This window comes from Acinetobacter sp. 5862 (assembly GCF_024494585.1).
GTDB lineage: Bacteria > Pseudomonadota > Gammaproteobacteria > Pseudomonadales > Moraxellaceae > Acinetobacter.
The window spans coordinates 1-102,400 of sequence record NZ_JANHGP010000062.1 but is presented as its reverse complement, the minus strand read 5'-3'; the positions used below and the strand labels follow the sequence as shown (position 1 = coordinate 102,400).

At 39.1% G+C, this 102,400-nt stretch carries 91 protein-coding genes, 1 tRNA gene, 2 pseudogenes and 1 riboswitch; of the genes and pseudogenes, 38 read left to right on the top strand and 56 right to left on the bottom strand.

The features are described 5' to 3' along the window. The 3 genes and pseudogenes from NO346_RS12565 to NO346_RS12555 all read left to right on the top strand — a co-directional run. A partial coding sequence (locus tag NO346_RS12565) for an IS30 family transposase (protein WP_031977624.1) occupies positions 1 to 362 on the top strand: 362 nt, incomplete at its 5' end. A 6-nt stretch (positions 363 to 368) separates the two neighbouring features. Further along, positions 369 to 497: pseudogene (locus NO346_RS12560) on the top strand (MBL fold metallo-hydrolase); the annotation flags it as partial. 1 nt (position 498) lies between these two features. Further along, positions 499 to 1,086: a dual specificity protein phosphatase family protein gene (locus tag NO346_RS12555; protein ID WP_256415374.1), complete on the top strand. Its 588-nt coding sequence runs from the start codon at positions 499 to 501 to the stop codon at positions 1,084 to 1,086. A gap of 154 nt (positions 1,087 to 1,240) precedes the next feature. Here NO346_RS12555 and NO346_RS12550 read toward each other — a convergent pair whose 3' ends face one another. From NO346_RS12550 to trpA, 5 genes are all read right to left on the bottom strand, one after another. Beyond that, positions 1,241 to 2,176 carry a hypothetical protein gene (locus NO346_RS12550; protein WP_256415373.1) on the bottom strand — a complete coding sequence of 312 codons (936 nt, stop codon included), beginning with the start codon at positions 2,174 to 2,176 and terminating at the stop codon, positions 1,241 to 1,243. Positions 2,177 to 2,264: 88 nt separating this feature from the next. Continuing rightward, positions 2,265 to 3,371 carry an SPOR domain-containing protein gene (locus NO346_RS12545; RefSeq protein WP_256415372.1) on the bottom strand — a complete coding sequence of 369 codons (1,107 nt, stop codon included), beginning with the start codon at positions 3,369 to 3,371 and terminating at the stop codon, positions 2,265 to 2,267. Then, a complete protein-coding gene (folC, locus tag NO346_RS12540; protein WP_256415371.1) occupies positions 3,362 to 4,648 on the bottom strand; it encodes a bifunctional tetrahydrofolate synthase/dihydrofolate synthase in 1,287 nt (428 codons plus the stop codon). The genes NO346_RS12545 and folC overlap by 10 nt, the downstream gene beginning before the upstream one ends. Continuing rightward, positions 4,645 to 5,541: an acetyl-CoA carboxylase, carboxyltransferase subunit beta gene (gene accD / locus NO346_RS12535; RefSeq protein WP_256415370.1), complete on the bottom strand. Its 897-nt coding sequence runs from the start codon at positions 5,539 to 5,541 to the stop codon at positions 4,645 to 4,647. Before accD ends, folC begins: the two co-directional genes overlap by 4 nt. Continuing rightward, on the bottom strand, positions 5,538 to 6,341 hold the full coding sequence (trpA, locus tag NO346_RS12530; RefSeq protein ID WP_256415369.1) for a tryptophan synthase subunit alpha: 804 nt from the start codon (positions 6,339 to 6,341) through the stop codon (positions 5,538 to 5,540). Before trpA ends, accD begins: the two co-directional genes overlap by 4 nt. A 323-nt stretch (positions 6,342 to 6,664) precedes the next feature. Here trpA and NO346_RS12525 point away from each other — a divergent pair, with 323 nt between their 5' ends. After that, positions 6,665 to 8,476, top strand: a complete 1,812-nt coding sequence (locus tag NO346_RS12525) for a serpin family protein (RefSeq protein ID WP_256415368.1) — start codon at positions 6,665 to 6,667, stop codon at positions 8,474 to 8,476. 48 nt (positions 8,477 to 8,524) lie between these two features. Here NO346_RS12525 and NO346_RS12520 read toward each other — a convergent pair whose 3' ends face one another. Continuing rightward, a complete protein-coding gene (locus tag NO346_RS12520) occupies positions 8,525 to 13,681 on the bottom strand; it encodes a YDG domain-containing protein (protein ID WP_256415367.1) in 5,157 nt (1,718 codons plus the stop codon). Between the two features lie 27 nt (positions 13,682 to 13,708). Continuing rightward, positions 13,709 to 15,412: a ShlB/FhaC/HecB family hemolysin secretion/activation protein gene (locus tag NO346_RS12515; protein ID WP_256415366.1), complete on the bottom strand. Its 1,704-nt coding sequence runs from the start codon at positions 15,410 to 15,412 to the stop codon at positions 13,709 to 13,711. Positions 15,413 to 15,570: 158 nt separating this feature from the next. On the opposite strand from NO346_RS12515, the gene NO346_RS12510 reads away from it, so the two are divergent. The 7 genes from NO346_RS12510 to NO346_RS12480 all read left to right on the top strand — a co-directional run bounded on the left by NO346_RS12510 (position 15,571) and on the right by NO346_RS12480 (position 22,742). Then, the gene (locus tag NO346_RS12510) at positions 15,571 to 17,514 is read left to right on the top strand and encodes a S8 family serine peptidase (RefSeq protein ID WP_256415365.1); all 1,944 of its coding nucleotides are present in this window, start codon (positions 15,571 to 15,573) and stop codon (positions 17,512 to 17,514) included. Between the two features lie 83 nt (positions 17,515 to 17,597). Continuing rightward, the gene (locus NO346_RS12505; protein ID WP_256415364.1) at positions 17,598 to 18,188 is read left to right on the top strand and encodes a DUF4384 domain-containing protein; all 591 of its coding nucleotides are present in this window, start codon (positions 17,598 to 17,600) and stop codon (positions 18,186 to 18,188) included. A 74-nt stretch (positions 18,189 to 18,262) separates the two neighbouring features. Further along, on the top strand, positions 18,263 to 18,985 hold the full coding sequence (locus NO346_RS12500) for a hypothetical protein (RefSeq protein WP_256415363.1): 723 nt from the start codon (positions 18,263 to 18,265) through the stop codon (positions 18,983 to 18,985). Positions 18,986 to 19,099: 114 nt separating this feature from the next. After that, positions 19,100 to 19,714, top strand: a complete 615-nt coding sequence (locus NO346_RS12495) for a sigma-70 family RNA polymerase sigma factor (protein WP_256415362.1) — start codon at positions 19,100 to 19,102, stop codon at positions 19,712 to 19,714. Between the two features lie 87 nt (positions 19,715 to 19,801). After that, positions 19,802 to 20,824 carry a DUF4384 domain-containing protein gene (locus NO346_RS12490; protein WP_256415361.1) on the top strand — a complete coding sequence of 341 codons (1,023 nt, stop codon included), beginning with the start codon at positions 19,802 to 19,804 and terminating at the stop codon, positions 20,822 to 20,824. Positions 20,825 to 20,850: 26 nt separating this feature from the next. Continuing rightward, positions 20,851 to 22,230, top strand: coding sequence for a caspase family protein (locus NO346_RS12485; RefSeq protein WP_256415360.1), 1,380 nt, complete (start codon positions 20,851 to 20,853; stop codon positions 22,228 to 22,230). A gap of 2 nt (positions 22,231 to 22,232) precedes the next feature. Next, positions 22,233 to 22,742, top strand: coding sequence for a DUF4384 domain-containing protein (locus tag NO346_RS12480; RefSeq protein ID WP_256415359.1), 510 nt, complete (start codon positions 22,233 to 22,235; stop codon positions 22,740 to 22,742). 50 nt (positions 22,743 to 22,792) lie between these two features. On the opposite strand, the gene NO346_RS12475 is transcribed toward NO346_RS12480, so the two are convergent. Then, on the bottom strand, positions 22,793 to 23,362 hold the full coding sequence (locus NO346_RS12475; RefSeq protein ID WP_256415358.1) for an OmpA family protein: 570 nt from the start codon (positions 23,360 to 23,362) through the stop codon (positions 22,793 to 22,795). A gap of 233 nt (positions 23,363 to 23,595) precedes the next feature. On the opposite strand from NO346_RS12475, the pseudogene NO346_RS12470 reads away from it, so the two are divergent. Further along, a pseudogene (locus tag NO346_RS12470) lies at positions 23,596 to 23,958 on the top strand (transposase); the annotation flags it as partial. Between the two features lie 187 nt (positions 23,959 to 24,145). On the opposite strand, the gene NO346_RS12465 reads toward NO346_RS12470, so the two are convergent. From NO346_RS12465 to NO346_RS12445, 5 genes are all read right to left on the bottom strand, one after another. Continuing rightward, complete coding sequence (locus NO346_RS12465; protein ID WP_256415357.1) at positions 24,146 to 24,268, bottom strand: hypothetical protein; 123 nt, start codon at positions 24,266 to 24,268, stop codon at positions 24,146 to 24,148. 23 nt (positions 24,269 to 24,291) lie between these two features. Further along, on the bottom strand, positions 24,292 to 25,806 hold the full coding sequence (locus NO346_RS12460; RefSeq protein WP_256415356.1) for a caspase family protein: 1,515 nt from the start codon (positions 25,804 to 25,806) through the stop codon (positions 24,292 to 24,294). 31 nt (positions 25,807 to 25,837) lie between these two features. Then, positions 25,838 to 26,731 carry an OmpA family protein gene (locus NO346_RS12455; RefSeq protein WP_256415355.1) on the bottom strand — a complete coding sequence of 298 codons (894 nt, stop codon included), beginning with the start codon at positions 26,729 to 26,731 and terminating at the stop codon, positions 25,838 to 25,840. 23 nt (positions 26,732 to 26,754) lie between these two features. After that, positions 26,755 to 28,482, bottom strand: a complete 1,728-nt coding sequence (locus NO346_RS12450; protein ID WP_256415354.1) for a caspase family protein — start codon at positions 28,480 to 28,482, stop codon at positions 26,755 to 26,757. 88 nt (positions 28,483 to 28,570) lie between these two features. Then, positions 28,571 to 29,596: an AraC family transcriptional regulator gene (locus NO346_RS12445; RefSeq protein ID WP_256415353.1), complete on the bottom strand. Its 1,026-nt coding sequence runs from the start codon at positions 29,594 to 29,596 to the stop codon at positions 28,571 to 28,573. A gap of 118 nt (positions 29,597 to 29,714) precedes the next feature. Between NO346_RS12445 and NO346_RS12440 the strand changes: the two genes are divergently transcribed. Beyond that, positions 29,715 to 30,590: a metal-dependent hydrolase gene (locus NO346_RS12440; protein ID WP_005162153.1), complete on the top strand. Its 876-nt coding sequence runs from the start codon at positions 29,715 to 29,717 to the stop codon at positions 30,588 to 30,590. Positions 30,591 to 30,642: 52 nt separating this feature from the next. On the opposite strand, the gene NO346_RS12435 is transcribed toward NO346_RS12440, so the two are convergent. From NO346_RS12435 to NO346_RS12420, 4 genes are all read right to left on the bottom strand, one after another. Then, on the bottom strand, positions 30,643 to 31,638 hold the full coding sequence (locus tag NO346_RS12435) for a DUF2804 domain-containing protein (protein ID WP_256415352.1): 996 nt from the start codon (positions 31,636 to 31,638) through the stop codon (positions 30,643 to 30,645). 18 nt (positions 31,639 to 31,656) lie between these two features. Next, complete coding sequence (locus tag NO346_RS12430; RefSeq protein ID WP_256415351.1) at positions 31,657 to 32,805, bottom strand: GGDEF domain-containing protein; 1,149 nt, start codon at positions 32,803 to 32,805, stop codon at positions 31,657 to 31,659. 114 nt (positions 32,806 to 32,919) lie between these two features. Then, positions 32,920 to 34,164 carry a tryptophan synthase subunit beta gene (gene trpB / locus NO346_RS12425; RefSeq protein ID WP_005162160.1) on the bottom strand — a complete coding sequence of 415 codons (1,245 nt, stop codon included), beginning with the start codon at positions 34,162 to 34,164 and terminating at the stop codon, positions 32,920 to 32,922. After that, complete coding sequence (locus NO346_RS12420; protein ID WP_256415350.1) at positions 34,145 to 34,804, bottom strand: phosphoribosylanthranilate isomerase; 660 nt, start codon at positions 34,802 to 34,804, stop codon at positions 34,145 to 34,147. Before NO346_RS12420 ends, trpB begins: the two co-directional genes overlap by 20 nt. 117 nt (positions 34,805 to 34,921) lie before the next feature. Continuing rightward, positions 34,922 to 35,135, top strand: a riboswitch (cobalamin riboswitch). Between the two features lie 36 nt (positions 35,136 to 35,171). On the opposite strand from NO346_RS12420, the gene NO346_RS12415 reads away from it, so the two are divergent. The 3 genes from NO346_RS12415 to NO346_RS12405 all read left to right on the top strand — a co-directional run bounded on the left by NO346_RS12415 (position 35,172) and on the right by NO346_RS12405 (position 38,469). Further along, positions 35,172 to 37,046: a TonB-dependent siderophore receptor gene (locus tag NO346_RS12415; protein WP_256415349.1), complete on the top strand. Its 1,875-nt coding sequence runs from the start codon at positions 35,172 to 35,174 to the stop codon at positions 37,044 to 37,046. 95 nt (positions 37,047 to 37,141) lie between these two features. Continuing rightward, positions 37,142 to 37,729 carry a cob(I)yrinic acid a,c-diamide adenosyltransferase gene (locus NO346_RS12410; RefSeq protein WP_256415348.1) on the top strand — a complete coding sequence of 196 codons (588 nt, stop codon included), beginning with the start codon at positions 37,142 to 37,144 and terminating at the stop codon, positions 37,727 to 37,729. 20 nt (positions 37,730 to 37,749) lie between these two features. Beyond that, entirely contained in the window at positions 37,750 to 38,469 is a 720-nt protein-coding gene (locus tag NO346_RS12405) for a glycerophosphodiester phosphodiesterase (protein WP_256415347.1), read from the top strand. Positions 38,470 to 38,498: 29 nt separating this feature from the next. On the opposite strand, the gene NO346_RS12400 is transcribed toward NO346_RS12405, so the two are convergent. After that, positions 38,499 to 39,026 carry an META domain-containing protein gene (locus NO346_RS12400; protein WP_256415346.1) on the bottom strand — a complete coding sequence of 176 codons (528 nt, stop codon included), beginning with the start codon at positions 39,024 to 39,026 and terminating at the stop codon, positions 38,499 to 38,501. A 211-nt stretch (positions 39,027 to 39,237) separates the two neighbouring features. Here NO346_RS12400 and NO346_RS12395 point away from each other — a divergent pair, with 211 nt between their 5' ends. From NO346_RS12395 to NO346_RS12385, 3 genes are all read left to right on the top strand, one after another. Beyond that, the gene (locus tag NO346_RS12395) at positions 39,238 to 40,407 is read left to right on the top strand and encodes an acyl-CoA desaturase (protein ID WP_005162177.1); all 1,170 of its coding nucleotides are present in this window, start codon (positions 39,238 to 39,240) and stop codon (positions 40,405 to 40,407) included. A gap of 136 nt (positions 40,408 to 40,543) precedes the next feature. Beyond that, complete coding sequence (locus tag NO346_RS12390) at positions 40,544 to 41,986, top strand: YdiU family protein (RefSeq protein ID WP_256415345.1); 1,443 nt, start codon at positions 40,544 to 40,546, stop codon at positions 41,984 to 41,986. 265 nt (positions 41,987 to 42,251) lie between these two features. Then, positions 42,252 to 42,437: a hypothetical protein gene (locus tag NO346_RS12385; RefSeq protein WP_256415344.1), complete on the top strand. Its 186-nt coding sequence runs from the start codon at positions 42,252 to 42,254 to the stop codon at positions 42,435 to 42,437. A 3-nt stretch (positions 42,438 to 42,440) separates the two neighbouring features. Here the strand turns inward: NO346_RS12385 and NO346_RS12380 are convergent, their stop codons facing one another. The 4 genes from NO346_RS12380 to baeS form a co-directional block, all read right to left on the bottom strand. Continuing rightward, complete coding sequence (locus NO346_RS12380; RefSeq protein WP_256415343.1) at positions 42,441 to 43,514, bottom strand: hypothetical protein; 1,074 nt, start codon at positions 43,512 to 43,514, stop codon at positions 42,441 to 42,443. A 39-nt stretch (positions 43,515 to 43,553) separates the two neighbouring features. Beyond that, the gene (locus NO346_RS12375) at positions 43,554 to 44,960 is read right to left on the bottom strand and encodes a hypothetical protein (protein ID WP_256415342.1); all 1,407 of its coding nucleotides are present in this window, start codon (positions 44,958 to 44,960) and stop codon (positions 43,554 to 43,556) included. A gap of 159 nt (positions 44,961 to 45,119) precedes the next feature. Beyond that, positions 45,120 to 45,806 (bottom strand): response regulator, encoded by a 687-nt coding sequence (locus NO346_RS12370; RefSeq protein WP_004664800.1) that lies wholly within the window; start codon positions 45,804 to 45,806, stop codon positions 45,120 to 45,122. A 46-nt stretch (positions 45,807 to 45,852) separates the two neighbouring features. Continuing rightward, positions 45,853 to 47,523: a sensor histidine kinase efflux regulator BaeS gene (gene baeS, locus NO346_RS12365; protein WP_256415341.1), complete on the bottom strand. Its 1,671-nt coding sequence runs from the start codon at positions 47,521 to 47,523 to the stop codon at positions 45,853 to 45,855. Positions 47,524 to 47,654: 131 nt separating this feature from the next. Between baeS and NO346_RS12360 the strand changes: the two genes are divergently transcribed. The 4 genes from NO346_RS12360 (at position 47,655) to NO346_RS12345 (ending at position 52,704) form a co-directional block, all read left to right on the top strand. Further along, positions 47,655 to 48,008, top strand: coding sequence for a heavy-metal resistance (locus tag NO346_RS12360; protein WP_050041422.1), 354 nt, complete (start codon positions 47,655 to 47,657; stop codon positions 48,006 to 48,008). A 330-nt stretch (positions 48,009 to 48,338) separates the two neighbouring features. Further along, positions 48,339 to 50,141, top strand: coding sequence for an acyl-CoA dehydrogenase C-terminal domain-containing protein (locus NO346_RS12355; RefSeq protein WP_256415340.1), 1,803 nt, complete (start codon positions 48,339 to 48,341; stop codon positions 50,139 to 50,141). 161 nt (positions 50,142 to 50,302) lie between these two features. Then, positions 50,303 to 52,084, top strand: coding sequence for an acyl-CoA dehydrogenase C-terminal domain-containing protein (locus NO346_RS12350; protein ID WP_087547077.1), 1,782 nt, complete (start codon positions 50,303 to 50,305; stop codon positions 52,082 to 52,084). Between the two features lie 122 nt (positions 52,085 to 52,206). Then, positions 52,207 to 52,704 (top strand): phosphate-starvation-inducible protein PsiE, encoded by a 498-nt coding sequence (locus tag NO346_RS12345; RefSeq protein ID WP_005162200.1) that lies wholly within the window; start codon positions 52,207 to 52,209, stop codon positions 52,702 to 52,704. Positions 52,705 to 52,745: 41 nt separating this feature from the next. On the opposite strand, the gene NO346_RS12340 is transcribed toward NO346_RS12345, so the two are convergent. Then, the gene (locus NO346_RS12340; RefSeq protein ID WP_256415339.1) at positions 52,746 to 53,123 is read right to left on the bottom strand and encodes an RcnB family protein; all 378 of its coding nucleotides are present in this window, start codon (positions 53,121 to 53,123) and stop codon (positions 52,746 to 52,748) included. Between the two features lie 138 nt (positions 53,124 to 53,261). Then, positions 53,262 to 53,750 (bottom strand): RcnB family protein, encoded by a 489-nt coding sequence (locus NO346_RS12335; protein ID WP_256415338.1) that lies wholly within the window; start codon positions 53,748 to 53,750, stop codon positions 53,262 to 53,264. Positions 53,751 to 53,918: 168 nt separating this feature from the next. On the opposite strand from NO346_RS12335, the gene NO346_RS12330 reads away from it, so the two are divergent. Beyond that, a complete protein-coding gene (locus NO346_RS12330) occupies positions 53,919 to 54,368 on the top strand; it encodes a hypothetical protein (protein ID WP_256415337.1) in 450 nt (149 codons plus the stop codon). Positions 54,369 to 54,395: 27 nt separating this feature from the next. On the opposite strand, the gene NO346_RS12325 is transcribed toward NO346_RS12330, so the two are convergent. Together NO346_RS12325 and znuD are read right to left on the bottom strand one after the other, a co-directional pair. Continuing rightward, positions 54,396 to 55,859 carry a phospholipase D family protein gene (locus NO346_RS12325; RefSeq protein WP_256415336.1) on the bottom strand — a complete coding sequence of 488 codons (1,464 nt, stop codon included), beginning with the start codon at positions 55,857 to 55,859 and terminating at the stop codon, positions 54,396 to 54,398. Positions 55,860 to 55,938: 79 nt separating this feature from the next. Further along, positions 55,939 to 57,990 (bottom strand): zinc piracy TonB-dependent receptor ZnuD, encoded by a 2,052-nt coding sequence (gene znuD, locus NO346_RS12320; RefSeq protein WP_256415335.1) that lies wholly within the window; start codon positions 57,988 to 57,990, stop codon positions 55,939 to 55,941. Positions 57,991 to 58,126: 136 nt separating this feature from the next. Here znuD and NO346_RS12315 point away from each other — a divergent pair, with 136 nt between their 5' ends. The 4 genes from NO346_RS12315 to NO346_RS12300 all read left to right on the top strand — a co-directional run bounded on the left by NO346_RS12315 (position 58,127) and on the right by NO346_RS12300 (position 62,042). Beyond that, complete coding sequence (locus tag NO346_RS12315) at positions 58,127 to 58,900, top strand: DUF4184 family protein (RefSeq protein WP_256415334.1); 774 nt, start codon at positions 58,127 to 58,129, stop codon at positions 58,898 to 58,900. 140 nt (positions 58,901 to 59,040) lie between these two features. Next, positions 59,041 to 60,822, top strand: a complete 1,782-nt coding sequence (gene aspS / locus NO346_RS12310) for an aspartate--tRNA ligase (RefSeq protein ID WP_004664816.1) — start codon at positions 59,041 to 59,043, stop codon at positions 60,820 to 60,822. A 126-nt stretch (positions 60,823 to 60,948) separates the two neighbouring features. Next, positions 60,949 to 61,170: a hypothetical protein gene (locus NO346_RS12305; protein ID WP_004664817.1), complete on the top strand. Its 222-nt coding sequence runs from the start codon at positions 60,949 to 60,951 to the stop codon at positions 61,168 to 61,170. Between the two features lie 5 nt (positions 61,171 to 61,175). Continuing rightward, positions 61,176 to 62,042 (top strand): lysophospholipid acyltransferase family protein, encoded by an 867-nt coding sequence (locus tag NO346_RS12300; protein ID WP_256415333.1) that lies wholly within the window; start codon positions 61,176 to 61,178, stop codon positions 62,040 to 62,042. 49 nt (positions 62,043 to 62,091) lie between these two features. On the opposite strand, the gene glf is transcribed toward NO346_RS12300, so the two are convergent. Together glf and NO346_RS12290 are read right to left on the bottom strand one after the other, a co-directional pair. Then, positions 62,092 to 63,240, bottom strand: coding sequence for a UDP-galactopyranose mutase (gene glf / locus NO346_RS12295; protein WP_256415332.1), 1,149 nt, complete (start codon positions 63,238 to 63,240; stop codon positions 62,092 to 62,094). 4 nt (positions 63,241 to 63,244) lie between these two features. Next, positions 63,245 to 64,099: a DUF707 domain-containing protein gene (locus tag NO346_RS12290; RefSeq protein ID WP_087535669.1), complete on the bottom strand. Its 855-nt coding sequence runs from the start codon at positions 64,097 to 64,099 to the stop codon at positions 63,245 to 63,247. A 122-nt stretch (positions 64,100 to 64,221) separates the two neighbouring features. On the opposite strand from NO346_RS12290, the gene NO346_RS12285 reads away from it, so the two are divergent. Beyond that, positions 64,222 to 65,085, top strand: coding sequence for a beta-1,6-N-acetylglucosaminyltransferase (locus NO346_RS12285; protein ID WP_256415331.1), 864 nt, complete (start codon positions 64,222 to 64,224; stop codon positions 65,083 to 65,085). On the opposite strand, the gene NO346_RS12280 is transcribed toward NO346_RS12285, so the two are convergent. The 11 genes from NO346_RS12280 to NO346_RS12230 all read right to left on the bottom strand — a co-directional run bounded on the left by NO346_RS12280 (position 65,068) and on the right by NO346_RS12230 (position 77,145). Then, positions 65,068 to 66,258, bottom strand: coding sequence for a glycosyltransferase family 92 protein (locus tag NO346_RS12280; RefSeq protein ID WP_256415330.1), 1,191 nt, complete (start codon positions 66,256 to 66,258; stop codon positions 65,068 to 65,070). The genes NO346_RS12285 and NO346_RS12280 overlap by 18 nt on opposite strands. 58 nt (positions 66,259 to 66,316) lie before the next feature. Then, positions 66,317 to 67,375: a glycosyltransferase gene (locus NO346_RS12275; RefSeq protein ID WP_256415329.1), complete on the bottom strand. Its 1,059-nt coding sequence runs from the start codon at positions 67,373 to 67,375 to the stop codon at positions 66,317 to 66,319. Positions 67,376 to 67,388: 13 nt separating this feature from the next. Next, positions 67,389 to 68,246 carry a hypothetical protein gene (locus NO346_RS12270; RefSeq protein WP_256415328.1) on the bottom strand — a complete coding sequence of 286 codons (858 nt, stop codon included), beginning with the start codon at positions 68,244 to 68,246 and terminating at the stop codon, positions 67,389 to 67,391. A 77-nt stretch (positions 68,247 to 68,323) separates the two neighbouring features. Beyond that, the gene (locus NO346_RS12265; protein WP_256415327.1) at positions 68,324 to 69,076 is read right to left on the bottom strand and encodes a glycosyltransferase family 25 protein; all 753 of its coding nucleotides are present in this window, start codon (positions 69,074 to 69,076) and stop codon (positions 68,324 to 68,326) included. Between the two features lie 36 nt (positions 69,077 to 69,112). After that, the gene (locus NO346_RS12260) at positions 69,113 to 69,262 is read right to left on the bottom strand and encodes a hypothetical protein (RefSeq protein ID WP_256415375.1); all 150 of its coding nucleotides are present in this window, start codon (positions 69,260 to 69,262) and stop codon (positions 69,113 to 69,115) included. A gap of 4 nt (positions 69,263 to 69,266) precedes the next feature. Then, positions 69,267 to 70,022, bottom strand: a complete 756-nt coding sequence (locus NO346_RS12255; RefSeq protein ID WP_256415326.1) for a glycosyltransferase — start codon at positions 70,020 to 70,022, stop codon at positions 69,267 to 69,269. A gap of 173 nt (positions 70,023 to 70,195) precedes the next feature. Further along, on the bottom strand, positions 70,196 to 71,356 hold the full coding sequence (locus NO346_RS12250; RefSeq protein WP_256415325.1) for a nucleotide sugar dehydrogenase: 1,161 nt from the start codon (positions 71,354 to 71,356) through the stop codon (positions 70,196 to 70,198). 143 nt (positions 71,357 to 71,499) lie between these two features. Then, positions 71,500 to 72,426, bottom strand: a complete 927-nt coding sequence (locus tag NO346_RS12245) for a branched-chain amino acid transaminase (RefSeq protein WP_004664837.1) — start codon at positions 72,424 to 72,426, stop codon at positions 71,500 to 71,502. 26 nt (positions 72,427 to 72,452) lie between these two features. Beyond that, positions 72,453 to 75,200: a bifunctional [glutamate--ammonia ligase]-adenylyl-L-tyrosine phosphorylase/[glutamate--ammonia-ligase] adenylyltransferase gene (gene glnE / locus NO346_RS12240; protein WP_256415324.1), complete on the bottom strand. Its 2,748-nt coding sequence runs from the start codon at positions 75,198 to 75,200 to the stop codon at positions 72,453 to 72,455. A 73-nt stretch (positions 75,201 to 75,273) separates the two neighbouring features. Further along, positions 75,274 to 76,545, bottom strand: coding sequence for a sensor histidine kinase KdpD (locus NO346_RS12235; protein ID WP_256415323.1), 1,272 nt, complete (start codon positions 76,543 to 76,545; stop codon positions 75,274 to 75,276). A 513-nt stretch (positions 76,546 to 77,058) separates the two neighbouring features. Further along, positions 77,059 to 77,145, bottom strand: a tRNA-Leu gene (locus tag NO346_RS12230). Positions 77,146 to 77,326: 181 nt separating this feature from the next. Here NO346_RS12230 and queA point away from each other — a divergent pair. The 7 genes from queA to secF all read left to right on the top strand — a co-directional run bounded on the left by queA (position 77,327) and on the right by secF (position 84,725). After that, the gene (gene queA / locus NO346_RS12225; RefSeq protein ID WP_256415322.1) at positions 77,327 to 78,364 is read left to right on the top strand and encodes a tRNA preQ1(34) S-adenosylmethionine ribosyltransferase-isomerase QueA; all 1,038 of its coding nucleotides are present in this window, start codon (positions 77,327 to 77,329) and stop codon (positions 78,362 to 78,364) included. A gap of 13 nt (positions 78,365 to 78,377) precedes the next feature. After that, positions 78,378 to 79,406, top strand: a complete 1,029-nt coding sequence (locus tag NO346_RS12220; RefSeq protein ID WP_256415321.1) for a hypothetical protein — start codon at positions 78,378 to 78,380, stop codon at positions 79,404 to 79,406. A 55-nt stretch (positions 79,407 to 79,461) separates the two neighbouring features. Next, positions 79,462 to 80,031: a LemA family protein gene (locus NO346_RS12215; RefSeq protein WP_256415320.1), complete on the top strand. Its 570-nt coding sequence runs from the start codon at positions 79,462 to 79,464 to the stop codon at positions 80,029 to 80,031. Positions 80,032 to 80,223: 192 nt separating this feature from the next. Next, positions 80,224 to 81,354 carry a tRNA guanosine(34) transglycosylase Tgt gene (gene tgt, locus NO346_RS12210; RefSeq protein WP_005162280.1) on the top strand — a complete coding sequence of 377 codons (1,131 nt, stop codon included), beginning with the start codon at positions 80,224 to 80,226 and terminating at the stop codon, positions 81,352 to 81,354. A gap of 109 nt (positions 81,355 to 81,463) precedes the next feature. Then, a complete protein-coding gene (gene yajC, locus NO346_RS12205; RefSeq protein ID WP_256415319.1) occupies positions 81,464 to 81,793 on the top strand; it encodes a preprotein translocase subunit YajC in 330 nt (109 codons plus the stop codon). 51 nt (positions 81,794 to 81,844) lie between these two features. After that, positions 81,845 to 83,746, top strand: coding sequence for a protein translocase subunit SecD (gene secD / locus NO346_RS12200; protein ID WP_256415318.1), 1,902 nt, complete (start codon positions 81,845 to 81,847; stop codon positions 83,744 to 83,746). A 10-nt stretch (positions 83,747 to 83,756) separates the two neighbouring features. Continuing rightward, a complete protein-coding gene (gene secF / locus NO346_RS12195; RefSeq protein WP_004664877.1) occupies positions 83,757 to 84,725 on the top strand; it encodes a protein translocase subunit SecF in 969 nt (322 codons plus the stop codon). Between the two features lie 94 nt (positions 84,726 to 84,819). On the opposite strand, the gene NO346_RS12190 is transcribed toward secF, so the two are convergent. The 17 genes from NO346_RS12190 to NO346_RS12110 all read right to left on the bottom strand — a co-directional run bounded on the left by NO346_RS12190 (position 84,820) and on the right by NO346_RS12110 (position 101,020). Continuing rightward, on the bottom strand, positions 84,820 to 85,473 hold the full coding sequence (locus tag NO346_RS12190) for a 4'-phosphopantetheinyl transferase superfamily protein (protein WP_256415317.1): 654 nt from the start codon (positions 85,471 to 85,473) through the stop codon (positions 84,820 to 84,822). Positions 85,474 to 85,669: 196 nt separating this feature from the next. Beyond that, positions 85,670 to 87,079: a ribosome biogenesis GTPase Der gene (gene der, locus NO346_RS12185; RefSeq protein ID WP_005214471.1), complete on the bottom strand. Its 1,410-nt coding sequence runs from the start codon at positions 87,077 to 87,079 to the stop codon at positions 85,670 to 85,672. A gap of 176 nt (positions 87,080 to 87,255) precedes the next feature. After that, a complete protein-coding gene (bamB, locus tag NO346_RS12180) occupies positions 87,256 to 88,398 on the bottom strand; it encodes an outer membrane protein assembly factor BamB (RefSeq protein ID WP_087547105.1) in 1,143 nt (380 codons plus the stop codon). Beyond that, positions 88,398 to 89,096 carry a tetratricopeptide repeat protein gene (locus NO346_RS12175; RefSeq protein ID WP_005162294.1) on the bottom strand — a complete coding sequence of 233 codons (699 nt, stop codon included), beginning with the start codon at positions 89,094 to 89,096 and terminating at the stop codon, positions 88,398 to 88,400. Before NO346_RS12175 ends, bamB begins: the two co-directional genes overlap by 1 nt. A 31-nt stretch (positions 89,097 to 89,127) precedes the next feature. Next, positions 89,128 to 90,420, bottom strand: a complete 1,293-nt coding sequence (hisS, locus tag NO346_RS12170; protein ID WP_004664886.1) for a histidine--tRNA ligase — start codon at positions 90,418 to 90,420, stop codon at positions 89,128 to 89,130. Then, positions 90,417 to 91,532 (bottom strand): flavodoxin-dependent (E)-4-hydroxy-3-methylbut-2-enyl-diphosphate synthase, encoded by a 1,116-nt coding sequence (ispG, locus tag NO346_RS12165; RefSeq protein ID WP_004664888.1) that lies wholly within the window; start codon positions 91,530 to 91,532, stop codon positions 90,417 to 90,419. The genes hisS and ispG overlap by 4 nt, the downstream gene beginning before the upstream one ends. A gap of 22 nt (positions 91,533 to 91,554) precedes the next feature. Next, complete coding sequence (locus NO346_RS12160) at positions 91,555 to 92,355, bottom strand: RodZ domain-containing protein (RefSeq protein ID WP_087544627.1); 801 nt, start codon at positions 92,353 to 92,355, stop codon at positions 91,555 to 91,557. Next, the gene (gene pilW, locus NO346_RS12155; protein ID WP_087535641.1) at positions 92,346 to 93,149 is read right to left on the bottom strand and encodes a type IV pilus biogenesis/stability protein PilW; all 804 of its coding nucleotides are present in this window, start codon (positions 93,147 to 93,149) and stop codon (positions 92,346 to 92,348) included. The genes NO346_RS12160 and pilW overlap by 10 nt, the downstream gene beginning before the upstream one ends. A 17-nt stretch (positions 93,150 to 93,166) precedes the next feature. Further along, positions 93,167 to 94,402: a 23S rRNA (adenine(2503)-C(2))-methyltransferase RlmN gene (rlmN, locus tag NO346_RS12150; protein ID WP_087544629.1), complete on the bottom strand. Its 1,236-nt coding sequence runs from the start codon at positions 94,400 to 94,402 to the stop codon at positions 93,167 to 93,169. Between the two features lie 121 nt (positions 94,403 to 94,523). Beyond that, complete coding sequence (gene ndk, locus NO346_RS12145) at positions 94,524 to 94,955, bottom strand: nucleoside-diphosphate kinase (RefSeq protein WP_003654870.1); 432 nt, start codon at positions 94,953 to 94,955, stop codon at positions 94,524 to 94,526. Positions 94,956 to 95,063: 108 nt separating this feature from the next. After that, entirely contained in the window at positions 95,064 to 95,264 is a 201-nt protein-coding gene (gene iscX / locus NO346_RS12140) for a Fe-S cluster assembly protein IscX (RefSeq protein WP_004664895.1), read from the bottom strand. 94 nt (positions 95,265 to 95,358) lie between these two features. Beyond that, the gene (locus tag NO346_RS12135; protein ID WP_178882635.1) at positions 95,359 to 95,910 is read right to left on the bottom strand and encodes a phosphatase PAP2 family protein; all 552 of its coding nucleotides are present in this window, start codon (positions 95,908 to 95,910) and stop codon (positions 95,359 to 95,361) included. A 24-nt stretch (positions 95,911 to 95,934) separates the two neighbouring features. Further along, the gene (locus tag NO346_RS12130) at positions 95,935 to 97,221 is read right to left on the bottom strand and encodes a glycosyltransferase family 1 protein (RefSeq protein WP_249571245.1); all 1,287 of its coding nucleotides are present in this window, start codon (positions 97,219 to 97,221) and stop codon (positions 95,935 to 95,937) included. Positions 97,222 to 97,376: 155 nt separating this feature from the next. Beyond that, the gene (locus NO346_RS12125) at positions 97,377 to 98,216 is read right to left on the bottom strand and encodes a symmetrical bis(5'-nucleosyl)-tetraphosphatase (protein WP_256415316.1); all 840 of its coding nucleotides are present in this window, start codon (positions 98,214 to 98,216) and stop codon (positions 97,377 to 97,379) included. After that, positions 98,216 to 99,028: a 16S rRNA (adenine(1518)-N(6)/adenine(1519)-N(6))-dimethyltransferase RsmA gene (gene rsmA, locus NO346_RS12120; protein WP_087535636.1), complete on the bottom strand. Its 813-nt coding sequence runs from the start codon at positions 99,026 to 99,028 to the stop codon at positions 98,216 to 98,218. The genes NO346_RS12125 and rsmA overlap by 1 nt, the downstream gene beginning before the upstream one ends. A 32-nt stretch (positions 99,029 to 99,060) precedes the next feature. After that, positions 99,061 to 100,029, bottom strand: a complete 969-nt coding sequence (gene pdxA, locus NO346_RS12115) for a 4-hydroxythreonine-4-phosphate dehydrogenase PdxA (protein ID WP_256415315.1) — start codon at positions 100,027 to 100,029, stop codon at positions 99,061 to 99,063. 361 nt (positions 100,030 to 100,390) lie between these two features. After that, a complete protein-coding gene (locus NO346_RS12110) occupies positions 100,391 to 101,020 on the bottom strand; it encodes a hypothetical protein (protein ID WP_005162328.1) in 630 nt (209 codons plus the stop codon). Positions 101,021 to 101,283: 263 nt separating this feature from the next. Here NO346_RS12110 and rplM point away from each other — a divergent pair, with 263 nt between their 5' ends. Next, positions 101,284 to 101,712, top strand: a complete 429-nt coding sequence (gene rplM / locus NO346_RS12105) for a 50S ribosomal protein L13 (protein WP_004664909.1) — start codon at positions 101,284 to 101,286, stop codon at positions 101,710 to 101,712. 12 nt (positions 101,713 to 101,724) lie between these two features. Beyond that, positions 101,725 to 102,111, top strand: coding sequence for a 30S ribosomal protein S9 (gene rpsI, locus NO346_RS12100; RefSeq protein WP_004675485.1), 387 nt, complete (start codon positions 101,725 to 101,727; stop codon positions 102,109 to 102,111). The last annotated feature ends 289 nt before the right edge of the window (positions 102,112 to 102,400 follow it).

Below are 102,400 nucleotides of genomic sequence, written 5' to 3'. Positions count from 1 at the left end.
AGGCTTTAACTGAAGCTCTGAAATATTTACCTGCAGAACTGCGTAAAACGTTGACCTATGACCGTGGACGCGAGATGGCAGAACATAAAATACTTGAAGAAGATTTAGGCATAGATGTATATTTCTGTGACCCACATTCACCCTGGCAAAAAGGCACATGCGAAAATATGAATGGTTTAATTAGGCAATATTTACCTAAAGGGATTGATTTAAATCAGGCAGATCAGCATTATTTAAATCAAGTTGCCATGTCACTGAATACTCGTCCTAGAAAAGCGTTAGATTGGCTTACACCATTAGAGAAATTTGCTCAGCTTGTTGATTATCATAAGACTTTTCAAACTGTCGCACCTCATGTTTGAATTCGCCGTTTATTGGCAGAAGATAATCGACAAAGGTTACATAACCTTAAACAGTTACAATATCTGGCTCAACATGAACCGAGTATTGAGTTAATTTGTGCGCATGATCCTGTTGAATTTGATCGTTATCAATAATATGAAAAAAGCGCTTATCACTGTTGTTCTTTTATCAACGCTTAATGTTTCTGGGTGTATGCAACACTCAAGTTTAGAAAAAAACCAACGTCCTCAAAATTGGGGAACTCTTATTTCTAATAGCTATAATTTTTATCAAATTAGTTCAGATGTTTTTCGTAGCGAACAGCCAAGTATTGATTTGATCCCAAGCCTTGAAGCTCATCAAATTAATACGGTTATCAATTTGAGAGCTAGAAATGAAGATGCCAAAGTTTTAAAAGATCAGCCTTTTAATCTGGTACACATTCCAATCAATACTTGGGCAATCAATCGTAAAGACTTGTTAGAAGCAATGCGTGTTATTCAAACTGCTAAACAACAAAACCAGAAAATCTTAGTGCATTGCTATCATGGCTCAGATCGAACTGGTGCCACAATTGCGATGTATCGAATTATTTTTGAGCATTGGGCAATTGAAGATGCGGTTAAAGAAATGAAACAAGGAGGATACGGCTATCATATCATTTGGAAAAATATTGACCATCTTTTCACCCCTGAAAATGTAAAATGGATTCAACAACAACTTTCGAATCCAGCACCTATTTAGTTTGCGAGATGAGCTTTAGATTAAATCCAATTTTTAGAGAGATAAATGTTGGACGTGTAAGATTTGTTTCTTTAATTTTTGGGTTTTATGCATTTTTTATTGGGCTTTAAAAAACCTAATTTTATAAGCTGAATGGTAACCTAAGAAATACGAACTAAGCTGAAGAATTGGCAAAAACAGAGTTGCTAAGTAATATTTTAAAAATTTCAGAATCACCACCATCGCTATCCGTGACCAATAAAAATACCTCACCATCAGATGTCGACTCTAGCCATATAATTCCTTCTACTTTAATAGCAAGAGTTTGTCCTTTAGAATCCTGAATCAGATGTGTATATAAAATTTTTCCCTCAGGCGATAACACCAAAATAAAACTGCCTAGCACCGCGCCATCATCATAAGTATTTAATGTTTGCTCAACCGCAGCAGTGGCAACAATTAGATTTTTCTCCACAAAAAAATAAGCATCAGAAATACCACTTGCTGCCCCTTCAAGCTCTGGTAATGTCAGATTGAATGATTTTTTGAGCGCACATTCTAATGATTTTCCATTTTGAATCTGTATTAAATCAAAGACTAAAACACCATGAAAACGATTGATATTGCCACGTTGAAAAATGTATAAATTGTTTTGATCTGAACAAACTGCTTCTATATTGAGATCAGCGCCACCAGTCAACGCCAAACAATGTTCTAAGAAATCATAATCCGAGGTATCAAGTAAAACATGAACCTGATGATCAGCTGGATTATACAATAATGCTTTTTTTCGATTTTCTGTAGAACCTGAACCCATCACTAGTAACTGAGGTTGTCCGTCAAAGCGAATACAGCTAAGCGCTTCAAAGTCTGGTTTAGTTTTTTTACTAAATACCGTTAGTGTCGTATGCTTAGGCTGTTCAAATAATGGAATTTTTTCAAAATTAGTCGCACGATTGATGTTATTTTTTCGGTCAGTTTTGAGTAAGTAACCCACATCATCTCCAACCAAGTAGAGATCATCCCCCACACAAGCCGCGCCAGAAAGTGCACTAACACTCGAATCCTCTGAAAATATAAAGTGTTCTAATATCTTAAAGCCGCTACTCATCTTGTACTCACTGCCCGCAGAAATAGAACACTTGTAACAAGGTCAAAACCAGACGCTTTCCAGCTTTGATCTCGTCGTTTATCTTTTGTTATCGCTGATCAAGTGGAACCCAATCAATCACCCACGCTGATTTCATATTTAAACTTTCATCAGAGGTAATTTTTTTACGTGCTGCATCTGCAACATCTCGGTCCTTCGATGGTCCAACCATGATACGAATTCCTTTTGAAGTCGGGCTTGTTGTAACCTTATAACCTTTGGCACGCAATTTAGATACAACTGCATCTGCATTGGCTTGGTTGGCAGCCAATGCAACTTGTACCATCCACTTTTTATCTCCATTTTCCATGAGATCACGAGCCTTTTCAGCTTCGGCTTTTTTCTCAGCATCAGCTTTACGCTTTTTCTCGTCAGCCGATTTTTTCTCAGCTTCAGCTTTACGCTTCTCTTCAGCTGCTTTTTTCTCAGCTTCGGCTTTACGTTTATCTTCGGCAACTTTCTTGTCTGCCTCAACTTTACGCTTTTCTTCTAACGCTTTTTTATCAGCGTCAGCTTTACGCTTATCTTCCTCAGCCTTTTTTTCAGCTTCTGCCTTACGCTTCTCTTCTGCCAACTTTTTTTCGGCTTCAGCCTTGCGCTTGTCTTCCGCTAACTTTTTATCAGTATCACTTTTCTGCTGATCTGCTTTTTGCTGTTCTAATTTTTTCTTTTCATCTAATTTATTTTTTTCTTCGGTCGCTCGTTGTGTCTTAGCTTTATCATCTTCGCCAAGCTCTGGCGGAATGTTATCAGAGCTTTCCTGTTCGGCTGTACGGCGTGCATTAATTGCAGCGTATTCTTCGGCTGCTTTACGCGCAGCAGCTGCTTCAGCTTCTTGTTGCATTTTTAGAAAATCAGCTGCACGTGCTTCTTGTTCAGCAACGGCTTTCTCACGAGAACGGCGTTGTTCTTCAAGCAATCTTTTTTCTGTCTCAACATCTACGGCTAATGGTTGTAATGAAACCATTTCACCTTCTTGGGTCGATTGAGCTGTTTGAGTTTTAGGTTCTGTTTTAGCAATTGGGTGTGTAATTGCCGTTTGCGTTTTGTCATGCCCTATTTCGTCATTACCTTTAAGGAGTAATGCTGCCAATAAAACGCCTCCACCCAATAGAACAACGCCTCCCATCCAGCGTTGTTTGTTATTCATTGACATTGTTCTAAATACTCCCAAACCGCTTCTAAGGTATGAAACGATCCACAGACTAAAATCAGCTGATTGTTATTACTTTGCTTCAGCACATCTTCAAAGGCTTGCTGGATATTACCGTACTCATATACCTGTTGACCTTGTAATGCATCATGTAATTGATGCAATGGGGCTGCTCTAGGTACATTTAAACTAGCAATAAACCAATCTTTTACTGTTGTTTTTAGTAAATCGGTGACAGACGAGATATCTTTATCTGCCAACATTGAAAATACTGCGACAACATCTGTGTACTGTTTATTGTATTTTAAGAATTTTCGCAATTGATTCAATAAAAATTCGACGCCATGTGGATTATGTCCAGCATCAAAAATCACTGTTTTGTCTTGAATTTGCCGTATTTCAAAACGACCTTGCAAACGTGCTTGCTGAATACCTGTTGCAATCGCTGCCTGAGAGACCTCAATACCACTCACCAGTACCGCTGCAACAGCAGCCGAAATATTATCTAATGCAAGCTGACCGATTGGCAGTTTTAGCGTTGTGCCAGAGGATGCAAATGACCAAGTTTGACCATCGTCATTAAGTTGATAAAAATAATCTCGATTTAGCGCATATAGATCTGCTTGAGTTTCAGCTACTTTATCTTGAATCGCTTGGGGTAATTGTTGTTGACCCGCAAATACCACTGGAATATTCGGGCGAATAATCCCTGCTTTCTCAAAGGCGATTTTTTCTATCGTGTCACCTAACCAATCGACATGATCTAAACCAATATTGGTAATCACGGCAATATCAGGATCAATCACATTCACGACATCCAGACGACCGCCTAAGCCAACCTCAAGTACCCAGACATCACATTGTTTTAGTTTAAAAATAAGAAAAGCAGCCAAAGTGGTTGCTTCAAAAAAGGACAATGATAAATCACATTCTCGGCGGGCTTGGTCAACCAACACAAATGCATCAACTAAGCTTTGATCATCAACTTCAATCCCAGCAAGTTTTACCCGCTCATTAAAACGATAAATATGCGGTGATTGATATAAACCAACTTTATAACCTTGTGCATTTAAAATTGCAGCGAGTGTCGTTGTTGTTGAGCCTTTACCATTCGTTCCTGCCACAGTAAAAACTTTTGCTTGAGGTTGCATAACTCCCAACTTTTCAGCAACGGGAATTACGCGCTCTAAACCTAAATCAATGCCTGTAACATGAACATGGCCCCAATAATCGAGCCATGTTGTTAATGTATCTGTAGAATGTGGTGCGTCCAGTTTCAAGGTAAATTCATCAGTTTAGCTACGAGTCGATATACAGTATCACGTAATGCATGACGATGAACAATCTGATCGACCACGCCATGATCAAGCAAATATTCTGCACGCTGGAATGGTTCTTCTAACTTCTCGCGAACTGTTTGTTCAATGACGCGTTTACCTGCAAAACCAATCATCGCTTTCGGTTCCGCCAGATGGACATCTCCCAGCATTGCCAGTGAGGCGGTTACCCCCCCATAAACAGGATGGGTCAGTACTACCAGATAAGGCACACGAGCCTCTTTCATTTTCTGGATCGCCGCAGAGGTCCGTGCCATTTGCATCAGGGACAACATGCCTTCCTGCATACGTGCGCCACCCGAAGCTGCGAAACACACCAATGGTTGATGTAGATCAATCGCTTTTTCAGCCGCCTGTACAAAGCGATCACCGACCACAGTGCCCATTGAACCGCCCATGAATTCAAACTCAAAGGCACATGCCACCAAATCCAGACCTTTGAGCGAGCCCTGCATCACCACCAGTGCTTCTGATTCACCTGTTTTGTCCTGCGCCTCACGCATACGTTCTGGATAGGGTCTACTATCCACAAATTTTAGTGGGTCTTTGGCACTAAATTCCTGACCCAGCTCCGAGTTGACCTGATCAAAGAACCAATTCAAACGATCACGGGCTTTCATACGCAAATGCTCATCGCATTGTGGGCATACGTAGGCATTAAATGACATTGCCGTACGTGTTACTAAGGCATGACATTCAGGACATTCAATGGTTGGTTCCGTAAATGTTGCTTTGAATGTTTGTTGTTCATTCGCAACTTGAATACCAGGCACTTGACGCTCTGTCCAAGGCGTTGATGGGCTCAGAACCTTCCCTGCTGTTAATTCTTGACTCATACTAACTCATCGAGCGCGGCTCGAAGCTCCTTCACTTTATTCACCGTCTGTTGCACAGCTTCGTCTGCTGGCAATGTCGCAAAAGATTTAACGAAAGCACTTCCTACGATTACGGCATCAGCAACTTGACCCATTGCTTTTGCAGAAGCTGCATCACTAATCCCAAAACCAACTCCAACAGGAACGTTAGTCATGCTCTTAATTTTCGCAATACGAGCTGCTGCTTCAGAGGTATCTAGTGTTGCTGCACCTGTCACACCTTTTAACGACACATAGTAAACAAAGCCACTGGCTTGATTTACAACATGCTGAATACGTTTATCAGTTGATGTTGGTGCGAGTAAGAAAATTTGATCCATCTCATTTTGTTTTAAGACATCGCCAAATTGCTTTGATTCTTCAGGGGGTAAGTCCACCAAAAGTACACCATCAACACCACAATCTTTCGCATAAGCCACAAACTTTTCATAACCAATCACTTCAACAGGATTTAAATACCCCATTAAAACAATGGGTGTCGTTTGATCTTTTTCGCGAAATTCTTTCACCATATTCAAAGCATCGAGTGTGCTCGATCCACCTGCTAAAGCACGTTCAGCAGCTAAGGCAATTACTGGACCATCCGCCATTGGGTCCGAGAATGGCAAGCCCAACTCAACCACATCAACGCCTGCTTCAACCATTTGATGAAGCAGTGGAACTGTGACTTGTGGATGCGGATCTCCTGCCATAACATAAGAAACAAGCGCTTTACGGTGCTGAGATTTAAGCTGTTCAAAACGAGTGGCAAGACGTGACATAGGATTATGCTTTCCTTGATTTATATAAATTGAGGAGTTGTTTGTAGTCATACAAGAACACTGCATTGTAACGCTATTTTTTGTTCATTGAACAGAGTTTGACGTGATTGCAACAGTGAATGTTGCTACTTACAACTGCCCTGCTACATTTATCTATATTTTCAGCTTTTTCTCAATGATCAAAGCTTCCTAATTTCACGCTATCACTAAGACGAGTCATTTTTTTAAAGTTGCTTTAAAATTTTATTATTTTCTCATATAACCCGAAAGCTTTTTTGACTCGTTTAAACTTATAATTAAAAAACTCAGTCGAGACTATGATCATGCACCATTTCAATCTATCTTTAATTAAAAAATCTTTATTGATTGCATCCATCAGTTTATGTGCCCCAATGATTGAAGCAGAAGAAACTGCAACATCTACAACACCAACGACAGAAAATCCTCAAATCAATACCATAGTGGAACAAGCTCCTCCTGATTCAGCTTCTCATCTAAGCATGAGTCAAGCTGCCATCACGACGTTAGCGCAAAGCACGCCAATAGCAAAAAATAATGCCCAATTCCCACGATATAGCACAGCATTACAACAGGCTTTAAACCAGAAAGATCAAACACATTTAGACATTATGCTATATAGCCAACCTAAACAACAAAAACAACTCTTGGCATGGTTAAATAAAAACAAGGTTAAAATCCAGTCCCAAACAACTGAATATATTTTTGTTAAATTAACACCACAACAATTGATGAATGCCACTTTAGCCCAGCATCGTGCGTTAAAAAGTGCTGATTTACAAGCTCAACTGGCTGTTCCAGTCGTCACCAATCAAACCGAAATTACTCAGCCCACCACATTGGAAAAGCAACCTACAACAGCTCAAGAATCTATACCAGCACCTGTAAACTTATGTGCAAAACAGAATCTCAATCCAACTGAGAAATGTGTTCAGACAGAACTGGATGCATCTGGTGAAGTGATTAGTCAGACAGCCATGAGCCTCGCAATACTCGACAGCTTATCCAAACACAATAAAAAACAAAATTTGATATTTTCCCCTCAAAGTCTAGCGGAAAGTGGTTTGGCTTTATTATTGGCAAGTTCTAAACCAACTCAATTAGTACGTCCAACTTGGTTTTTACCGCAATTCCAAAATACATCACAATTTGAGCAACTGCATTTAGCAACATATAGCCCAAGTTATCAATCATGGAATCAGACTTGGTATAATCAACAAGCTAAAGTTCAAACAAAATTTGTTGAGCAATATCAAAGAATCTTACACGGTTCAATACAAACCATTGATTTTAACAATGCCCAACAAGCTGCTGCTCTCATTAATCAGGATATTGCGGAAAAAACTAAACAACATATTACCCAATTACTGGATGCGACTGATGTTCAAAATGCGCAAGTGGTTTTAACTAATGCAGCTTATTTTAAAGCTCAATGGCAAATGCCTTTTGAGGACTATAAAACGGCACTACAAACTTTTAAAAATGCCAATCAAAAAACCGTCTCTGTAGCAACCATGAACAATACCCTCTCTGTATCATCCGCACAGGCACAAAATTGGACAATGGTAAATTTGCCGTTCCATGATGGGCAAACCCTATTATCATTATTATTACCCCCTGAAAAAACCCCACTTGCCTTGCCAACAACACAAGTGTTATATCAACTTGATCAGGCTCAACAAACTCAAAAAATTGATCTCGCCTTACCCAAAATTAAACTCACTGGCGATAAAATTAATCTAACCCAACTGTTCCCTAACATTTCCACTTGGCAGCTTGATCAGTTACTGATTGATGACCAGGTCAAACAACTTAAAGGTTTACATCAAGCCACAATTGAATGGGATGAACAAGGGGCAGAAGCCGCAGCAGCAACTGCGGTCATTGGTAAACGTTCTTTGGCTGCCAATATTCCCCAAATCAGCTTTAATCGTCCTTTTGTTTTCTTGGTACGTGATCAAAAACAAGTGTTATTTTCAGGTGTTGTCCGTCAACTGGAAGCAGCCAAAACAGCTGTGAAAGAAGAAACAACCCCAATAAAAACGCCTACAACAGCACCCTCTGCAATAGAACCAACAACTCTAACATCTACACCAGAAGATCATTCTCACCACTAAAAGAAAATGGGCAGTATCTGTAACACTGCCCATTTTTTGATGCCTACATTATTTCAAGAATAAATATTCTCCGCCTGCATTATGTCTAGCCGATGGCAATGCCCCGTAAGTTGGATATTGTTGATAACGACTGGTAATACCTTGATAAATAAATTTATAGGCATTTTGCCCACGTAACTCTTTCTCTATGTCCATTTTATTAAGCTGAGCAATAAAAGCATTTGCAAATGGTGATAAACCATTATTCGCATATTTATCCTGATCTTGTACCTTTTCTTCACTACCAGAGGTCATCACCATAACTGAACGGCGTTTCAATACTGCATTGCTCGGTAATTCAGGTTCACGTTGTAAGGCTGTTTCATAGCTTAAACTGCCTGAAAAACAGCTATCAGATACCAGTAAAATTTGTTTAGCTTTAATTCCACTGATAAAATTGGCGATATCGATACTTGACATCCATGTTGTTTCAGGGCGTTTACCATTTTTTCTCTTTAAACTGGCATCAACAGGAAACCAATATCCCACCGAAGACTGGCTTTGAACTGTACCATGTCCTGCATAGTAAATCAGAACACTATCATCTTCACCACTATCTTTAATTAGTTGATTTAAAGCTGTAATCATTTGTTCACGAGTGCCATCAACCACTGCTGTTGTCGTATAGCCTTGTGCTTTCAGCATCTGTTCTACTGCTTTTTGATCTTCGTAAACTCCTGATAGCTTAGCTATATGCTGGTCAGTATAAGTTCCATTGGCAATAATCAAAGCTCGTTTAGTTTGAATTGGGGTTGCAGGTGTCCCATCATCATCACGAGGTTGTTCTTCAGTCTGAATTACAATTTTCGGTTTTAGAATACAGTTTTTAGCAACTTCTTCTGTATCTTTACTATCACATTCAGCAACAGTAGCAACTAATAATGGTTCATTCGTCCCACAATCTTCACATACAGGAGATACAGGTGGTGACGGAGGTAGTGAGCATGTTCCCAGTACATCACAACTAACTTGAATATTTTCTGGATTAATATTCGCTGTTGTCATTGCAGTATTATTGCTTAAACGATAATTACTTGCATCCGCTCCGCCTAAACGAATCCCTGTAATAGTCACTATTTTATTTGTGCCTATATCTTTATTCTTAAATTGCCCTGACGCAGTAGCAACATTGAGATCATCTCCTGCAACCATACTGTTAAACTGAGCAGCATTAGTGTTTAATGTTGCATCGGTTGTGCCATCGTAGGTTTTATCATTCGCTGTAATCCCTGTGACGTTTTGTAGGATCGCCTGATTAATCTGCAATGCCCCATTCACCAGTGTTAAATCATAATTTTGGTCTGTGCCTGAGACTGTATTACGATATATTCCTGCATTTCTTGCTGTTGCACCTGTGGCAGTGACACCTGTAAGTACAGCTTCTATCTCACCATTGACCAAGCCTGTTGCAGTAAATCCGTTTACATTTTGATTTTGACCATTGTAAACCGTACTCAAACTATTGCCTGTCACGGTTGCTGAAGCTTTACTGATATTGGCTGTGGTGCTTGCAGTATTACTTAGCAGATTGTAATTGGCTGCATCTGTGCCATCTAAAGCAATCGCTGTAATATCAACAGCTTTGTTTTGTCCTGCATTTTTATCTTGGAACTGACCAACTGCATTTGCAACTATTAAATTATCTCCTGAAATCATGCCTGTATATTGCGCATTGCCCGTATTTAAAGTTGCATTACGTGTACCATCATAGACGCGGTCATTGGCGGTAATCCCTGTGACATTTTGAATATTGGCTTTACTGATATTCGCTGTGGTTGTTGCAGTATCATTGACCAAATTATAGTTTGTTGCATCTGTGCCACCCAACGCAATCGCTGTAATATCAACCGCTTTATTTTGTCCTGCATTTTTATCTTGGAACTGACCAACTGCATTGGCAACCGTTAAATTATCTCCTGAAATCATGCCTGTATATTGCGCATTGCCCGTATTTAAAGTTGCATTACGTGTACCATCATAGACGCGGTCATTGGCGGTAATCCCTGTGACATCAATAGCTTTAGGGGTAATCCGATTTGCAACTCCTATGTCTGCAACTGCTGCCTGCATCATTGCACTTATAAATTGATAGTTAGCAACATCATTTCCAAACAATATATAATCAAAAACGATTGGTTTTGCAGTTCCTACATTTTTATCTTGAAAGCCAATATAACCACTGATTCCTATATCATCCCCTATCACTTGATTTTCTAGACCAAAATTAGAATTAATATTGGTTGTACCATCATATTCACGAATAAAGCCATTTACATCTACTGTACCCATTAAAAACCTAGGAGTGATTTCACCTTGATTAACTGCTTGACTGACGGTGACATTATAGTTATCACCACCATTACCATCATTGATAATAGGATTTATTACATTTAATGTACGAGTACCTGCATTTTTACTATCAAACTCTTGTGTAGCTGTAACCGTATCACCTGTTTGTACACCTGTGATATTGACGATACCAGCAGAAATTGTTGTACCATCATAAACTTTGCTGTCAGCTACAGCATTCAATGTTAAGGTTGCAGGAGTGATTTTCAAAGTATTTGGATTATTTGAAGTATTATTGACAACTGAAACATCATAACCAAGCTGATTATCTGAATATAAATCCTGGCTAAATGTCGCCATATATGAACCGACATTACGACCACTTGCTGATATCGTTGCATTATTCTCAAACAATTTACCCTGTGCAGATAAATCAGAATAAGAATAAATAGCTGAAAAGTTGCCTACTTGAACATTTCCATTATAGACCTGTGTAATATTGTTATTTGGTAAGGCATTGACTGTTACTATTACAGGTCTTAAAAAACTTCTTAATAATGGTGTGGTATGTCCCTCATAAATCCGCCATGTTGCATCTGTACCACCTTGTGCATCAATATCTGTCCCCCAGTTAGAAAAGCTTGCAGCTTGTTGCATTTGAGTTGTGGTTAAACCTGTGGCAATCGTTGAACCATTTTCCAAACCTACAGCATTGCTTTGACTTGTGGTTTCAGTGTTCCAATATCCGTTCGTAATAGACCCTTGATTCGTACCAACTAAACCGCCCAAATTGCTTGTTCCTGTCACCGCACCTATCGCATAACTATTACTCATTTTTCCTGTGTTATCACCAATCAAACCACCAATTCCACCAACACCATTGACTACCCCAGTCGCATAAGTATCTGCTATTGTTCCCCCATTATTACCAACTAAACCGCCAATAAAATTCGTCCCACCCACATTACCTGTCGCATAACTGTCATAAAGACCTTCAACATTTACACCAACTAAACCACCAACGCCACCACTTCCAAAAACATTCGCTTGTGCATAACTATGACGAATATCTCCTGATAATCGGGTAGAAATACCATTATCTACTACATAATAAGAATCAGCGAGACCAACTAAGCCACCAACATCAATTAAACCTTTAATATCACCCGTCACAAAACTATTATTTATTGCTCCAACATGATTTCCAACCAAACCGCCAACTGTATCTTGACCTGTAATATTTGTATTCATTAGACCAATATTACTGATTTTTCCAAGTATATTTGATCCAATCAATCCAATATTATTTTCTGTTGGTCTATTGATAGATAAATCTGTTATTGTATGACCTAAACCATTTAAATTTTGGTTATTTAATAACAAAGGTTGAAAACCTGTGCCATTATTCCAAGTTAATGTTGCAGCAGCATCAATATCTTTTCCTAGTGCATAATGTCCTAAATAATTTGTTCCCCATATACCCTGTAAATCAGTATTGGTCGTACTTCCCTCAAGTCCCAGATCATTAATAACTCGATAACCCTGACCATTTATCGTTAGTAAATTATCTCCAACCTCTTGGAAATTCACTTTTCCAACAAAATCATTTTCACCCATAGCCATTTTGACTGTACCATTTGTACCTGTATTCAGTGCTAATGTACCGCCACCACTCACATTCATTTCAGCATTCACATGAATATCATTGTGAGCCGTTAATGTGAGTTCATTTGCCGCCCACGAAACAGGAGCATTCACATAAATATCACCCTGTTCTGTGCCTGTACTACTGGTTGAAATTGCAACACTGGTATTGTTTAAGTTATTTTCTAAAGTCGTTGCTCCAATTCCACTTACAGTTTGTGCGTCATTGCCTGCAGCAATGGTAAAATCAGTTGGGTCAATCAACCATGTCCCTGTATTGCCCTGTGTTGCTTTGGTTGTGACTTTAGCTTGATCAGTAATCTTGACCTGTGCTGCACTGGTTTCAATAAAACCACCATGTCCACCATTCGGTGCAGATGCATCTAACACACCATCTAGAACAGTTTTACCTGTTTTTGGTGCAATACTTTGTCCCTCATAGCCTGCAACAAGGTAAATTTTACCTTCTTTGTTTAAAATACTTTGTGCTTCTGCAATCCCTGTATGTTGAATATGACTGTCTGTACCCGATGCAAATAAATCCAGTTGACCGCCTGTTGCACTGATTTTACCGCTATTCTGGATTGCCCCACTGGTTTGTCCTGCCTGTAGTTCGGTTTGAATCAGACCATCAGCCGTGATATTGACCCGAGTGCTTTGACCTGCTAACAGTTGAACTTGCCCTTGTTCGGCTTGAATTGTTCCCATATTGTCAATTTGACGACTAGATAACACAATCTGCCCACCCTGTGCAGCAGTAAGATTACCCTGATTGACAATCGTACCATCAGTACCGTGTTGTAATACGCCCTTACCCTGTAAAAACTCATCATCACTCAGCGTTGCTGTTGCAACCACTAGACTCCCCGTATTGACCTGAGCCGTTGGGCTAAACAACACCCCATTTGGATTAAGCAAATAGACTTGTCCATTGGAATTGAGTTGACCTGCAATTTCACTCGAGCCATTTAGCACACGGTTTAAGGTTGCCGCCTGAGCATTAGGTTGTTGAAAAGTCACACTGGCTTGCTGACCGATATTAAAACTATTCCAGTCAATCACAGCTTTTTGGCTTTGCTGCTGAATTTGCATCTGGCTCATAGATTGTTGAATCTGGGCTTGTCCTTGTGTGACTTGTCCACCCGTTGGCAAAGCATTATTTGGAACAGCCAATGCTGTGTTCAGATATAGGCTGGCCATCACTGCCATAGAAATTGTATTTAAACGGAACATATCATTTTCCTCACTATTTTTTGTTATTTAGAATGACCAAGAACCCACAATCCAGCCACGTACCCGACTATCACGCCCATCACTGTCGTTGCCGTTGCTATCGCGCCCTGCATTTGAGCCAAGTTTTGCTGCGCCAATCAGTTGTAATTGCGCTTGTGGCACTGGTTGCCAAGTCAGCCCTAGACCTGCCCCCTGTAAGGTATATTGATTGTCTAAACCGATTTGCCACGGTTGAGCATTACGGCGTACATAGCCCACATCATAGAAAGCTTTGGTTTGCAATGTTGGCAAGATTTGATAACGGTATTCGGCTTGCAGCACTGTACCTAAATCACCCATCGCCTCTCCGTATGGATAGGCACGAATAGCAGATAATCCCCCCATACTGATTTTTTCACTTGAATCGAGGTTTTTATTTGCCCATTGTCCTTTGGCATATAAATACAAGTTCTGTTGTGGCGTAAAAGGATAATTCACTTGATAATCAAGCGTAGCTTTATAATAATCATCTGCAATATCCGCAGAGATTTGATCCAGTGCTTCATCGGCGGTTTGATGGCTGAGATCCGCATTTCCTGCTGTTAATTCAAGCTGTAAAAATTGATCAGTATTGCCTGACCAGGTGCCTTGTCCAATCAAAGAAATACTACTTAACCGTCGATCAGTAGTTTTTTGATTCAGTTGTTGATTGCGTCCATTCCAATATTTAGCTCGTCCACCTAGCCAAATACTCTGTTCACGTTGACGCTGTATAGTATAAAACGCATTGATACTTGCTTGAATGCTTTGCCCCTCAGCATCTAAAGGTTTAAATTCACAACAAAGTTGATAATCGCTATATTGTCCCTCAACACCAACACGCCATCCTGACAGGAAAGGGCGTTCATAACGCAGCAGCCATGAACGTTGATAATTATTCATCCATTGTCCTGCAAGCTGTAATTGGTCGGCATCAGAAAATGGGTGATAAATCGTCAGTGCAGTATTGTCCCGAAATACAGAAGTATAACGACTACCTGTATTATCGAATGTAATACTAGCAGTTGCATCTAATGGTTGAGCCACATCCAATAAAACATTATAGACTCCAAGCTGTGAGGTCGGTAATAGCACTACTTGGATGGGTTGGCGTAAATAATCAATGACTCGATAAGCAGTTTGTTCAAGTTGAGTCTGAGTGATAGCTGCACCTGAAGCTAGATATTGCTGTGCCAGTTCAATCAGTTTTTGCTCACTTTTTGTACCATTTAGCTTCTCGGAAACTTGATATTTCCCCACTGTACCTTGTGTAATATCAAGTCGAACTGTCTGATTTTGTATTTCTTGCAGCGGTATCCAAACGCGGGCTTTAATCAGACCATGCTTATTGGCTAACCATTGCTCTAATTGCTCCGTGATCTTTTTAAATTCAGATAAGCGGTAGTTTTTTCCTAGATATGGCGCAATAAAATCTTGCAGTTCGGTATCAGAAACTGTTTGTAAGTCATGTTTAAATTCAATCTGTTTAACAAAAATAATCCCTCGTTGCTCTGATACAGGCTGAATGTTTGAGACAGAGGCATCCGATTTGATTTCTGCTCGTTCAATATTGGGAGTGGGATTCTGACTTTGTGGTGGTTGGATGATCACACCTATGGGCGGCGTGGCTATTTCTGCGTAGCTATCAAAACTGAATAAACTTAAAAACAATAAACTCAATTTGAAAGTATGTTGTGATGAACAATGATGCACTGTTTTTCCCCTTTTTTTGTTATGTGGAAGACTTTCTCTTTTCTTATAAACGTAATATATCGCCTTTCGGGTTATTTTTTTCACATTAAAAAAATATTTAACCCGATTTTTTATTTTTCACGTTTATATCTACATCTTATTTTGGAACGATCCCTATCATGGCAACACTCATAAAAATTTTAGCCCTTGGCACAACAGTTTTAACATTAAATAGTGCAATTCACGCCGCTGTTTCCCCTCAATTCAGTAGTGAATTACAACGCTTTTTACAACAAAATCCACAGATTTTTAGCCACAGTAAGACCATTGCTGAAGCAAAGATCAGTGCAGATTTAAATCAGGTTTTAACTCAAGGTATTACCAAATCTATACCATCTATTTTAGTTTCCAAACATGGAACTATTGCTGTTCAAATACAAGCCATTTCAGGGCAAGGTTTATCTTTAGAACGACAACTTCGTTCGCAAGGAATTGAGGTACAGGCACGCATTAAAGACCAATTGTTTGTCAATGTGGCTCAGGCAAAAATCAAACAAGTCATGCAATCTTCTCAAGTCAAAAGTGCAGATTTACAAGGGATTCTGGAAAATAATCAAGATATGGCTGTAAGCGAATTGTTAAACCGTTTAGGTCTAGCAGACCAACAACAAGGTTCATCAATATCTCCCCCCCTCACATCTTATTCATCACCTAATACAACAAACTCTACTCAAAGTGAAGGCAATACTGCCATTGCCACCACAGCCTTACATCAAAAGGGCTTTACAGGCAAAGGTTTAAAAATTGGTATTTTGGATTTTGGTTATCGTCACTATACCAAGTTACAGACGCAAGGTATTGTTCCAGCGCCAAGTAAAACTAAGACTTTTGATAATGATCAAAATGCTAATGAGATTAATGTACAAGCCAGCAGTGAACATGGCACAGCTTGCGCCGAAATCATTCATCAAATTGCCCCTGATGCTGAGTTATATCTAGTTCAGGCAGGCAATGGTGATGGTCGTGCCTCTTCAGGTCAAGTTGCCGCAGCCATTGATTGGTTGATTGAACAAGATGTTGACATTATTAACTTCTCAGGTGGTGGACATCATTCTCAACATGATGGTACTTCAGCACTGGATCAAAAGGTCAGTGAAGCCTTAAATAAAAATATTTTATGGGTCAATGCCGCTGGCAATGAGGGTGAAAAAATATGGACTGGACAACTGCTTGATCGAAACCTTAATGGCTTGGTGGATATTGGACAATATGATGTACTAACTTTTGAAAAAAAACGCGATCCCAATACCATGATTATGCTGAATTGGGATGACTGGGACAGTTCTCGTCAAAATAGCCAGAATATTGATGTAGATGCCGTAATTCTTGCACAGGATAGCAATGGTAAAGTGGTCAAAGTTGCTGAAATCAATCAACCTCGTACCACCAATACCGCAGCTCGAAAAAGCCAGACGCTCCGTTTACCTGTTGGAAAATATGGTATCGCGCTACGCAGTAGCCAATCTGCTCCAAAAAATATCCGAGTTTATGTTGAGGGCGCACATTTGGATTTAGATCGACCTTATTCGAGTATTGCTATTCCTGCCACGTCTGCTAATGCTCTTGCTGTTGCAGCATGGGATGTGAAAACTCAACAGATTGCAGCCTATAGTAGTCGTGGCGCAACCGACGATGGTCGGGTCAAACCTGACGTAAGTGCACCTACCAATACTTTAAATGCCGCGTACCAAGCCAGTGGTGGTTCTCGTTTTGCTGGAACATCCGCAGCCGCACCGTATACCGCAGCTTTTGCTGCCTTAGTTTGGCAAGCTCTACCCAATTTAAATGCCACACAATTAAAACAGTTGATTATTCAAAAAGCCACCAATGCTATTGGGCAAGCTCCAAACAACAATGCAGGCTACGGTTTAATCAATGCAAATACATTTTTATCTAATGTCCATCTTACAACGCCATCTCATAACACACCCACACCACAACCAACGTTGATAGAAACACCAACGCCACAACCTGCACCAACGGAAACACCAGTATCCAATAGATCGTCTAGTGAACATTCTGATCAGGATGTACAAAATTTAATGAATCGTTTAGGGCTGTAAAAATTTTTTAAATTTTTAACCCGAATTGAAAATCCCATCGTTTATATAGACACACCGACTATTTTATTAAAAAGGAACATCCTATGAATACGTTTAAAAAGCTGATTGTTGCACTTTCATTAAGCAGTGTGATCTTGCCTGTTGCTGCCGAAACCATCAACGAGGCTGCGGTACGCATTCGTGAACGCCCTGTGACTGCTCCTGTATCAACTGCTCAACAAGACAACACTGTAAAAATTAATGTTACACCATTAAAATCAATTTATCGTGTGGGGGAATCAATCAAATTTAAAGTAGTTGGCCAACAATCTGACTATTATTTATATATCTTTAGCGTTGACCAAAACACGCAAAAAACCACTCGACTTTTACCAAACGCTAAAACAAAAGATAACTATCTTCGTAAAAATAAAACCTATACCATGCCAGGAACAGTGGATTTCTACTCAGATGCAGCAGGCGTTGAAAAACTTATTTTTATTGCTTCTCCTACCCCAATTAATCTCAATAATATTCCATCAGAAACAGTGGGGGCATTTGCCATCAATAATATGGATGATGTTGCGAATGCCTTTAGCAGCAAAGCAATTCGTATTCGTGAACCAGAATCAAATGCTGCACCAAGCAATCCACAAGCTGGGGTAAAAACGGTACAATTACAGATTATGCCGTAATCCCCTTGATCATCGCATCGCGGTCAGAACCTTACTTTTCAGTAAGTAAGGTTCAATACTCAAAGGAGTCTTTTATGTCAAATCAGCATCATGGATCAAAACAGGATATGATCTTGCAAGACCTCTTTGACAAAATGATCTCTGAAACAGATGTACCTGATGAAATTACACAAAAAATTCTGAATGCTGCTGCACAGCAAGCTCAGAAGAATCAAAAACAATCTGCTTTAGTACAAGATAGCGAAGTGATTAAGTTTCCTAAAAGCACGCCATCTGTACATCAGGGATGGTATCAACAATACTGGTTTCAGATTGCAGCAGCTATTTCATTTGTTGTTGTGGCGGCAAGTAGCTTTTATTTGGTAGAACATCAATCTTCTGATTCTCTCTCTGCTCAACAAACACCAAAGCAGCAACAAACGAGTCAGCCAAATCACTCAACACAAGCAACCGTTTCACCAAAAACAATTGACGTTGAACCCGTACAGCCTTATCAGGCAGCACAACAGCCCATTCAAACTGCGCCCGTTGAGTCTGCACCTGTCAAAAGCCCATCTGTGGATACATCAAATAGTTTAAATCGTATTCTGGCAAATAATCAGGCACAAATACACCAACAACAGACTAGAACGCCATCGACATCCCATCAGGCCGCGTTTGAGGATGCTCAATTACAACAGGCAACAATCACGGATGAACCTCAACAGTCTGAATCTCCAGAGATAACAGGACGCCCTCATTCACAAAATAACGATGCGGTAAAAAGAACTTTAGAGCAAATTCGGACTACACCTTAATCCATATTCCAATGTTTTTGCGATCAAGTGATTGACAAAATGAAGACTCGGTGGCAAAAATGTAGGAAATTGTCATCTTTTTTATCTAAGTAAGCATAAGGAGATGTTCGCCAGATGACATCTCTTATTACTTCGACGGATGAAGCACTCATGTTAGCGTTTGCTCAAGGAAGTCAAACTGCATTCACCGAACTTTACCAACGTTATCATCGTATGGTTTATGGTTATCTGATTGGACGCACTGCAGGCAATCAGACTACAGCCAATGAGGTCAGTCAAGAAGTCTGGTTAAATCTAATTCGCTATTCAAGTCATTACACCGTTTCTGCCAGTTTTAAGACTTTTTTATTTCGTATCGTCAATACTAAACTTATTGACCATTACCGTATTCAGCATGCTAGCCCAATATCTAAAAGTGTTGATATTGATGATTATTATGATATACAAGAAGAATCAGACCTGAGCAGTGGTTTAGGCAGTGACTTTGATAACCCTGAACAGATTGCCATTCGGGAATGTGAAGTCAATCAACTTAAACGAGCTTTGCAACAACTCCCTGAACATCATCGTGAAATTTTACTCAATAGTTTCGTCAAAGGCATGACTGTCCCCGAAATTGCAGCAGAACAAGGGATTCCTTTAGAACGTGCCAAAAGTCGTTTACGTTATGCCAAACAGGCACTGACTGAAGCGATTGCACAATTACAACAATCTAAAATCATTTCCTGAATTTTTTTATTTTTACTTAACCCGAAATCTAAACCTGATCGTTTATAACTATGTCACATACTTACTTTGTTATATAGGACTAAAATAATGAATAAATCTGTCAAACTTGTACTTGTTACCAGTACCATTCTCACCTCTATGGCATGGGCAGCAGTAGATCAGAATGCCAAAGCAATTGTAATAGCCGATCGCCAACCTGCACTCACCACCATTGCGCCTGTTATCGCACCTGTACAAAGCACTGCCCTTAATCTACAGGTGTCTACCGAAAAAGCCAGCTATGCGGTCAATGAGGCCATCCGCTTTAATGTTGTGACCAATAAAGATGCTTATTTGTATATTCTCAACGAATTGCCTGATCAAACCACTTTATTATTACCGAACAATAAGGATAAGGAAAATTTTGTTCGTGCCAATACCGTCAGTACATTCCCACGCACTTATAGCAATACCGTTGAATTTTACTCAGATGCTGTTGGCATTGAAAAAATATTGGTCATCGCCAGTGAAAAACCCCTTGATCTGCATCGTATTTTGACCCAACAAAAAGGGGTGTATCAAGTCGGACAGACAGAGAACCTAATCAATAACCTACAACAAAAGGCTATTCGTATTGTTGACCGTGATACAGGAACAACCGTGCAGGGCAATAACCCTGCCATCGTCAGTACACGTCTAAGCGTCCCTGTTGGCAATCCAGCAACCCCGATTATAACAACAGCTCCTACGCCTACCCCAAATATAGTTCCTATTGAAGCCACCACAATTGGTGCAAGTGTTGCACAACTTGCCACCAATCCGCAGGGCGTGCGCACCTTTATTGCTGCCGATCAATCAACCTATCGTACCAATCAGGTTATTAATGTCTCTTACGGTGCAAGTGATGAGGGTTATGTCACACTGGCACAGGTTTATCAAAACGGTTCCGTACAAATTTTAAATCGTCAACGTGCTGATCGTAAATTTATGCAGGAAAAAGTGGTCGCAAATCAAAATACCAAAGCACTTGTGGCATGGGTCAGTGCGATTCCACAAAATGAAGGTAGTGTTACTACACAAAGTCAAATCCCTCAAGGTGCTGCAATGATTAATATTTTAGTAATGCCTTAACTGAGCGGAATCATGGAGAAAATCAAATGAAAAAATCATGGTTAGCCCTCAGTCTGTTGATGTTAGGGGTATGTACAACACAATATAGTTTTGCTGCTGATCAGGCATTGATTGTTGGGGTCGGACAATACCAAAATCCGAGTGCCAACTTGCCAGGAATTGAGAAAGATGTAGCAATGGCACAACAATTGGTCGCTCACATGGGCTTTGAGGCCAAAAATATTAAACTGTTACAAGATCAACATGCTACCCGTGAACAGTTTCGGGCGGCACTAAAGCAACTGGCTCAAACCACACAACCCAATGATCGGGTCATTATCTATATATCCAGTCATGGTTCACAAGTCAAGGACACCAATGGCGATGAAGAAGATGGTTATGATGAAACCTTATATCTGCATGATGGTAACTTTGTAGATGATGAATTTGGCGAATTACTGGATAAAATCCCAAGTGAAAATATGGTGGTCTTGCTGGATGCCTGCCATAGCGGTACAGGCACAAAAGCACTTGCGCCGAATAGCTTAACCAGTACCAATACCATCCAGACCCGAGTAAAAGCATGGGATATTCCCATCCATGTGGTATCCTCAAAAAGTCATAAAAAGAATTTGAGTGTTGAGGCTGTCGATGCTACCGATGGACAACGTTATATTGCCATTGGTGCAGCACAAGACAATCAGTCTGCTCAGGCAACCTCTGAGGGCAGCATGTTTACCAAAGCATTGCTCACCAGTTTTGAAAATGCCCGTAGTAATAAACAGGACATCTCATGGCAAAATCTATTTGATGCCACCAGTCAGCAATTGGCACAAGCCTTACAGGGGGTTGACCCCTCTATGGCATTTCAACCGCAAATGACAGGTAGTCCAGCACTGTTTAGTAAAACCATCCGTTTTAATAGCGTCAATAGTAGTACCGCAAGCTATAACCCTTTGTGGCAAGAAACGCTGGATACAGTACAAAGTGCTGCCCAAAGCCTAAAAATTGAAGTACCAGACACACTGAAAAAAGGCGATAAAGTCAGCATTAGCATTGATGTTCCTCAAGCAGGTTATCTCAATGTCATCAGTATTAATCCAAATGATGAAGCTGAACTATTATTCCCGAATCAATATGCGCAGGACAATGCTGTAAAAGTGGAAACCATCCAAATTCCTCAAGCAGGCAAATTTGTATTACGAGCCAATCCCCCATTTGGTAAGCATTTAGTGGCTGCATTCCTGACCACACAACCGATTAATTTACAAAAAAATGCCTTGGGCAATCGGGATAGTAAAGGACAAATTAATAAGCTTATCGCTCAATTGCCACTTTCTAGCGTTCGTGCTTTAGGTCGTAGCAAAGACGAAAGTAGTGGTCGTTATATTGCTGGTTATCGAATTATTGATATTACGGAGAAATAAAAATGCGTACATTCAATCGTTTTTTGGCACTCGCCTTATTGTCCAGTGCCTTGATCACAGGTTGTCAGAGTTATCCAAGCAATAGCAATCATCATACTTTGGCAAATTTACATGCTCACCCACAAGCAGCGAAAGTGCAAGTTGAACTTTCAGCAAAAAGTTATCATTTAAATGACCCCATTCGCTTCCGTGTGACGAGCCAACAAACTGGACGGTTATGGATTGTGCAGGTTGATCCAGATGATCAGGCAACTGTTTTGTATCCACCCTCTTCGGCTGTTGATAATCGCATCAGTGCCAATCTTGCCACTGATTTACCCAATGCAAACTGGGCAACTGAGTTTAGAGCCGTTAAACCCACAGGTCGTAGTCAACTGGCATTTATTGTAACGCCTGAGAAATACAGTCTGGATGATATTTTAATGATTCGTAATGGTAAGCTGACAAAAACTGCTTTTGCCAGTGATCAATCATGGGCATTTACTCAAATGCCTTTAGTGATTTACCCGTAATAGAAGTGAATCACAATAAGTGTAAGGGTGGATGTAATCCACCCTTACACTTATTTAATTAAAACAAATTTTACCCGACGATTTTCTGCGGCAAGTGGATTTTCTTTATTTAATAAATCATCCGATGCACGTCCAACTGCAACCAGACGACCTGCTGCAATACCCTTTTGAATCAGTGCCTGACGGACTCTTTCTGCCCGTTGCTGTGATAACTTTTGATTCAGTTGATACTGTCCTGACTGATCAGTATGCCCCTCTATTAAAAACTGGTGACTTTGTAATTGTGGTGTTTGTAAGGCTTCGGCAATAGTATTGACCATGCTTTGCCCTTGTAGCGTTAAAGTAGATTTGTTGATTACAAACGGAATTGACAGATTAATCGCAGGGGGTGCAGTCAATACAGCACTTGTTGTATTTTCCTGTGGTGTTTCATCTTCAGCGAGCATAGCCTCGACATTAATATCTCGTGTCCCTGATGTTGAAACGGATGAATTGATCTGCCGCTGTTGTGGGGTCAGGGCTTTTACCAATTCAGCTACGCTAATGCTATTGTTTTCAGCATGTGCATAATTCATGCTAATAGCGAAAAGTAGTATTATTGCTATGCTGGACTTCATCATTTTTTTGCTCCTGAAGCGATAGAAATAGGTATCAAACTGACACTGGGTGGAGCCACCATTTGTGGGGTTTGTGCTTTATTCGGGTTTCGATATTACTGTACAATCAGGCTAGAACTTTCAAACCATTCTTTTAAATCAATCATTTGATTATGATTTTGATCAGTTTTAGGGTCTTTTAAACCATATAATAATGGCTTTGTTGCATAAAAGGAATTCATCCCCATAAAATTTAGATGAATACACAATCAAAAAGCCGCTACAAAACAACCAACTGGGCTGAGTACAATCAGGCTTTACGCCAACGGGGTGCTTTCACTATTTGGTTTGATCCCCAAATGCAATGGTATGCAATGCCTACAGGCAAAAAAGGATGTCAACCGACCTACTCTGATACTGCCATTCAGTTTGCCCTGACAATACGAAACCTGTTCCAACTGGCTTTACGTCAAACACAGGGTTTTATTCAAAGCCTCTTTCAACTCGCTCACCTCAATTGGAATGTTCCAGATTTATCAACATTGAGTCGGCGAGCAGATATACTCCAAACACGTCTACATAAATCAGCAAAAAAACCACAGGAAAGCCTGCATATTTTATAGCAAAGCACGCTATATAGACTACATTAATTTAAAACCAAGTATTAAGGCATCATATAACTCTAATCGTCAGGTAGTCGACTTGCAAATCAGAGTCGATATTTTGAATAAATTTACTCAACTCGGTACAGCCCAAACAGTCGCTGTTGCATAAATATCGGGAAGATAGACTGACTCATCTTTATTTTTATTTATGCAACAAAGCCATAATTAATGCTCGATTAGCAGCATAAACTTCTTGGTAATAACTGCCCAATATCAATAAGCCACTGATATAACATAATCGCTGTATTTTATTCATAATTGCCATGATTTAATCCCTAAAATAAAAAACTACTGACCATTACGAACAGCTCGAACAAGGTTATTGTTTGTTTTTAAACTAGCCCCACATGAAGAAGAGCCAAAAAATAAGCTCACGCTCCATGCAAGATGCTTGGAACCATCACAATCTGATGAACTAGACCAATAATCTTCCCATCCCACTTTCGTATTAGGAAAAATTTTAGTATCGATCGTAGGACGTTGTGAACCACTTCCACACTTGATATATATTGATTTAGCCCGCCCTGTTTTAGTTGTAGTTGGTATATTAGGCATACTTTCATAACCATCTGAACAATAACGAATGCTATTCAATTCTTCAATATCAGGTAAACGCCAGTCTTTATATCCCCCAAAACCTTCACGATTCATTTCTTCAATAGTTTTAAAAGCATTATCCCAACTATGTTTAGATGCCTCTCCCATACAAGTTGCTCCATCCCAAGTTTGTCCCAAACTACAACGCATCCAGAGCAAATTGGTTTTCGGATCACGCCACATGCCTTGTTGCATTAACTCACTATCATTTAAATGAGTTACAGTATTTTGTACAGGTAAAGTCAGTATTGGCTTTTTATCATCATCCAACATTAACGACGCATAAACAGGTGAATACTTTTGAATCCGTGTTTTGGCTAAAGCTTTAAAGCGTCCCTGTGGATATTGTTCCAGATAAGCCACATAACCCCGAGCTTCAGTTTCATTTTTAATACTGTCCCAAAACATCAGTTCAGCATCAGGTTTGTCAGTGGTTTTACTGTTTTGATTGACTGTAATGGTTGGATTAACAAAGTAGACATCGATCCGTAAATTTCCTTCACGGGTAGGCGATTGCTGTCCTTTGGTCATAACCTTGACTTCATCTGCCACTTCATCAAAAATTGCAAAAATAGATTTATCATTTTTACGTATCGCTTGAGCAAGTGCTTTGGCATAAGGGCTATTGCCTGTTGAACCATCCTGCGCCACTTTACCCGCTTCAGTTGCATACGCCACCAACAACCCCTGTCCACTTATCGGCGCACGGCTTAAACCTTTGGTGGCACTTTTAAAACCACTGTTCGGGCGGTCACGACAGGCATCCAGAATCACCACACGAGCTTTTGCCCCCTCAGTCGCACTGACCAGATCATCAGAACTTACCGCACTTAAACGTAAATCAGCCGCTTGCTCAATTTTGGCATCGGTTGCCAATAAATAGTTTTGCCGATTTTCTCCCTGTTGCCCATGCCCTGAAAAATAAATCACAGCGACATCCGCATTTTGAGCCGTCTGATTAAAGGCTTCAACTTCCCGATTTAAAGTCCGAATATCTGCATCTTTGACCAGTTTGACCTCATCAAATTTAAGATCATTTTTAAGAACATTTTGTAATAACACCGCATCATTAATCGGATTACTTAATCGATTTTCATATTGATACGTTGCATTACCAATCAGTAAAGCTACACGTTTGGCATGAGCCGTTGATAAGGTCATTACCCCTAGAATCAACACACACCCCATCATTATTTTTTGTCGCATAGGTTTTTTCCAGTTTAGTGTCTATCATCCATTATTTAAAAATAAAAGCCACTCGACGATTTAAACGATAATCCTGTTCAGTTGTGCCATGTGCCAGTAATTCTGTTTTACCTTTACCAATTGCCTGTAAATGCCCCTTTAATTGTGGCTGACTACGTTGTAACAATTGCACCACACTCTCCGCTCGTCTTTGTGAAAGTTTTAAATTATAGGCATCATCCCCTTGTTGATCGGTATGCCCTATCACCTGAATGGTCTGAAACTGACTATCTGCCAGACTTTTTGCGACCTGATCAAGTACCTGCATTCCCTCAATATTGGGCTGACTCTGATTAAAATCAAAAGCAATTTGATAACTAATTTCAGGGGCTTCAACCGAAAGTGTACGTTTGGTCTGTACAAAAGTTTGCAATTCCTGAGCATTGAAAGGCTGTGTTGTCATCTGGTCATTAAACTGCTGACGAAGCTGTTGATAACGTGGTACAAATTTTGCCAATTCAGATGACATTGTAGTATTAAAATAATCTTCCCTTAAATCATCCAGACTGAGTTGGGCATCTATACGTTGCTTTAATTGCAATTGTACCTCTAAGGTATTTAACGCAATTTCAGCCCGTTTATACTGTTGTACTTGTGCATTTAGTCCTGCGGAATAGGTCAACCCTTTCGCTGTTTTCCATACGGTCAATGCCTGAGAATACTGTCCTGCCTTTTGTAAGGTACTGGCATACGCCATTTGAAAATCAGCTACATGTGGGCATAAATCTACAATTTGTTTGGCTTTTTCAATCGCTAATTGTGGCGATGCTGCCGTTTGAATGGCTTTACTGGTATATAAAGTGATGGCTTGCTGGCAATCTTCGGCGTGGCTCACTGCACTAAATGTCATCACCAACCCAGTGAACATCAATATTGTTTTTTTCATTAGATTTTTCCTTTTACTCAAGGTTAAGGATAAGTACGCAACATGATGTGTTGAAACCCTGCTTGTGGGCTTTGCTGCAACCATTGGGTCAAAGCCCGAACCACAGGATGTTCAATACTGACATCTTTGTCCGCAATCGAAAGGAGTTGCTGTAACTGTGCTTCAGATAAAGGCTGAGACACTCCCACTGCTACAACACTATCTAAGCCCACTGGAGCTTGGGCATTAATACTTGGTGTGGTAAAAACCTGACTTGCCTTAAACATGCGATGCTCGTGTGTTTCAATCGGGTAAAGCAAGTGGAACTGACCTTGTGCATCAATATTAAAGAGAATCAAAGCATAATCTTGAGCAGCTTTACTTAAGAATTTAAATTGTTCCCCAATTTTAAAACCATTTCCTTTTAACTCAGGCGTGGCAGTGAACTGTAATTGGGCAGGATTTTTCAGTTGCTGTTGTAATGTTCTTAACCATAATTCTGTTTTCAGCCGTTGTTGTATGACGCTGAGGGTAGTTTTTGCAGTGATTGGTTCTAAAGCAGTATTGGCTAATGTCCATAATTTTAAATCAGGATGCTCAATGATCACAAAGTCATTATTTTGTTGATGAACGCTTAAACCAAGATCAGACAACATTTCATTCAGTGCCTGACGGTTTTGAACCTGTTGCACACCAATATTCAGGGCATCATTTGATACCTCAACCACAGGTGATGGTGCAGTCTGTTGTGTCGCTTCAGGCGCAATCTTGCGTGGTTTTAACAAGGTTTTGAAAGTAATATTATCATGGTCTTCACTAATCAAGGGTTGAATGACTGGCGTTTGCGGATTTTTGTCAGAATAATACCCCACCTCACTGGTCAAGACTTCACGTAACTCAGCATAATTGATTTTACCATCCTGATTACGGTCTGCGGCAATTTTGCCATCCAACACCCTTAACAAAACATCAGTTAATAAACCATGTGCCTTGCCATCAAATTTTGAATCGACTGCTGGCAAATCGGCAGCTTCTTCATCTTCACCTGATGCTGCAATCGAAATGGTATTTTGATAAGGATAAGGCTCTGGTTTATGGTTAATTTGTGCCTGCAACTGTGCAATATCCATCGCTGGCAAATCAGCGTCAGATATCGCCCGAGTTGGTAAGCGAATATGACGACTTACGGTTTTAACTGGAGCTAAAGAAATGCTGCGGGTTGCATTGGCAGAAAAACAACTGTCCATCACAATTACCACATCCCGTGTTTTCTCTAGTTCCGCAATCACAGGCAATATGTGTTCACGCCCAATCACCAGACTCTGATTGAGCTGTGCTGTCGTGTCCTGCCCTTTTGCCAACATCTTTTCAATGGGTTCAAGATCAAAATCATAGGGTACAAATGCACCACTATTATAAGGCAGTGGCAATTTATTTTTATTGTCTTGTCGGCTCGTGCCATGCCCTGAAAAATAAATAAAAACCTGATCGCCTGCCTGACTACGGTTTTTTAAATCATTTAATGCTTTCACAATATTGCTTTGCGTGGCTTGTTGATTAGTTAAAATCACCATATCCTGCTTTTTAAAGCCCCACTTTTGACTCAATACCTGCCGCATGGCATCCACATCATTGATTGGCCCCGCTAAGTGGGTAACATGCGGATAATCTGCTACGCCCACCAGTAACGCAATATTGGCAGCAAACGCTGAACTTTGTGTCAATAATCCAGCAATGGAAAAAATACCTATCCATATTTTCTTCCCCCACATAGCAACCTCACAAATCCCAAATTAGATAATGTTATAAACGTTACAAACTACATTTCGGGTTAAAAATTTCACCAATATTCTGTGCTTATCATTTCACAGATTTTAAAAACTGCTTGGGTGTAATTCCTGTCCAACGCTTAAACGCCCGCCCAAACGCACTTTGATCAGCATAATTTAAACGTTCCGCAATTTCTGACAATGATTTGCCCTGTTGCAAATACAGTTTACTTTGTTCCAAACGGTACTGATCTAAAATATCTTGAAAATTAAGCTGATAGGTTTTGAGTTGGCGTTGTAATGTTCGTTCTGAACAATGTAAACGCTTAGCAACATAACTGAGCAGTAGTTCTTCTTGTTGTAAAAGTCCTTGTTCAATATGCGTTTGTATTTTTTGACGGAACTGTTGTTGCTGAATCTCAAAAGAAGCAATGCTATTCAGTGATTGCTGAGCTTGAGTCGAGAGTACATGGTTTAATTGTTGGTCTGCAGCGATGCTTTTTGCTTTTAAAATTTGATTTGAAAAGCGAATTGCATATTGTCCAGCTTGAATTTGGATCGGACAACCATAAAATTTTTCAAAATGATATAAAGCTGTATGTGGTGCGTAACCAAATTGAATCATGTGTGGTGGAATGAGGGCATCTTGGACAATCGATTGGGCAATTTTAAAAATCAACGCCAGATTTAGCTCATACATTTCCCGATAATCACTATAGGATGCTCCCCAAACAATTTGAATATAATCAGAAAACTGCTGAACATTCAGTTGTTCTAAATTGGTTTGTTTAAAGACTAAAGAATAATAACGTTGTAAAAGCTGTAAAGCCTGTTGCAGATCTAAACTGGTTGAAGCCAAATATCCCATTAAACCCAAATCTTGCAAATTGGCATGTTCAGCCAATACTAATGTAATCGGTCGAGGGAAATAAGCTTGTGCCGATTGCAAAAGCAACGCATAACGTTCGACATCAAAATCATGCTCATCTGGATTTTCCAAGCAAGTATGAAAAGCTTGCCAAAGCTCAGGTGCAACAACTTTAGACAAATCAATTTGTTCTTGTTGCAAAACACGATTAAATAATCGTAGGTATCCAATAATAATTTTAACTGACATATCCCGATCTCATCCTGACCTGTCGTTATTTGTATAAAACTTGGCTGTAACTGTCAAAACATTTCATCGGACTTTTTCCATACTGAGTTCATGAAGAAAAGACAAGGAATAGCAAAAAATGAATGCACATGTTTCCTATCAAGTTGAGCCAGTTGTTAGAACAAAACTAGATTTTCATTTAGATCAAGCACCACGTTTTTGGTTTGGTGGTGATCCATTTCGTACTCGTATGTTTGATGCATTAAGCCTGACTTTTCCTGATGGTGAGCGCTATTTTATTGAATGTGTGCGTTTATTCCGCGACAAAATTAATGATCCTGACTTGCAAGAACGTGTGGCTGATTTTATCCGTCAGGAAGCACAGCATGGTATTGCACATGACAAAATGAATCAGATCATGAAAGAGCAAGGCATGCCTGTAGATCAATTCACTGCACGTTTGAAAAAGATTTTTAGATTTGAATTAAAAAACCGTTCGGCTCAATACAACATTGCCATGACCGCAGCTGCAGAGCATTTAACTGCGTTAATGGCAGATACTTTTTATAGTAAAAAAGAGACTTTAGCGGAGGCAGATCCATTTGTTCGTGCGCTATTCGCTTGGCATGCGATTGAAGAAATGGAACATCGTGATGTTGCTTTTGATGTGATGAAGCAAGTCGGTGATGTACCAGAAGCAACTCGACGTTTTGCACTGCTCTTTACCACAGTGATGATGTTTGGTTTTACTTTGTATCGTACAGATGTCATGCTTAAAACTGATGGTTTTAATTTGAGACAACGCTTTGATATGGCACGTAAAGGTTTACCGTGGTTCTTCGGTCGTAACGGTATTTTGACTGCAAAAAGATCTCAATATAGTGACTGGTTTAAAAAGGATTTCCATCCAAATCAACATCCTGTTATTCGCCAATATGATGTTTGGGTTGATACTTTAGCGAAGACCAATGATCCAATTGCTGCGGGTGAAGCTTTTTGGCAAGCAGGGCTTTAATTCACGTATCAAAAGAATCCCCTTTGAATTTAGGGGATTCTTTCTGTCATTATCACCACTTCGCATAATGCTGTTCTAACAACCCATATTCTTGATTTAACATCACCAGTTCAACATTTTCATGTTCAATCGTACCGCAGACTTTCGCTTGCCACTGATTAAACTGACTACCAATCAGGCGTAGGTTAATATTCTCAAAACGACACCAACCTGTTTCAACGAGCAAATTTAATCGCTCATCCAAAGAACGAATTGACCAACAATTTTCATTTTGTTGCTCAAATAAAATATCAGTGAGTGGATATAAACGACCATCAACCCACAACGCATTTTCATTACCAAAACTTTCATTGACACCTGATGCGAGATTCAAGCCAATACGGCGATCATTTGCATCACGGAACTGACAAGACAACCAAAACCAAGCAGTCTCAGGTCGTAAAAAACCACAAGTATCATCGAGTGCAGCAAGACTGTGAGAATTAAATTCGATCTGCTGTTGATCAGGGCTAATAAAAAAGCCTTCTACTGCCAAAGTGGTTTGTTTTTGCGTATATGTCCAACCATTAATTCCTGTTGGGCTACATAAACTGAGTGCATCCGTACCTGCACAAAAAATACGCGCTTTCAGTTGTACTTCGCCATGTTTGGTCACTTGGATATAACGCACACCATTGGCGTGTTGCATATCAAATTGATAAGCCGATTTTTTAAAATAGCTTTGACTAAATAAAGGTTGTTCATCGAGTTGGGTTTTTAAAGCTAATGGCTGAATCGCATTCCATTCGATTACTTTTTTAGAAAGATGATCATAAACATAGAAAAAGCCATGCCCTGCCCATGATAAATCGACAATCGCCACACCAATACTGTAGTGCCCGTGCTGCAAACCACAAAATTTAAATTTTTTATATTTAAGCTGCTTGCGCCAGCCTTTTAGAACTTGGCCATAAGGCGTTTTATAAATATAGTCATCCAAATTGATCTGTGAAGGTATCTGATCAAAACGCCCATAACGAGGCTGACCATTTTTCTGTATCAATTTCACAAGATTTCCCCAACTCAATTATAACGTAAATGCCTTTCTGACCTGATTTTTACCATTGTGTTTCGCCTCGTACAACGCCTTATCTGCTTGCTCAAACAAGCCTGTATAATCAAAACCACTAAAAGCTGTACTACTTACCCCAAAACACGCCTTGATATAAAGCATTTCATTTTCTTTCACTTCAACTGCGGTTTGCTCTAATGCTTTACGACATACCTCTGCCAACAACACTGCATTTTCAATAGAAGTAAATGGTAATAAAATGACAAATTCCTCACCCCCATAACGTCCAATCACATCACTGGCTCGTAAATTTTTTCGCAGTATATTTGCGACATGTTTTAAAACCAAATCTCCTTGATGATGTCCATATTGATCATTAATATTTTTAAAATTATCAATATCCACCATAATCAACGATGTTTCTCGATGGGTAATTTGTGCCTGCTGCATCTGTAAATCAATAATCTCATTGACCCCACGGCGATTCAACAGCCCTGTTAACTCATCAGTACAACTGAGTTTTTCTATTTTTGAATTATATCTGCGCCAACGCTCTATACTTATATCAAATAACGTAATGGTAAATGCCGCATATAAAGTGGTGTAAAACATTGAATAAATAATCTGAGCGCTCTGAACATCTTTATGCATCAAGGTATAAGGCTTATAAGCCACTGCATAATCTAAATAACCCAACACCGTAAGCGCAGATAATAAATAACACGCAATAACATAAGCAACCAAGCCAAAATAAACAGAGAAACGAGGGAATAACAACAAAGCGGTAAAGGTTATCCCCATAAAAATAACGCCATTTAACATGTTCAGCAAACCAATGCCTATTGGCAAACCTAACAATGAAAATGGGTAATACACCGATAAAAACAACACATAATAAATATGCACATTCGGCTTATTTTTAATAAGAAAACCAAACAAAATTAAAAGGATATTTAAAATAAATACACTTGGATACAACCACTGAAGTTTAAGCAATAACTCGGTATTTGCTAAAGGGTGATACATATATTTTATTTGTATAAAATATATAACAGCAGCCGTAAAACTCGCATACAGCAATATAACTTGGGATTTTTTAACTAAATCCCAATCTAAAATTGCAAGAAAGGCTTTACTGAAATACGTAGCTAAGGAATATTTCATCCCTCATCATCCCTTATGATTATTCTTGTGTTATACGTCCATGTACAACTAGTCACAATATTAATATGGCTTAGGCACACGCTTTAGCCGATCTTATCACACACCTATTCAGTTTTATAAGTCGACCATCGGAATACCATCAATTTTCGCAACCGTCATTAAATCTTTATCGCCACGACCTGAAACTGTTGCAATAATGATTTGGTCTTTCGACATCGTTGGGGCAAGTTTAGTGACATAAGCCATCGCATGTGAACTTTCAAGCGCAGGAATGATGCCTTCAATCTGAGTTAAATCACGGAAGCCTTGTAAGGCTTCATCATCTTTAATTGGCACATATTCCACACGATGCATATCTTTTAAGAAACTATGCTCTGGACCAACACCTGGATAATCCAAACCTGCTGAAATACTATGTGTTTCAATAATCTGACCTTGCTCATCCGACATGAGGTAAGTACGGTTACCATGTAATACACCCACATGGCCTGCATTCAATGGCGCTGAGTGTTTGCCTGTTTCAATGCCGAAACCTGCCGCTTCAACACCGTACATTTTCACATCCTGATCATTCAGGAATGGATAGAACAAGCCCATTGCATTTGAACCTCCGCCAACACAAGCAACCAAGGCATCAGGTAAACGCCCTGCTTGTGCTTGGATCTGTTGACGTGCTTCACGACCAATGATTGATTGGAAATCACGTACAAGCTGTGGATATGGGTGCGGACCAGCAACCGTACCAATGACATAATAAGTCGTATCAACATTGGTGACCCAATCGCGCATCGCTTCATTCAATGCATCTTTTAAAGTTTTGGATCCGCTTTGCACTGGTACAACTTTTGCGCCAAGCAAACGCATGCGATAGACATTCATCGCCTGACGTTTTACATCTTCAGCCCCCATGTACACCACGCACTCCATACCCAAGCGAGCAGCGATGGTTGCGGTCGCAACACCATGTTGACCTGCACCTGTTTCAGCAATGATACGTTTTTTACCCGACAGTTTTGCCAATAAAGCCTGACCAATCGTATTATTTACTTTATGAGAGCCAGTATGGTTTAGGTCTTCACGTTTTAAGTAAATTTGCGCACCGCCGAGGTGCTGAGACCATCGTTCAGCATGATAAAGTGGACTTGGACGACCAACATAAAACGCAAGATCACGGTCAAACTCTGCTAAAAACTGAGCATCATTTTTCATACGACCATAAAGACTTTCTAAGTCTTCAAGTGCAGCCATAAGCGTTTCTGACACAAAACGCCCACCATGAATACCAAAATGCCCCTGAGCATCTGGAAACTGGGTGTAGTCAATCGCCTGATTTTGTTGACTAAGGTTTTGCTGATCCACGTTGGACTCCTTGCATAAATTTTTCAATGAGTTGTTGGTCTTTTATACCTTTAGCGGACTCTACGCCTCCGCTGACATCCACAGCAAAAGCTGCTGTAGTATCAATAGCGTCACTCACATTTTCAGGGGTTAAGCCCCCTGCCAAGATTAGTGGAATATCAAGTTTTGGAAATTTATTCCAATCGAAACAGTGACCTGTTCCACCTTTTAAATCAGGATGCCACGCATCAAGTAGAACCGCACTGGCTCCCACAGCTTGATAGCGTTGAATTTCGGTCAAAATGTCTAAACCAGGTCTAACCTGAATGGCTTTGTACCAACGGCGTTTGCAATGCAACGCAATTTGTTGGCATTGTTCAGGTGTTTCATCACCATGTAGTTGTAATACATCCAACGGAACTGAATCAAGCACTGTTTGGATTTCTTCTGCGCTTGCATTTACAAATAAACCGACCAACTGAACATAAGCGGGTACTGAGCTTGCCAAAATTTGCGCTTGTTCAATACTGACATGACGCGGGCTTGGGGGAAAGAATACCAATCCAATCGCATCTGCTCCTGCTTGCACAACAGCATCAATATCTTGAGTCCGCGTGATTCCACAAATCTTGGCGCGAGTTCGGAGTTGGGTTTGACGCATTTGATGTCCAATTTGAGATGACTATTTACTACTCTCACATTGTAAAGCAATTTGACATACTTTGGTCAAAGTTCATTTCCAAATGCAATTGTTTAAAAAACGTGAACACTCTATACTTCGCATCATCTCGCAACAAGTCTAAAGCACATTCTTTTGCTTATAGGGAAGTTGGTGTAAGTCCAACACTGCCCTCGCAACGGTAACACCGAATTATTAATCTTAGCTAAACGCCAAATCACTGCATCTGAATGATGTGGGAAGATGATTAATAGCATCACAATTGTGATGATATAGTGAAGTCCGGAGACCTGCTTGTTGTTTATTTCCACTTTAACATTCACGACGGGTGAATGTATGGAGCGACATCATGTCTACTATTTTTCAACCGACACGTTTAGTTGGTGCTATCGCTATTGCGATGGGGTTTTCTTCAACTACTTTTGCTCAAGATCAATCAAGCGCGAAAACTGCGACGCTAGATACGATTGTTGTGACGGCATCTCGTTCTGAAGAAAAGTTAAAGAATGTTCCTGCACGTCTGACTGTGATTGATCAAAAAACGATTGAAAAGAATCCTGCTCTCAACTTATCAGATTTAATTCAGCGTGATCCTTCTGTTTTTGTCAAACAAAGTGGCGGAATAGGTCAGATCACGGAAATCTCAATTCGTGGAACTCGACCAAATCACACTATCATATTAAAAGATGGCGCTCGTCTAAATAGCCAAAACCACCTTGCTGCAATTTATCCATCATTTCTTGATTCATCTGATCTTGAACGGATAGAAATTCTTAAAGGTCCAGCCTCTGTACAATATGGAACAGAGGCAATTGGTGGAGTGGCTCAAATGATAACCTCAACTCCAACAAAAAATAGCGGTTTTATTACAGGTATCTATGGGGAAAATAATACCTATAAAGCCATTGCTGGAGTTGACCTTATTCAAGATGGTTTTTATGCACAAATTAGAGGACAACGTCTAGAAAGTGATGGAACACGAGTTCTAGATAATCAAAGCAAAGATCAAAAAGCCGCTTATGATCAGAAAGGTTATAGTGCGAAAGTAGGTTACGACAATAAAAAGAATATTAAAACTGACCTGTCAATCAGTCAGAATGAAGGGCTGAGTCAATTCTACAATTACATGATCAGCAAAAATAATGCAGAGCGTATATTTGAGAATCGCCTAATTAATTCAAGCATTCAATATGGTGTTACTGAGAACCTTACATTATCTGCACGCTATTCAAACTTTATTGATAACCAACAAGTAAAAGATAGTGATCCAGACCACTTTGATACAGAAAACAATGAAGGTGATCTAAACTTAAACTGGAATATAGACTCTAAGAATAATCTACTCGCAGGTGTAACTTATCTAAAATCAGATTTTAAAAGTAATGATGTAAAAGATAAAAAACAAAGTATCGATTCTACCGGTTATTATGTTCAACATCAGTATAAGACAGATAAGCTAAATACTCAGGTTGGTGTTCGTACTGAAGATAATGAACTATTCGGTACACATACAATCGGTCAAGGAGCTGTTCGTTATCAAGTATTACCCGAAACAAGTATTTATGCCAATATCGGATCAGCTTTTAAAGCACCATCCCTGACAGAACTCTATTATTTTTCAGAAAAGTCCTATGGAAATACCTATGGTAATCCTGATCTCAAACCAGAAGAAAGTATTTCCTATGAAATTGGTGTAGATCAAAGAATTGGGCAAAACCTAAATGCCTTTTTATCTGCTTACCATACTGAAATAAAAAATTTAATCAGCTATAAATACTCAAGCCCGAACTCAACGTATATCAACATAGATAAAGCTGAAATCAATGGTGGTGAGCTAGGTCTTAAATGGAAAAAAGATGACCTATTCCTAAACACAGAATACGCTTATGTTGATTCAAAAGATAAAAAGACTGATCTGAGAGTTGCATATAAGCCTAAACAGACCCTCACTTTAACGACTGGACTTGAAAATTCAATTTATGGAATAAGCGCCTCAATTATCGCACGCTCAGATATTTATGCAGATAATGCCAATAAAGTTAAAGCTCCTGGTTATGCAACCGTTGATTTAAACATGTACTGGAATATCAACCCTAATATTAAAGTTTTCAGTAATATTGAGAATATGGGTGATGTTGAGTACAGAACTGCTGATAATTTTGGTGATGGTTGGTATGTAAACGGTGGTCGCCAAGCTTCTGTGGGTGTCACTCTTCGTTATTAATCGTGCAATCTAGACAATAAAAATATTTTCTTAACTCCAATTTCGGGGTAATGTTCTGACCGACATTATCCCCTTTTTATTTGTAGGACAGCTTCATGGGACATCGTTTAAGTAAAATCTATACACGTACAGGTGATTCAGGCACAACAGGACTTGGGGATGGCTCACGAGTCGCTAAAGATGACTTACGAATTCATGCGCTAGGTGATGTAGATGAACTCAATGCCACTATTGGCGTATTAAGAGCACAAATCAGTGTATCTCAAATTGAAAATAAAGCTGATTGGGATAAAAGTTTAAGCTTGATCCAACATTGGTTATTTGATTTAGGTGGTGAAGTTTGTATTCCAAACTATCATTTACTCCAACCAATTTGTATCGAGTTTCTCGAAAAAGAAATTGATCACATGAATGAATCTCTGCCAATGCTGAAAGATTTTATCCTCCCATCAGGCACTTTGGCCTGTAGTTATGCGCATCAGGCGCGTGCTGTCTGCCGTCGTGCTGAGCGTGCCTTGATGTCGGTGCATACACGCGATCAAAATATTCAGGCAACCGCTTTACAATTACTCAATCGTTTATCAGACTGGTTGTTTGTGGCTTCACGCAGTTTACAGCGTGCCGAGGGTGGCAGCGAAGTGCTTTGGCAAAAAAACATTAATGATAGTATTGATCAAGCATAATTATTTTAAGGTAAATCAAAATGCGAATTATTGGTCATCGTGGTGCACGCGGCGAAGCGCCTGAAAATACTTTGGGCGGTTTTCGTTATTTGCATGATCTAGGGGTACGAGCTGTCGAGTTTGACGTGCGTCAACTCAAAGATGACCAATTGGTGGTGATTCATGATGATGATTTTGTTCGTACCACGGGTAAATCACAGCATGTTGAAAGCTGTAATTTGTCTGAAGCTCAGCAATTTGATCATCGCCATCAATGGCAGGCGTGGGGATTTGAAGAATACACTCCTAGCCTGCCCCATGTAATGGGTTGTTTAACTGATTTTGAACATATTGAAGTTGAAATTAAAGCAGTTACAGATGAAGCAGCGGCTGAGCGTTTAATTCTACAATTACACCAAGATTTAATCGGCTTTGAACAAACTGCCACAATCACGAGTTTTGATGTAAAAATTTTAGCGGCATTACAACAACATCAAAGTCATTTTAAACGTGGTCTGTTGGTTGAAATTCCAATTGGGGAATACGCAATCGAGCTTGCTCAACAATATGAGTGCCACCAAATTGGTTGGAAAGATCAACTGGCAACTGATCAAATCATTCAGTTTACACAGCAAGCCGAACTTGCTGTGAGTGTCTGGACAGTTAATGACGTTGAACGTGCCAAACATCTACAACAATTGGGCATTCAAGGGTTAATCACCGATTTCCCGAGTACCATGTTGCAACATCTAACTTTATAAAAGTATGGAATTTATTCCGACAACTAATTTTATTTTTTAGATTGCGCCTGAATTAAACGCTGCCCTTTCGCATCTAATAAATACAAATTCGTCCCTTCAATTTGGAAACGTTCAATCCGCTGCATCGCATCCATCAGATCTGCTTCTTGTGCTAATGCTTTATCACAACTTAAGTGCTGCGCTCTCACATCAAAACTCATTTTCCTTTGGCTAAGATCATATTGATAACTTCCATAAATGTTATTGCAGCCCGTATGACCTGAAATGGTTTTAGTCACTGAATTCAGCATAAAACTTGGGTATTGATTGAAGAATAAAGCACGTTTATTTTGAATCATGGTTATTTGCCAATTCACCTCTTGAATACCATCGTTGCTTTTACGAACTTGCATAGGAGGCAATTCACTTACACGTTTGGGATGTAAGCTATTTTTAGTGATCTGTGTCGGTTTACTTTGGCATGCAGTAAGTAGCAAAGCACAAGATAATATTAAAGTTTTGTGAAAAAACTTATTCAAAGAATAAATTGTATTTTTCACGCTTATTTGTTCTGACATTGATTTATTTCGCCTTTTAATTTATTGATTAATTCAACAAACGAATTCTGTTACTGTTCTTTCAGTACAACTGTAGAATAATACTAGTGTTATCTAATCTGAGCATGCTAATATCGAGCATAAAATAGCAATATATCGTCATGATTGGTTTTGCTATCTCGTTTGGTTTTTATATCTTGTGTAAACAAGGTTTTTAGGAGCGCTGACGGATATGACTTCCGCCCCACTCAAGAAAGCACCCATTAATTGGATTGCAATTTTCGCACTGGTATTCTTGCCAGTTGTTGCGCTCATTTCGATTCCAATTTATACCTATTATCATGACTTTAGTATGGGCGCATGGATTAGCATGTTTGTCTTACTAGGTGTAAGCAGTTTAGGTATCACTGCTGGCTATCATCGCTTATGGGCACACCGTGCTTATGAAGCAACCCTACCTTTAAAAATCATTCTTATGATTATGGGTACTTTTGCAGTTCAAAATAGTATCTTATTTTGGGCTTCAGGTCATCGTACACATCACCGTCATGTTGACGATGTAGACCAAGATCCATATTCGATTAATAATGGATTCTGGTATGCACATATGGGTTGGATGTTACGTAACTACCCTGCTGCTGAACCAAATTATAAAAATGCACCTGATTTGTTAAACGACAAATTAGTCATGTTCCAAGATAAATATTATGTTCCTTTAGTGATTGCTGTCCATGCAGGTATTTTGTTGCCTGTCGGTTGGTTAGTTGGTGATATCTGGGGTGTGCTACTTTTGGGTGGTTTAGTTCGTTTATTCCTTAGCCATCATGTCACCTTCTTCATTAACTCTTTATGTCATATGTGGGGTAAACGCCCTTATACTGACGAAAATACCGCACGTGATAATTTTATCCTAGCGATTCTCACTTGGGGTGAGGGCTATCATAACTATCACCATATTTTCCAATACGATTACCGTAATGGTGTTAAATGGTGGCAATATGACCCTACCAAATGGCTAATTTGGACAAGTTCCAAGTTAGGCTTAGCGAAAAACTTACGTCGTATTCCAAGCTTTAATATCCAAAAAGCAGAGCTTGCGATGAAGTTTAAATATGCTGAACAAGACCTCGCAATTTATGGTCACGATGTGAACACTGATATTGCTCAGATGAAACAACGTATTGCTCAAGAATATGAGGCTTTTACATTAACTCTAAACGATTGGGCGAAGTTAAAAGAGCAAGAGCTACAAGCAAAAAAAGCGGCAATGGCTGAAAAAATCCATCAAATGGATCATAAGCTTAAAGTTGATTTCCAACTGCTTGAACATCGCCTTGCACACCATCGTGAATGTCTAGAAACTTTAGTGCGTAATATCAAAAAAGCACCAGTTTCAGAATAAAAAATACTCAATAAAATGGTCTCTTTAGAGGCCATTTTTTATGCCTATTTAAAGACTCAGTTCATAATCACAATTCACTATTTTAGACTTATCTTTGTTATAGTCATCATTCAGCTTCTTGCCATGATATTGACCCATGCATTTCAATCCTCGCTATTCATCTCTCAATTCAAAGCTTTATCATCAACAGCAACCAAGTCCTTTACGTGGTGCAAAAGCAGGTCATTTCAATGAGGCTTTGGCAAATGAGCTGCAATGGAGTGATGAAGACAAAGCCAACTGGGTCGAGATTTGTAGCGGGCAAAAAACCTTTGCCGAATTTTCCCCTTTGGCCATGGTCTATGCAGGACATCAGTTTGGACAATGGGCAGGTCAATTAGGTGATGGGCGTGGTTTATTGATTGGACAAATTCTAAATCAACATGGACAAACGATTGATCTACATCTGAAAGGTGCAGGTTCAACGCCCTACTCTCGTATGGGTGATGGTCGTGCGGTACTGCGCTCAGTGATTCGTGAATATCTAGCAGGTCATGCACTGAATGCGCTTGGCGTAGCATCTAGTCATGCAGTCGGTTTCACTACATCAGCACAAGGCGTACAGCGTGAGACTTTAGAACTTGGCGCAATGCTATTACGCACTTCGGATTGTCATATCCGTTTCGGGCATTTTGAGTGGATCAATCAATATGCACCTGAACTTTTAACTGAATTTACGCAAAAGTGTATCGAATGGCATTATCCAGAATGCCTAGAAGCTGAGAACCCTGTTCTGGGTTTCGCTAAAGCTGTCATTGAACGTACAGCAATCATGATCGCCAAATGGCAATTAGTTGGTTTTGCGCATGGTGTAATGAATACCGATAATCTTAATATTACAGGCTCAACCTTAGATTTTGGTCCTTATGGATTTATGGAACGCTTTCGACCAAACTGGATTAACAACCACTCTGACTATCAGGGTCGCTATACCTACCAGAATCAGCCAAGTATTGGACACTGGAATCTATGGACATGGTTGAACAATCTCATATCGTTAGCCACACCTGAGCATAGAGAACAATTCAAACAAGATTTAGCGACTTGCTTAGAACAATTTGAACCAATCTTTTTACATCATTATGGTCAAGGACTCTGCGAGAAGATGGGACTCCCCCATTTTCATAAAGACAGTTTAGATTGCAGTTTTGCATTTTTACGAATTTTGCAAACGGAACAACTCGACTATACGCAAAGTTTTATTCGCCTACAGAACAAGGAATATAAAACACTCCGTGATGATTGCTTAGATCTACGTCAGTTTGATGCTTTTCTCCATCAATATCAGGAGATTCGCAAAACTCAAGATACAGACGAATTAGATCGAGTTATGCAAAGCGCTAATCCTCATTATATTTTACGCAACCACATGGCACAAAAAGCGATTGAACAAGCCAAACGTGGTGATTTTAGTGAAGTTGATCGTTTATTTAAGCTCCTCAATCAGCCTTATCAAAAACAGCCAGAGTTGGAAACTGAACAAGATACTGCACCTTTACCAAGTGATGTGCCTGAGGTGATGGTAAGTTGTTCATCTTAATTCCGAATAATTTTGATTTACTTAGTGCCGCTATCGCGGTTCAGGTGAGTTGTTCATTTAAGAGTCAAAAATAGTGTCACAACAACAAAGCTACAGTGAATATTTTTATTTCACTGTGGCCTTGCTGCATAAATATTTTGCAAGATACTAATTTTTAAGGGTTTTTTTAAATTTTAATAAAAATAAATATAATAAAATCATAATGTTAGCTATTTGTGCAACAAGGCCGATCGAGATTCATTAAAACTGAATGAGCATATTGCTGATGTATTGGAACAGTTACGACCTTATCAAAATACCTTACAGCAACTTTTTTAATACCCAATATTCACTCGGTGTCAGTGCAACAGGACATATTGAAAATCCACATCACCGCCCCTTTAACGCAGCCAATATTAGACAATTGTTTACGCTAGGCTTAAGTCTAGATGTGGATTATTATTTTGCTTAGCCTCTACCATTGATATTGCGCAAATAATTGTGCACCCATTCTCTTAGCCTGATTGGTATTTAGATCATCTGCAATATATTTCACACCAAAATAATCATGTTGAATTGATAACCCCAAGGCATGAGTCTGTGGTTCAAAATGGATTCCCCATTGTACACCTCTATCCCAATAAGCGTTTAATTGCCAAAGACTACTATATTGATTGCTGATTGAACTCATACCTAAACGCCAATTTTGATCTGACTGATAATTGAAATCAGTATAAATTTTAAAAGGCAGTTTCTGCGTATATTGATGATACTTATTAAATTGTCCCTGAATATCAAATCGGGGACGCTGATCCTGATCATAAGCAATCTGGTATTGGGTGTAGGGTGCATCCTGCCAATATAAATAGGCTAAAGCATCCTGAATATTGATATTTACTTTCCAGTGATTCGCAATTGTCCCTTGTAATGAAGTATCAAATGCAAAACCATAACCCTGATTTGCACGCTCATTCCAGCCCATTTTGTCTTCTTTTAATGCAGGCTGGTCATAACTATAGTCAATTTGACCATTGAGCCACTTCACACGCTCCATCAATTGTTGTTGATTTGTGGTTTGAGCCAAAGCATTTACTTGTCCATCAACATAATGTCGGCCAATCAGTACGGTTGCACCTGTGATCAGGTTCCAGTTAGGTGAAAGTTGCCAGTTGTAGGCAAAACGTGACCCAACCGTATCAACGTGCTGTGCCTCAAGTTGCAAATTATATTGGGTATTGGCATCAATCAGTTGATCATTTTTAACTTGATAATATAATTTCGCAGTGTCTGGACTAAATCGCAGTACATAATCGTAACGCCAAATCCAGCTAAAATCCCATTGTCCCTGTTTAACACCCAACTGCATTAGGCCATGGGCAAATGCATTTTTTCCCGATTTAAAGTTTGGGTCATCCCAATCATCTGTAAATGCTTGAATCGACAAAGGTTGGCTATATACATCTGCCTGTACTTGATAATAGATTTTTTCCTGGGCATTGGAATAGAAAGGCATTAGCATTCCCAATACAGCTAGACTTTTTTTGAGCATAAAAAAAAGGGGATATTACTCCCCCTCTCCTTTTCATGATTATGGTGCAATCGCTTTAACAGTATTATCTATGAATTTTGCAGAATATACGTTATTTGAGACTTTGCTTACTGTAGCGTATGAGGTGTTACCCACTTTAATCTGTGCTGACGTAAACTTATCAAGATCAGCAATTTCAACATAAGCACCATTGGCATGAGACAGTTTTGCCCATACAGTTGGCTCATGCGCCGCATTAGGATCATTACCAATCAAATTATCTGTTTTAAAGTCAGCCGTAAGCGCATCTTTATCTACAGCAACTTTAATCGTTGCTGTACCTTTTTGATACTCATTACGTTTAGCAGTTAAATCAACACTAAATGGTTTAATACTTGTGCCACCACCCTTGACATTACCACTGAGTTTCACATTAAGGTCCGCATTGATAAATGCTGCAGCAGATTCACCATTAGTCACATCAATCTGTTTTGACAAATCATTGTTTAATTTAATGCTTGCATCTAAGTTCAGGTTCTCAGTTCCAGCAACAGCCTTACCTTTTAAGTTCAGTTCAGTAGGAATAATTTCTGTGGATGTACTTAAACCATCTTTAAATTGAACTTGCGTCGCCTTACTTGAAAACTCAGTTAAACTCAACTCTGCGCCTGTACCTACAGCAGTCAATACAACATTCGAAAACTTAAATTGCGCAGTATTAGGAAGTTGATCACTAGAACGATCACCCAATTTTGCTGGATTGTTATAAACGACTTGAGCCGTACTATCACTATTTACTGCTAAAATTGCTTCTTTTTTACTCACAACATTCTTAGTGGCAATTTTCCCACCAGCAACCAATTTAAAATCGTAAGTTGATTGAGATGCTGAGAATGGTGCTTCTAATTTCAAATTGGTTACAGTCACGTTGGCTTCATCACCAAAAACATCATGACCTGTCTGAGCTTTATAGTCCCAAACATAATCTGTCCAATACTTAGCTGTAACACCACCTGTTACAGTCACTGAATTCGGTGTCACACTGACTTTAAGGGTATTATTACTCAACTGATAATCAGGATAGTAATATTCCCCATACGTTGAATCTTCTTTCAATAATGCTTCTAATTGAGCCGCATTATATTCACGAGTTGAATTCTGCGCATCTTGTTGTGCCAATGAAGCTAAAGTCAAAATCAAGCTACTAGCATTACCGATATCACTACCAGCATCACTAATTGCATCAAATGTTGGCTGGTATTGTGATTGCAATCCATCAAAACTATCAAAATAACTAATAATAGTATTTGTTGTATCTACCAATTGCTTTGCCTTATCCAGATCTGATGCTGGAATAGCTGGATTTTCAGGATTATTAGGACCATTATTTGATGATGAATCACCGCCTCCACCACAAGCAGTTAAAATGGCTGAACAAGCTAAAACTAACAATGTTTTTTTAAACATTTGACACCCCTTTTATAATAAAATTATTATCTAAATTTTTAAATTTAGGACTTAATAAAAGTCATATATTGACTTTGAACAAATAATAGCTACTTATAATTATAATGACAATTTATTATTTAATAAAAAGCCCTTTATTTACAAAAGGGCTTTTATATTTTACTCATCAGGATATTCAAAACGATAACCTACACCATAAACCGCTTGAATCCATTCATGACGATTACCCGTTTCAGCAGCTTCAGTAATTTTCCGACGAAGATTTTTAATATGACTGTCAATTACACGATCTGCCACATCAAAACTATCTGGGTTAATATGATCTAATAATTGGGCACGTGAATAGACTTGACCGAGATGCTCCAAAAATAATTCCAATAAACGGAATTCAGTCGGTGTTAAAGTTAATGCTTTTTGTTGATACCAAATACGTTGCTGTGCTTTATCGATACGAAATAAATCATTTTGATCAGGTTCTGCCTTACGCTCTAAACGACGTAAAACAGCTTGTACACGTGCAACCAACTCTTTCGGACTAAATGGTTTACAAATATAGTCATCTGCCCCCATATTTAAGCCTAGAACACGATCAATTTCTTCAGTACGCGCAGTTACCATAATAATCGGTAAATCAGATTGTTCACGTACTTTACGGCAAATGGTTAAACCATCCATACGAGGAACCATCAAGTCTAAAATCATGAGACTAGGTTTACGTTGTTGAAACTGGGTATAAGCATCCTGACCATCATGAAACATACTGACCTCAAAACCAGCCGCTTCTAAATAATCACGAACCAACTGCGCTAGTTCAACTTCATCTTCAACCAACATAATATGCTTCATGGTTTTCATCCTATCCATTATCCTCAAGCAAAGAGGATCAAAAAAGTTATTTAATTAATTTTGGGAAAGTCAGCACACAACGCAATCCACCTAAAGGTGAATGATTAAAAGTAAGTGAACCACCTAAAGCCTGCGCAAGTTTACAAGACAAAGCCAAACCTAAACCCGTTCCGCCAGTGCTACGTGTACGTGAATCATCCACACGATAGAAACGCTCGCCTAAACGCGCCAACTGCTCATCACTTACCCCAAATGGACTATCATCCACATACAATATCCATTCATGCTCATTTTGTTGAGTATGAATCTGTATTTTTCCACCTTGTTCTGTGTAACGTACACAATTTCCAAGCAAGTTAACAATGATCTGTTTAAAACGATCTCGATCTAAAGATAGGCTTATTCCTTCGCCTGAGAGTGAAACATCAAACTGCTTTTGTTCAAATGTAGGTTTAAAATTCTCAACTTCTTGCAGTACGACATCCCATGGATTGACTTCAGCAAAATAGCATTTCAACTGCTGCGCATCTGCCTGTGCCAAATCAGCCAAATCTTGTGTTAGCTTCTTTAAACTACTCACTTGACGCATCATTGCATCAAGATGCTCGGGTGTTGCTTTACGAATTCCATCCTGCATCGCTTCAATCTGTGCTTGTAACACAGCCAAAGGCGTTTTTAATTCGTGAGAAGTATCTGCGACCCATTGACGGCGAGACTCTTCATGCTGATGCAAAATATCAGCCAAATGATTCAGTTGATTCGATAAATCCCCCAACTCATCATTGCGTTTAATCACTACCTGATGCTGGTAGTTGCCACGCGTTAATTCCAACGTCGCATTGAGCAAACGTTGAATTGGCTTTTTAAAATAAGTTGCCATCAATAATGCCGCCACCAGACTAGAAAGCACGGTTAAGGCATAAACTAAAAGCAAATAACGCTTTTGATTACTAAAGAAATTGATACTTGATGCATCATCCTGATCCAATACGGGTTTTAAGCCGAGATAACCCACAACTTTTTGATCGACCAGAATTGGACGGTAGGCTATTTGATCAGTTGCAGGTTCGCCCACAATAAATTGGTGTTTTTCATCATATAAAGACAGTCTTGAACTTAAACCTAAACGATCTGGAATTGATACAAAACGCTTTTTAACGTGTTCAGATGATGAACTAGATTTAGTCTCTTGCTTGTCATCTTTCGCATCTTTCTTTAACCGAAATTGGCTCGGACTCAAAGGAAAACGTAAGCCTTCAAAGGGTTGATATTCTGAGGGTAAATTTTGTTTAAGAATCTTTAATTCTTCATCATTAAAAATCTGACGATTTTTTATTTCGGTGTTGTTTTGAGCTAAAGTGGGGGAAAGCGTTAATAAGGTATGGTCATTAAAATAACGTTGTTGTAAGGCAATATCATACTGACGGCGCAACCACCACTGAGACAAACGATCATAATCATCAGGTGCTGCGTTCCCTTCAATTTGTAAAATCTGCGCCTGAATGGCATTTCCCCAGTCATGATAAACCGTATAAACATTACCTAGATTCGCAATCAAACGATCTAATTTTTGCATTTCCACATCTGCAACATAACGTGCGAAGTTCTTTTGCATGGTCCAATGCAATACCCCTAAACTGATTGTTGCAATCACTAAGGTAGTCAGTAATAGCGTTAAAAATAAACGTATGGCTAAAGGCATGCGACGAACATTCAAAAGCGAAATCTCAATAGTGTTCTATTTATGGATTGTAACCAACATGGTTCAAAAAAACTCTCCATTCTTTCTTCATCTTTATTATCTAATCTTTAACAATCGAATCTTAATTGACTGCGCAGGATAAAATAATGAACAAGACAAAAATCGTATTAATGACAACTCTTCTCGGTTCTGTTTTAGGTTTGGCTGCCTGCCAAGTAACACCTTCAGAACAAGGAATGAATCATGATCGCCACCGCCACGAAATGCAACGTCAACCGCTAACCCCAGAACAACGTGCAGAATGGCAAGCTAAACGCGAACAACGTGAAGAACAACGAGAACAAATGCGTGAAGAACATCGACTACAGAGAGCACAGATCGAGAAAGCCTGTCAGGGTAAACGCATCGGTGAGCGTGTGAATGTTCAGTGGAATAATCGTGTGATTGAAGGTACTTGTGACGTTCGCTTTACGCCTGAGAAATCACAATTCAAACGTTAAACCTATCTAAGAACATAATATTATTTCGTTATCAAGGCGCCTCAAGCGCCTTTTAATTTATTTGCAGAGTCAATTATTTTTAATTACACAGCTGCTTACGATTTTTTGCATATTATTACGAGCGAATTCAACGCAAACTGCCTACAATCAATACGCTTTAAAATAATTTAAGCATTATCTTTGACTTTACAGTCACTAAGAAATGCCCTGTTAAAGCTTGTACCGAACGATGACTTGCTGCACGATTAGCGGTACAAAATGCTGCCATTGGGCACATTTATCATTGACTAAGATTATAACTCTGGTTTAACCAGTATTGAGGAAAATGCTATGCCACAATACAAAGCACCCTTACGTGATATGCAGTTCGTATTGCACGAATTATTAAATGCTGAAGCACATTACGCAAAACTTCCTGCATTTCAAGGCACCGTAAGCCGCGAATTGGTTGATCAATATTTAGAAGCAGCAGCTGATTTCTGTGAGAATGAACTTTCTCCTATCAACCAATCAGGCGATCGTGAAGGTTGTACTTGGAATGATGGTGTTGTTACAACACCTACAGGCTTTAAAGAAGCGTATCAAAAATATATCGAACTTGGTTTCCCATCTCTTTCTGCTGAAGAGCAATATGGCGGTCAAGGTCTACCTGTTTCTCTAGGTAACGTGATTTCAGAAATGGTAGGTACTGCCAACTGGTCTTGGGGTATGTACCCTGGTCTTTCTCATGGTGCGGTACGTACTTTAGAACATCACGGTTCAGATGAACAAAAAGCAACTTATTTACCCAACCTAGTATCTGGTGTTTGGACAGGTACCATGTGTCTTACTGAATCACATGCAGGTTCTGACTTGGGTATTATCCGCACCAAAGCTGAACCACAAGCAGACGGCAGCTATGCAATCTCTGGCGAGAAAATCTTTATCTCTGCTGGTGAACATGACATGGCAGAGAACATTGTCCATATTGTTCTTGCACGTCTTCCTGGTGCACCTAAAGGCACCAAAGGTATCTCGCTGTTTATCGTACCTAAGTTCCATGTCAATGCTGACGGTTCAGTTGGCGAGCGCAATGCTGTACGTTGTGGTTCGATCGAACACAAAATGGGTATCCATGGTAACGCAACTTGTGTGATCAACTTTGATAAAGCAAAAGGTTACTTGATCGGACCAGAAAACCGCGGCCTAAACTGCATGTTCACATTCATGAACACTGCACGTATTGGTACAGCCGTTCAAGGTCTTGCTGCATCTGAAGGTTCTTTCCAAGGTGCTTTAGCATATGCGAAAGATCGTTTAGCAATGCGTTCACTTTCTGGTCCTAAAGCGCCTGAAAAAGAAGCAGATCCAATCATTGTGCATCCTGCGGTACGTAACATGCTGTTGACCCAGAAAGCATTTGCAGAAGGTGGTCGCGCACTAGTGTATCTGTTGTCTCTACACGCAGATATCGTTGAACAAGGTGCAACTGAAGAAGATCGTAAATTCTCTGACAACATCTTGTCTTTATTGACTCCAATTGCAAAAGCATTCTTAACTGAAACTGGTTACGAATCTGCAAACCACGGTGTGCAAGTATTTGGTGGTCACGGCTTTATTTCTGAGCACGGTATGGAGCAAATCGTACGTGATACACGTATTGCTTGCTTATACGAAGGAACAACTGAAATTCAAGCACTTGACTTGTTAGGTCGTAAAGTATTGCAAACTCAAGGTGCAATGTTAAAAGACTTCACCAAGATCATCCATAAATTTGTTGAAGCAAACAAAGACAACGCAGCAATGCAAGAATTTGTTGCACCTTTAGCTGCTGCAAACAAAGAGTGGGGCGACATCACGATGCAAATCGGTATGCGCGCAATGCAAAACCCTGATGAAGTTGGTGCAGCTGCAGTTGATTACATGTATTTCTCTGGCTATGTAACGCTTGCTTACCTATGGGCTCGTATGGCATTGGTTGCTCAGGAGAAACTGGCTGAAGGCACCACTGACGTTGACTTCTACAATGCAAAAGTAACGACTGCTCGCTTCTACTTCAAGAAGATTTTGCCACGTGTTCGCTCGCATGTAGATGTACTTTCAACTGGTGTTGCGCCATTGTTTGAACTTGATGCGGAACACTTCGCGTTCTAATCATAGATTAGAGTGAGATGCAACGTTCATCACAAAAAAAGGACTGGTCAGTTTTGACCGTCCTTTTTTTGTTTAATCAATGCTAAATTTAAACTATTCAATTTGTTTGTTCGTTTTATTTAATCACTTTGCACATAACCTGTGCGTAAAAAGGAACGATTATGCCAATTTACAATGCACCTTTAGCAGACATGAAATTCATCTTAAATGATGTATTTAAAGCAGAACAATTTTGGCAGTCTAATGAGAATCTTGCTCATGTAGATGCTGCAACTGCTGAAGCAATTTTAGAAGAAATGGCTAAATTTGCTCAAAACGTAACTCACCCACTTAACCGTACTGGTGATGAAGAAGGCGCGCGTTGGGTTAACGGTGAAGTATTCACACCAGCAGGCTTTAAAGAAGCATTCCGTCAATACGCTGAAGGTGGCTGGATCGGCTTAGGCGCTGATGAGGAATGGGGCGGTCAGGCAATGCCAAAAATGCTGACTGTTCTTGCTGATGAGATGTTATTCGCAACCAATCCATCATTCTTGCTCTACCCGCTTCTTTCTGTGGGTGCAGGTATGGCATTAAACAGCTATGCATCTCAAGAGCAAAAAGAAACTTATTTACCTAAAATCTACTCTGGCGAATGGTCAGGTACGATGTGCTTAACTGAACCGCATGCAGGTACAGATTTAGGAATTATTAAAACCAAAGCTGAACGCAACGAAGATGGTACGTATAACATTACAGGGACTAAGATTTTCATCACAGGTGGTGATCACGACCTCGCTGAAAACATCATTCACTTAGTTCTTGCAAAAACACCTGATGCACCTGCGGGTTCACGTGGTATTTCTTTATTCATCGTACCGAAATACATTGTAAATGCAGATGGTTCTTTAGGTGAGCGTAACCCTGTTGCTCCTGGCTCAATCGAACATAAAATGGGGATCAAGGCATCTGCAACTTGCGTGATGAATTTTGATGCTGCAAAAGGTTATCTCGTTGGTAAAGAAAACGAAGGTCTTGCAGCAATGTTCGTGATGATGAACTATGAACGTTTATCAATGGGTATCCAAGGTCTTGGTGCTTCTGAATTTGCTTACCAAAATGCAGCTCAATATGCGACTGATCGTTTACAAGGTCGTAGTGCTTCTGGTGTTAAATCTCCAAGTAAACCTGCGGATAGCATCTTAGTTCACGGTGATGTTCGTCGTATGTTATTGAATGTACGTGCAAATAATGAAGCATCTCGTGCATTTGCAGTATATGTAGGTCAACAGCTTGATATCACTAAATTCTCTACTGATGCAGAAGCAGTGAAGAAAGCCAATGACCGTGTTGCGCTGTTAACACCAATTGCAAAAGCTTACCTCACAGATACTGCATTCCAAGCCACTTTAGATGCACAAATGGTATTTGGCGGTCATGGTTTTATCCGTGAATGGGGTATGGAACAATGTATCCGTGATCTTCGTATTTCTCAAATTTACGAAGGCACCAACGGCGTTCAATCTCAAGACTTAATTGGTCGTAAAACCATTAAGTGTGGCGGTGCGTTTATTGCTGAATATATTGCTGAGATCCGTGATTTTGCCAATTCATTAGACACTGACTTAAACTTCATTAAAGATGCAACTTTAGATGCTGCAACTGAAATTGAAGCAATCACTCAATTCATTATTGAGCAAGCTGCTGAAAATGTAGACTTCCCGAATGCTGCTGCAGTAGATTACTTAAGCGCAGTTGGTCTACTTAGCTTTGCTTATATGTTTGCTAAGATTGCTGCTGCTGCAAAAGATAAGTCTGGTGATTTCTACCAAAACAAACTTGCTTTGGCACAGTACTTTGTTGACCGTATTTTGCCAGAACTTGATTCTCGCCTTGCGAAGATTAAAGCTGGTTCTGACTTAATCATGAACTTCAGCGAAGATTACTTCACAAACCAAGCTTAATTCTAGTTCGGTTTTAAAAACTGCCTAAATCATTTGGTTTAGGCAGTTTTTTTATGGCTATAATAAAATCAGCATAAAAATTGCATCCATTTTCATGATCATGTTGAGTACATTAAATTTCCATGTCTAGTTCAAAAGAGAAACTTGAAGACCTGCAACGTCTATTCGACCGCTTAGGTCACTATGCAGTTGAAGCATTTCATTATCTGGCGCTGTTTATTATCGGCTGTATGATCGCATGGTCAGCCGTGCACACGGTGATTGAAATTTTGACCGTTAAGCAATACGCAAGCATTGACGATATTCTGCTGTTATTTATCTATCTTGAACTGGGCGCGATGGTTGGTATTTATTTCAAGACCAATCACATGCCCGTGCGCTTTTTGATTTATGTGGCAATCACTGCACTTACTCGCCTCTTGATTGCAGATATTCAACATAATCATAAAGCCTCAATGGATCAGGTGATTATTACGGGTTCTATTTTAATCCTCGCCCTAGCGATTTTAGTGGTGCGTTTTGCTTCGTGGAACTATCCATCGGTGATTCGTGGTAAAGATCATGAACAACAACTTCCTGCAAATAAGACACCACGACCACAAGATGACGAACTTGCATAAATAAAAAAAGCAGGCATTTCGCCTGCTTTTTCTTAGGTATTTTATGCAACACGGAACACACGATATTTGGAATCCACCAATACATATTTGCCCTGTACCTGCATCCAGTGATAACCACGTGGTGGTTCATATAAACGGTGCATACGATAGTTGGAAATCATATATCGGTTGCTACGGAACTCTGAAGGTAAACGCTCGCCACGTTTAAAGTTTACTCGTTGTCCATAATGGTTTCCACGATCTGCATTTGACCATCGCGGTGGATTTCTATGATCATTTCGGTGGTCATTTCGATCGTAACGCTGCTCATAACGATCTTTATAGTCGTGATGATTGTTCCAACGATTTGAATCTGCCATTGCTGAAGCAGATGCACCAAACATTAAACTTGATACCAACAACATAACTGTCTTTTTCATTGTTTGATCCTCTGTTTTGATCTGAACTCAGATTAAGCAAAACTCTAGGAGAAACCATGAATAAAACGAATGAGATTGCAAAACTTTGTAATCAATACTGAGAAACTATGGAGATATCTCAACCTAAGGTATTAAAGCTCATCGAATAATTTCTATTCTAAAATTATCATCAGTCACTAAAAAATATCTTCCATCAATCATCACCCAATGACGTCCACGTGGTGGTTCGCGCAAAGAATAATAATCCCAATCTCGGATCACATAACGCTCACTCCGAAACTCATTTGGTAACTCATTTCCGACTACAAATGTCTCTCGGCGATATGTATGTTCAGAGTGAGTCTCAGGATAATATTCAATACTGACACTTGGGCGATATTGGTAAGAGTAGTGATTATTTTGGTAGGGTTGATAATAATACCCCTTCGGTGGTGCTGCTGTAGGTGTAAAACGCTGATTTGAGAACGCAAAAGGGTCTTGAGCTGGAGGTTGGTAAGTTTGTTGAGATTCATGATATGGACGACGTTCAACTCCTCGATAGCCGCTCCAGTTATTTGCGTAGCTTAAGGCTGGCAAAGCACTGACCGCCAAAGTTAAACTCAAAATTTGAAGTTTATTTTTCCTCATTTCTAGTGCCTCAAAATGATTTCTACAATTAGTTTAGTACAGAAAAACACCAGCACTGTAGTAATAATATTTTTTTCGACAACCAGTAAAATTTACAAGATGAGCTGATGTTGAATGAAGCTTAACTTAAGTATGTTAATATCTTTTTTTTAGTATTGGAGCGGTTCTGTGTCTGAAATGAATTTTGATCGTCTTTACGATTTCTTTTCTAAAATTCCAAGCGTGCAAAAGGAAAGAATCATTGCACATGGCACAGACGAGCAACATGCATGGTGGTTTAAGTTCAATATTGATGTTGAGCATCCTTTGGCATGGCAAACCGTTCAGGAACTTGGGCATGTACTGAATTATTTATCCACCAATGAACGCCTGCCAACCCAGTTCTTTCCTGTTTCACCGCCACCCTACATGAATGGTGAAGCCAAAGATTTTCTGGCTTGGGTAATCCAGTGTAATCATGCTGAGTTTAGTCCTGATGTAGTGTGTGACTGGCTGGAAGCACGACTTCCAACGCCTGTGGAAGATGAAAGCAAGTGGAAAATCAAAATGGATTTAAGTGAATTAGATCAATTGGCTGATAAGGACTTAGATCAATTGATTCCACCCAATCCGCAATAAAAAAAAGAGGCTTAAAGCCTCTTTCTTTTAGAAAGTCGATAAGCCCGACCACTCCATAAAACGATAGAGCCAGTATTTCACTTTTGACTCATCAGCATATTTTACATAATCAACCGTGATCTGACGACCATTCACATTACTCCAAGCAGCATCAAAATACTGTCCTGCATCTTTAAAGACCTGTGCTTGTGCCGAACCTAAAACGCGCATGTCTGTCTCAAGATTATAATTCTTCAGGTTACGTGCGGTGAAGTTCGCTGAACCTAGCATCAACTCAGCTTGCTGAGCGTTATATTTGAGTAGCATTTTACTATGGCATTGTTCACCATGGGTATCACACCAACGAATTGGAATGCCTGCCGCATTCAGTTCTGAAGCCACTTGGCGATTTGGAATACCATTCTTTTGACGACCAAATGCATCTTTATTTGGATCAAGCATGATACGGATATTTACACCACGCTGTTTAGCCTGTTTTAATGCCTCAATAATATTTCGCTCAGACAGATAGAACATAGCTATGTCCAAATGCTCTTCACTTTTTGCAGATTGAATCATCTTCAACACCGCATCATAAATGGCTTTTTCAGTCAGTAGCTGCACCTGTGGCAAGCGCTTATCTTCCACCAGCCCACCCATAATCACAAAAGGGCTTGAACCTTGTGACATATTCGCGACGGTTTGCTCAGTTTGTAATACATCAATCGCGGTTGGGCCATCCACGACCAGTGCGACATTACTATGATGTGAACTTCCATCATGAGGATTCGCTGAGGTCACTAAACTCTTCCAGCCTTGAGCCGTATCGACCACTAAGGTTTTACGATGATTGGCTTTAAAATTTAACAATTCTAAATAACTACGTAAGGTCACTTTATCCTTCCCAAAGGGATTACTTAACCAACCACCTTCAGGATTATTGCCTAAATTTTGACAACAGATATACCAAAAACCCGACCACAATGGATTTGAAGCACGCAAAGGTTTTAAATCTGTTTCTATCACATCTACGCCTGCTTGACGAAGCTGACGATAGTGTTGAGGCGTTATTCCACCATAAACCGAGTTAATTGGATCTGTAATCACAACGATTTGAATTGCGGGGTAACGTTTACGTTTCAGAATTAACGCATCAGTGAGTTGTTGCATCAATGGAAATTGCTTTACCTTTGATTCACCAACTTCCTGATTAAATAGAAACATATCTAGCACGATCGTGGTTTGTGCTTGATCAATCAGTTGGAATACTTCTTTGAAAATATGCTGATCAACTTGTTGCTGACCTTGTATATCAATATAAGTTTGATCCGCTAAAAATTTCACATTGGCATGGCGCAGTTGTCCAGTAAAATCCAGTCCTTTTGGGAGTGGTTTTACAGTGTGATAAATTGCCGAAGCAATATACCCAATCGCAAAAATACTCAATATGACTGCCATGTAACGTCGACCTGACCAGTTTAATTTTTGATGAATTCTTTGGAAGATGCGCATATAAACAAAAAAAGCCCTAGCCTAATAGACTAAGGCTAGAGCTTATACTTTGATTTTTCAATAAGATTTGAGTGACAAATTAGAAACTAAAGTTCACACCAACGCTAAAATTACGTCCAACTTGTGGAATGGTTGATAAGAATGATGCATGTTGATAAACCTGATCATCCAACAAGTTATTGGCATTCAGGAATACACGGTAATCACCGACATTGCCATAATTACCTGAATACGCCACACCCAAATTTAACATGTTATAACTTTGTGTATCGGTTTCATACGCCGCAATCTTGTCCTGCTGAAACACATGGTAATACTCAGCAGATCCAGTGAAACCATCACCAAAATCAGCATTTACTTTAGTCCCTAAACGACCTGCGGGTACACGTGGTGCATTTTCATTATCGATCTTGCCACGAACATAGTCACCAAATACACCGAGTTTATAGATCGGTGAAATTTGATAGCTCACTTCCACGTCAGCACCGTAGAACTTGGCTTTATCTTGCGCATACTGAACCAAACGGAAATCTTTATAATGACCTAAAGTTTGGGCATAGATGTAGTCGTCAAACCAGTTATGGTAGACATGTACATGGTAATCGAACTTGTTATCATCGTAATGAAAACCAAGTTCGACATTATTTGACTGCTCTTTTTTAAGCTGATCATTCCCTAGTTCATAGGTATTGGTGGCGAAATGCACACCATTAGCATATAACTCTTGTGCTAAAGGTAAACGTTCTTGATGCGAAGTAACAAACGAGAGTTTGTAGTTTGGTGCAAACTCCCAATTGGCGGCACCAGAAACAGAAAAAGCCGAACCGTCGAAATCTTTTTTCGTTGCATCATCAATATTAATTTTTTGCTGTTCTGCACGAGCAGCTAATTCAACATGAAAATCATTAAGTTGTGCATGTTCTAATGCGAACACACTCCATTTTTTAGTGGTATTTGGCGCTAAAAAGGCCTCTTCACCTGTAAGTTTTAATTTTTGTTGTCCATATTGTGTACCAATGACCCCTTCCCATGCACCCAGCGGGTTATGTACAAACTCTAAGCGGCCATCATAACCTTTATTTTTAAAACGAGTCGCGATGGTCTCTTCTTCGATCTCATCATGTTGATAATCTGTATAACTCGCTTGTGCGCGTAATTTTTTAAAGCCTGCAAATGGGTTATCCAACTCAGTACGAACATCATAACGCTCTGATTTTAAGTCAATCCAAGGTCCTGCATCATGCGCATGTTCTTCATGGTCATGATCATGCCCATCAGTTGGGTCGTGATCACCACAATGTAAACTCAAACCATGTAAATGGCAGCTTTCATATTCATGGCTATGTCCTGGCAAGCCATATTGATCCTGACGGTTGCTATAGGAAATCCCCGTAAAACCACGATCATAAATCCATGACAAACCGACATTTACCGTTTGCCCTTTGGCAAAGGTATTATCGACACGGCGTTCTTTTTCGCCTTCATGGAAATAATCAGGTGCAATATAATCATTGGCTTCGCGTTTGAGACCTTCAAGACGTAATGCAACTTGATCACCTAAACCAACAGTAACACCCGCGCTTGCTAATTTTTCATCACTACCAGTGTTATAGCGTAGCCCAACATTCCCCTCATAACCATTTTCTGGCATCTGTGTCGGAATTTTGCTGTCGGTCACGTTGACCAAACCACCTACAGTACCAGCACCGTACAATAAAGTAGATGGTCCTTGAATAACTTCTATTTTCTTTGCTAATAATGGATCAACCGTGACCGCATGGTCGGGTGATAACGTTGAAACATCAATATTTTCAGAGGCATTTTGCAACACTTTGACTCGAGCACCATCTTGTCCTCGAATCACTGGACGACTTGAACCTGCGCCAAACTGATTGGTATGTATCCCCATCTCACCAGCTAAGGCATCACCTAATGTTACACTTTTTTCAGTTAACTCTTTTTGCTCAACCACATGATCTGCGACAGCAAAATCGGCTGCATTTCGCTCTAAAGGGTGCGCTTTAATTTCAATCGTAGCAAGTTGTTGAACCTTTGTTTCCTCTTCTGCAAAGGTGGTACTACTGGCTATTGCTAAAATAGATAAAGTCAAAATATTTTTAGAAAATGACATGCCGTGTCTCAGATCAGCTTAAATATATTTTGTTATATTATAACATTTCATTTATTTTGCAATAAAAAACATAACCACAAAAAAACATTTGCTACACTGCTGATCCATTATTCAATGTTTATAACGCTCCAAGAATATGCCATTTACTCTTTCTCACGCTGTTCTTGCACCACCTCTATCAAAATTGAGTAAAGGTCATTTGCCTGTCGCAGCGCTTGCAATCGGCTGTATGACTCCAGACCTGCATCGTTTATTTACTCAAGAAACAATTGCATTAACACATCAGTGGTCTGGCATATTATTCCCCAATCTTCCGATTGGATTATTCTTTTGTCTCTTGTGGTATCTCATTTATCGACCTGTCAGTTATCGCTTTCTGGGTATAAAAGATCCTATAAAGATCAGCAATTTTGATGATGCAGTGGGCTTTATTCTTATGAATTGCTTTGCGATTATTTTGGGTACAGCGACACATTTAATCTGGGATGGATTAACCCATCTGGACTTTCGGACCTTCGCTTTTAAAGATTTACTCGCACGAGATATTTCTCTCTTCGGTTTGCATTATCCATTACATTTTATTTTGCAGATTGCTTCATCTATTCTCGCCTTACCTTTTATCTTCTGGATGTGCAAACGCTATTACATCAAACATAAACTAGCTCAACCTGTACCGATTAAAATCAAAGGATTTATCACGACAAGCTTAATGATTTCAACAGTTGCTGGATTGTTGTCGATTTGGGACTATAGTCGTCATATTTCATCAGAACTCTGGTACACCGAACGATATTTTTTTATTGGTAAATCAATTAACGAATTTACTCAAACAGCACTTTGTATTTTTACAGCAGCATGTCTGTTGCTACTATTATTTGATCGAAAAGGTCAAACAAGATCATTTTTTTAAAAAAGCGTCGCTTTAAAATTCTGTTGAAATGATTAAGACTTGAGACAATATGTTCAACAAGGCATAATCTCCCCTTCATTGGTGATGCGCTGTTTACGCATTCACCTTCTAGCCAATATAGTTTGGATAAATAATTCAATATGATGCGCACTCATTACTGTGGCTCTTTAACTGAAGCCCAAATCGATCAAACAGTGACTTTATGCGGATGGGTTCATCGTCGCCGTGACCATGGTGGTGTAATTTTCCTTGATATGCGTGACCGTGATGGTTTAGTTCAAGTCGTCATTGATCCTGATACACCAGAAGCTTTCTCAACTGCGGATAAAGCACGCTCAGAATTTGTATTAAAAATTACAGGTCGTGTACGCCGTCGCTATGAAGGTACTGAAAATGCCAACATGGTGAGTGGTCAAATTGAAGTTTTGGCAAAAGAAATCGAAGTTCTTGCTGCTTCTGAAACTCCGCCATTCCCATTAAATGACGAAAATACAAATATTTCTGAAGAAATTCGTTTGAAATATCGTTTCTTGGACATCCGTCGTCCAGAAATGTTAGATCGTTTACGCTTCCGTTCTAAAGTTACAAACTTGATTCGTAACTACTTTGAAGATCACGGTTTCCTCGATGTTGAAACACCGATCTTGACTCGTGCAACTCCTGAGGGCGCACGTGACTATTTAGTCCCAAGTCGTGTTTCAAATGGTAGCTTCTATGCACTTCCACAATCACCACAATTGTTCAAACAGTTGTTGATGGTCGGTGGTATTGATCGTTATTACCAAATCGCGAAATGTTTCCGTGATGAAGATCTACGTGCAGATCGTCAGCCTGAATTTACCCAAATCGACGTTGAAACATCGTTCATGAGTGACGATGACATCATGGATTTAATGGAAGGCTTAACGGTTAAAATGTTCAACGAATTATTGAATGTAAAATTCGATAAATTTGAACGTATGACCTATAACGATGCAATGCGTGATTATGCATCTGACAAACCAGATATGCGTATTCCATTGAAATTAGTTGACGTTGCAGACTTAATGCAAGACGTTGAATTCAAAGTTTTTGCTGGCCCTGCAAAAGATCCTAAAGGTCGTATTGTCGCTTTACGTGTACCAGGTGCTGGTTCATTACCACGTAGTGCGATTGACGAATACACCAAATTCGTAGGCATCTACGGTGCTAAAGGCTTGGCTTACATCAAAGTCAATGAACTTGAAAAAGGCATCGAAGGTCTTCAATCTCCAATCGTTAAATTCATCGAGCCAATCGTACTCGATTTATTAAAACGTGTTGGTGCTGAAAATGGCGACATCGTATTCTTCGGTGCGGATAAAGCAAAAGTTGTAAATGATGCGATGGGTGCACTTCGTGTGAAAATCGGTCATGACTTGAATCTTTCAACTTGCGAGTGGGCACCACTTTGGGTTGTTGATTTCCCAATGTTCGAAGAAACTGATGATGGCAAATGGACTTCTGTGCACCACCCATTCACACTACCAAAATCAAGTGTTGAAGAAGTAAAGAGCAATCCTGGTGCAGCGTTGTCTGTTGCATACGATATGGTACTCAATGGTACTGAGATCGGCGGTGGATCACTGCGTATTTATACCTTAGAGATGCAGAAAGCGATTTTTGAAGCTTTAGGTATTGGTGAAGAAGAAGCAGAAGAAAAATTCAGCTTCTTATTGAACGCATTACGTTATGGTGCGCCTCCACACGGTGGTTTGGCTTTTGGTCTTGACCGTTTGATCATGTTAATGACAGGTGCATCTTCAATTCGTGATGTGATCGCATTCCCGAAAACGAAGACTGCTGAATGTCCATTAACTCAAGCGCCAGCGCCTGTTGAAGCGAATCAATTACGTGACCTCGGTATTCGTTTACGTGAAAAAGCAAAAGCTGAAGAAAAGTAATTTTTTCAATTGATTGCTGAATAAGACCCTGCTTAATGCAGGGTTTTTTTATATTACATGGTTTTACTTTGCGATCATGCAGCGTAATGGCATAATAAGATGCTTTTTTATTGAGAGGTCAGTCTTATGGCAATGCGTCCTGATGTACGTCGACACACAATTGTGATTATTGTGTTTTCACTTGCTCAATGGTTTTTTATGCGTTACATCTTGGCAAATGAACTTTTCAATATGACCACCAATCAACGTATTTTATATTTCTGCGTCAGTAGTCTTGTAGGTGCGTTATTGATTTTTGTAGCACTAATTTATATGGTGCTCAAAGGCAATACAGATAAGCAAGATTAATTGCGATGTCGTTTTACAGTACCTTACTTCGTATTCTCCCTCTAACATTTTTGCGTAGTATTGCAAAAGTGGCTGCCTACTTTATCAATCAAAATCCTGATAAAAGTATGCTTTGGAAAACCAGAATTAATATTGGTTTAGCCTACCCAACTCTTTCTTCAGAGCAAAAAGAACAGCTTGCTCGAGAAAGTGTGACCAAGCAATGTTTAAGTTATATTGAATCTGGAAAATGTTGGGCAATGCCTCCTGAATGGAGTATTCAGCAAATTCGTACAGTGCATAATTTAGAAGTATTAACAAATGCTTTAAGTGATCCGCGTGGTGCTTTGATTATTACTCCGCATTTGGGTACATGGGAAATGATGAATGCATGGGTCAATCAGTATGGTACACCTACCATTATGTACAAACCCATGAAAGATTCAGGATTTAATGCGTTTGCTTTGCATGCTCGCCAACGGTTAAATGCCACCTTAGTTCCAACGGATGCAAATGGTGTAAAAGCCTTGTTTAAGAATCTAAAACAAGGTGGTTTTAGCGTAATTTTACCTGATCATGTCCCTCAACCTTCAGGCGGGGTTGTCGTTCCTTTTTTTGGAATTCCCTGTTTAACCAGTACACTTGCAAGCAAAATGGCGCAAAAAACGCAATGCCGTCTGGTGGGATTAAGCTGTTTCCGTCGTAAGGACGGTGAAGGATTTGATGTATATTGCGATGATCTGAATGATCCTGAGTTATACGATCGCGATATTGAGATCGCAACTGCGGCACTCAATAAAGCAGTTGAACAGATGATCAACCGCTTTCCTGCTGAATATATGTGGGGATATAAGCGGTTTAGAGGAGATCAAAAAGATTATTATCTAAAATAATAGTTTGAGTGTAGGAGCAGCTTTAAAATGATCTACTACAATTCCACAATTAAATAGGATCATAATAAAAGCTTTGAGCTTTTTGATTTAACTCAAAAGACTTTAATAACTTTTTAGCAGTCACTAATGCTTCAGCAATTGTAACATCCATATCCAAATAACGATAAGTTCCTAAACGTCCTACGAAAGTTACATCATTTTCCTGCTGAGCCAGCTCAACATATTTCACCAATAAGTCCTTATCATTAATTAAACGAATTGGGTAATATGGAATATCATTCTCCGTACATAACCGACTAAACTCTTTATAATAAACAGTTTTCTCATGCTGTTCCCAAGGTGAAAAATGTTTATGCTCAGAAATTCTAGTAAATGGGATTTCTTGGTCACAGTAATTAATTACCGCATTTCCTTGAAAATCACCATCATCTGTTACTTTCTCAAAATCTAAAGTACGGTATCCTAAACGGCCATATTGATAATCAAACCATGAATCTAAAGGTGCAGACCAGATTACATGATCATACTGACTGATCATTTTCTTAGCAAAACTGGTATTTAAATTAACCATAATATTGTGATGGTTTAAAATATTTTCTACAATTTTAGTATAGCCTTCACTCGGTATTCCCTGAAAATGATGAGAAAAATAATTATCATCATAATTAAATCGAACAGGTAATCTTTTTAAAATACTGGCTGGGAGTTCTTTAGGTTCAAGTCCCCATTGCTTTTTAGTATAGCCATAAAAAAAAGCATGATATAAATCCTTACCAATGAAGCGCATTGCTTGCTCTTCAAAAGTTATAGGCTCCTCTATCGATAAATCAGCCTGTTTTTCAATCCACTCCTGAGCCTGTTTTGGATTAAATTGCTTATTAAAAAATTGATTAATTGTATGTAAATTAATAGGTAGACTGTATACACTACCATTACTTACAGCTTTAACTCGATTTACAAAAGATTTAAATTCACCATATTTGTTAACATAATCCCATACTTCTTGATTATCGGTATGAAAGATATGTGGGCCATATACATGCAACATAATTCCAGTTTCATCATCACGTTGAGTATGACAATTTCCTGCCACATGTGGACGTTGATCAATTACTGTTACAGCATGTCCTTTTTCTGCCAACTCACGAGCAATAACAGCACAAGAAAAACCAGCCCCAACACATAATACTTTTTTCATTGCTTTATTTAACTCCTAAAATTTTCTTCCATCTCGGTCGTACATATATTGAATAATTAGGATGAAATATCTCATTATAAAGACGATTAAATGCCATGACATTTTTCAACCGAATAGGTGATACACCTTTAACAATCTCATTAAATACAGTTTTTTTATCACTTAAAAGTTCACCATTCCTTAATAAACCAGAAAAACACCCATTCTTTATACTAATTTTATATTTTTTTAATAGTTTTTTTTCTTCACTATAAGGAGAATCTTTATTATCACCCAAACCATGACCAGCAATTCCAACAGGGCGTGTATGAAATATTGGTGTTTCATCAATTACACCAATTTTCCCTTTATTTTCCAGCATAACAGGCCATAATGCATCTAAACCCCACCCTGATTTATTCTCTGAAAATGTTCTCCAACATTTTTCAAAAGCTATCTTTGAAAAACAAGGGGCCATAACCTCAACAAAATTTGTTTCCCTATAAATAAAATTACTTACTTGCAATAATAATGGGTGTGAAAAATAACTATTTTTTGTTAATGCAGGCTGAGCCAATATAAATTGATATTCCCGACATAAATTAAAAAAAACATTTAAGCTCTCTGCAGTTGTACTTAAGTCATCATCAGGAAGCCAAATATAGTCATATTCTTGCCAAATATCAGGATAATTTAGAAAAAAATCATATAAGCCTTGCCATTTAGATCCTTTAAAATTATGTACAAACTTGATGTGGTCTAAATTATATAGAATATTATTACCAAAATAACTCAATACCACATCAAAATTAGCTGATTCATTAACCCACTCTGGATGTAATGAATTATCTCCACATCGGACTACTACTAAATTTTTCATAACGAGAAACACTATTTTTAGTCAATTATAATTCATTTTTATAAATTTTTATTAAATTATTTGTATGAAATTAACACTATGTTAGCATAGGGAGGAAATTGTGTACCAAGAATGAAATCAGAATGAAATACATTTATGGAATCCAGTGCCATCAAATCACCAATCCTTTAAGATTTCTCTTGAGTGCTCTATGCAACAATCCCGATAGTATAGTCCTAGTACATGTAGATCAAAAAGCAGACCTAGATCCTTTTATAAATGAATTCTCACACTACCCCCAACTTTACTTTATACAGGATAGAATTAATGTCTTATGGGGTCACTTTTCTCAAATTGAAGCTACACTTAGTCTATTAAAAGCAGCAGGAGCCTATAACTATAGCTATTTCACATTACTATCAGGAGATGACATTCCTCTACAAGATATTTCCCTGTTTCACAATTACTTAGAACATCATCCTTATGAATTTTTAGATCTGGATAAACATCCTGCTTGCAAGCCAGAGCCTAGAGTTAAGTATCAACATGGCAAAGCTTTTTTTAAGAAGCATAGAAGTTTTAAAGAACAATTAAGTTGCAAATGGCAAAGAAAATTATTTAAACTTGGCTTAAGAACAAATGAATTAGACAATCTGCCAAAATTATATAAAGGCAGCCAATGGTTTACTTTAAGCCATCAGGCAATAGGTTATATCTTTAAATATTTAGATAATCATCCAGCTTATATAGAATTATTTAAAACATCTTTATGTGGAGATGAATTATTCTTCCATACTATCCTCTTTAATTCAGAATTATCAGATAGAATCAAAGCAAAAAACAACATGTCTGAAAGTTTTATTCGCTATATAGACTGGAATTCAGGCCCTGATTTCCCCAGAACTTTAAATGAAAATGATTTTAACAGGATGAAGTCAAGTGGTATGTTTTTTGCTAGAAAACTAGAAAAGGACATTTCACTAGAGGTACTAAAACAGTTTTTTTAACTTTTCCCTTAGAGTAAGATTATATTTTAATTCAGGTTTATTAATACCAGGAAAAACCTTAGATACAATTTCGTATAGAGATTCATCCAAACGATGAATTTTAGAATCAAAATCAATAGGATCCGCTCTCTTTATTTTCCAATTATAATTAATCGCCTTATAATGTAAATAATAAAAATTTTTAGTTATTTTAATTTTTTTTGTTTTAATTGTATGAACTTTCCATTGGGCATCGTACTCAATTTTCTGAGGACTAACACACCACTTATAGTCACTTTTATAATTTTTTCTATCATAAAAGAAGAAATTATTGAATCGTACAGGAGCACTTTTGTCTAATGGTACAGATTCAATCCATTTACCATGAATATGTATAGCAGGTGTTTTATTTAGCTGACAAAAAATTGATTCATCATTTTTACCAACAATAAGTTCATCTATGTCAACATTTATTACACCAAAAGAATATTTTAAAAATCTTTCTTTGGCATGTTCCATCATTCCATATTGGCAAAAGTCTGAGTCCCATGGTGCACTTTTAGTGCTTGTAATCATTCCACCTTGGGGACCATATTTAAAGTTCCATGGCACCAAGACAACATCCACTCCCAAATTCTGTTTAATTAAATACTCTTTAAGTTCTTCCAATGTGTAATTATCAGAATTATTGTCATAAAATAAAACCGCATCAATATCATGGATTATTTTATAGAATCTAATCCAATCAGAAATCCATTCAAATTTATTATTTTTTGACAATGTAAATAGAACTTTTTTACCTCTAAATAAATCATGACAATGATGATTAACAGAAATATTAAATTCAACATCTTCATATTTCCATTTAAATTGTTGAACATCATTATCTCCCCACAACCAATTTCGTTGTGTACGATCCAACAAGTGAATTTCAGGTATATGACAGATTGATTGTCCATTCAAATAAAAATTTTCCTTATTAAAAAATTCTTCCAAACCATAGGCAGGAGGACCTGAAAAAACTAATTTGTCATCTGACATAAAAACATCAAAGGCAAGAGTCGTGTAATCAAATTTTTCCTCATAGTCTATTGATCTTAAGGACTCGATACGAGGCGAAGATCTCTTATGTTTACCAATATCTGATAAAATACAAGAATTTATACCTATTATTTTTACACAAACAGTATTCATAAAAACTCTGTAAAATACGATTTACGACTTAAATTAACTTGCTAATATACGAAATTTCCTATTTTTCCTCAACCAAATTAAGGTATTTTTCAACGGCATAAGGAATGAGAAATTCCTCTCGTAATGGTTGTGCATACTGTTTTGAATCCACACTAGCTAGTCTGATTTTCTCTGCCAATCCATCGACATCACCGACAGCGACTAGCTGATGCTCTTTCAAGACTTCACGTGGTCCAGAAGGACAATCTGTACTAATGACTGGTGTATCTAAAGCCAAGGCTTCCAAAATGACTAACCCAAGTCCTTCAAAATCTGAAGATAGCACCATGAACTTGGCATGCTTAATAAATGGATATGGATTTTTTTGGAATCCTGCAAAAATCACTTTATTTTCAATATTTAAATCTTTAACTAATTGCTTTGAGGCTTCCATCAACCCGCCTGTTCCAACCAGCACAAGCTTCTGTGATACATTTGCTTTTGCATAAGCCCGAATGAGAATATCATGGCGTTTTTGTTGCTTAAACTTACCTACATGGACAATATAATCTTGATATGCAGGAACATACTCGTCAGCAGTTTTTCGCACTTCATCAACATCTATTGGATTATAAATCGTGGTGATCTGACTTTGCTCACCAAATAATTGCTTAAAATCCTGTGTTACCCCTTCGCTCACCCCTACACAAGGTTTCTGCAAATAGATCCGTTTTAATAAATTTATAAACTTGGGGTTTAGTTTGCCTGCATATTCTTGACTAGTGGTATTATGAATCACCAAATGAGCATTATTTAGTTGACTATGCGCTAAGACCCCATCTATTGGATAAAGATTAGATAAAATCAAATCAGCTTTCCCAATATTATTTAAAATAAATTTATCAAGATATGGGGCTATAAATTTCTGACGCATAAACTTTGGTATTATTTTAAATTTATTATAATTAAAGTAATGAAGCTTTACTGCATTAGGTATAGGTAAATCTATTTTATTTCTAAAATACACAATATGTGCTTCACACCCATAGCCTTGTAAACCTTTAGCTAGCGTTAAAACAAATCTTTCAGCACCATTCCCCTGTAGAGACGAAATGACTAAAACAACTTTTTTCTTCATACAAGTCACTCTACTAATTATGAAATTTCAAAATTTTAAATAAGTCTTTCGATATTGGTGAACAATTATATACCTCCACCCCTAAAGAAAGATATTGTTCAGCCAATAAATCAAAAGATGGAATAATTCTATTCTCCACAGCTTGATCTAACTTGCAAGGTGCTTGATTTTTTTGATTCTCATAAAACCTTGGTTGATGTGAATTAATTAAATCCATCCCATAAAGATATATTTTTCTCGCACCAAACCCTTTTGCCAATTGCGTTGCTATATATGTTACCGTTCCTGCTTCCACGAAACCCTTGCAAATATTTAAAGACACGCCTATTACTGGGTTATGTTGTGCATTTACAACAATATTTGGATCGACAATAGCCGCTAAATTAAGCTTATGCTTGCTTATTACTTTTTTCAAGAATCCATTACGAGGATTTTTTATTGGTCGATCAATCGCATGAATCAAATAAATTTTTTCCACATTATCCATAATCAATTTTACATTTAATCGAATAATCTTTTCCAATACTGCTTGTGTAATAAACAAAGGTTGACCAATATAACCCTTTAGAAAAACATCATAGTTATGTTCAATAAATCGAGCATCACTAATGACATAAGCCACCTGATTTTTAAATAAAAATTCGTGCGTTAAACTAATACTTCCATTCACAAATATCGCAGGTTCCTCAAGCAACTCATCAGAAAAATCTAAATTTGCAATTGATGACCCAGATGCAAATATATTAACCCTATCGCTAGAAACAAAATAAATCTTTCGAATACATTCCAAGTGGTAATTTTGTAAAACATTAACAATTAGATCTTGACCTTTCAAATCATATTGCAATGACTCCAATCTATTCAACTGCATCAAAACACCTTCTTTAAAATTAGTCTAAAGTTCGACTTTTTAAATTAAAAACATGACAGATATTAGTGAATATAATATTATCTAAATAAAAAATTCATTAATGCATAATATTTATTAGTAAGAATCCGTTTATGTCGTGGTAGTCTATTACCCTTTGTACGTAATGCAATTTGTTGTGGAATTTTATTATTCTTCTTTGTGTCTATATCACTTTCAGCACCGTTTGGTTGTACCAATGCAGGCATGAACGACAATCCCTTTCCGTTTTTGCTTAACCATACTTGTAAAGCTACATCTATAGGTGCTGAAATTTTATTTTGCTGCTGTAAAAACAGTGTTGCTCCCACCCTTGACCAAACCAAACCTAATGTTCGAACTGGGAAATAATATGCTTTTAATAAATCGTGCTGTCCAACCTGATGTATCTTCCGACTAAATTTACGTTTTTGTCTACCAATATTTAATAAATACCACTCTACATGCTGTGCTTTCATCCAAACTAAAGATTCCTGCACAAGCAGCTGTAAATTTGAAATAATCTCTAAATCATCCTCTAACACAACAACATAATCTGAATCAGATGCTAAAAAGCTTTCAAGACACTTTAAATGACTCAAATAACAACCAATTTCTCCACCTAATAAATCACGACCCATCAATTTATTTGCTTGCACACTATCATAATTATAATAAGTTTTTACATCCAATTGACGACCGTCCACTGCCGAAATACGCTCATACTCAATATTATGCTTGCGTAATTCTGCATCAGCTTGTTGCAAACGCTCAACACTTGAATCTAGATTAATTAAATAATAAGAAATTTTCACGATTTAACCTAATATATTAATAAATGTACGGATGATCTAACTATGGCTAAAATCTAAAACAATTAACTCATCTATCCAACCCTTTAAAGCGGGTAAAGATATGGCTAAATTTTTTGCCTCATTTTTTACCATCATCACAACGCTTAAGCGGAATGGTCGAGGTTGTTGATTTAATACAGATGACATAGGATTACTGCCAAGCCTCTTTAATCCAATCCGAAGGCAACACATAACGATACCATTTCCCACCACCGCCATTCACTGCATCAGGTGGATTAATTTCCCCATGAAAAATAATAATTTTGGCATCTTTAGGTTTTACAGGCGGCTTAAAATACGCCAGTGGAATTTTTTGTAGGCAATGATATTTATAGCTCTTACACCAAGTATCATTCCAATAGCTTAATTTTCCCTCTTTGTCCACAAACCATGATAAATAGGCTTGCTCATTACGGAACTTTTGACGGATTTCATCAAAATGCTCACGGAAATAAGGCAAGATTTCAGGGAAAGCACCCAATTTAAAACGATAGACTGAGCTATTGCCTGTGATGCGCCAAGGTCTTTTCCAATCGTGGATAATTAAAAACTCACCTTTCTCCTGAAAGAAGCAGTCAATATTATCCACAATCACAACATCAAGATCTAAGAATAAAGCATTGCCTTTTAGACCATATAAATCTGGCTCGAAAGTAGAAAGTTTGTTCCAACCACGTTCAGGACTACCTGCTGGTAGATCTAATGGAGGGATTGGAAAGCATTGTACATTCGGATCAATACCTTCTGTACGATCCGTCAAACAAACCATTTTAAAGGGTAAAGTCAGATGACGTTTGACCATGTTATACAGACGATTAACATATTCTGGACCGTACTTCGTTCCCCATTTCATGCACAAAATAATATTGTCTTCATGAGTTGCTGAATCTTGTTGAATGTCTGCCATCTGATAACCTTAATGCCTTAGATATTATTTTCGCGTTGCGATTTTCGTACCAAGCGTTTTAAAACAATATGCACTGAATATTGGGCTATCTTAGCATAGGCGTTATCAAAAAAATTATTATTAATTCACCAAACTAGGAGGATTGTTTATAGTTTTGTTTAATCATTTAAGCGCTAATTTATCCCAAATAAATCTCGTGTATATATTTTTTCCATCACGTCACTGAACATCGGCACCATACGATTGACAATAATCAAATCAGAGATTGCTTTAAATTTTTGTAGACTCGACATTAAAGGATGACCAAGGTACGCTTTCACACCCAATGTGGGTTCATAGATCACGATTTGGATTCCTGCATCCGCCAAACCACTCAGCACATCATGTACAGCTGACTCTCTAAAATTATCTGAGTCGGCTTTCATGGTTAGTCGATAAATACCAACACAAGTGACATTTCGACTCAGTATATCTTCAATAATCGCTTGCTTACGAGTCTGGTTAGAGCGAATGATCGCTGAAATCAGTTCTTGAGGAGTATCATCATAATTAGCTAAAAGCTGTTTGGTATCTTTAGGCAAGCAATAACCTCCATAACCAAAAGAAGGATTATTGTAGTGATCACCGATGCGTTGATCTAATCCCACCCCTTTAATTATATCTAAAGCACTCAATTTGTTTTTTAGACAATAGGTATCCAACTCATTAAAAAAAGCAACTCGCATCGCCAAATAAGTATTTGAAAACAGCTTAATTGCTTCTGCTTCCGTTGAGTCAACACATAACAATACCGCATCTTTTTTTATGGTTGCTTTCAAATAAAGCTTGGCAATTTTCTCAGCTCGCTTTGACTTTTCCCCCACAATAATCCGTGACGGGTATAAATTATCTTGTAAAGCTTGCCCCTCTCTTAGAAATTCAGGAGAAAAAATAAGATTATTTAACGCAAGTTTTTTAGAAAGTTCCTTGGTATAGCCAACTGGAACTGTAGATTTGATCAACATCAACGCTTTAGGATTTATTTTTTGAATACTATGAATAACGTTTTCAATACTCGATGTATCGAAATAGTTTGTTTCAGGATTATAATTGGTGGGGGTTGCGATAATAATCAGTTTAGCCTGTTGATAAGCCAGCTCTTGGTCACAAGTCGCTTCAATATGAGACTCAGATAAATAGTTTTGAATACAGGTATCACTCATCGGAGAGACGCGCTGATTAATGTTCTTTACGCGTGTTTTATCAATATCGTAGACCATCACATCATGTTGTTTTGAAAATAATAAAGCATTGGATAAGCCAACATAACCTGCACCTACAACAGTAATTTTCATTGCTTCTCTATTGTTTTAATTGCACTTAAACTTTACCGTAATCAAATTAAATGAAAGATTGATGATGATTTAGTTGCAATCTATTGACAACTCAGCAATAAAAAAGCGAAGCCTGAGCTTCGCTTAATTGATCTGGTTTGATCTTATTTTACATAAGTCAACCAATGTGCATATTTATCGTTACGACCTTGTACTGCATCAAAGAAAGTTTTTTGAATAACAGTGGTAATCGGGCCACGTGAACCACAACCGATTTCACGGTCATCATATTCACGAATTGGCGTTACTTCCGCAGCAGTACCGGTAAAGAATGCTTCATCAGCGATGTAAAACTCATCACGTGTGATACGACGCTCAACCACTTCATAACCAAGGTCTTTGGCAATGGTAATTACAGTTTGACGGGTAATCCCTTCTAACGCACCACCTGCCAAGTCAGGTGTATGTAAAACACCATCTTTGATTAAGAATACGTTTTCACCTGCACCTTGACAAACAAAGCCTTGAGGATCAAGCAACATTGCTTCGTCATAACCTGAACGTGCAACTTCTTGGTGTGCCAAAATCGATACGGTATAGTTACCACATGCTTTTGCTTTACACATCGTCACGTTTGGATGGTGGTGCGTAAATGATGATGTTTTAACACGAATACCACGTGCCATCGCTTCTTCACCAAGGTATGCACCCCATGACCAAGCTGCTACAGCAGCATGGATGGTATTGTCTGTTGCAGCAATTCCTAGTTTCTCAGAGCCAATCCAAATGAGAGGGCGCAAATAAGCTGAAACCAATTTATTTTCACGCACAACATCAATCTGCGCCTGCTCTAAAGTCGCTTGATCAAATGGTACATTCATTTGATAAATTTTTGCTGAATTTAATAAGCGTTTAGTGTGATCTTGCAAACGGAAGATTGCTGTACCATTTGGGGTTTCATAAGCACGGACGCCTTCAAAAACACCCATACTGTAATGTAATGTGTGTGTTAAGACGTGAATTTTTGCATCACGCCAATCAACTAATTTTCCATCTTGCCAAATAAAACCATCACGATCAGCCAAATTCATGGCACATACTCCAAATTTTTACACAATCATTCACTTTCCAATGCTATTGCAGTTGGATCAATTAACCTTTGCCATAACTTGCAAACGATCTCTCGGGTATCGTGCCAATCCGCAGCATTGACTTGCATAGATTGATTTGCAAGCGCTAAACGGTGGCTCTCAGCTCGTTCACGGAGATAAGCATGGATGAGTGCTGTGGCATCTTCACTGGATAAGCAGCCTGCTCGAGCAGCATCTTCAAGAATTCTTACGTTATCAGAATAATGGGCAAGATCTGGATTCGTCCCGCCCCATGCAAGCACTGCATACTGTGCCATAAATTCGATGTCAACGATACCACCTGCATCCTGTTTTAAATGAAAAATGCCATGTTTTTTTTGTTCAGAAGACGATCCCAAATGGTCTTTCATTTTTTGACGCATTTTCAATACTTCTTCACGCACGACATTTTCATCTCGTTTTTGAGTCAAAATCTGACAACGAATCTGCTCAAATAGCTGACACAAATTGAAATCACCCGCAATCGAACGGGCGCGCACTAAAGCTTGATGTTCCCAAAGCCACGCACTTTTTTGTTGATATTGCTCATACGCTTTTAAGCTGGTGACTAACATCCCCGCCTCACCCGATGGACGTAAACGGGTATCAATTTCATAAACACGCCCATCTAAGGTTTGCGTCGTCATTAAAGACATAAACTTTTGTGCCACACGAATTGCAAACTCAGCCCCGCTGATGCCTTTACGACCATCAGTTTCACTATGCTCTTCAAAAGCATGGATAAAAACGAGGTCTAGATCTGAACCATAACCCAATTCAATTCCACCAAGCTTGCCATATCCAATCACAGCAAAACCTTTGTTATCCAAACTACAACGCTGACCATTATTGCCTAAAGGATAACCATGTCGCTCAGCAACCGCTTCATAAGCTAAATTAAGCGTCGCTTGGACGCTAACTTCAGCAATATCCGTCAACGCATCTGACACTTTCATTAATGGACTTTCAGCTAAAACATCGCTTGCAGCAACAGTTAATACATTGCTCTTCTTAAATAGACGTAAAACGCGCATTTGATCTTCGACTTGATCAATTTCGATACGTAATAATTGTTGACGTAGTGAATCTTCTAAGTCTTTACGCTGCGGTAAACCAAAATCCATAGAAAGGAATTCATCTAACAGGACTGGATATTGTGCTAACTCTTCACAAATCCATGGACTAACCGTCGCCATCTTAACTAATCGTTGTAAAGCACCACGGCTTTCCATGAGCATGACCAAATACACCGTACGGCGAAGTACAGATTCAACCAAAGGCATTAATCGCAACAAAGCGACTTGTGGCTGATCTGACTGTAAAATCGCTTCGATCAAGTGTGGCCAGAATTTCTTTAAGCGCTCTAAAGCACTCGCGGGAATTTTTTTTAGTGCTTGTCCATGCCAAAAGTTTTGAATTAGATTCTTTGCACCATCATCTAATACAGTATTCAGTTTTTGCTCAAGCTGAACAAAGTCATCTACGGGCTCAGCAAATTCTTTTTCCTGAATAAGTTGTTTAAACTGAACTTTAACTTTGTCGCGTTTTTGATTCAAAACCGCTAAGAAAGCAGACCAATCGTTAAATCCTAACGTATCTAACATGCGTTGTCTTAATTCAGGTTCAGTCGGCAGAGATTGGGTTTGCTGGTCATTGAGTGCTTGAATCGCGTGCTCAATCCGTCTTAAAAATAAATAAGCATCTTCGAGATCAATTACAGCCCGTTGATCAAGTAATTCAGCATTTCCCAAATGATGTAGACTTACCAAACATTGACGATCTTGTAATTCACGTTTCGAGCCTCCGTAAATTAACTGAAAAACTTGAACAATAAATTCAATTTCACGGATACCACCTGCGCCCAATTTAATATCATCTTCAATATTACGGCGCATGACTTCACGTTCAATCATCGCTTTCATTTCACGCATCGCAGCGAAAGCAGAATAATCGACATAACGGCGAAAAACGAATGGACGCGACATTTCCATGAGTTCTGCGCCAGCTTTCTCACCTGTAATCACACGTGCTTTAATCCAAGCATAGCGTTCCCATTCACGCCCATGCTGGCTTAGGTATTTTTCCAGTCCCGTATGGCTAATCGCTAAAGCTGAACCATCGCCCCACGGACGTAAGCGCATATCGACACGGAATACAAAACCATCTGCAGTAATATGATCAAGCAGATAAATCAGCTTCTGCCCCCATAGAATGCAGAACTGCTGTACATCAATACATTTACGTCCATTGGTTTCGCCTTGTTCATCGAAGGCAAAAATGAGATCAATATCGCTAGAAAGGTTAAGTTCTTGTGCACCAAGTTTCCCCATTCCAATCACGATCAAATCTTGTAAATGACCTGAATAACCAATCGGTTCGCCATGTTTGGCTAAGAGCGGTGGCAATGCAAAAGCTTTTGCAGCACAAATACTGGCATCAGCAAAATCTGAAAGTTCACGTGTCAGCGTCACCACATTGGTAAGTTGATTAGCATCTTGCCAAATCCAGCGAAACATCAACTTTGCACGCAAGACTCGTAATGCTTTCATCCAATCGTGCTCATCTGTTACATCAGCAACAGCTTGTTGAACTTTTTCATGAATACTTTCAGTAGAAAGTGATTGGAGAAATTGATCTTTGCAATAATCTTGTTCTAATTGTGTTTGATATAAATTTAAAACTTGTTCAGCATATTGACTGGCAACTAAAGTTTTCTGTAGCTGTTCCGCATTCATATAAAAAGGCTCGGCTAATCTCGTATCATCTAGGATTAGTTATATCAGTTACACGCTTATCTTTAAAATCTCTTTAGGCTAATTTCGCTTTAGATTTATGCTGTTCTACAGATAAATCTATTTGTTCGTTTGCAGCAGGCAATACAACTTTAAAGATTGTGCCCTCACCCTCATTCGAGCTAACACTAATTTCACCATGATTTAGATCAACGAATCGTTTGCACAATGTTAACCCTAGACCCGCCCCTTTTTCACCTGCAGTACCTTTAAAACTGACCGTGATTCTCGGCTGAAATAGCGTTTCAATCTGCTCAAGGGTCATCCCTAAGCCAGTATCTTTAATATAAATTTCAACAAAGTTACCTTGAGTTTGAGCTTGAATGAAGACTTTGCCAGAACCATCAATATCAGTAAATTTCAGCGCATTGGATACTAAATTCTGAATCACGGAAGTGATCATATTCATATCAGCATAAACTTTAAGATTTTCATCCACTTCATTAATCAACTGGATATTTTTCTTGATCGCCAGTGTTTTTAAGACATCCGTAACAATATTGGTAATCTGTCGTAGCTTAAAATTAATCGGGTGGTAAACAAAGCGCCCGCCTTCAGCCATCGACCAATTTAATAAACTTTCCAACAAGTTATAGGTCGACTGAGAAGTATCGTAAAGATAGTCCGCGATATTCTGAATGCTAGATTCATCTAAAGTGTCACGCTCTTTTGCCAATATTTCAGAGAAACCTAATAGACCATGAAAGGGTGCTCGTAGATCATGAGATATAATCGAAAAGAATTTAGTTTTACTAAAGTTTAATGCGGCTTCTTGCTCGTATAATTCTTTCAGTTGGTCATGATTGACCTTTAACTCCAGTTTCTGCATAAAACTCATACAGTGCTCTTGAAGTAATTGTTTTTGTAATTCGCTGAAGTCTTGTGCAACATCATCAAATAAAACCAGATATCCTAATGATGTTTGATCTGGATGCCTTAAGTGTATTGCAATTGCAGTTTGTATTTTACGTTTAAATGGCGCTAGAAAGGCTAATAAACTCTGATATTGCGGGTGTTGTTGATCGATCAAATCACCATTTACAAATAGTGTATTTAGACTTTTACTAATTTTTGAAATATCAACTACGTGTAACTTTTCTGCGCAACAATGCCAAAGGTAGGGTTCTTGATGGAATGCGAGCAAAGCAGTATCGGCTTGCATCAATTTACGGTCGAACTGTAAAAATTGTTCAAGTAAATTTTGCTCAGAATTCAAACCCAAAGAAAGCGAAATTTTACAAGCACTTAACTTATCGGCTTGCTGTAATTCTAATAGTTGAATAGCCATGCCCGCCTCTCGTGTATTATCGTTATACGGTTATTTACAAATCACTAAGAAAAATGTCAAAACCATCACCCACTATTAACAAAATTTAACATAAAAGGCAATTCATTCTTAAACCAATTCGCAACAAAACGTGAACTTTCATGAAATTTAAACTTAAATTAATTCCGTAGGGAATCTAATTTTTGGAAATTTGTTGAACTTTCAAATCATCATATATCTCAATCAATGCATCCACACTCAGAAATAATATTCCTGAAATAAAAGCAACTAAGATTCCCATAATAAGTGTGGCTACATTTCATATTAGAAGGATCCAAACATCAATATTAAAGCTCTTTAGAAACAATTATGATGTAAAAATATTTAAATAATTCAAAATTATAAATGCTTTCAATATGAAGTCTAAGATTCAATTCTTTGTTCACCTTTATTCTTGAAACATAATTTTTAATTAAAAATTATAAGCATTAAAAAACCCCAAGCCTTTAATACTAGCTTGGGGTCTTTGAATCTTGGTCCCGAGGGTCGGACTCGAACCGACACGTCATCTCTGACAGCGGATTTTGAGTCCGCCGCGTCTACCAATTTCACCACCTCGGGAAGAGTGCGATGCTTTGTGTTCCGTATCATAACCTGTTTGATTTTATTGTCAAACACTAACTACCGCTTATTGCTCACTTTTAAATCACTCAGATATTTTTCTGCTTATAAACACGTGAACTCAGCGAGAAAACACAAAAAAGACTATACTACACCCAATTTTTTGCAATGTTTTAGATGTATGCAACTCTCCGACTTTTCGTTTGATCTTCCTGATGAACTTATTGCTCGCTACCCACTAGATAGCCGTAGCGCATCTCGCCTACTCCATATCGATGCTCAAGGTCAGTATCACGATCATGTTTTCACCGATATTCTTGATTTACTTGAAGAAGGTGATTTGCTGGTACTGAATGATACTAAAGTCATGAAAGCACGCTTAAAAGGCAAACGTGCTACAGGTGGTGCAATCGAAGTTCTGGTTGAGCGCATGTTAGACACCCACACTGCACATTGCCATATCAAATCAAGCAATTCGCCTAAAGCAGGCGCAGAACTGTATATCGGTGAAGATGCCGTACCTGTCACCGTACAAGGCCGCCATGAAAATCTGTTTGTGGTGAAGTTTTCACAACCGATTTTGTCTGTGCTGGATCAATACGGTCAGCTCCCGATTCCACCTTATTTCAATCGTGAAGCAGAAGAGATTGATACCGAACGCTATCAAACCGTGTTCCACGATCCTGAAAAAATTGCCAGTGTTGCAGCGCCGACAGCAAGCCTACATTTCGACCAAAGCTTATTAGAAAAATTAGCCGCTAAAGGCGTGCAAAAGGCTTTTGTGACCTTACACGTAGGTGCAGGCACCTTTATGCCTGTACGTACCACCGATATCACCAATCATATTATGCACAGTGAATGGTGTGATGTGCCGCAAGCCACAATTGATCTAATTTTAGAAACTAAAGCTCGTGGTAATAAAGTCATTGCTGTTGGAACGACTGCGACTCGTGCCTTAGAGAGTGCTGCGCAAGCTAATCAAGGTAAAATTGCAGCTTGGACAGGTGATACGCAAATCTTTATTTATCCAGGTTATCAATTCTGTATCGTAGATCGTTTGATTACTAATTTCCATTTACCAGAATCAACTTTGCTGATGCTGGTTTCTGCATTATCAAATCGAGACCACATTTTAGCGGCTTACCAACATGCTGTTGAACAACGCTATCGTTTCTTTAGCTATGGTGATGCTATGCTAGTGGATCAATTAAACACCTGATTTAAATAGAACGATGCCGATCGATACTGTAGAACAAGCCTTACATATAAGACGAAAAAAAAATGCGCAGGTTTTCCGCAATATTGCTCGGCTTTGGGATATAGGGCAAAAATCACACAGTGATCAAGATTTGCTGGATGCTTTACATCCGTGGCGTGATGATCATAGCTTATGCTTTTTTAATGTATTGCCTTTTATTTTAGGCATTGTGAGCGTCTGCACATTAGTATTTGGCTATTTTTTTCATCCACATATTCAGTATATCTTTAGCCTTCTCGCTGCTTTTTTGACTGGCTTTTTAGCGTATTTACTGTATGAGCCGAAAGAGCCACTCACACAGGTCATTACATATCTCGAACAACGTATGACCGTCTTACGTTATGGTCTGCAATTTCAACAGCTACCCGCTTATTTACCCATTCAAGCACAGCCATTATTGGTGATCAGTAGATTGAAGCAATTTTTCCCATTATTTAATCGTGGCACTGAATCTAACGAAATCACCCAATATGCTTCAACTACATGGCATGATGGTACGACAGAACATCAAGTTTTATTGTTTCAATATCACTATGTCAGTGAACTACCCATTTTTCAGGAGGAAAATAGCAATCAGAAAATTGCCAAAGAAATTCACAAAGATCTATGGGGCGCTTTTATTTTCCAAATGCCTGCTTCAGGAATAGCGGTCAGCAATAAACGTTCTCGTTTTTTTGAACCATATACAAGTTCATGGCAAAGCAGTGATATTTTAATTAACCAAGAATTAAACATTTTTGGGATCGATCAACATCAGTTGGCAAAAGAAATTAGTCCAAGTTTGACCTTAAAGCTACATGATTTTTTTCAACATTTTACTGGTGATTTAATTTATCATCATGAAGAGCAAATTTTGTGTTACCTCGGCGAACAAAACCTTTTCCAAACCGCCAGTAAACGCAGTGAAATCCATGATATTTCAGCATTACGTGGACATTTACGTACCATGACCATGCCGCAATATCAAAAGTTTCAACAATTGATGCTTAATTTAATTCAATAAATTCCCTTTATCTCTTTGAGACAGGGCTTAGGGAAACATAATAAGGGGAATGACGATGACCGGTTTACTCATATTCTTGGGAATTTTTGTTGTGATCGTTGTATGGGCGATTTACACACGTAACAATATTGTTCGTTATTTTAATGCGACTAAACGTGCTTGGTCAGAAGTTGCTAACTTTGAGCGTCAAAAAGTAAAGACTTTAGAAGCATTGGAAGCAACATTAGATCGATATACTCAGTTTGAAAAATCAACTTTGGAAAAAGTGACTGAATTACGCCAACAAATTCTGAATCTGAATGTCAATGATACCGATATTTCTCAATTACAACAGATTGAGAAAATGAGTAAGGAACTGATTCGTAGCCTCAATGTAGTGGTTGAGAACTACCCTGAACTCAAAGCCGATGCGCTGTATAGCAAGATGATGGATGACATTCAGGAACAAAATGAAAATGTAGGTGCGGCAATCACGATATTTAACCGTAACGTAGAATTGTTTAATAACCAGATCGAGGTGTTCCCCAACAACCTGATCAATACCCTAACCTTATCCAAGAAAGCCATTCGCCCGTTTAAGGATAATCTTGCAACTGAAAATTTTGACTATAAACCGAATTTTTAAAATTTATTTTTACTTGAATACAAGTCAATCTAAGCTTTATCTTGATTGGCTTTTTTATTTTTTAACTTACGCTACATTTAGTAGTAGAACTACACGCCATAATCAAGGAAAATAGCCGCTTTTGATCAGCGAACTGTTTTTTCGCCTTGCGCTGCGCTCAAAGCAGTGCTTCGATCTTGCTCAGGATGTGTCATGAAATTTGAAAAATTAGGTCAGTCGGGACGTGCCCGTCGTGGTCGACTTACGTTAGAGCATGGTGTGGTTGAAACACCTGTATTTATGCCCGTGGGTACTTACGGTACAGTGAAAGGCATGTTACCTCGTGACATTGAAGAAATTCAGGCACAGATTATTTTAGGTAACACCTTCCATTTATATTTACGTCCAGGCTTGGAAGTGATTAAAGAGCACGGGGGTCTACATGAGTTTATCCAATGGGATAAACCAATTTTGACCGACTCAGGTGGTTTCCAAGTATTTAGCTTAGGCGCAATGCGCAAAATCAAAGAAGAAGGTGTAACTTTCCGTTCTCCTATTGACGGTTCAAAGGTGTTTTTGTCTCCAGAAATTTCAATGGAGATCCAACATGTACTGAATTCAGATATTGTGATGATCTTTGATGAATGTACTCCTTACCCTGCAACACATGAAGAAGCGCAAAAATCTCTGCAACTGTCTTTGCGTTGGGCTAAACGCTGTAAAACCCACCACCATGATGAGCTTAAGAATAAAAATGCCTTATTCGGCATTATTCAAGGCGGTATGTATGAAGATCTTCGTGATGAATCACTTAAAGGTTTATTAGAAGTTGGCTTTGACGGTTATGCAATTGGTGGCTTATCAGTTGGTGAACCCAAAGAAGAAATGATCAAGGTGCTTGATTATTTACCAAACAAAATGCCACAAGACAAACCACGTTATTTGATGGGTGTTGGTAAACCAGAAGACATCGTTGAGGCAGTTCGCCGTGGTGTCGATATGTTCGACTGCGTGATGCCAACCCGTAATGCACGTAATGGTCATTATTTTGTCACTGATGGTTTGGTAAGAATTCGTAATAGTAAATATCGTCATGATAAAGGACCTTTAGACCCACATTGTGATTGTTACACTTGTAAAAACTTCACCCGTGCCTATTTATATCATTTAGAGAAATGCGGAGAAATGTTGGCATCTATGCTCGGTACCATTCATAACTTGCGTTATTACCAAAGACTGACACAAGGGATGCGTGATGCATTGGATAACGGCACATTTGACGAATATGTTCAGGACTTTTATGCACGTCGTGGTCTAGAAGTTCCCGCTTGTCCTGAAGACTAATGTGAATGAATTGCATCAAGATTTGCGCCTGACCGCAAGACAAGGTACATTGCAAAACGAATTGGAATTTTGTTATTAATTTTTGACTTTTTAATTTTAGGAAATCGAAATGAGCTTTTTAATTTCTACTGCTCACGCTGCTCCAGCGGCTGCACAAGGCCCTAGCCTGATGGCAAACTTGTTGATGATTGCTGTATTTATCGGGATCTTTTATTTCTTGATTTGGAGACCTCAAGCAAAACGTGCTAAAGAGCATCGTTCTTTAATCGAAAGCTTAGGTGTGGGCAGTGAAATCGTATTTGCAGGCGGTTTGATGGGAAAAATCACCAAACTTGATGGTGACTTTGCAGTCGTTGAACTCAACCGTGGTGTCGATGTAAAAATTCAACGTGCGAGTGTCATTTCAGTATTACCTGAAGGCACACTAAATAACCTTTAATCATAAGATAGTCGTGCCTCAGCACGACTTTTTCATTTAAGAAGAAAGCGAATGCGTTACCCTGCATGGAAATATTTACTGATCCTTGTGGTACTTGTGATCAGTACGTTATATGCACTTCCTAGTTTGTATCCAGATGAACCTGCTGTCCAAATTTCAGGTGCTAAAGCAGGCACAAAAATAGATCAAACCATTGTGCAAAAAGCGGAGCAGATTTTAAAAACTGCCAACATTAGCAGTCACGACAATAGCTTCACCAATAATGCGGCATTATTACGATTAAACTCTTCAGAAGCACAGTTAAAAGCCAAAGAAGTGTTGCGCCGTGATTTAGGTGATGACTATGTGGTTGCACTCAACCTTGCACCAACAACACCAGAATGGTTGCGAAAGATTGGGGCTAAGCCGATGAAACTCGGTTTGGACTTACGTGGCGGTGTACATTTCTTGCTTGAAGTCGACATGGATAAAGCGATTGGTCAGCGTATGGAAACATCTGCGACTGATTTGCGTCGTCAATTTCGTGACAACAAAATTAAATTTAATAACCTTGCTTTAAGTAATAACACCATTACGATCCAATTTGCTGACAATGCAGATCGTGATGCCGCGGCAGATTTTTTACGTCGTAACGGTAATGAGTTTACTCAACAAGCCGTTGCAACGACATCTGGCGCGACTCTAAAACTGAATTATACAGATACTCGTCGTCAAGAAATTCAGTCTTATGCAGTCAACCAAAACTTAACTACATTACGTAATCGTATTAACGAACTTGGTGTAGCAGAAGCATTGGTACAAACGCAAGGTAGTAACCGTATCGTGGTTGAGCTACCGGGTGTTCAAGATACTGCTGAAGCAAAACGTGTATTAGGTCGTACCGCGAACTTAGAATTCCGTTTAGTTGCTGACAGTAATGATCAATATATTGATCAATACACTGGCAAATATAATGGTCAACCACTTCCACCGGGTACTGAGGTTTTTGCTTATCAATCTCTGGACAGCGGTCGTCAACTTCTTTTACAACGTAATCGTATTTTGACAGGTGAGCGTGTTCAAAATGCAAGCTCTGGTTTTAGTCAAGATTCTGGCGGCGCTGAAGTAAATATTACCCTAGATACCGCTGGTGGTAAGCTCATGGCAGATGCAACACGTAATGCCGTGGGTAAACGTATGGCAGTATTGTTTATTGAAAATAAACAAAAGATCTCTTATGTTGCTGATCCTAAGACGGGTGCTCAAACTGAAGTACGCACACCATATACAGAATCTGTGGTCATCAATGCGGCAACTATTCAAGCGGTATTGGGCTCACAATTCCGTATCACTGGCTTAGATTCACCTCAAGAGGCAGCAGAACTTGCCTTGATGCTTCGAGCAGGTGCTTTAGCTGCACCAATGTACTTTGTAGAAGAGCGTGTTGTTGGTCCAAGTCTTGGTCAAGAGAATATTGATAAGGGTGTGTTATCGACTCAAATCGGTTTCTTATTGGTTGCAATTTGGATGGTTGTTTTCTTCCGTCTGTTTGGCTTAATTGCAAACTTTGCCTTGGTGTTCAACCTTGCCATGATTTTAACTTTTATGTCATGGATTGGTGCTTCCCTCACCTTACCAGGTATCGCGGGGATCGTCATTGGTATTGGTATGGCGGTTGATGCCAACGTACTGATCTGCGAACGTATCCGAGAAGAAATGCTTTGGGGCGCCTCCCCTAAACAAGCCATTATCGCGGGTTATGATCGGGCCTATAACACCATTTTCGACTCGAACTTAACCACTTTCATCGTGGCATTTATCTTGTTCGCAATTGGTACAGGCCCAATCAAAGGCTTTGCGGTCACCTTGATGATCGGTATCGTATGTTCAATGTTTACTGCGATTACTGTGACCCGTGCTGTCGTCCAGCTCATTTATGGCAAACGCCGTAATTTGACTAAGTTGAGTATTTAAGGAGATTCACATGACTGATCTGACTCAACAAGACTCAAAACAATACGGTCGCCCAGATGATCTAAAAATCATTCCTTTCATGAAGATTGCTAAACCTGCTGCAATCTTCTCGATCTTAATTACCCTTGCGAGCGTTTTCTTTATCGTCACAAAAGGGCTGAATCTCGGTTTGGACTTCACTGGAGGTATCTCTGCTGAACTCAACTACAAAGAAGCTGTTCAACCCGCTCAAGTCGCTCAAGCACTCGATAAAGCAGGCTTTAAAGACGCCGTTGTACAAACATTAGGAAGTAATAAAGACCTGATTGTACGTATGCCAGTGCAAGAAGATCTTAAAGTTGAAGATCTAAACGATACCATCACTAAAGCAGTTCAATTGCCAAATAACCAAGCAGAAGTTCATAAAGTTGACTCTGTTGGCGGTCAAGTAGGTAATGAGCTTTATATCCGCTCTGCAGGTGCGCTTGCACTTGCTTTGATCTTAATGCTGATCTACGTCACCATTCGTTTCGAGTTTAAACTTGCAATGGGTGCCGTAATCTCATTATTTCACGATATCGTAATTATCATCGGAACGTTTGCATTGTTCCAATGGCAATTTGATTTAACCGTGCTTGCAGCAATACTTGCGGTAATGGGTTTCTCACTCAACGATAACATCGTTGTATCGGATCGTATCCGTGAGAACTTCCGTAAAATTCGTGGAGCAACACCACGTGAAATTGTAGATATCGCATTAACAGAGACCTTGCGCCGTACGATCCATACCTCAATGACGCTATTACTTGTGGTTCTTGCCATGATGTTTTGGGGAGGTGATGGTTTACATTGGTTCTCAATTGCAATGTGTGTGGGTATTTTTATTGGTACGTACTCATCTATTTATATTGGTACAGCATTTGCTTTATGGCGTGGTTTAAATCGTCAAGATTTTATTGTCCAAGTTAAACCTGAATTTGATGAAGAAGAAATTCCTTAAATCTGAATCATCGTAAAATTCAAATCAAAAAAGCCAGCATAATGCTGGCTTTTTTGATTAAGATTAGAGCACGGGGTTGTACGTTCTTCATTTATCAATATTGAATAATTTGAATCTGCGGAAATTGAAAACCGCGACAAGACTGCTCTGCACGCCATGCGATAGTCAGCACGATCTTCTGATTTAAAACAAAATTTTGATAAGCAAATGTTCCAATCAAAGGATGAGTACACATTCCACCATCATGTGATGGATGAACTTGTGTATTTAGACTATTTAAATCCAGTCTAATTCCAAAACCTGATGCTTTTAGAATTGCTTCCTTAGTCGTCCATACTCTGAGCCAATACTCTGGGTCTTGATCTTGTTGCAACCATGCTTGATATTCTTCAGGATGAAAGGCATGTTGAGCCAAAGCATCAAAACGAACTTTCCGATCCAACTCTTCCACATCAACACCAATCTCTTTCACACGCTCGCTCATCGCCAAAGCATAATATTGTTGACTATGTGAATGATTAAATTCCAAGGTATGAGAGCTTAAAAATGGCTTACCATATCCATGTTTTGAAAACTGTAAATCCGTAGTTAAACACTTTAATTGATCTGCCAAAAGTTGATTGCGATAGGCTTTAATCTGTTGTTTTTGATAATCATTAAACGATCTAAAATCTGAGAAATCCGCTTTATCTCGCTCAAGAAGTGAAGTCAAAGCTCGAATATGTATTTCAATTTTACGTATCACCATCAGCTTCACTCAACAAAACATCGTTCAATATAAACCTGATTGTATAAAAACTTAGAAGATTATAATCAAGCTTATTTCATTTAATCACCTAACTTAAGACTTCATTCGCAAGTGCATGAGCAACTTATCTCATGAGTCACATTAAAAAGCATAAAAAAACCCAAAACAATGTTTGGGTTTTAACGGCAAAATCAGCTTAACGCTTAAATTTTTTCTCAGCCTTTTTAAATTTCTGTACATAACGACGTTTACGTGCTGCAACACGCTCATCAACTTGAGATTTGCGACCTTCAAATGGGTTTTCTGAGGTTTTAAAATCAATACGTACTGGTGTACCTTCCAGCTTGTACACTTTACGGAACACGTTTTCCAAATAACGACGGTAATCAGCAGGTGTTTTATCTACTTTGTTACCATGAATCACGATTGTAGGTGGATTTTGTCCGCCCATATGCGCATAACGCATTTTAATACGCTTACCACTAATCATTGGTGGTTGATGCGCGTCAGTCGCGTCATTCAAAATCTGCGTTAATTTTGCTGGTGACACTTTCAAATGTGATGAATCATAAGCACGATGAATGGTTGGGTATAAATCCCCCACACCAGTTCCATGTAATGCCGAGATTAAATGTACTTTCGCCCAAGGAATAAAGTCAAAACGGCGATCAACATCAAGCTTACATTGCTTACGATCATATTCAGTCATGTTGTCCCATTTATTAATGGCGATCACCATGGCACGACCAGCTTCTAATGCATAACCAATTAAATGTAGATCTTGCTCAACGACCCCTTCACGCGCATCGAGCACAACGACAATCACGTGAGCATCTTTGATCGCTTGTAATGTTTTCACGATTGAGAACTTCTCAATCATTTCATCAACTTTACCTTTACGACGCACGCCCGCAGTATCAATCAACGTATATTGACGACCATCACGCTCATAAGGAATATAAATTGAGTCACGTGTAGTACCGGGCTGGTCAAATGCAACTACACGCTCTTCGCCAAGCAAGCGGTTGACTAAAGTTGACTTACCTACGTTTGGACGACCAATAATCGCCAAACGCAAACCTGTATTTTTGTTATGTTCTTCAGGATTTTCATCTTCTGGTACTTCAGCTAATACTTCCTCAAGCATTTGCTGCACACCACGACCATGGCTGGCCGCAACTTGAATAGGTTCTCCCATACCAAGTTTATAGAATTCAACTAGCGCGGCTTCTGCATGAACACCATCAACCTTATTGGCAACTAAATAAACTTTCTTACCTAGTGTACGCAATTCACGGGCAATCTGTTCATCTGATGCCAACAAACCTGCACGTGCATCCACAACAAAAACAATGATATCTGCTTCATGGATGGCAGTTTTTGACTGCTCCGCCATGTATGAGTCAATACCGCCTTCATTCTCACCAATACCGCCAGTATCAACGACGATGAATGATTTATTTTGATACACCGCATCGCCATATTTGCGGTCACGAGTTAAACCAGCGAAGTCAGCAACCAAAGCATCACGACTTTTAGTGATTTGGTTAAATAGCGTTGATTTTCCGACGTTTGGACGACCAATAAGCGCAATAACGGGTTTCATAAATTAACCTTAATTCAGACGAGCCATCATTGATGACATCGTATCAGAAACAGTATGGAAGATTTTGGTGATCAAATAATCACAATAAAAATTCGGGGTTTTGTTCAAACAAATACCCCGATCATTCTTTTATTAGCAATTGCTAATCAAATATTTTACCACAAGCTAAGGCAAAATTAACGATTCTGCCAAATGCTTAATGCACCTTTTCGAGTTGCAACGTAAAGCTGATTATCAATCACACGCAATGAACGGACTTCACCACTGGTTTTCGCACGACCAATCAACTTCCCTGTGTTTGGATCAATCAAATGAATAACTCCATCTAAATCGCCAACCACAAGGTTCTGTCCAAGCATCACAGGATTACTTAATTGACGGTTAAGTAATTCCTCATTCTGCCAAAGAAGTTCGCCTGTCGCTAAATTATAAGCTTTCAATTTTCCATCTGCAGTCGAGACAAAAACTTTATCACCTGAAACTTCAGCGCTATTCGTACTACTTGCATCTTCACTCCACACCACACGCTGTGTCGTAAGATCAGTAGTTGTCACTTGCCCTTGGAAACTGGTTGTTACCAGATATTGACCTGCAACAACTGGGTCACCGACAACATCAATCAAACGTTGAATATCCGAACGACCATCACTTACTGCAACTCGACGTTGGAAACGCGGCACGCCACTGATTACATCCAATGCATAAACATAAGCATTCGCAGATGCAACAACGACTGTACGTTCATCTAAACGAACGGGTGCAGGTTGACCACGTAAACTAAACTGAACGTTTGGTAATTTATATGCCCACACTTGCTGTCCAGTAACAGTATCATGCGCAAATACAGTCCCGTCATTTGCAATCGTAATAACTCGTCCCGATTGAATGAGTGAAGGAGACAAAATCGCACCAGATAATTTGGCAGACCATTTTTGGCTACCAGTAGCCTGATCTAAGGCAAATAACTCACCTTTACGATTACCAATAATGACAATACCCTCACCTGCTTCTACACCAGCAGTAAGTTCTTGCTTAGTAACCTTACTTTTCCAAAGACGCTGCTTAGCTTTATAAGCAGAAACCTGACCATCTGGATCAATCGCAAAAATTACACCGTTATCTGTATCTAACTGCAAGCGTAAAGCTTCTGCTGCATTTGTCGACGAAACACTTTGAGAAAAGACCAGATTTAAGCCTTGCTGTTGCGTAATTTTTGGCAACGGATTCGGTTTCACTTCTTTTACTTTATTGGTTGAACATCCAATTAATAAAGCTGAAGCAATTGCAATTGCCAAAGGTAATTTTAGTTTGTTCTGCATTAAGACTCATCCACTTTGGTATCTAAGATCGGGCGCTCAATTTCAGGATCATCTACTAAAATACCAACGCTTTCGAGTTTAATTTGTAAAAGCTGACGCTCTTGTTTACGTTCAATGAGGCTATCCCAAGCACTTTGATATGCTTTTTGCGCCGATGCAGTATCTTTCTTTGCAACAAAAATATCACCACGTAACTCTTCTGCAGTTGCTTTAAACGCTGGTTCAGTCACGTTTGATAAGGTTTTCAGCGCCTCATCATATTTCTTTTGTGCTAATTGTGAATCCGCTAAACGTATTTTTACAATTTGCAGCAAACCCGCATCTTTAACTTTTGAGTTTTCAACTTTCTTTAATGCTTTTTCAGCTGCAGCGTAGTCTTGTTTATCATAAGCAAGCTTCGCCAAGATAAATTGGGTTTGAATCGCCTGAACCGAGTTAGCATCATCTTTCACAATTTTATCTGCTGCTTCAGATACTGTAGCGAAAGCATTTGGTTGACCTGATGCAGCCTTAGCTTCGTCCATCAATTTTTGTACTTTCGCCGTTTGGCTCTGTGCCTCAGCTAAATTTTTCTTTTGCCAATATTCCCATCCGAAAAAGGCAATCAAGGCAATCAGAATCCCGCTAATCATGGCAGAACCATATTTTTTGCCAAAAGACTTTAATTGGTCGAGTTGTTCTTCATCACTTAAACTCATGTGATTGTCCTTTCCCTAAATATTGTGCAATTTATTGTTTAAATTTTTCGATAAAAAAAGATGTCAGCTCAGTTAAAGCGACCTGCGCCTGCTCACCCGTTGCTAGCTCTTTGACCAAAAGCTGTTGTGATTCCCACTCGCGCTCACCCAAAATCACTGCATAGATTGCACCCGATTGATCAGCCTTTTTCATTTGGCTTTTCATACTGCCTTGTGAACCTGTTTTCAGACGAATTGAGCTGTTTGCTGCTTCTAACTGGTCACGGATTTGCTCTGCTAATACTAAAGCTTTCGCTTGAAATGCAGGCTCAGCCAATAAGAAAACTTCACAATCACGTACTTCTTGGGCTTGTTCAACCTGCTCAAGCAACAACAGTAAACGTTCCATACCCATTGCAAAACCAACTGCAGGTACAGATTGATCTGCTTTACCTTTCAGTTGTCCTACCAAGCCATCGTAACGACCACCTGCACAAACCGTTCCTTGTGAACCCAACATCGTTGTCGTCCATTCAAATACAGTTTTGTTGTAGTAGTCCAAGCCACGTACTAACTTCTGGTTAATTACAAACTCAACGCCTGCATCAGTGAGGTACTGTTGTAACTGCTGGAAATGATTGATCGAATCTTCTTTTAAGAAATCATGCAACTTTGGTGCATTTTCTAAAATCTTTTGTGTTGATTCAATTTTAGAGTCTAAAATACGTAATGGATTGGTACTTAAACGGCGTTGTGAATCCTCATCTAATGCATCTTTGTGCTGATTTAAAAACTCAACCAAAGCAGCACGATATTCCGCACGCTCATCCGTCTCACCTAAAGTATTGAGTTCTAGACGAACATTTGCTGCTACACCCATACGTTTCCATAGGCGAGCCGTCATTAAAATGATTTCTGCATCAATATCTGGCGTTGCCACACCAAAAGTTTCAACACCAAATTGATGGAACTGGCGATAGCGACCTTTTTGTGGCTTTTCATAGCGGAACATTGGACCCACATACCAAACACGCGGTGTTGCGCCACGCAATAAGTTATGTTCCAACATCGCACGCACACACCCAGCCGTACCTTCTGGACGCAAAGTCAGCGATTCAGGTGGAGTACCTTTATCAAAAAAGGTATACATTTCCTTTTCAACGATATCGGTTGCATCACCAATCGCACGCTTAAACAAACCCGTTTGTTCAACGATCGGTAAACGGATTTGTTGATAGCCATAGGCATCCATTAAAGATGCTAATTGTTGTTCCAGACTTCTCCAAGCAGCAGTTTGTGTTGGAAGGGTGTCATTAAAACCTTTGATCGCGACAATTGAACTCATGATGAACTACGAATAATTTCTTTAGATTTAGCTTCTTCAAGCTCTTGAACACGTTGACGAACCATTGTTTCAATTTCATCAACCAACTGATTTGTGTCAATTAAATGACTTTTTTCACCATTACGATAGACCAGTGAACGTGGTGATGCGCCAACGATACCGATATCCGCCTCTTTAGCTTCACCAGGACCATTCACTTTACATCCAATCACGGATAAATCCATCGGTGTACGGATATCTTCTAGGCGCTCTTCCAAAGCCTGCATCACTTGAATCACATTAAATTCCTGACGTGAGCAGCTTGGGCAAGCAATAAAGTTAATACCATTTGAGCGTAAGCCCAACGATTTTAAAATATCAAAACCGATTTTAATTTCATCCTCAGGTTCAGCCGCGAGCGAAATACGCATAGTATCGCCAATGCCTTCCATCAACAGTCCGCCCAAGGCAATTGCTGATTTGACTGTACCCGTACGGTAAATCCCTGCTTCAGTCACACCAAGATGCAGTGGATTATCTATCTGTTGAGACAGCAAACGATAAGCATCCATCGTTAAAAATACATTCGATGCCTTAACGCTGACCTTGAACTCATGGAAATCTAAACGGTCGAGAATATCGATATGACGCATCGCTGACTCAAGTAAGGCCTGCCCTGTCGGCTCACCATATTTCACTTGTAAGTCTTTTTCCAGAGAACCTGCATTCACACCAATACGAATCGAAATACCATGATGTTTTGCTGCAGCAACGACTTCACGCACTTTCTGATCCGAACCAATATTACCCGGATTAATGCGCAAACAATCTGCACCATAGTCCGCAACTGCTAAAGCAATACGATGATCAAAGTGAATATCAGCAACCAATGGTACAGAGACTCGTTTTCGAATTGCCCCAAAAGCTTCTGCTGCTTCCATTGACGGTACAGAAACACGCATGATATCCGCACCTGCATCTGCACAGCGCTGGATTTGCGCTACAGTTGCATCCACATCACAGGTTTCAGTGTTGGTCATACTTTGAACACTGATCGGGGCATCACCACCGACATACACTGAACCAACACGAATTTTACGTGTTGGACGGCGTTTAATTGGATTCACAATCATCGTATAGCTCTACTCTTTGGCATTAACGAGACAAACGGAATTCTGCTTTTCCATTAACCGTATATGGAGACAAAGATATTTGCTCCTGATTCAAGGTCAAGGATACAGCTGTTGCATCATCTAAACGAATTTGGAATGGTGATTCACCACTCAAAGTTAATGTAGATGCTTGACGACCTGTTGCCAATACTTTACCTGTTGCATCAACGATATGCACAGATGTTGGTCGACTAAAGTTCAAAACTAATTGGTCGCCAGAAGTTACGTTCGTTGTGGTTCCCATCGGTATAATTTCGACATCAGAACTTTTTGCTTTCGGCGCTTCAACTTCTGCATCATTTTTGTGGCTTGATGTCCAATTTTGTACAGCCATCACTGCCAACCAAGCTAAGACTAAAACAGCAGCTAAAATAGCAATACGCTTCAACCATTTACGGTTACGTACACTTTTCGATCCAGCAAGCTTGCCCATAGTCTTGATTGGGGAGTTACTCAGGGCATGATTGGCCTTGAGACCTGTGTCATTGGCATAGATTTCATCGAAACGCTGGATGATGGCACTGGCATCTGCATTGAGCAGTTTTGCATAGGCACGGTAATAGCCTTTGATGAATGTGGCTTCAGGCAAGGATTTATAGTCATCTTGCTCTAATGCCGTTAATGTTTTAACGGGCATATTCAATACGCTTGCAATTTCTTCAAGTTCTTTCTTTTGTGCAATACGAATTTGACGCAAATACTCACCAGGTCGTTGAATATTTCCTAACGTTGACGATGGCGAGGTTGAGCCAGTTGGCTGATGTGAATTTGGATTTATTTCCATACGGCCTCAGTACTGTACTGTAATTGCAAATAACGTTGATATTCTGGACTCTCAGGAAATAATGCTCGTAATTGATTCACTAACACTTGCATTCCTAATTGATCCGCACTCGCTCGAGCAATGCGTAAACCAATCCAAAGTGCACGTGCACCTTGGTTTTTTTGCCCCACATTACGAACATACTGTTCGTATAGTTGCGATGCATCTCTATTATTTTGTTGCAAATAGAAAATTTCTGCCAACTCTAACATTGAAATAGTTGCATTACGATTTGCTTGTAGCGCTTGTTTGAATGCTTTTTCAGCATTCGCAACATCGCCTAACTTTAAATAGATTCGCCCCAAGTTTTCCAACGATTGAAATCGCTGTTCATAACCTAAGGTTGCACCTGCACGGGTAAATTGCTCAATCGCTTCATTATAACGTTGCATTTGATACAAATATGTACCGTAATTATTACGAGCTTGTGCATTATCTGGTTCTGAAGAAATCGCACGCTTAAAATAAGCATCTGCTTTTTCCATATTAGGTTTACTGCCTTCTTGTTGCAGTAGAATCCCCATCATCATATTGGCGTTTGCATCACGCGAATCAATATTTAAAGCTTGATCAAGAGAACGTTTAGCGGAATCCAAATCACCTGTACGAATATATTCAGCAGCCAGTTGAGAACGAACTTGAACAGCCTTTTCTGGGTCTTTCTTCAACCCTGTCGAAGATTGACAAGCGGTTAAACCCATTACAGTAAACACAACAGTAGTCGTTATAATCGTTTTTAGTCGAGTTGTATTCAACGCTATATCCCCAAGTTTTATCCTTGTGTGCGCAAAATTTCTTGTCGTTGCGCCACTTTCTTCTTCCACTGTTCCGCACGACGCGTACGGTCAGCAACCTGTCCTACCAATTGACCACATGCAGCATCGATATCATCGCCACGTGTCTGACGAATCGTACACACAAATCCGGCGTCAGACAAAGTTTTTTGAAAAGCAATGATACGATTACGACTCGAACGTCCGTAAGGTGCATGTGGAAATGGATTAAATGGGATCAGATTGATTTTACTTGGCAAGTTTTTCAATAATTTTAATAATTGCTGTGCATGCTCAGGCTGATCATTTACACCCTCCAACATCACATATTCGATAGTGACATGGCGACGTGAGCTTTCATTACCATCTTTAGCTAAATAACGTTGGCACGCAGCAATAAGTTGCTGTAATGGATATTTTTTATTAATAGGAACCAATTCATTACGTAGTTCATCATTTGGTGCATGTAATGAAATCGCAAGTGCAACATCGATGTCTTGCGCTAATTGATCAATTTTTGGAACAACACCTGATGTTGATAAAGTTACACGGCGTTTAGACATTCCGTAGGCAAAATCATCTAACATTAACTGCATTGAGCTGAGTACTGCATCGTAATTAAGTAAAGGTTCACCCATACCCATCATGACCACATTGGTTACGGTACGTTCACGCTCAGCAACAGGCACATCTTCCATATAAGAATAATTTGCCATCCACAACTGACCGATGATTTCTGCTGGTGTGAGATCACGTTGGAAACCTTGCTTACCCGTCGAACAGAATGAACAATCCAGTGCACAACCCACTTGTGATGAAATACACAAGGTTTTACGCGCACCTGTTTTATCTTCTGCAGGAATCAGTACGGTTTCAACCAGAGAACCTTCACCATCACCTACACGAAATACCCACTTACGAGTACCATCTTTAGAATAATTACGGTGCACCACTTCAGGTGCTTTGATTTCGCAAATTTTTTCTAATTTTTCACGTAATTTTCCTGAAATATTACTCATTTCAGCAAAATCAGTGACGAAAAACTGGTGTATCCATTTCATGACTTGACCGGCACGAAACTTCTTTTCGCCTAAGTCTTCAAAGAATTTTTCTAATTCGGCTCTGGACATGCCAAGTAAATTTACTTTTTTATCGGCAGCTTGAACGACAGACGTAGTTAAAGACTGTTGTTTTTCATCGACATTCTCAGATGAAACGACCACTACAGAACTCATGTATATTTACCTAAACGATATCAGCGCTAGAAAATGCTGTGTGTTTTTCACACAACTCAATCTATAAAAAATAAAAAACCAGATAAGTAGTATACCACTTATCTGGCTTGAATACTTTGGATTAACGAGTGCGTGGGCAGATCTCGTTATCAGCAAAGAAGTAAGCGATTTCACGCTCAGCAGAAGCAACTGAGTCAGAACCGTGAGCAGCATTTTCGTCGATGCTTACAGCGAAATCAGCGCGGATTGTACCTGGAGCTGCTTCTTTAGGGTTTGTAGCACCTAAGATTTCACGGTGAGCAAGAACTGCATTTTCGCCTTCAAGAACAGAAACAACAACTGGGCCAGAAGTCATGAATGCAACTAAATCACCAAAGAAACCACGTTCTTTGTGCTCAGCATAGAAACCTTCAGCATCAGCTTGAGAAAGGTGTTTCATTTTAGTCGCAACAATTTTTAAACCCGCTTTTTCAAAACGAGCAAAAATGTCACCAATGTGGTTTTTAGAAACTGCATCTGGTTTTACGATAGATAAAGTACGTTCAATCGCCATGATTGACTCCTATTTATGGTGTAAACTAAAAAATTTGCCGCATTATACCGATGTCATCGCCAATAATCAGCTTGAATCTGTAAAAGTTCAGTGATTTCTGATGTTTTTTTAACGAACTTCATCCAACCAAGCCATTTGAATCGCTTCAAGCAAACCTTCCGTCGACTTATTTGGGTCATCATTAAAGTCTGGTAATGCACAAACCCAAGCATGTAAATCAGTAAAACGAATCCATTGAGGATCTACATCTGGGTGTGCTTCAGTAAGTTCGATTGCGATATCAATCGTATCTGTCCAACGTAAGCCCATTTGATAACCTAATTAACAGTTAGTGATTGAGCGTACTTTAACAAATCCCAAGATTTAAAAAATAGTCTTCTATCATTAAAACTCGTTAAATTATTCAAAGAATGATATTGAAGCTTGGTGCCAACAAAATAATACCGCTAGCGACGGATGCACCAATCACCGCCCCGACGATCACATCACTTGGGTAATGTAATCCTAAAATCATGCGGGACAATGCAACCAGAATCGTAAATGGCAACATCAAGATTAATAACAACGGTTGGATATAGCCTAATGTAATAGTAACCATGACCGCATGCAAAGTATGACCTGATGGAAAACTAAAATGATCCAATGGTCGCTCGCCCAGTACAATCACTTGGTGAACTTGATAAGGGCGTGGTCGAGTCGTTTTATGCTTTAAAAACTTATAAATCCCCGTACCAACAGAACCTGCAACGAGCAAATATAGAATTTGCAGACCGTATGCCAAACCTTGTGCGATCCATACTGATAACAACATGACATACCAAAATGGTCCATCACCCAAACGACTAATCGTTTTAAAAAATAAGGCAATGCGTTGTGACTGGGAGAGATGATTAAGGTATACACACCCTTTTAGATCTAGATCGAGTATTTTTATTTTTGCATTTTGAAATTTCATACTTTTCTCCTTTCTGAGGATACTTTAGGTAGAGTTCATAAGAGGTTCCTGCGCTACCTGATAAAGTGCTTGTTCTAATTGTTGTACAGGAAACTGCCAACTGGTTTCCTGTACAGTTTCACTTGCTAATAAACCCATTTTTCTCAGTTCTGGGAGAGCTGGCAAATGACAAATGGATTGGGTTAAATCTGCGGCCTGTCCGAGAGGACTCAACCAACCTGTAACACCATGTTTGACATGCTGATGTGCACATACGTAGTCATAAGCAATCACTGGTAATCCGCTAGCAATTGCTTCTAGCACTACATTTCCAAACGTATCAGCTTGACTAGCAAAGGCGAAAACATCTGCACTTGCATAAGCGGCTGAAAGATTCTTACCACTTAAACTACCAGTAAAAATAATATCTTCTGATATCGCTAATTTACTCAAACGAATACGATCAGGCCCATCTCCAACAATTACAAATTTTGTATTTGCACCTTGCTGTCTCTGCCAAGCATGGAAAGCTTCAATTAAGACATCAATTTCTTTTTCTGGTGATAAGCGTCCAACATACAGCATTACACGGGTATCAGCACCTACACCCCATTGTTGGCGTAATTGCTGTGAACGATGTTTTGGGGAAAACTTCGCAGTATCAACACCTCGTCCAACAACAACTAAAGGACAAGTCACACCAAAACCACGTAGTGCTTGTTCCGTGTATTGACTGGGTACACACGTGACATCTGTACTATTATGGAACCATGTTAAGTAACGTTGAATCGGTTTGACTAAAAAAGCCAAGTCAAAGAAACGGCTAAAATCTTGGAAAGCTGAATGGAATCCACTCGATACGGCGATTTTTTTTGACTTTGCAGCTTGTAGTGCTATTAAACCTAATGGACCTTCAGTCACGATATGCACTACGTCAGGTGCGAACTGCTCAAATGCTTTAGAAACTTTAAGATATTGTGGCCAACCAAATTGAACACTTGGGTATTTTGGAATAGGCTGAGACATCACCAAGCATTCTTGTTCAGGGTTAAATTCTGTACAAATCGTTTTTTGTATAGGCCTGACCAATAGAATTTTATGTCCAAGCCGTTGTAGCCCCTGACATAATTGCATCATAGATAATGCTACACCATTAATTTCTGGTGGCCATGTTTCAGTGACAATTGCGATTCTCAAACGAGGGCGAACTAAATCCCGAAGTTCAGACAATTCATCTTGTTTATTTTTGAGTTGTTTCCTTTTAAAGTAAAATTTAAAACTTTCAGGAAACTGTTCTTGCTTTAGTAGAGATGTCGCGTATGTACTTTGCATATCGCCATCCATTCGTGTCGTTATTTTCATGCTTTTAGCTTATAAATATTTTTTGACACTTTAATGATCAGTGTATGACAGTTTTTTGACAGTCTTAAAATAGAAATGCCCGATTTCAATATGAAAATGGGCATTTAAAAGAGATCACAGGCTAATCAAGCCAAAGGATTATCCACTGCGAAAAGTTGTTGATCTTCTAAACGATAAGCCACCAGTTGTTGCCCCCAAACACATCCACCATCGACATTTTGAATTTGGCGACTAATGGCTTTACCCTGCAAGGCCGCCCAATGTCCAAAAATAATTTGATGAGTTTGTGCAGCCTGACTATCAAACTCAAACCACGGCTGAAAGCCTGTTGGCATCGGCGCATCAAGTGCATCTTTAAAGTCAAACTCTAAACGCCCTTCGGCATCAGTCAAACGCATTCGGGTCAGATAATTGGTAATACAGCGCAAACGTGCCATACCTGTCAGCTCATCTGACCATAAATCAGGTTGTGAACCATACATCTCTGCAAGAAAACTATCTAAAATCGAAAGATCGTCATGACCAACCACCTGCTCGACTTCTTGTGCCAATGCCACAGTTTGTTCGGCATTCCAGATACACGGCACACCTGCATGAGTAATCAGAGTTTGATCATTCGGAGATAAACTTAATGGCTGTTTTCGCAGCCAATCAATCAGCTCATCACCATCAATCGCATCAATCACGTCCTGAGTACGATCTTTATCTTTAACTTTTTTAAAACCACGGGCACAAGCAATGAGGGTGAGATCATGATTGCCTAGTACAGTTGCCGCAGCACCACGATCAGCCAGTTTTTTAATAAAGCGTAATGCGCCCACTGAGTTTTCGCCACGTGCAACTAAATCACCCGCAAACCATAAAAAGTCTTGATCTGGATCAAAGCGAATTTCTTTCAGTAATGCTTTCAGCGCTTCAAAACAACCTTGTACATCACCAATGACATAGTTATAGCGTTTAGACATTAAGACACCATCTGATCAGAAAGTGCGACAAAATCAGCCAAGCTTAAGGTTTCTGGGCGCGCCATCGGATCAACACCTGCTTTTTCAAAGCCATCTTCTGCCAACATCCCTTTTAAGCTATTACGTAAGGTCTTACGCCGTTGGGTAAATACATGGCTGACTAAACGTGACAAAGCTTTTTCATTTTTTGCAATAATTGGCTTAGTTTCATAAGGTTCCAAACGAAATACAGCTGATGTCACTTTTGGTGGCGGATTAAATGAACCTGGCGGCACTTCAAACAAGAAAGTCGGTTTACAGTAATACTGGATCATCACCGATAAACGACCATATTCTTTGGTGTTTGGTGTTGCTGTAATACGATCAACCACTTCCTTTTGCAACATGAAGTGCATGTCTTTGACCTTGTCACCAAACTCCAAGAGATGGAACAACAAAGGCGTAGAAATGTTATAGGGTAAATTTCCCACCACACGTAGTGGACGACCGTCTTGGAACAATTGCTTGAAATCATATTTTAAAGCATCGGCTTCAATAATGGTCAAACGTTCAGGATATGGCACACGTCCCGGTAAACCGGCAGCCAAATCACGATCCAGCTCAACCACGGTTAACGCATCACACTCGCCAATTAAAGGTGAGGTCAATGCAGCTAAACCCGGTCCAATTTCGACAATATTTTCACCCGCACGCGGATTCACTGAACGTACAATTTTGGCAATCACACGTTGATCATGTAAGAAGTTTTGACCAAAACGTTTTCGAGCCTGATGCCCTTCATCTTTAGGGTTTAGGGCATTAATTTGATACATAATAATTCCAACGTGAATAATTTACTCGCCCATTACTGACGAGCTAAATCAAGTGCTAAATCCACTGCAACCTGCAAACTTGATGCTTTTGCCTGTCCAGTGCCTGCAAGAGAAAGTGCTGTACCATGATCGACCGAAGTTCGAATAAATGGCAGGCCTAATGTAATGTTTACTGCTTCACCAAAGCCTTGTGATTTTAACACAGGTAAACCTTGATCGTGATACATTGCTAAAACAGCATCTGCATGTTTTAGATTTTCTGGGGTAAATAAGGTATCTGCAGGCAAACAGAGACTCATCCCTATACCTTGTGCACGATAGCTTTCTAGCACTGGATTAATCACGTCGATTTCTTCTCGACCTAAATAACCATCTTCACCTGCATGTGGATTTAAGCCACAGACCAGAATGCGTGGTTGTGCGATTTTAAATTTGCTTTTTAAGTCTTGAATCAGAATATCAATCACTTGATGCAAACGCTCTTTAGTAATCGCATCAGGTACATCTCGCAACGGCAAATGTGTGGTTGCCAATGCAACACGCAATGTTTTAGTCGCCAACATCATCACCACACGATCCACACCTGCAAACTCTTGGTAAAACTCAGTATGTCCGCTAAATAGAATGCCTGCATCATTAATAATCGACTTTTGCACTGGCGCTGTAGCAACCCCTACACTCCGCCCCGACATCGCATAGTCAGCTGAACGACGTAATTGCTCTAAAACATAAGCAGCATTGGCTGAATCTAACTGACCTAAAATAACAGGTTTTGCTAAAGGCACATGCTCAACGAAAAGCTGCCCTGCTAAACTCGACCGTTTTTCGCCCTGAAATGGAATAAGTTCAACATCAATATTTAACTGTTTGGCGCGCTGCTGCAACATCTGGACATCAGCCAAAATAACGATCGGTCGCTCATCAACACGGTTTGCTAGACTTAGACAAATATCTGGTCCAATTCCAGCTGGTTCGCCAGAAGTGACATACAAAGGCAACATGACTCACCAATTCTAATTTTAAGCATTACGTTATAGTTTACCGAAAAAAACAATCCACTCCCCATATAAGCAAAAGTTTTTGAAAAAATATGAAGTGATAATTTACAAGTTGATAAACAATAAATACAATAAATTTATTTTTACCAATAAATACAAGAATATAAACTATAAAAATAGAATTTAAATGCGACTAAAGAAAATCAATCGGAATAACATTAGAGCGATTAGATGCCACAACATAACGCTGATGAAACACTTAAAATGATTATCCATCAAATTCTATTCCCTCTCAGCGCGCCCCTCCTAAATAAGAAGCAATCAAGAAAGAGAATAAAACTAAATAGTGAACAATTTGAAATTTTTAAGGTTTTTTCGCTTTAGGCAGATTTTCAGGCACTAGATTAGAAGGTACAAATTCAACTTGACGAGTCCACGGGTTAATTTTTGGTTGTACCTTTTTCTCAGGTTGAACAACCGCCGTCTCTTCTTTCTTTTCTACCGCAACAACCGCAGCACTACTCGGCTTCTCTATAAATGGATTTGCAATCGGTTCCTTTTTCTCTACAGGTTGAGGCTGCTGCACGAGTTGTGGTTCTTTCTTTTCTGGCAATGGAGGTGTATTTACTGGGTGAGAAGTATAAGGAGATGCTATAGCACCTTGTTTTACAATAGTCTGCGATGATTGTTGATGCAGGGGAGCATTTGCTTGCACTGAAGAACTTGAGGGTTGTGCTAAGGGGTTCGTTTGATCATCTGGTATTTCAAGTGGTTTCATTTCAGCAGTAACCATCATTGCTGGATCAACATGCTCACCACGACTCTCCAAGACTTCAACTTTACGACTTGTACCTTCTTTGGGCTGAAATTCAGAATAATTGGTTACACTGCCCTCATCGACCCATTTGTAGAGGCGTCGTGCATTCGCTTGTGTGGAACAAGCTATTACGCAAATAGCGACTACAATAATGTTTGTAGAAAACGACAATTTCATCAAATTCCCCAAAAGAAGAGGTAAATACTTCTACTTATTTCAAATAATTAATTCAAAAATGATAGGTTAAATACCACCACCTCTCAAGCCAAAAAATGTAGCTAAAAATTAACGGCGATATAGTTACAAAATCGGTCACATTGCAGCAAAATATGACATTAACAATGAATTGTTCTTGTGTGATTTTAGAAATTCATATAGAATTCGGTCTCCTTTTGTTTGGGCGATTCCTTGCTCAAACCAACTATAATAGGTAGTGGTTAATGAAAACTCTCAGCGCTAAGCCTGCTGAAGTTCAACACGACTGGTATGTTGTTGATGCTTCTGGCAAAACTTTAGGTCGCCTTGCGACTGAAATCGCTCGTCGTTTACGCGGTAAGCACAAAACTTCTTATACTCCTCACGTTGACACTGGTGACTACATCGTTGTGATCAATGCTGAACACGTTCAAGTGACTGGTAATAAATCACTTGATAAGAAATACTATCGCCATACTGGTTTCCCTGGTGGTATCCGTGAGACTAACTTTGAAAAGTTAATCGCTCACAAACCTGAAGCAGTTTTAGAAAAAGCTGTTAAAGGTATGTTACCAAAAGGTCCTCTTGGTTATGCAATGATCAAAAAAATGAAAGTGTACGCTGGTAGCGAGCATCCTCATACTGCTCAACAGCCACAAGTTTTGGACATCTAAGGGATACAGCACATGGCTACTAATTATGGTACAGGTCGCCGTAAGACCGCAACTGCACGTGTTTTCTTATCAGCTGGTACAGGCAAACTCGTAATCAACAATCGTACTTTAGAGCAATATTTCGGTCGTGAAACTGCTCGTATGGTTGTGCGTCAGCCTTTAGAGCTTTTGGAAGCAACTGAAAAATATGACCTTTACATCACTGTTAAGGGTGGTGGTATTGGTGGTCAAGCTGGCGCAATCCGTCACGGTATTACCCGTGCGTTGATCGCTGCTGACGAAACTTTAAAACCTGCTCTTCGTCAAGCTGGTTTCGTTACTCGTGATGCTCGTGAAGTTGAACGTAAGAAACTTGGTTTACGTAAAGCTCGTAAACGTCCTCAATTCTCTAAACGTTAATCGTTTTACGAATTGGACAAAAACCTCGGATTTATCCGAGGTTTTTTTATTGACCTAATCATCATATTAAGTTTCTACATAAATCTCATAAACACACTTTAATTGATCATGTTGCCCTGTTTGCTCATCTATACTTTTTAATTCCTCAATATAGTATGAGATGTGAATTTCCTTTCCGACTCGATAATATTTTTTTTGCGACTTAACATTTATAGGACTTACGCATTGACAGATTCAAAAAAGTATTAAAATGCTTTATAAAGTATCTGTGATCAGACGAATTAAACAT

Coding starts and splice junctions, on each gene's coding strand:
- NO346_RS12545 (WP_256415372.1), bottom strand. CDS start 3,371: ATGTCAATGAATAACAAACAACGCTGGATGGGAGGCGTTGTTCTATTG.
- NO346_RS12175 (WP_005162294.1), bottom strand. CDS start 89,096: ATGAGTTTAAGTGATGAAGAACAACTCGACCAATTAAAGTCTTTTGGC.
- NO346_RS12270 (WP_256415328.1), bottom strand. CDS start 68,246: ATGCAGTTGAATAGATTGGAGTCATTGCAATATGATTTGAAAGGTCAA.
- rlmN (WP_087544629.1), bottom strand. CDS start 94,402: ATGAGTTCTGTAGTGGTCGTTTCATCTGAGAATGTCGATGAAAAACAA.
- rplM (WP_004664909.1), top strand. CDS start 101,284: ATGAAAACTCTCAGCGCTAAGCCTGCTGAAGTTCAACACGACTGGTAT.
- NO346_RS12485 (WP_256415360.1), top strand. CDS start 20,851: ATGAAAAAATCATGGTTAGCCCTCAGTCTGTTGATGTTAGGGGTATGT.
- NO346_RS12380 (WP_256415343.1), bottom strand. CDS start 43,514: ATGCTCAAAAAAAGTCTAGCTGTATTGGGAATGCTAATGCCTTTCTAT.
- glnE (WP_256415324.1), bottom strand. CDS start 75,200: ATGAATGCGGAACAGCTACAGAAAACTTTAGTTGCCAGTCAATATGCT.
- NO346_RS12395 (WP_005162177.1), top strand. CDS start 39,238: ATGACTTCCGCCCCACTCAAGAAAGCACCCATTAATTGGATTGCAATT.
- NO346_RS12300 (WP_256415333.1), top strand. CDS start 61,176: ATGTCGTTTTACAGTACCTTACTTCGTATTCTCCCTCTAACATTTTTG.
- trpA (WP_256415369.1), bottom strand. CDS start 6,341: ATGTCACGTCTTGCCACTCGTTTTGAACAGCTTAAATCTCAGCACCGT.
- yajC (WP_256415319.1), top strand. CDS start 81,464: ATGAGCTTTTTAATTTCTACTGCTCACGCTGCTCCAGCGGCTGCACAA.
- NO346_RS12285 (WP_256415331.1), top strand. CDS start 64,222: ATGAAATACATTTATGGAATCCAGTGCCATCAAATCACCAATCCTTTA.
- NO346_RS12360 (WP_050041422.1), top strand. CDS start 47,655: ATGAACAAGACAAAAATCGTATTAATGACAACTCTTCTCGGTTCTGTT.
- secD (WP_256415318.1), top strand. CDS start 81,845: ATGCGTTACCCTGCATGGAAATATTTACTGATCCTTGTGGTACTTGTG.
- NO346_RS12125 (WP_256415316.1), bottom strand. CDS start 98,216: ATGTCTAAACGCTATAACTATGTCATTGGTGATGTACAAGGTTGTTTT.
- rsmA (WP_087535636.1), bottom strand. CDS start 99,028: ATGTATCAAATTAATGCCCTAAACCCTAAAGATGAAGGGCATCAGGCT.
- rpsI (WP_004675485.1), top strand. CDS start 101,725: ATGGCTACTAATTATGGTACAGGTCGCCGTAAGACCGCAACTGCACGT.
- NO346_RS12405 (WP_256415347.1), top strand. CDS start 37,750: ATGCGAATTATTGGTCATCGTGGTGCACGCGGCGAAGCGCCTGAAAAT.
- NO346_RS12550 (WP_256415373.1), bottom strand. CDS start 2,176: ATGAGTAGCGGCTTTAAGATATTAGAACACTTTATATTTTCAGAGGAT.
- NO346_RS12460 (WP_256415356.1), bottom strand. CDS start 25,806: ATGCGACAAAAAATAATGATGGGGTGTGTGTTGATTCTAGGGGTAATG.
- NO346_RS12465 (WP_256415357.1), bottom strand. CDS start 24,268: ATGGCAATTATGAATAAAATACAGCGATTATGTTATATCAGTGGCTTA.
- NO346_RS12525 (WP_256415368.1), top strand. CDS start 6,665: ATGCACCATTTCAATCTATCTTTAATTAAAAAATCTTTATTGATTGCA.
- NO346_RS12440 (WP_005162153.1), top strand. CDS start 29,715: ATGAATGCACATGTTTCCTATCAAGTTGAGCCAGTTGTTAGAACAAAA.
- NO346_RS12275 (WP_256415329.1), bottom strand. CDS start 67,375: ATGAAGAAAAAAGTTGTTTTAGTCATTTCGTCTCTACAGGGGAATGGT.
- NO346_RS12390 (WP_256415345.1), top strand. CDS start 40,544: ATGCATTTCAATCCTCGCTATTCATCTCTCAATTCAAAGCTTTATCAT.
- NO346_RS12215 (WP_256415320.1), top strand. CDS start 79,462: ATGACCGGTTTACTCATATTCTTGGGAATTTTTGTTGTGATCGTTGTA.
- NO346_RS12345 (WP_005162200.1), top strand. CDS start 52,207: ATGTCTAGTTCAAAAGAGAAACTTGAAGACCTGCAACGTCTATTCGAC.
- NO346_RS12325 (WP_256415336.1), bottom strand. CDS start 55,859: ATGCGCATCTTCCAAAGAATTCATCAAAAATTAAACTGGTCAGGTCGA.
- NO346_RS12555 (WP_256415374.1), top strand. CDS start 499: ATGAAAAAAGCGCTTATCACTGTTGTTCTTTTATCAACGCTTAATGTT.
- NO346_RS12510 (WP_256415365.1), top strand. CDS start 15,571: ATGGCAACACTCATAAAAATTTTAGCCCTTGGCACAACAGTTTTAACA.
- NO346_RS12235 (WP_256415323.1), bottom strand. CDS start 76,545: ATGGCTATTCAACTATTAGAATTACAGCAAGCCGATAAGTTAAGTGCT.
- NO346_RS12475 (WP_256415358.1), bottom strand. CDS start 23,362: ATGATGAAGTCCAGCATAGCAATAATACTACTTTTCGCTATTAGCATG.
- accD (WP_256415370.1), bottom strand. CDS start 5,541: ATGAGTCAAGAATTAACAGCAGGGAAGGTTCTGAGCCCATCAACGCCT.
- NO346_RS12335 (WP_256415338.1), bottom strand. CDS start 53,750: ATGAGGAAAAATAAACTTCAAATTTTGAGTTTAACTTTGGCGGTCAGT.
- secF (WP_004664877.1), top strand. CDS start 83,757: ATGACTGATCTGACTCAACAAGACTCAAAACAATACGGTCGCCCAGAT.
- NO346_RS12450 (WP_256415354.1), bottom strand. CDS start 28,482: ATGTGGGGGAAGAAAATATGGATAGGTATTTTTTCCATTGCTGGATTA.
- NO346_RS12490 (WP_256415361.1), top strand. CDS start 19,802: ATGAATAAATCTGTCAAACTTGTACTTGTTACCAGTACCATTCTCACC.
- NO346_RS12190 (WP_256415317.1), bottom strand. CDS start 85,473: ATGGTGATACGTAAAATTGAAATACATATTCGAGCTTTGACTTCACTT.
- bamB (WP_087547105.1), bottom strand. CDS start 88,398: ATGCAGAACAAACTAAAATTACCTTTGGCAATTGCAATTGCTTCAGCT.
- NO346_RS12420 (WP_256415350.1), bottom strand. CDS start 34,804: ATGCGTCAAACCCAACTCCGAACTCGCGCCAAGATTTGTGGAATCACG.
- pdxA (WP_256415315.1), bottom strand. CDS start 100,029: ATGTTGCCTTTGTATGTCACTTCTGGCGAACCAGCTGGAATTGGACCA.
- aspS (WP_004664816.1), top strand. CDS start 59,041: ATGATGCGCACTCATTACTGTGGCTCTTTAACTGAAGCCCAAATCGAT.
- NO346_RS12305 (WP_004664817.1), top strand. CDS start 60,949: ATGGCAATGCGTCCTGATGTACGTCGACACACAATTGTGATTATTGTG.
- NO346_RS12130 (WP_249571245.1), bottom strand. CDS start 97,221: ATGCAAAGTACATACGCGACATCTCTACTAAAGCAAGAACAGTTTCCT.
- NO346_RS12410 (WP_256415348.1), top strand. CDS start 37,142: ATGGGACATCGTTTAAGTAAAATCTATACACGTACAGGTGATTCAGGC.
- NO346_RS12250 (WP_256415325.1), bottom strand. CDS start 71,356: ATGAAAATTACTGTTGTAGGTGCAGGTTATGTTGGCTTATCCAATGCT.
- NO346_RS12315 (WP_256415334.1), top strand. CDS start 58,127: ATGCCATTTACTCTTTCTCACGCTGTTCTTGCACCACCTCTATCAAAA.
- NO346_RS12220 (WP_256415321.1), top strand. CDS start 78,378: ATGCCGATCGATACTGTAGAACAAGCCTTACATATAAGACGAAAAAAA.
- znuD (WP_256415335.1), bottom strand. CDS start 57,990: ATGTCATTTTCTAAAAATATTTTGACTTTATCTATTTTAGCAATAGCC.
- queA (WP_256415322.1), top strand. CDS start 77,327: ATGCAACTCTCCGACTTTTCGTTTGATCTTCCTGATGAACTTATTGCT.
- NO346_RS12160 (WP_087544627.1), bottom strand. CDS start 92,355: ATGGAAATAAATCCAAATTCACATCAGCCAACTGGCTCAACCTCGCCA.
- NO346_RS12480 (WP_256415359.1), top strand. CDS start 22,233: ATGCGTACATTCAATCGTTTTTTGGCACTCGCCTTATTGTCCAGTGCC.
- NO346_RS12375 (WP_256415342.1), bottom strand. CDS start 44,960: ATGTTTAAAAAAACATTGTTAGTTTTAGCTTGTTCAGCCATTTTAACT.
- NO346_RS12500 (WP_256415363.1), top strand. CDS start 18,263: ATGTCAAATCAGCATCATGGATCAAAACAGGATATGATCTTGCAAGAC.
- NO346_RS12135 (WP_178882635.1), bottom strand. CDS start 95,910: ATGAAATTTCAAAATGCAAAAATAAAAATACTCGATCTAGATCTAAAA.
- NO346_RS12350 (WP_087547077.1), top strand. CDS start 50,303: ATGCCAATTTACAATGCACCTTTAGCAGACATGAAATTCATCTTAAAT.
- NO346_RS12340 (WP_256415339.1), bottom strand. CDS start 53,123: ATGAAAAAGACAGTTATGTTGTTGGTATCAAGTTTAATGTTTGGTGCA.
- glf (WP_256415332.1), bottom strand. CDS start 63,240: ATGAAAAAAGTATTATGTGTTGGGGCTGGTTTTTCTTGTGCTGTTATT.
- NO346_RS12370 (WP_004664800.1), bottom strand. CDS start 45,806: ATGAAGCATATTATGTTGGTTGAAGATGAAGTTGAACTAGCGCAGTTG.
- NO346_RS12110 (WP_005162328.1), bottom strand. CDS start 101,020: ATGAAATTGTCGTTTTCTACAAACATTATTGTAGTCGCTATTTGCGTA.
- ispG (WP_004664888.1), bottom strand. CDS start 91,532: ATGATTGTGAATCCAATTAAACGCCGTCCAACACGTAAAATTCGTGTT.
- NO346_RS12400 (WP_256415346.1), bottom strand. CDS start 39,026: ATGTCAGAACAAATAAGCGTGAAAAATACAATTTATTCTTTGAATAAG.
- hisS (WP_004664886.1), bottom strand. CDS start 90,420: ATGAGTTCAATTGTCGCGATCAAAGGTTTTAATGACACCCTTCCAACA.
- NO346_RS12385 (WP_256415344.1), top strand. CDS start 42,252: ATGTATTGGAACAGTTACGACCTTATCAAAATACCTTACAGCAACTTT.
- NO346_RS12445 (WP_256415353.1), bottom strand. CDS start 29,596: ATGTCAGTTAAAATTATTATTGGATACCTACGATTATTTAATCGTGTT.
- ndk (WP_003654870.1), bottom strand. CDS start 94,955: ATGGCGATTGAACGTACTTTATCTATCGTAAAACCAGATGCAGTTTCT.
- NO346_RS12355 (WP_256415340.1), top strand. CDS start 48,339: ATGCCACAATACAAAGCACCCTTACGTGATATGCAGTTCGTATTGCAC.
- NO346_RS12495 (WP_256415362.1), top strand. CDS start 19,100: ATGACATCTCTTATTACTTCGACGGATGAAGCACTCATGTTAGCGTTT.
- tgt (WP_005162280.1), top strand. CDS start 80,224: ATGAAATTTGAAAAATTAGGTCAGTCGGGACGTGCCCGTCGTGGTCGA.
- iscX (WP_004664895.1), bottom strand. CDS start 95,264: ATGGGCTTACGTTGGACAGATACGATTGATATCGCAATCGAACTTACT.
- NO346_RS12260 (WP_256415375.1), bottom strand. CDS start 69,262: ATGTCATCTGTATTAAATCAACAACCTCGACCATTCCGCTTAAGCGTT.
- NO346_RS12280 (WP_256415330.1), bottom strand. CDS start 66,258: ATGAATACTGTTTGTGTAAAAATAATAGGTATAAATTCTTGTATTTTA.
- NO346_RS12455 (WP_256415355.1), bottom strand. CDS start 26,731: ATGAAAAAAACAATATTGATGTTCACTGGGTTGGTGATGACATTTAGT.
- NO346_RS12290 (WP_087535669.1), bottom strand. CDS start 64,099: ATGAAAAATTTAGTAGTAGTCCGATGTGGAGATAATTCATTACATCCA.
- NO346_RS12520 (WP_256415367.1), bottom strand. CDS start 13,681: ATGTTCCGTTTAAATACAATTTCTATGGCAGTGATGGCCAGCCTATAT.
- NO346_RS12415 (WP_256415349.1), top strand. CDS start 35,172: ATGTCTACTATTTTTCAACCGACACGTTTAGTTGGTGCTATCGCTATT.
- NO346_RS12255 (WP_256415326.1), bottom strand. CDS start 70,022: ATGGCAGACATTCAACAAGATTCAGCAACTCATGAAGACAATATTATT.
- NO346_RS12245 (WP_004664837.1), bottom strand. CDS start 72,426: ATGAATTTGGCTGATCGTGATGGTTTTATTTGGCAAGATGGAAAATTA.
- NO346_RS12505 (WP_256415364.1), top strand. CDS start 17,598: ATGAATACGTTTAAAAAGCTGATTGTTGCACTTTCATTAAGCAGTGTG.
- NO346_RS12430 (WP_256415351.1), bottom strand. CDS start 32,805: ATGAAATATTCCTTAGCTACGTATTTCAGTAAAGCCTTTCTTGCAATT.
- der (WP_005214471.1), bottom strand. CDS start 87,079: ATGAAACCCGTTATTGCGCTTATTGGTCGTCCAAACGTCGGAAAATCA.